102 protein-coding genes, 4 tRNA genes and 1 pseudogene (2 of these 107 cut by a window edge) are annotated in these 115,343 nt (G+C 38.9%); 49 read left to right on the top strand and 58 right to left on the bottom strand.

What is annotated here, in order from left to right:
* Positions 1–449: the 3' portion of an RNA methyltransferase gene (locus CTN01_RS02345; RefSeq protein WP_045150170.1), read on the top strand. It extends 19 nt beyond the left edge of the window; 449 of the gene's 468 nt are visible here — the last part of the coding sequence; its start codon lies off the left edge, out of view; the stop codon is at positions 447–449.
* A gap of 55 nt (positions 450–504) precedes the next feature.
* Here the strand turns inward: CTN01_RS02345 and CTN01_RS02350 are convergent, their stop codons facing one another.
* The 3 genes from CTN01_RS02350 to CTN01_RS02360 all read right to left on the bottom strand — a co-directional run bounded on the left by CTN01_RS02350 (position 505) and on the right by CTN01_RS02360 (position 5,183).
* Positions 505–1,788 carry a PepSY-associated TM helix domain-containing protein gene (locus CTN01_RS02350; protein ID WP_045150171.1) on the bottom strand — a complete coding sequence of 428 codons (1,284 nt, stop codon included), beginning with the start codon at positions 1,786–1,788 and terminating at the stop codon, positions 505–507.
* Between the two features lie 150 nt (positions 1,789–1,938).
* Positions 1,939–4,005, bottom strand: coding sequence for a GGDEF domain-containing protein (locus CTN01_RS02355; protein WP_052666714.1), 2,067 nt, complete (start codon positions 4,003–4,005; stop codon positions 1,939–1,941).
* The gene (locus CTN01_RS02360) at positions 4,002–5,183 is read right to left on the bottom strand and encodes a sugar ABC transporter substrate-binding protein (RefSeq protein WP_249033669.1); all 1,182 of its coding nucleotides are present in this window, start codon (positions 5,181–5,183) and stop codon (positions 4,002–4,004) included. Before CTN01_RS02360 ends, CTN01_RS02355 begins: the two co-directional genes overlap by 4 nt.
* Positions 5,184–5,549: 366 nt before the next feature.
* On the opposite strand from CTN01_RS02360, the gene CTN01_RS02365 reads away from it, so the two are divergent.
* Positions 5,550–6,116, top strand: a complete 567-nt coding sequence (locus CTN01_RS02365; RefSeq protein ID WP_045150172.1) for a C40 family peptidase — start codon at positions 5,550–5,552, stop codon at positions 6,114–6,116.
* A 285-nt stretch (positions 6,117–6,401) separates the two neighbouring features.
* Here CTN01_RS02365 and CTN01_RS02370 read toward each other — a convergent pair whose 3' ends face one another.
* From CTN01_RS02370 to CTN01_RS02380, 3 genes are all read right to left on the bottom strand, one after another.
* Positions 6,402–7,577, bottom strand: coding sequence for an amino acid permease (locus CTN01_RS02370; RefSeq protein ID WP_045150173.1), 1,176 nt, complete (start codon positions 7,575–7,577; stop codon positions 6,402–6,404).
* Between the two features lie 417 nt (positions 7,578–7,994).
* The gene (locus tag CTN01_RS02375; RefSeq protein ID WP_005368477.1) at positions 7,995–8,237 is read right to left on the bottom strand and encodes a hypothetical protein; all 243 of its coding nucleotides are present in this window, start codon (positions 8,235–8,237) and stop codon (positions 7,995–7,997) included.
* A gap of 186 nt (positions 8,238–8,423) precedes the next feature.
* Positions 8,424–8,807 (bottom strand): DUF805 domain-containing protein, encoded by a 384-nt coding sequence (locus CTN01_RS02380; RefSeq protein WP_005368479.1) that lies wholly within the window; start codon positions 8,805–8,807, stop codon positions 8,424–8,426.
* A gap of 270 nt (positions 8,808–9,077) precedes the next feature.
* On the opposite strand from CTN01_RS02380, the gene CTN01_RS02385 reads away from it, so the two are divergent.
* Complete coding sequence (locus tag CTN01_RS02385; protein ID WP_045150174.1) at positions 9,078–11,618, top strand: Ig-like domain-containing protein; 2,541 nt, start codon at positions 9,078–9,080, stop codon at positions 11,616–11,618.
* 75 nt (positions 11,619–11,693) lie between these two features.
* On the opposite strand, the gene CTN01_RS02390 is transcribed toward CTN01_RS02385, so the two are convergent.
* From CTN01_RS02390 to CTN01_RS02400, 3 genes are all read right to left on the bottom strand, one after another.
* On the bottom strand, positions 11,694–11,969 hold the full coding sequence (locus CTN01_RS02390) for a hypothetical protein (protein ID WP_045150175.1): 276 nt from the start codon (positions 11,967–11,969) through the stop codon (positions 11,694–11,696).
* Positions 11,970–12,067: 98 nt separating this feature from the next.
* Positions 12,068–13,330, bottom strand: a complete 1,263-nt coding sequence (locus CTN01_RS02395; RefSeq protein ID WP_045130872.1) for a NupC/NupG family nucleoside CNT transporter — start codon at positions 13,328–13,330, stop codon at positions 12,068–12,070.
* A gap of 311 nt (positions 13,331–13,641) precedes the next feature.
* Positions 13,642–14,556 carry a LysR family transcriptional regulator gene (locus CTN01_RS02400; protein ID WP_005368490.1) on the bottom strand — a complete coding sequence of 305 codons (915 nt, stop codon included), beginning with the start codon at positions 14,554–14,556 and terminating at the stop codon, positions 13,642–13,644.
* 450 nt (positions 14,557–15,006) lie between these two features.
* On the opposite strand from CTN01_RS02400, the gene CTN01_RS02405 reads away from it, so the two are divergent.
* The 8 genes from CTN01_RS02405 (at position 15,007) to CTN01_RS02440 (ending at position 22,381) form a co-directional block, all read left to right on the top strand.
* On the top strand, positions 15,007–15,828 hold the full coding sequence (locus tag CTN01_RS02405; RefSeq protein WP_045130873.1) for a phosphate ABC transporter substrate-binding protein: 822 nt from the start codon (positions 15,007–15,009) through the stop codon (positions 15,826–15,828).
* Positions 15,829–15,915: 87 nt separating this feature from the next.
* On the top strand, positions 15,916–16,827 hold the full coding sequence (gene pstC, locus CTN01_RS02410; RefSeq protein WP_045130874.1) for a phosphate ABC transporter permease subunit PstC: 912 nt from the start codon (positions 15,916–15,918) through the stop codon (positions 16,825–16,827).
* 5 nt (positions 16,828–16,832) lie between these two features.
* Positions 16,833–17,720, top strand: a complete 888-nt coding sequence (gene pstA, locus CTN01_RS02415) for a phosphate ABC transporter permease PstA (RefSeq protein ID WP_045084363.1) — start codon at positions 16,833–16,835, stop codon at positions 17,718–17,720.
* Between the two features lie 16 nt (positions 17,721–17,736).
* A complete protein-coding gene (gene pstB / locus CTN01_RS02420; RefSeq protein WP_005368497.1) occupies positions 17,737–18,486 on the top strand; it encodes a phosphate ABC transporter ATP-binding protein PstB in 750 nt (249 codons plus the stop codon).
* Between the two features lie 176 nt (positions 18,487–18,662).
* Positions 18,663–19,298, top strand: a complete 636-nt coding sequence (locus CTN01_RS02425; RefSeq protein WP_005368498.1) for an alternative oxidase — start codon at positions 18,663–18,665, stop codon at positions 19,296–19,298.
* Positions 19,299–19,323: 25 nt separating this feature from the next.
* The gene (locus CTN01_RS02430; RefSeq protein WP_045084364.1) at positions 19,324–19,659 is read left to right on the top strand and encodes a TehB family protein; all 336 of its coding nucleotides are present in this window, start codon (positions 19,324–19,326) and stop codon (positions 19,657–19,659) included.
* A 244-nt stretch (positions 19,660–19,903) separates the two neighbouring features.
* Complete coding sequence (locus CTN01_RS02435) at positions 19,904–21,556, top strand: mechanosensitive ion channel family protein (protein WP_045150176.1); 1,653 nt, start codon at positions 19,904–19,906, stop codon at positions 21,554–21,556.
* Between the two features lie 375 nt (positions 21,557–21,931).
* Positions 21,932–22,381 (top strand): META domain-containing protein, encoded by a 450-nt coding sequence (locus tag CTN01_RS02440; RefSeq protein ID WP_045130877.1) that lies wholly within the window; start codon positions 21,932–21,934, stop codon positions 22,379–22,381.
* Positions 22,382–22,695: 314 nt separating this feature from the next.
* Here CTN01_RS02440 and CTN01_RS23225 read toward each other — a convergent pair whose 3' ends face one another.
* A complete protein-coding gene (locus CTN01_RS23225) occupies positions 22,696–22,809 on the bottom strand; it encodes a hypothetical protein (RefSeq protein ID WP_107131347.1) in 114 nt (37 codons plus the stop codon).
* 4 nt (positions 22,810–22,813) lie between these two features.
* Positions 22,814–22,939: pseudogene (locus CTN01_RS02450) on the bottom strand (hypothetical protein); the annotation flags it as partial.
* A 234-nt stretch (positions 22,940–23,173) separates the two neighbouring features.
* Here CTN01_RS02450 and metR point away from each other — a divergent pair.
* Positions 23,174–24,085, top strand: a complete 912-nt coding sequence (gene metR, locus CTN01_RS02455; protein WP_005368510.1) for an HTH-type transcriptional regulator MetR — start codon at positions 23,174–23,176, stop codon at positions 24,083–24,085.
* Between the two features lie 52 nt (positions 24,086–24,137).
* Here metR and CTN01_RS02460 read toward each other — a convergent pair whose 3' ends face one another.
* Together CTN01_RS02460 and CTN01_RS02465 are read right to left on the bottom strand one after the other, a co-directional pair.
* Positions 24,138–24,326: a DUF4250 domain-containing protein gene (locus CTN01_RS02460; protein ID WP_005368511.1), complete on the bottom strand. Its 189-nt coding sequence runs from the start codon at positions 24,324–24,326 to the stop codon at positions 24,138–24,140.
* Between the two features lie 132 nt (positions 24,327–24,458).
* Complete coding sequence (locus CTN01_RS02465; RefSeq protein ID WP_005368512.1) at positions 24,459–25,127, bottom strand: hypothetical protein; 669 nt, start codon at positions 25,125–25,127, stop codon at positions 24,459–24,461.
* Positions 25,128–25,416: 289 nt separating this feature from the next.
* On the opposite strand from CTN01_RS02465, the gene CTN01_RS02470 reads away from it, so the two are divergent.
* Positions 25,417–25,773, top strand: a complete 357-nt coding sequence (locus CTN01_RS02470; protein ID WP_045150177.1) for a hypothetical protein — start codon at positions 25,417–25,419, stop codon at positions 25,771–25,773.
* Between the two features lie 6 nt (positions 25,774–25,779).
* On the opposite strand, the gene CTN01_RS02475 is transcribed toward CTN01_RS02470, so the two are convergent.
* Positions 25,780–26,001 (bottom strand): hypothetical protein, encoded by a 222-nt coding sequence (locus CTN01_RS02475; RefSeq protein ID WP_244156106.1) that lies wholly within the window; start codon positions 25,999–26,001, stop codon positions 25,780–25,782.
* 143 nt (positions 26,002–26,144) lie between these two features.
* On the opposite strand from CTN01_RS02475, the gene CTN01_RS02480 reads away from it, so the two are divergent.
* Entirely contained in the window at positions 26,145–26,561 is a 417-nt protein-coding gene (locus tag CTN01_RS02480) for a hypothetical protein (RefSeq protein ID WP_045150178.1), read from the top strand.
* Between the two features lie 55 nt (positions 26,562–26,616).
* On the opposite strand, the gene CTN01_RS02485 is transcribed toward CTN01_RS02480, so the two are convergent.
* Positions 26,617–27,825, bottom strand: a complete 1,209-nt coding sequence (locus tag CTN01_RS02485; RefSeq protein WP_045150179.1) for an MFS transporter — start codon at positions 27,823–27,825, stop codon at positions 26,617–26,619.
* Between the two features lie 157 nt (positions 27,826–27,982).
* Here CTN01_RS02485 and CTN01_RS02490 point away from each other — a divergent pair, with 157 nt between their 5' ends.
* From CTN01_RS02490 to CTN01_RS02500, 3 genes are all read left to right on the top strand, one after another.
* Positions 27,983–28,861, top strand: a complete 879-nt coding sequence (locus CTN01_RS02490) for a LysR family transcriptional regulator (protein WP_045084372.1) — start codon at positions 27,983–27,985, stop codon at positions 28,859–28,861.
* A gap of 321 nt (positions 28,862–29,182) precedes the next feature.
* The gene (dcuC, locus tag CTN01_RS02495; protein ID WP_045130880.1) at positions 29,183–30,550 is read left to right on the top strand and encodes an anaerobic C4-dicarboxylate transporter DcuC; all 1,368 of its coding nucleotides are present in this window, start codon (positions 29,183–29,185) and stop codon (positions 30,548–30,550) included.
* 109 nt (positions 30,551–30,659) lie between these two features.
* On the top strand, positions 30,660–30,998 hold the full coding sequence (locus CTN01_RS02500) for a hypothetical protein (RefSeq protein ID WP_045130881.1): 339 nt from the start codon (positions 30,660–30,662) through the stop codon (positions 30,996–30,998).
* 13 nt (positions 30,999–31,011) lie between these two features.
* Here CTN01_RS02500 and CTN01_RS02505 read toward each other — a convergent pair whose 3' ends face one another.
* On the bottom strand, positions 31,012–31,779 hold the full coding sequence (locus CTN01_RS02505) for a ribonuclease H family protein (RefSeq protein ID WP_045130882.1): 768 nt from the start codon (positions 31,777–31,779) through the stop codon (positions 31,012–31,014).
* A 120-nt stretch (positions 31,780–31,899) separates the two neighbouring features.
* On the opposite strand from CTN01_RS02505, the gene CTN01_RS02510 reads away from it, so the two are divergent.
* Entirely contained in the window at positions 31,900–33,159 is a 1,260-nt protein-coding gene (locus CTN01_RS02510) for a mechanosensitive ion channel family protein (protein WP_045130883.1), read from the top strand.
* A gap of 86 nt (positions 33,160–33,245) precedes the next feature.
* Here CTN01_RS02510 and CTN01_RS02515 read toward each other — a convergent pair whose 3' ends face one another.
* Positions 33,246–33,836 carry a putative adenosine monophosphate-protein transferase Fic gene (locus tag CTN01_RS02515; protein ID WP_045130884.1) on the bottom strand — a complete coding sequence of 197 codons (591 nt, stop codon included), beginning with the start codon at positions 33,834–33,836 and terminating at the stop codon, positions 33,246–33,248.
* Between the two features lie 2 nt (positions 33,837–33,838).
* On the bottom strand, positions 33,839–34,093 hold the full coding sequence (locus tag CTN01_RS02520; RefSeq protein WP_045130885.1) for a YhfG family protein: 255 nt from the start codon (positions 34,091–34,093) through the stop codon (positions 33,839–33,841).
* A 205-nt stretch (positions 34,094–34,298) separates the two neighbouring features.
* Between CTN01_RS02520 and CTN01_RS02525 the strand changes: the two genes are divergently transcribed.
* A complete protein-coding gene (locus tag CTN01_RS02525; protein ID WP_045150181.1) occupies positions 34,299–36,665 on the top strand; it encodes a YgiQ family radical SAM protein in 2,367 nt (788 codons plus the stop codon).
* Between the two features lie 210 nt (positions 36,666–36,875).
* Positions 36,876–37,841 carry a phospholipase A gene (locus tag CTN01_RS02530; RefSeq protein WP_045150197.1) on the top strand — a complete coding sequence of 322 codons (966 nt, stop codon included), beginning with the start codon at positions 36,876–36,878 and terminating at the stop codon, positions 37,839–37,841.
* Positions 37,842–37,903: 62 nt separating this feature from the next.
* On the opposite strand, the gene CTN01_RS22710 is transcribed toward CTN01_RS02530, so the two are convergent.
* Together CTN01_RS22710 and CTN01_RS02535 are read right to left on the bottom strand one after the other, a co-directional pair.
* Positions 37,904–38,059, bottom strand: a complete 156-nt coding sequence (locus tag CTN01_RS22710) for a hypothetical protein (protein WP_045084379.1) — start codon at positions 38,057–38,059, stop codon at positions 37,904–37,906.
* A gap of 175 nt (positions 38,060–38,234) precedes the next feature.
* Positions 38,235–38,978 (bottom strand): YggN family protein, encoded by a 744-nt coding sequence (locus tag CTN01_RS02535; protein ID WP_244156107.1) that lies wholly within the window; start codon positions 38,976–38,978, stop codon positions 38,235–38,237.
* Positions 38,979–39,199: 221 nt separating this feature from the next.
* Here CTN01_RS02535 and CTN01_RS02540 point away from each other — a divergent pair, with 221 nt between their 5' ends.
* Positions 39,200–39,679, top strand: a complete 480-nt coding sequence (locus CTN01_RS02540) for a LabA-like NYN domain-containing protein (RefSeq protein ID WP_005368538.1) — start codon at positions 39,200–39,202, stop codon at positions 39,677–39,679.
* 71 nt (positions 39,680–39,750) lie between these two features.
* Here CTN01_RS02540 and CTN01_RS02545 read toward each other — a convergent pair whose 3' ends face one another.
* Positions 39,751–40,431, bottom strand: a complete 681-nt coding sequence (locus tag CTN01_RS02545; protein ID WP_005368540.1) for a cation efflux transmembrane domain-containing protein — start codon at positions 40,429–40,431, stop codon at positions 39,751–39,753.
* 158 nt (positions 40,432–40,589) lie between these two features.
* Here CTN01_RS02545 and CTN01_RS02550 point away from each other — a divergent pair, with 158 nt between their 5' ends.
* From CTN01_RS02550 to aqpZ, 3 genes are all read left to right on the top strand, one after another.
* Positions 40,590–41,474, top strand: coding sequence for a LysR family transcriptional regulator (locus CTN01_RS02550; RefSeq protein WP_005368542.1), 885 nt, complete (start codon positions 40,590–40,592; stop codon positions 41,472–41,474).
* A gap of 101 nt (positions 41,475–41,575) precedes the next feature.
* Positions 41,576–42,391: a UDP-2,3-diacylglucosamine diphosphatase gene (locus tag CTN01_RS02555; RefSeq protein ID WP_107188254.1), complete on the top strand. Its 816-nt coding sequence runs from the start codon at positions 41,576–41,578 to the stop codon at positions 42,389–42,391.
* Between the two features lie 222 nt (positions 42,392–42,613).
* Positions 42,614–43,303 (top strand): aquaporin Z, encoded by a 690-nt coding sequence (aqpZ, locus tag CTN01_RS02560; RefSeq protein WP_208598950.1) that lies wholly within the window; start codon positions 42,614–42,616, stop codon positions 43,301–43,303.
* Positions 43,304–43,420: 117 nt separating this feature from the next.
* On the opposite strand, the gene ydiJ is transcribed toward aqpZ, so the two are convergent.
* From ydiJ to CTN01_RS02575, 3 genes are all read right to left on the bottom strand, one after another.
* Positions 43,421–46,483: a D-2-hydroxyglutarate dehydrogenase YdiJ gene (ydiJ, locus tag CTN01_RS02565; RefSeq protein WP_045150185.1), complete on the bottom strand. Its 3,063-nt coding sequence runs from the start codon at positions 46,481–46,483 to the stop codon at positions 43,421–43,423.
* Positions 46,484–46,697: 214 nt separating this feature from the next.
* Complete coding sequence (locus CTN01_RS02570; RefSeq protein WP_045150186.1) at positions 46,698–48,209, bottom strand: bifunctional NUDIX hydrolase/phosphatase PAP2 family protein; 1,512 nt, start codon at positions 48,207–48,209, stop codon at positions 46,698–46,700.
* A gap of 91 nt (positions 48,210–48,300) precedes the next feature.
* Positions 48,301–49,749, bottom strand: coding sequence for an NAD-dependent succinate-semialdehyde dehydrogenase (locus CTN01_RS02575; protein WP_045150187.1), 1,449 nt, complete (start codon positions 49,747–49,749; stop codon positions 48,301–48,303).
* Between the two features lie 237 nt (positions 49,750–49,986).
* Between CTN01_RS02575 and CTN01_RS02580 the strand changes: the two genes are divergently transcribed.
* The gene (locus CTN01_RS02580) at positions 49,987–50,826 is read left to right on the top strand and encodes a pirin family protein (protein WP_107188255.1); all 840 of its coding nucleotides are present in this window, start codon (positions 49,987–49,989) and stop codon (positions 50,824–50,826) included.
* Positions 50,827–50,879: 53 nt separating this feature from the next.
* Here CTN01_RS02580 and CTN01_RS02585 read toward each other — a convergent pair whose 3' ends face one another.
* Together CTN01_RS02585 and CTN01_RS02590 are read right to left on the bottom strand one after the other, a co-directional pair.
* Positions 50,880–51,356: a DUF2947 domain-containing protein gene (locus CTN01_RS02585; protein WP_045150188.1), complete on the bottom strand. Its 477-nt coding sequence runs from the start codon at positions 51,354–51,356 to the stop codon at positions 50,880–50,882.
* 167 nt (positions 51,357–51,523) lie between these two features.
* Complete coding sequence (locus CTN01_RS02590) at positions 51,524–51,745, bottom strand: hypothetical protein (protein ID WP_045128955.1); 222 nt, start codon at positions 51,743–51,745, stop codon at positions 51,524–51,526.
* A 400-nt stretch (positions 51,746–52,145) separates the two neighbouring features.
* Here CTN01_RS02590 and CTN01_RS02595 point away from each other — a divergent pair, with 400 nt between their 5' ends.
* Positions 52,146–52,940 carry a DUF3108 domain-containing protein gene (locus CTN01_RS02595; protein ID WP_045150189.1) on the top strand — a complete coding sequence of 265 codons (795 nt, stop codon included), beginning with the start codon at positions 52,146–52,148 and terminating at the stop codon, positions 52,938–52,940.
* Positions 52,941–52,990: 50 nt separating this feature from the next.
* Here CTN01_RS02595 and CTN01_RS02600 read toward each other — a convergent pair whose 3' ends face one another.
* Genes CTN01_RS02600 through CTN01_RS02620 form a run of 5 tightly spaced genes read right to left on the bottom strand, consistent with a single transcriptional unit; the run spans position 52,991 to position 56,267 of the window.
* The gene (locus tag CTN01_RS02600) at positions 52,991–53,242 is read right to left on the bottom strand and encodes a hypothetical protein (RefSeq protein WP_005368563.1); all 252 of its coding nucleotides are present in this window, start codon (positions 53,240–53,242) and stop codon (positions 52,991–52,993) included.
* A gap of 37 nt (positions 53,243–53,279) precedes the next feature.
* Complete coding sequence (locus tag CTN01_RS02605) at positions 53,280–53,846, bottom strand: gamma-glutamylcyclotransferase family protein (RefSeq protein ID WP_045084387.1); 567 nt, start codon at positions 53,844–53,846, stop codon at positions 53,280–53,282.
* Between the two features lie 4 nt (positions 53,847–53,850).
* Positions 53,851–54,816: a 5-oxoprolinase subunit C family protein gene (locus CTN01_RS02610; protein ID WP_045150190.1), complete on the bottom strand. Its 966-nt coding sequence runs from the start codon at positions 54,814–54,816 to the stop codon at positions 53,851–53,853.
* On the bottom strand, positions 54,804–55,502 hold the full coding sequence (pxpB, locus tag CTN01_RS02615) for a 5-oxoprolinase subunit PxpB (RefSeq protein WP_045150191.1): 699 nt from the start codon (positions 55,500–55,502) through the stop codon (positions 54,804–54,806). Before pxpB ends, CTN01_RS02610 begins: the two co-directional genes overlap by 13 nt.
* A gap of 9 nt (positions 55,503–55,511) precedes the next feature.
* Positions 55,512–56,267 carry a 5-oxoprolinase subunit PxpA gene (locus CTN01_RS02620; protein ID WP_045150192.1) on the bottom strand — a complete coding sequence of 252 codons (756 nt, stop codon included), beginning with the start codon at positions 56,265–56,267 and terminating at the stop codon, positions 55,512–55,514.
* A gap of 246 nt (positions 56,268–56,513) precedes the next feature.
* Between CTN01_RS02620 and CTN01_RS02625 the strand changes: the two genes are divergently transcribed.
* Positions 56,514–56,696: a DUF3012 domain-containing protein gene (locus CTN01_RS02625; RefSeq protein WP_005368573.1), complete on the top strand. Its 183-nt coding sequence runs from the start codon at positions 56,514–56,516 to the stop codon at positions 56,694–56,696.
* A 90-nt stretch (positions 56,697–56,786) separates the two neighbouring features.
* Here the strand turns inward: CTN01_RS02625 and CTN01_RS02630 are convergent.
* The 5 genes from CTN01_RS02630 to CTN01_RS02650 all read right to left on the bottom strand — a co-directional run bounded on the left by CTN01_RS02630 (position 56,787) and on the right by CTN01_RS02650 (position 58,395).
* Positions 56,787–56,873 (bottom strand) — tRNA-Leu (locus CTN01_RS02630).
* 113 nt (positions 56,874–56,986) lie between these two features.
* Positions 56,987–57,073, bottom strand: a tRNA-Leu gene (locus CTN01_RS02635).
* 66 nt (positions 57,074–57,139) lie between these two features.
* A tRNA-Gly gene (locus tag CTN01_RS02640) sits at positions 57,140–57,215 on the bottom strand.
* A gap of 20 nt (positions 57,216–57,235) precedes the next feature.
* Positions 57,236–57,309, bottom strand: a tRNA-Cys gene (locus CTN01_RS02645).
* A gap of 171 nt (positions 57,310–57,480) precedes the next feature.
* A complete protein-coding gene (locus CTN01_RS02650; RefSeq protein ID WP_005368575.1) occupies positions 57,481–58,395 on the bottom strand; it encodes a PfkB family carbohydrate kinase in 915 nt (304 codons plus the stop codon).
* 391 nt (positions 58,396–58,786) lie between these two features.
* Here CTN01_RS02650 and CTN01_RS02655 point away from each other — a divergent pair, with 391 nt between their 5' ends.
* From CTN01_RS02655 to CTN01_RS02665, 3 genes are all read left to right on the top strand, one after another.
* Complete coding sequence (locus CTN01_RS02655; RefSeq protein ID WP_045184845.1) at positions 58,787–58,987, top strand: hypothetical protein; 201 nt, start codon at positions 58,787–58,789, stop codon at positions 58,985–58,987.
* Between the two features lie 197 nt (positions 58,988–59,184).
* Positions 59,185–61,062, top strand: a complete 1,878-nt coding sequence (locus tag CTN01_RS02660) for a DUF294 nucleotidyltransferase-like domain-containing protein (protein ID WP_045149480.1) — start codon at positions 59,185–59,187, stop codon at positions 61,060–61,062.
* Between the two features lie 12 nt (positions 61,063–61,074).
* Positions 61,075–61,824, top strand: coding sequence for a 3'-5' exonuclease (locus CTN01_RS02665; protein ID WP_045127883.1), 750 nt, complete (start codon positions 61,075–61,077; stop codon positions 61,822–61,824).
* A 64-nt stretch (positions 61,825–61,888) separates the two neighbouring features.
* Here CTN01_RS02665 and CTN01_RS02670 read toward each other — a convergent pair whose 3' ends face one another.
* The 3 genes from CTN01_RS02670 to CTN01_RS02680 all read right to left on the bottom strand — a co-directional run bounded on the left by CTN01_RS02670 (position 61,889) and on the right by CTN01_RS02680 (position 64,602).
* Entirely contained in the window at positions 61,889–63,463 is a 1,575-nt protein-coding gene (locus CTN01_RS02670) for a BCCT family transporter (RefSeq protein WP_045149482.1), read from the bottom strand.
* A gap of 556 nt (positions 63,464–64,019) precedes the next feature.
* On the bottom strand, positions 64,020–64,226 hold the full coding sequence (locus CTN01_RS02675; RefSeq protein ID WP_045149483.1) for a hypothetical protein: 207 nt from the start codon (positions 64,224–64,226) through the stop codon (positions 64,020–64,022).
* Positions 64,227–64,284: 58 nt separating this feature from the next.
* Entirely contained in the window at positions 64,285–64,602 is a 318-nt protein-coding gene (locus CTN01_RS02680; protein WP_005368589.1) for a glutaredoxin domain-containing protein, read from the bottom strand.
* Positions 64,603–65,046: 444 nt separating this feature from the next.
* Between CTN01_RS02680 and amrA the strand changes: the two genes are divergently transcribed.
* Positions 65,047–65,664: an AmmeMemoRadiSam system protein A gene (gene amrA, locus CTN01_RS02685; RefSeq protein WP_045149485.1), complete on the top strand. Its 618-nt coding sequence runs from the start codon at positions 65,047–65,049 to the stop codon at positions 65,662–65,664.
* A gap of 130 nt (positions 65,665–65,794) precedes the next feature.
* Here the strand turns inward: amrA and CTN01_RS02690 are convergent, their stop codons facing one another.
* The 3 genes from CTN01_RS02690 to CTN01_RS02700 form a co-directional block, all read right to left on the bottom strand.
* Positions 65,795–66,874, bottom strand: a complete 1,080-nt coding sequence (locus CTN01_RS02690; protein ID WP_045149486.1) for a DUF3541 domain-containing protein — start codon at positions 66,872–66,874, stop codon at positions 65,795–65,797.
* A gap of 120 nt (positions 66,875–66,994) precedes the next feature.
* On the bottom strand, positions 66,995–68,134 hold the full coding sequence (locus CTN01_RS02695) for an endonuclease/exonuclease/phosphatase family protein (protein ID WP_045149488.1): 1,140 nt from the start codon (positions 68,132–68,134) through the stop codon (positions 66,995–66,997).
* A gap of 104 nt (positions 68,135–68,238) precedes the next feature.
* A complete protein-coding gene (locus tag CTN01_RS02700; RefSeq protein WP_045149489.1) occupies positions 68,239–68,730 on the bottom strand; it encodes a hypothetical protein in 492 nt (163 codons plus the stop codon).
* 279 nt (positions 68,731–69,009) lie between these two features.
* On the opposite strand from CTN01_RS02700, the gene mobB reads away from it, so the two are divergent.
* Both mobB and CTN01_RS02710 read left to right on the top strand, forming a co-directional pair.
* The gene (gene mobB, locus CTN01_RS02705) at positions 69,010–69,540 is read left to right on the top strand and encodes a molybdopterin-guanine dinucleotide biosynthesis protein B (RefSeq protein WP_045149490.1); all 531 of its coding nucleotides are present in this window, start codon (positions 69,010–69,012) and stop codon (positions 69,538–69,540) included.
* Positions 69,541–69,544: 4 nt separating this feature from the next.
* The gene (locus CTN01_RS02710; protein WP_045083411.1) at positions 69,545–70,060 is read left to right on the top strand and encodes an NUDIX hydrolase; all 516 of its coding nucleotides are present in this window, start codon (positions 69,545–69,547) and stop codon (positions 70,058–70,060) included.
* 59 nt (positions 70,061–70,119) lie between these two features.
* Here the strand turns inward: CTN01_RS02710 and CTN01_RS02715 are convergent, their stop codons facing one another.
* Complete coding sequence (locus tag CTN01_RS02715) at positions 70,120–71,331, bottom strand: META domain-containing protein (protein ID WP_045149491.1); 1,212 nt, start codon at positions 71,329–71,331, stop codon at positions 70,120–70,122.
* 387 nt (positions 71,332–71,718) lie between these two features.
* Between CTN01_RS02715 and CTN01_RS02720 the strand changes: the two genes are divergently transcribed.
* On the top strand, positions 71,719–72,987 hold the full coding sequence (locus CTN01_RS02720) for a rhodanese-like domain-containing protein (RefSeq protein WP_244156077.1): 1,269 nt from the start codon (positions 71,719–71,721) through the stop codon (positions 72,985–72,987).
* Between the two features lie 234 nt (positions 72,988–73,221).
* A complete protein-coding gene (locus CTN01_RS02725) occupies positions 73,222–73,440 on the top strand; it encodes a hypothetical protein (RefSeq protein WP_045184842.1) in 219 nt (72 codons plus the stop codon).
* Here the strand turns inward: CTN01_RS02725 and CTN01_RS02730 are convergent.
* Both CTN01_RS02730 and CTN01_RS02735 read right to left on the bottom strand, forming a co-directional pair.
* Positions 73,430–74,350 (bottom strand): M15 family metallopeptidase, encoded by a 921-nt coding sequence (locus CTN01_RS02730; RefSeq protein WP_080896220.1) that lies wholly within the window; start codon positions 74,348–74,350, stop codon positions 73,430–73,432. The genes CTN01_RS02725 and CTN01_RS02730 overlap by 11 nt on opposite strands.
* Positions 74,351–74,417: 67 nt before the next feature.
* Complete coding sequence (locus CTN01_RS02735; RefSeq protein ID WP_045149493.1) at positions 74,418–74,867, bottom strand: RNA-binding S4 domain-containing protein; 450 nt, start codon at positions 74,865–74,867, stop codon at positions 74,418–74,420.
* Positions 74,868–75,278: 411 nt separating this feature from the next.
* On the opposite strand from CTN01_RS02735, the gene fusA reads away from it, so the two are divergent.
* Positions 75,279–77,366: an elongation factor G gene (gene fusA, locus CTN01_RS02740; protein ID WP_005368615.1), complete on the top strand. Its 2,088-nt coding sequence runs from the start codon at positions 75,279–75,281 to the stop codon at positions 77,364–77,366.
* Positions 77,367–77,826: 460 nt separating this feature from the next.
* On the opposite strand, the gene torS is transcribed toward fusA, so the two are convergent.
* The gene (gene torS, locus CTN01_RS02745) at positions 77,827–80,742 is read right to left on the bottom strand and encodes a TMAO reductase system sensor histidine kinase/response regulator TorS (protein ID WP_045149494.1); all 2,916 of its coding nucleotides are present in this window, start codon (positions 80,740–80,742) and stop codon (positions 77,827–77,829) included.
* 224 nt (positions 80,743–80,966) lie between these two features.
* Between torS and torT the strand changes: the two genes are divergently transcribed.
* The 7 genes from torT (at position 80,967) to glpD (ending at position 89,236) form a co-directional block, all read left to right on the top strand.
* Positions 80,967–82,037 (top strand): TMAO reductase system periplasmic protein TorT, encoded by a 1,071-nt coding sequence (gene torT / locus CTN01_RS02750; protein ID WP_045149495.1) that lies wholly within the window; start codon positions 80,967–80,969, stop codon positions 82,035–82,037.
* Between the two features lie 164 nt (positions 82,038–82,201).
* Positions 82,202–82,660 (top strand): methylglyoxal synthase, encoded by a 459-nt coding sequence (locus tag CTN01_RS02755; RefSeq protein WP_045129884.1) that lies wholly within the window; start codon positions 82,202–82,204, stop codon positions 82,658–82,660.
* 183 nt (positions 82,661–82,843) lie between these two features.
* Positions 82,844–83,824 carry an alcohol dehydrogenase catalytic domain-containing protein gene (locus tag CTN01_RS02760; RefSeq protein WP_045149496.1) on the top strand — a complete coding sequence of 327 codons (981 nt, stop codon included), beginning with the start codon at positions 82,844–82,846 and terminating at the stop codon, positions 83,822–83,824.
* Positions 83,825–84,136: 312 nt separating this feature from the next.
* Positions 84,137–84,994, top strand: coding sequence for an MIP/aquaporin family protein (locus CTN01_RS02765; protein ID WP_107187863.1), 858 nt, complete (start codon positions 84,137–84,139; stop codon positions 84,992–84,994).
* A gap of 49 nt (positions 84,995–85,043) precedes the next feature.
* Entirely contained in the window at positions 85,044–86,561 is a 1,518-nt protein-coding gene (gene glpK, locus CTN01_RS02770) for a glycerol kinase GlpK (RefSeq protein WP_045149498.1), read from the top strand.
* A gap of 172 nt (positions 86,562–86,733) precedes the next feature.
* Positions 86,734–87,516: a DeoR/GlpR family transcriptional regulator gene (locus CTN01_RS02775; RefSeq protein WP_045149500.1), complete on the top strand. Its 783-nt coding sequence runs from the start codon at positions 86,734–86,736 to the stop codon at positions 87,514–87,516.
* A 175-nt stretch (positions 87,517–87,691) separates the two neighbouring features.
* Positions 87,692–89,236, top strand: a complete 1,545-nt coding sequence (gene glpD / locus CTN01_RS02780) for a glycerol-3-phosphate dehydrogenase (RefSeq protein WP_045149501.1) — start codon at positions 87,692–87,694, stop codon at positions 89,234–89,236.
* 81 nt (positions 89,237–89,317) lie between these two features.
* Here the strand turns inward: glpD and helD are convergent, their stop codons facing one another.
* Positions 89,318–91,399, bottom strand: a complete 2,082-nt coding sequence (gene helD / locus CTN01_RS02785) for a DNA helicase IV (protein ID WP_045149503.1) — start codon at positions 91,397–91,399, stop codon at positions 89,318–89,320.
* A gap of 469 nt (positions 91,400–91,868) precedes the next feature.
* Here helD and yccS point away from each other — a divergent pair, with 469 nt between their 5' ends.
* Positions 91,869–94,052 (top strand): YccS family putative transporter, encoded by a 2,184-nt coding sequence (gene yccS / locus CTN01_RS02790; RefSeq protein WP_045127866.1) that lies wholly within the window; start codon positions 91,869–91,871, stop codon positions 94,050–94,052.
* Positions 94,053–94,112: 60 nt separating this feature from the next.
* Here the strand turns inward: yccS and CTN01_RS02795 are convergent, their stop codons facing one another.
* Together CTN01_RS02795 and torC are read right to left on the bottom strand one after the other, a co-directional pair.
* Complete coding sequence (locus CTN01_RS02795) at positions 94,113–94,982, bottom strand: YDG/SRA domain-containing protein (RefSeq protein ID WP_045131928.1); 870 nt, start codon at positions 94,980–94,982, stop codon at positions 94,113–94,115.
* Positions 94,983–95,175: 193 nt separating this feature from the next.
* Positions 95,176–96,354, bottom strand: a complete 1,179-nt coding sequence (gene torC, locus CTN01_RS02800; RefSeq protein ID WP_045127864.1) for a pentaheme c-type cytochrome TorC — start codon at positions 96,352–96,354, stop codon at positions 95,176–95,178.
* A 576-nt stretch (positions 96,355–96,930) separates the two neighbouring features.
* Here torC and CTN01_RS02805 point away from each other — a divergent pair.
* Entirely contained in the window at positions 96,931–99,573 is a 2,643-nt protein-coding gene (locus CTN01_RS02805; protein WP_045149504.1) for a molybdopterin-dependent oxidoreductase, read from the top strand.
* 69 nt (positions 99,574–99,642) lie between these two features.
* Here CTN01_RS02805 and CTN01_RS02810 read toward each other — a convergent pair whose 3' ends face one another.
* From CTN01_RS02810 to CTN01_RS02825, 4 genes are all read right to left on the bottom strand, one after another.
* The gene (locus CTN01_RS02810) at positions 99,643–102,720 is read right to left on the bottom strand and encodes an efflux RND transporter permease subunit (RefSeq protein ID WP_045149505.1); all 3,078 of its coding nucleotides are present in this window, start codon (positions 102,718–102,720) and stop codon (positions 99,643–99,645) included.
* Positions 102,717–103,835 carry an efflux RND transporter periplasmic adaptor subunit gene (locus tag CTN01_RS02815; protein ID WP_045149562.1) on the bottom strand — a complete coding sequence of 373 codons (1,119 nt, stop codon included), beginning with the start codon at positions 103,833–103,835 and terminating at the stop codon, positions 102,717–102,719. The genes CTN01_RS02810 and CTN01_RS02815 overlap by 4 nt, the downstream gene beginning before the upstream one ends.
* Before the next feature lie 242 nt (positions 103,836–104,077).
* A complete protein-coding gene (locus tag CTN01_RS02820; RefSeq protein WP_045149506.1) occupies positions 104,078–104,500 on the bottom strand; it encodes a GNAT family N-acetyltransferase in 423 nt (140 codons plus the stop codon).
* 21 nt (positions 104,501–104,521) lie between these two features.
* Positions 104,522–106,795 (bottom strand): peptidase U32 family protein, encoded by a 2,274-nt coding sequence (locus tag CTN01_RS02825; RefSeq protein ID WP_045149507.1) that lies wholly within the window; start codon positions 106,793–106,795, stop codon positions 104,522–104,524.
* 261 nt (positions 106,796–107,056) lie between these two features.
* On the opposite strand from CTN01_RS02825, the gene CTN01_RS02830 reads away from it, so the two are divergent.
* From CTN01_RS02830 to CTN01_RS02840, 3 genes are all read left to right on the top strand, one after another.
* Positions 107,057–107,251 carry a hypothetical protein gene (locus tag CTN01_RS02830; RefSeq protein ID WP_045149508.1) on the top strand — a complete coding sequence of 65 codons (195 nt, stop codon included), beginning with the start codon at positions 107,057–107,059 and terminating at the stop codon, positions 107,249–107,251.
* 446 nt (positions 107,252–107,697) lie between these two features.
* On the top strand, positions 107,698–108,348 hold the full coding sequence (locus CTN01_RS02835) for a LysE family translocator (RefSeq protein ID WP_045149509.1): 651 nt from the start codon (positions 107,698–107,700) through the stop codon (positions 108,346–108,348).
* Between the two features lie 286 nt (positions 108,349–108,634).
* A complete protein-coding gene (locus CTN01_RS02840; protein ID WP_005368651.1) occupies positions 108,635–109,807 on the top strand; it encodes a Card1-like endonuclease domain-containing protein in 1,173 nt (390 codons plus the stop codon).
* Between the two features lie 65 nt (positions 109,808–109,872).
* On the opposite strand, the gene CTN01_RS02845 is transcribed toward CTN01_RS02840, so the two are convergent.
* From CTN01_RS02845 to CTN01_RS02855, 3 genes are all read right to left on the bottom strand, one after another.
* Entirely contained in the window at positions 109,873–110,781 is a 909-nt protein-coding gene (locus tag CTN01_RS02845) for an aldo/keto reductase (RefSeq protein WP_045131934.1), read from the bottom strand.
* Positions 110,782–110,881: 100 nt separating this feature from the next.
* Entirely contained in the window at positions 110,882–111,139 is a 258-nt protein-coding gene (locus CTN01_RS02850) for a hypothetical protein (protein ID WP_045083391.1), read from the bottom strand.
* Between the two features lie 102 nt (positions 111,140–111,241).
* Complete coding sequence (locus tag CTN01_RS02855) at positions 111,242–112,105, bottom strand: hypothetical protein (RefSeq protein ID WP_045149510.1); 864 nt, start codon at positions 112,103–112,105, stop codon at positions 111,242–111,244.
* 292 nt (positions 112,106–112,397) lie between these two features.
* On the opposite strand from CTN01_RS02855, the gene CTN01_RS02860 reads away from it, so the two are divergent.
* Positions 112,398–112,877: a porin family protein gene (locus tag CTN01_RS02860; protein WP_045149512.1), complete on the top strand. Its 480-nt coding sequence runs from the start codon at positions 112,398–112,400 to the stop codon at positions 112,875–112,877.
* A gap of 131 nt (positions 112,878–113,008) precedes the next feature.
* Here CTN01_RS02860 and udp read toward each other — a convergent pair whose 3' ends face one another.
* Complete coding sequence (udp, locus tag CTN01_RS02865; RefSeq protein WP_005368660.1) at positions 113,009–113,776, bottom strand: uridine phosphorylase; 768 nt, start codon at positions 113,774–113,776, stop codon at positions 113,009–113,011.
* 390 nt (positions 113,777–114,166) lie between these two features.
* Positions 114,167–115,343, bottom strand: the 3' end of a protein-coding gene (locus CTN01_RS02870; protein ID WP_107342081.1) for a zinc/cadmium/mercury/lead-transporting ATPase. Its footprint extends 1,403 nt past the window's final position; the window shows 1,177 of its 2,580 coding nt (coding positions 1,404–2,580); its start codon lies off the right edge, out of view; the stop codon is at positions 114,167–114,169.

The raw sequence follows: 115,343 nt of genomic DNA on the forward strand, positions 1-115,343 counted from the left end.
GCTATTCTTGTATTGGCCTATTTAATCCCAAAACACCTGAGAATGTTGGATCTGTTATGCGCGCAGCTGGTTGTTATGGCGTTAATTCAGTGTTTTATACGGGAACACGTTATGATCATGCCGCACAGTTTTGTACTGATACTAAAAAAGCATCACTTAATATACCACTAATAGGTGTTGAAGACTTAAAGAAAATCATTCCTATCGGCTGTGTACCCGTCGCTGTTGATTTAATCGAAGGTGCAAAAGCATTACCAGACTATAAGCACCCCAAACGTGCTTTCTATATCTTTGGTCCTGAAGACGGCACCTTAAAAAAAGAAATCACTGACTTTTGTCGTGAAACTATTTATGTACCGACAAATGGCTCAATGAACCTTGCCGCTGCCGCTAATGTGATACTTTATGATCGTCTAGCTAAAGGCGATAACTTTTCAAATCACAAGTAACCCGACAAGTAATAAAAGCCACGATAACTGGATAATCCACTGTTGTGGCTTTATTTTATGAAGTTTCTGCTATTAGCTTCCTTCTTTTTTTAACTACTCTTGTAATTAAAGATATAGCCAAAATAACCAATAGACTGATACCAAACATTGGTAACACAACAGCAAGTAATACTATTGCTCCCCATAGTAAAAGTCCTATGTTTTTATCTTCTGCCACTTTAGGTAAACCTAAACTCTTTTTCGGCTTACGCAGACAATATGAAACTAAAGCACTTAGGCTTAATATTGCAGTCATCACACTAATGCCTAACATAAAGAACCAATTGGCTTGACCAAATAATTCACCTTGATGAATACGCATTACAATTTGCCGACCATGACTAAGAATACCCACCTCACCCCAAGAATATTCGGTAATTGTTTTACCACTATATTGATCAACATGGATCTTCTGTTGTTGGTGTATATCTTTTGCTCTATTGCTAATAGTGAATATACCGCTGGGTTTAGTCGGTATAGAAATCGTTACTGTACCAGCTAACTTTTTATGTTGCGCCTGTAATACAACATCATCAAGCGTTCGAGGATTAACGCCTTGTTGCTTAATCGATTTAAGCCCTTTACCGTTATACCCTTCTGGGTAACCCGTACCTGTTGTATCACGTAGCGATTTATAATTACTACCGAACAACTCTGTCCATGGCAAACCACCCGCTAAAACAAGTAACAATGCCATTGAAAGCCAAAATCCACTTACAGCATGAAGATCACGGTAAAATATACGCCTTCCATACTTTGTTCTGACAGTAAATAACGACTTAATACTTGATATCGAACGAGGAAAAAATAAATACAGCCCCGTCATAATCAATACGACTAACCAACTGGCAATTAACTCAGTGATCCAACTACCACTTTTCCCAATGAGTAATTCACCATGAAGCTTACGAACTTTTTGCATTAATGCATCTTTTCTCGCATAAAATCCGGTAACTTCACCGCTGTAGCGATCGACGAAAATATAACTTTCAGATGAAAAGCGTCCAGCAATAAATTTTGTCGCTTTATTCGGATCATTAGGCACTAAGAATTTATTAGGAATTGGAACGTTATTTTTCAGTGCGGCCTGTTTGGCAATTGAATATTGCTGTTGGTAAGAAAGTGAGGAAGAAAGAACTGGGATATCCGTGAATTTACTATAAGTTTTTTGCTCATAGTCCATTTTAAATAAATAAACGGCACCTGTAATTGATAATAAAAAAATAAAGGGTAACGATATAACCCCAGCGATAATATGCCATCGCCATAACCAACTGTGAATACTTTGTGCATGTATCATATAACCATTCCATGTTGGTTGCTAAATCCGTGCTACAAAGTTTAACAGTTATCTACTAAGGTCTTTTATCCCTAAACTTTTATTTTTGATTTTAGTACGATAAAAAGCCATAGCTATACTATGGCTTTTCATTAAGAGAGTGATCTAAAGCTATCTTGGCGTTTTACCAATTTGTTCGTAATATGCTTTTTTATCTAAATACATTGCTTTGTCTGCTACTTGATAAAGCGCACGTGCATCAATATTTTCAGTACTAGCACAGCCCATAGCAAAGTGAATAGCCACTTTCTCTCCTGAAGATTGGCTTGCATAATTCTCATCTATAAGTAGTTGTTGTAAACGTAACTTCAACTTATCACAGCCTTTATTATCACCACCTTTGATAATAATCGCATATTCATCTCCACCGAGACGATATACCTTGTCGGTACTACGACAAACACTTTGAATAAGCCTACCTGTTTCGATTAACAACTGATCACCCATATGATGTCCATATTCATCATTAGCTTGCTTTAAGCCATTCACATCGATCATAAACAAACCAAAGTATTGTTCTGGATAGCGATGTGAAATTTTTATCCACTCATCAAGATCAACATCAAACGATTTGCGATTACTTAGGCCCGTTAATGGGTCTGTAATTGCGCTTCGTTCCAATTCTTCATTAAGCAATCGACCTTCAAGTTCAGCAGATAATTGACGAATAAATAATGAAATAATTTCATAGTCGTCTCGAGCAATATTAGGGTGCTCCATCACAATGACCCCCAATAACACACTATGTGTATCGACAATCTTGAAACATTGAAGCACTTTATCGTTAGTATTAATACGAAAGTAATCACTGCAATGCGCATCTGCATCAATACTATCTAAATTAATGTTAGACAAGCCTTCACTAACCCAATTTGTATTTTGGTTTATAAATAACTGCATCCCCCACCCTGAATAAGGATAAAGGCTCACTAACTGCGTCATCACAGTTGAGTGAATATCACCATGTTGTAATTTATTACTAAATGACAACAGTGACTGAAGCATGGTTCGACGTTTTTCTTCGCGCTGTAATGAATGAGTTAACTCTAACGTCTTTTCATGTACTTTCTGCTCTAGTTGATCATTAAAAGTCATCAACTTTACATTTTTATCTTCTAAGTCACTAAGTTGGGCTTTTATTGTGGTCGACATTTTCTGAATGAGATCATTCACCATTATTAATTCAGAAAATCTTAAGTCTTTATCTAATATATTATAATTGCCACCTAGACAACCTCTTACACTGTCCATTAGATAAGTTAAAGGTTTTGCAAACCAACGATACGATATTGTCGCAGTTAATAATGTAAACATAATTACAATAATAGCGACAATAGTTAAAATCTTTAAAGAGTTAGTAAAGGGGTTCTCTCCCAAATATTTATTCATGAAGACTTGTGCTTCATAAGACATTGGCTCTGCGATGTATTTATTATCTATCGTCACTTCAGCCGTTTTTGATACCGTCGGCATTAAGGGATCAGGTTCCCCTTTATAAACCGCAATATTATCCATACCATTATGATGAAAAATAACGTGCTCGCCATCTTTCAAATAGGGGCGAAGAACCTTAACAATATTTTCCACTGGCACTATAACAATTAAATAACCTAACGGTTTACGCTTTAGTCCTTCCGTCAGCGTTGACTGATATATAGGTACACCAATTGCGACGCCTTTGTGACTAGGATTAAATTTATCAGGCATCAAATATTCATCAGCATAATTAAACACCCATTGATTGCCAGTACTTTTACTCGTACCAACACTCTCACTCAATAAGGTTTTCAAACTTGAGAATGATTTTATCCCATTAATACCATTATAATTTTCTACTTCATCCCACTTAGCATCAACCAAATAAGCCGCTTGTACTAATGGTGTGTTATCAACTAAATTTGCTAATGTGGCATCGACATGGCTAGTCAGAAAAAAATCATCAATCCCCTGCACTAACAACCTATCTCGTGATAACACATCTAGCGCAGTAGATAATAGATAAAAACGGTAGTTAAACTCTTGCGCTAACGTTGTAGATAAACGGTCTATTAGATCAATTCGGTAATTAGTTTCGACTTCTGTTTGCTGCTTTATTAATAATCCACCAATAATTGATGCAGGTAAAACCGCAACGAAAACCATTAATAGCGCCAGTGATGACTTTAATTTTAGTTTCATTTTTTACTCAACCGCTTCCATTGCTGAATAGCGATATGTTGCATAAATTCAGCCGTTTTTTCTGCCGATAGACCATCTTCATAACGCTTAAAGCCAATAGCCATCGCTTGCCATGCTATCGACATTTTTATTGTTGATGGCATTGGTTTAGATAATTCAAATTGCTTAAACAATATTTGCTCGTCACCTGTAGCTTGCTGCTGATAGCGATTCAATAATTTATCTGAAGTAGGTAATAAACGTGTCTCTTTATAGACCAATTTTTGAATGCTTGAGCGTTGAATAAACTTAGCAAACTTTTTAATTAAGGCTTTTTTATGTGCCGCGTGGCGGTTGTAATTAGGTAATGACAGAACAAATGTACTACTCATTGGGTGCATTACATTACCATCAACAGTAGGTAATAAAGCTACGCCTAAAGCATCGCCCATTGCCTTCTTTAAATCTTGATATGCCCAATCACCATTAATCGCATACGCCTCTTTACCTTGAATAAAATCACTTTGTGAACAAGTATAATTACATTCAGGGTTTACAATTTTTTGCTCTGATAAATAACGATAATATTTTAAGGCCTTAACCATTTCTGGTGTATTAAGTGATATTTCACCATCAATAATTGGCCAACCATTAAATGCTGACAAAAATGGTATAAAGTAATACATATCAAGGTAATTCCACCCAATAGGTAAAATATTTTTATCAAGCCACTTTTGCTTGGTATCAATAATGTCATGCCAACTACTCACAGGCTGAGAAACTAGCTTTTTATTATAATATAACAATAGGTTATTCCCTTGAATAACAGGAACTCCCCAAAATTTATCATCTACATACGCTGTCATCATCGCTTTTTGAGAAAGCTCTGGTGATAACCAACCTTTAGGAATACTCGACAGTTTCATTAAACTATGTAAGCCAATAAAATCAGAGGGAAAAATGACAAGATCAGGTAAACCGCCATATTGTGCGCCCAGTAAAATTTCAGCTTTTATCTTCTCAGGATCAAATTGGACAAGAGAAATATTTATATTATTTTCTTTTTGAAATTCACTTACCAATAATTCAATAAAACTATTATCTTGATGCGAATACCAAAGCGTTAATCTCTCTTCAGCTTTTGCAGATAAAGAAAGAAACATCATCAGAAACAATACTACACTTCTTAATATAACCACGCTAAATACCTTTTGAGGATATCGATAAAAAGCGAACAATATTATAAATATAATACACACCTATCGATATTGACGGTATAATAAATCATTCCAAAAAAGAATCAAATACTCACCAAGCAAAACCTAAGTGATATATCTATAACTTATAGCTATATAACAGGTTATGTATTTCGATTTACCCCTGAAGATACTAATATTTACTGGTAATACAACATGTTACATTATTAATTTATTACTCTTTTGTTAGCTACCGATGACTTAATCACCCTAATGTGAAGTAATTCAAGTAAAAAATTAACACATCTTTCATCTAACCGTTATGATGACCTATCTTTATCTTTTTTAACTGCAAGCGCACATAGAGTTATGACATTACCTAAATCCTCATTAGCACTTATCACCTGTTCCCTTGTTTTTCTTACTGCTTGTGAATCAACGGTAAATGCATCACCGCAGCCCGCAACGCTATCAAAACAACCTGTGGTAGCTAAAACAGTTGTTAAACCATTGGTTACCCCTATATCAAAAACTGAGTTAAAAAAAGAGCAAGACATGATCAACTTCGCACGTAAGTATCTTGGTACAAAGTATGTGTGGGGTGGGACAACACCTAAAGGTTTTGATTGCTCAGGTTTCATTAAATATGTTTATAACAAGTACGATATTTCAATACCTCGTACAACAGCAGCTTACCCTAATCTTTATGATAAAAAAGTATCGCTAAAACATGCCAAAGTAGGCGATCTCATTGTTTTCACAGGAACAAATCCGAAAATTCGTAAACCAGGTCATGCAGGTATTATTACTGAAGTGGGTAAAAACACATTGAAATTTGTTCATAGCTCTTCATCTAAAAAGCATTTTGGTGTGACTGAAACCGACTATTATAAAAGTGGTTATCCAAAGCGTTACTTAACAGTGATCAAAATGTAGCGCAGATAATCGAGCAATTTAGCGATAAGAGGAGTACCATGCTCCTTTTATCTGTAATCATTTCTTTACACTGTAAGATTTCCTAAAATTCTCATCATCTAGCCCTACTACCAGAAACTTTGTATTATTTAGAAAAATAACAGTGTTTGCTAGCGATACGTTTATCGCACTCCAATAGTCATTCTCTGTTTGGTATGCCTAAGTCGGTCACTTAATACATACCTAGAATAAGGGGCTGATAGATCGGTCAATCTATCAGCCCCAAACTTTTCAATCACGCTTAGTTTAAATAACTTGCGCTCCAATCAAGAACAAACCAAAGCCAAAACAAACCATCATTGCAATTTGCCCACCTCCAACTTCGTAATATGCATCATTACTTATTGCTGTTTGTGTTTTACCCTCTGCTTTTCTTAAGTTAAGAGCCATCATCATAGGTATAAACACTGCAATAAACACCATAATTAAGCCTGCATAACTTAATACTGCTAAAAATTTATCTGCAGCAAATATGGCGCCAAATAATGGAAGAATAAAGGTTAAAACATACGTCACCGCACGATTTTGTTTAAACAAATCAATGTTTTGGTCAAATAATGAAAGAGCCACACCAAAGAATGAAGTCAGCAATGCGAGCCCTGTAAATAATGAAAGAATGACATGTATTCCTTCAAAACGAGTTGCCAGCACATTAATTAACTCGGAAACATTATTGAACTGTGTTAATTGCTCGTACGATAAACTTCCCACAACAGCGTAAAGCCAAAGTAAGTAACACACTAATGGAATGAGAGAACCCACTAAGACCATATTGCGTAATTGCGCATGTGTCGCTTTGTCGTTATAAGACACTAATGATGGAATAACAGGAAAAAAACCAAAACTGGTAAATAACACAGCACTGGTTTTGATTAGATCAATACTACTGTCATTTGTTGCAGTTAAAAAGTGTGCTAGTGACATATTTGGCACTAAGGCAAAGAGCGTGATAATAAGCACTGCTAACATTAATAGAAATAACACACGATTAAGCTTGTCAATCACACCCGTACCAGCAGCGACAATACCACCAGCAATAACAGCAAACAGGATTTGACTTTGAACTAACGAGATATCTAAACCTAAATTCAGCACCATTTTATGGACTAAGTCACCGGCACCAATGATGTAAGCCATTAATAAACAGATTAATAGTGCGTATAACAATCCATTAGTGATTAACTGTCCACCCTTTCCTAATGATTGCTTCGCGATAGTATTCATACCTAAACCACCGCGAACTTTAATACTGGCTTCAAGTAATAATAATGCTGAATACGTAGTACCGCTCCAAATAATCAACATTAAAATAGTGCCTGACAATAAGCCAAACTGAGCCAATGCCATTGGAATAGCGAGCATTCCTGCACCAAGTGCCGTACCCGCAATAATTAGCGAGCTACCTATTAATTTTAAATTCACACAATACCCTTACTTTATATATGCAACACAAAGCCTCAGCTTATGGCTGCTCATTATCAAATGATTTTAATCTTTAGATTGGTGGCTAATTAATAGCCGTGACTAAATCGAGATGAATATAAAGATAGGTTCGAAAAGACAGCCAACGAGCATTGTCGCTGAGCTTGATGAATAGAAAAGTTACACAACATTAATCGTACTCCAAAAACGATATTAATAATGATGAGTGGTCATGATGTTTCATTTCGGTCAAAACGAACATCGCTCATCTGTTGCCATACTAAAACACATTTCTAAAGAATGAAATAATAGATTATATCCTCAGACCAGCAATCTGCTTATATAAGCCTTCAGTGCTTATTAACTAAAGGCTTATGGAATGCTTTAACGAGATTAATACTCAGAGTAATGGTTTATTCACCCCATGTGCTTTTCTGAAGCAAGACTAACGAGGGTTAAGCAGTTAAATGAACCTGGTTTTACAGCAATTAAGCTACCATCGCCAAACTGAATTCCATCAAAGAACTGAGAGCCCCATTTTACACGCTTAAAGTGTGCATAACGCGCTTTTGAATATACGGTTTCTAAGGCGTTCAAAGCACCTTCACGCTTTACTTGCTCTTGAATTGCTTTACTTAATAATTTATCAGCAATAAGCATCGTTGCCTCCTACAAAAATAACCGCGCTTTCCATATTCGCTCATTTCTTTTTACCAAACGCACTTAGATATGCAAGGGCACGTTTAACAATTTATACTTTTTTTAATTAGCTGCTTAAATTTCACACACAAAAAAGCCCAGAACTTTTGTCTGAGCTTTATGTTAAATATGATGATTATTTGGTATTTACACCGTGAATGAACCTTCATTTTGCTTTGGATTTGGACCAAATCGGTTATCACCTGGCTTACTGTCTTGTACCATGAAATAGATCAACACTAATATACCAACAATCGGGACAAACATGATCAGCGCCCACCAACCGGTACGATCTTGATCATGCAAACGACGGACAATCACGGCAATATTAGGGATAACAATAAACAGTGAATATAACGCTGCTAATACTCCGTAGCCATCCCCAATGGTTGGTAAACCTAAAACGCTATCAGCAAACCCTAGTGCCATACTGATCAAAGCGCTAAAAAGTGTAAAAAACCAAAACTCTTTACGGCGTGAACGACCATTAAACTGCGCATATTTTTTTAAAACTGCAAGATACCAATCCATTTTTCTTCCTTTAGTCCGATATTTCTAAGCTAATAAGCCTCTTAGACAAAATGTATTCCTTTTCATAACTATAGCCAAGCGATTTTAACTATCTCTTTGTTGTGAGGCCGCTCAAAAATAAAAATGACATTCACTTTGTATTCTATTTACACTGTGAGTGACTTAATAAAGCCTAGAAAATAAGCACCTTGTTTTTAACATTTATTCACTTTCTCTCGCATTATTATTTTACTCACTTTCGAGGAATTTTAACTGCAATAGGGATAGACAATGCAAAAGACACTTCTTACCTGTGCGTTAGCCGTCGCCTTTAGCACATCGCATGCTTATGCGGCAGATTGTTCTAATATCGCCGAATGGCAAGCAGATATAGCCTACAATGGCGGTAGCCAAGTCCAACAAGACAATAACATATATAATGCAAATTGGTGGTCTCAAGGCAATCAGCCATCGAGCCACTCTGGGCCTTGGCAAGAATGGACATTCGTTGATAGCTGCATGAGCAGTGGGAATCAAGATCCATCCGTAACACTGATCTCACCGCTTAATAATGCACAATTAACCGCGCAAACAGATATTACGTTGGCTGCTAACGCAAGTGATAAAGATGGTTCTATTCAACATGTTGAGTTTTTCATAAACCAACAATCTATTGCAGTTGTCGATACAGCCCCATACCAAATTAATTGGACAACGGAGCTTGGCAACTACACCATTACTGCCACAGCAACGGATAATGAAAATGCTACTAAAACAGATGTTGTAAATATTAGTGTCATTTCAGCGAGTGAAAACCTTGCGCCAAGTATTGCAATTAGTTCACCAACATCAGATACCACTATCTTTGAAGGCGATACAGTAACGATAACAGCCGATGCCGAAGATAAAGATGGCTCAGTCACTCAGGTAGAGTTCTTTGTTGATAACCAACTAATCGCAACAAGTTCTTCTGCCCCGTTCACAGCGCAATGGACATCAACGGCTGGTAATCATCAAATTACAGCCAAAGCAACAGACAATGAAAATAGTACAACCACATCAAGTGCGATAACTCTCACTGTTGATAACGTTATTGTTGGTGGTGGTTGTGGTGATATTCCAATCTTTACATCTGGTACTGATTATCTAACTGGCGATTTAGTCGAGAGTTATAATCATAAATACCGTTGTGACGTCGCAGGTTGGTGTTCATCATCATCTGATTGGGCTTATAAGCCAGGTGAGGGACAGCATTGGACTGATGCATGGACAGATTTAGGTATTTGCGCCATTGCCCCTGACGTTAAGATCACTTCTCTTAATGCTCAACAAACAGTATTAGCAGGAACTACCTTAACGATTGATGCTGATGCTACTGATGCCGATGGTGCTATAGAGCAAGTCAGTTTTTATGCTAACGAACAACTTATTGACACCGATCTTATAGCCCCTTATAGCACACAGTGGTTAGCATCAGACTTAGGTAATACCACAATTAAAGTCGTTGCCATTGATAATGAAGCGAACACGAATGAAGCAAGCGCTACGGTTACTGTAAGCGATCAGGCTCTTGTTACGAGCTTAACGTCTCCAAGTAGTGGTTCTGTTGTTACACTAGGAAAAGCACTCACCCTTTCAGCAACAGCGACGGCACTAACCAGTGATATTCGACAAGTTGATTTCATTATTAACGGCAATGTTGTTGCAACTGATAAGACTGCGCCTTATAGCACTTCTTGGACGGCGCAATCTGCAGGTAATTACACTGTCACAGCCATCGCTACGAATGGGAACGGTGAAACGGCACTATCAACCGCAGCCAGTGTAAAAGTACAAGAACCGATTGAAGCTCAACATAACTTAATTGGCTATTGGCACAACTTCGTTAATGGCTCTGGCTGTCCAATACGTCTTCGTGATATTTCGCCAGCTTGGGATATTATCGATATCGCATTTGCTGATAATGACCGAAACAGCGACGGTACTGTTCACTTTAATTTATACAACGGTGACATTCGCAGTAGCTGTGAACCGCTTGATCCACAACAATTTAAAGATGATGTTCGTGAATTACGCGCACAAGGTAAAATCATCGTTCTTTCGCTTGGTGGTGCTGAAGGTACTATCACTTTAAATAACGATGCAGACCAAGCAAACTTTGTTTCAAGCTTGACTGATATTATAAATGAATGGGGATTTGACGGGCTAGATATTGACTTAGAAAGTGGGTCGAACTTACTTCATGGTACAGAGATCCAAGCTCGTCTGCCTGTTGCGTTAAAACAAATCGAAGCCAACATTGGTGGTGATATGTATATAACCATGGCACCTGAACACCCTTATGTTCAAGGCGGCATGATTGCTTACTCAGGAATTTGGGGCGCTTACATCCCGATGATAAATGAGTTACGTGACATGCTAAATCTGCTGCATGTACAACTATATAACAACGGTGGTTTAGCAAATCCATATACTTCAGGAGTAGCCCCTGAAGGATCGATTGATATGATGGTGGCTTCAGTCAAAATGTTAGTTGAAGGGTTTGAACTGGCAGATGGTAGTCAATTTGCACCACTTCGCGATGATCAAGTTGCGATTGGCTTGCCGTCAGGACCAAGTTCCGCGAACTCTGGACAAGCACCAACACAAAATATTATTGATGCACTAGATTGTGTAACCAAAGGCAGTAGTTGTGGCTCTGTTGTTCCGACTAAACTGTATCCAAACTTTGGTGGTGTCATGACTTGGTCGATTAACTGGGATGTTCATGATGGCTTTAATTTCTCTGGTCCTATCGGAGATAAGCTTCAACAAATGAATAACCAACGTTAACCCGTACCTATGATATACAAACGCCAAGATTGCTATTTATGCATCTTGGCGTTTTTTTGAAATAAGGAAAATAATTTAATAGCGCTTAATTCGAACCACTTTCATCGTTTCAACTTCAAACCCTGCCACTACCATCATTTCAGGGTAATACGTCATATTCACTTTACAGCCATTTAAGCTTTTATATTTTTTCTTTCGTTTAAATTTAAATGGAACATCGTAACCTTCAATCATCAAAGTATGCAGGATCCACTCACCGTCTTCTCGCTGAGTATGTGAGCGAACTTTCAATCCATCGCTATGAATGAGTTCAGCATGTTTTGCTACAAGCCTATCCACATCAGATTTCATGATATGCGTTTCCCTTATATTTATTGTTCAAAAACCACATATACAAAAACAGAGAGCCTAAGCTCTCTGTTTGGTATTTTATTCTACTTTCTATATTACTATGAAAGAGGGATAAATAAACCTGCCAATGTCGCACTCATTAAGTTTGCAAGTGTTGCAGCAAAAATAGCTTTCATACCTAAACGTGCAATCTCAGGACGACGTTGTGGAACAATACCACCTAAACCGCCCATTAACATTGCAATAGAAGTTAAGTTAGCAAAACCACACAATGCAAAGGTCACAATCGCTTGAGAGTGCTCGCTTAATTTAGCTACCGTTTCAGGCTTCATTAAATCAGCGAATGCAATAAATTCATTAACGGCAATTTTAGTACCAATCAAACTTGCAGCCGTTGTTGCCTCTGACCATGGCACACCAATTAACCATGCAACAGGCGCAAATAGATAACCAAAAATCATATCAAGGCTTAGATGATGTAAACCATCCCAATTAAAGCCCAACCACTGACCAACAGAGGCTAACCAGTTACCAATATGACCTAAGCCGCCATTCACAAGCGCGATTAAACTGATAACCGCCAGTAAACTTGCGCCGACTGCCATAGCAATTTGTAAGCCACTTAACGCACCACGAGAAGCTGCATCAACCATGTTAACCGGTTCGTCTTCTTCACCATCGTCTTCTTCTTCCATGGTGTGAACACCTTCAGTCTGAGGAACAAGCAACTTTGCCATCATCAAACCTGCAGGAGCAGACATAAAGCTTGCCGCAATTAGGTACTTAAGCTGAACACCTAATCCCGCATATCCCACCATTGTACCACCAGCAACAGAAGCTAAACCGCCAACCATTACTGCGAATAATTCTGAACGTGTCATTCGAGCCAAAAATGGTCGTACAACTAAAGGCGCTTCAACTGAACCGACAAAAATATTAGCTGTTGCAGACATTGACTCTGTACGTGTTGTACCTAGCAGCTTTTGTAATATGCCACCAATCGCACTGATCACCCATTTCATGACGCCTAAGTAATACAGCACAGAAATTAACGCAGAGAAAAACACAATTGAAGGCAAAACGTTAACAGCGAAAATGAAACCTAATTTGAATTGTGCTAACTGACCGAACAGGAATTCAGTACCTTCATGGCCATATTCAAGAATACCGGACACGGCACCTGATATGCTGTTTAAAACTACACGACCAATAGGAATGTATAAAATGAAGCCAGCAAAAACGACTTGAATACAAAATGCACCCAATACGCTTCGCCAATTAATTGCACGACGATTTTCTGAAAATGAAAAACCAACGGCAAAAATAACAATAATGCCTAAGATGCCGACCAAATAATGCATGGTCATTCTCCAATGTGTAGTAGTAAACGATTGCGGGGGGATTCTATTGAGAAATAAAAATGTGACAAGGATCAAATTGTTATTGCAATTAACAACTAGGAAACAAAAAACATGAAAAATGACTATTTTTCAAACTAAGCAAACGAAATGCGTTTGATTGGTTCCTATATGGGATACTGTTGTTCCCATAATTTACAATCAAAAACATTTAAAACAGCGTTTAGCTAACCGTTTGCGTCACGCTGCTGTTTTTTACATCATATGATTGGTGAAAATAAAGACTTACTAGTATGAATAAGTTTTATGACTCATTACAACTGACATGAGATATTCCCTAACTCGATATGTTCACGAATAAACTCAATAAAAAGATTCACCTTCGAGGGTAAATACTTATGGCGCGGATAAACGGCATACAATGGCATATGTTGCGTTAACTGCCAATCCGGCATTAACCGAATTAATTTCCCTTGGCGGATTTCATCTTTTAATAAATACGTCGCTAAATATCCTACACCATTGCCAGAAATGGTTGCATCGCGTATTGCATCAGCAGAATCCACTCGATAATTGCCTGTTACCTTCACATGTTGTTCTTCATTACCTAGACTGAAATTCCAAATATTGTCTTTACGCTCACGACTAAAATACGTAATACAGTTGTGATGTTGTAAATCATCAGGATGATAAGGCACACCATGCTTTGCTAAATAATCAGGGCTAGCGACTAGAACAAAGTCACAATTTGTTAAGTGGCGAGCAACAAAACCTTCAGGAGGAGAATCCATAAAACCTATCCATAAGTCTAATTGCTCTGAGATCAAATCAACACGATGATCAAACAAGCTGAGTTCAAGATTAACTAATGGGTTTTGTTCATGAAATTCATTGATGTAAGGCGCCACATGATTTGAAGCAAATGACTGGGCAATACCCACTCGTAATGATCCTTGCTGACTATCACCAAAAATCAACAGCTCACTCTCAGCTTCATTAATTTCATCGACAACTGCTTCGCAATGTTTGGCAAAAATTCGCCCCGACTCCGTTAACGCAAAAGAACGTGTTGTACGTTGAACTAGCTGCACACCTAGACGTTCCTCTAATTGTTGAACCAGTTTACTCACTTGAGTACGCGAAATTTCCAGTAATTGAGCAGCCTTTGTAAAACTCTTCTGCTTGGTTAGAGCATTAAACACCACCATCTGCTGCGCTTTTTTTAACATCGATAACCTTTATTAACATAAAAAGTCTGATTGGGAAGTCATTACAATTTAACTATCCGCTACAACCGTTCATTTTACTATAGATAAAGTGTCAAACAACTCTCTGATATATAAGCTCAAATTCACTCAATAAATAAGCTTTTATCTAATAGCGATTAAAAACAACACATCGTAATATTCAACTTTTGAGCACAAAAACAGGTTAAAAATCGCTCACAACTAGCTGTAACTATATAAATTAACTCATAATAATAAGATACCAAATAGCGATAAAATACTTCCATCGCTTTAATCGCATTAAATTAAAGCCCTTATCAATCCCTATTAAGTATTTATGACAACATTCATAGAGTGTTCAAAGTTCTGAAACATAACTGTCATATAACTTTCCTAACCTTTGTCACGTTCATTTAAATCTACAGTAATAAGCAACCACGAAGGACTAGGAAAATGAAAACAAAGATTATCGGTGCAATCGCTTTAGCTGGAACAATGGTAGCTAGCACTGCAGCAATTGCAGGTGAAACTATCTCTGTTGTAGGTTCAAGCTCAGTAACACCGCTTATGGAAGTTTTTGGCGAGACTTACGCGAAAGCAAATGACGTAACAGTAGAAGTTCAAGGCCCAGGTTCATCAGCAGGCATTCGTACTGCACACGATGGCTCAGCCGATTTTGGTATGTCTTCTCGTGCGCTTAAAGCATCAGAAGAAGCGCCTGAAGTAAAAGAAGTTGTTATTGCTCGTGACGGTATCGCTGTTGTTGTTAATAACAACAACCCGGTTTCTGACCTAACAAAAGAGCAAGTTGCAAAAATCTATAAAGGTGAAGTAACAAACTGGAAACAAGTTGGCGGTGAAGATAAGCCAATCGTTGTTGCTACACGTGATACAGCATCAGGTACTCGTGGTGCTTTTGAAGACATCATGAAACTAAAGAAAAAAATCAATGGCGTTAAAGTTTCAGCTATTTCACAGAAAGCACAAGTTGCAAGTGGTAATGGTCAGCTGAAGACAACAGTTGCAAACAACCCATTTGCTATTGGTTACATCTCTTTAGGTTCAGTAGATAACACAGTTAAACCGCTAGCTATCGACGGTCATCAACCATCTGTTGCTGCAATCAAATCTGGTGACTACACAGTTCAGCGTCCATTCCTTGTTGTGTACAAAGAAGGTCGTCCATCTGCTGAAGCTCTAAAATTCCTATCTTGGATTAAATCAGCTGACGCACAGAAAATTGTTGAAAACAAAGGCTTCATCTCTACACATTAATTAGTATTTTACGCTCAGCACATTTGGGCTGAGCGTTTTTTTGTTTGTCAGTAACTGGTCACTTTTGTACTGGTTCTGGAGTAAGTAATGACCATCGCGAATATTGAAAAAACAGCAAAGAGCACTTCTTCGCTAAAATCAAAAAAACGAATTGATTGGCGAGAAATATTCTTTAAAAATCTATTTATGTTAAGTGCCGCTATCGGCATTTTATCTCTTATTACCATTGGCTACTTTATTTTCCGCGAAGGTTATGCAGCCTTTGCGCAAGCTGGTGTAGCAGGTATCGTCCTTGGTACTGATTGGTTACCACCAGCGCTATACGGTATTGCGCCAATGATCGTTGCATCACTGGTTTCAACCGCTGGTGCTGTCGTGTTAGGTGTACCCATTGGTGTTTTAACTGCTATTTTTATTGCAGAAGTCGCCCCAAAACGTCTAGCTAATTTAATTCGTCCAATGATCGAACTACTAGCTGGTATTCCTTCTGTCGTTTATGGTTTCTTTGGCTTAGTTATTATCGTGCCACTGATTCAAGAAGTGTTTAATGTCCCTGCAGGTAACACTATTTTGGCGGGTATCATCGTGCTTGCCGTAATGATCTTACCAACCGTTATTACGGTATCTGAAACCTCTATTCGCGCTGTACCTCGTGCGTATAAAGAAGGGTCTTTAGCATTGGGGGCATCCTCGATGTTCACCATTTTCAAACTACTGGTTCCTGCAGCTCGCTCAGGCATCATGACTGGCGTCATCTTAGGTGTTGCTCGTGCTCTAGGTGAAACCATGGCGATTATCATGGTGATGGGTAACTCCCCTGCTATGCCTGAAGGTCTACTAGAGTCTGCACGTACGTTAACCGCGAATATTGCAATCGAAATGTCTTACGCAACCGGTATTCACGCCAGCGCATTGTACGCTACAGGTATTGTCCTTCTGGTTTTCATCATGATGCTAAACGGCGCGCTATTGTTTTTAAACCGTGAGCGTGCGAGGTAAAAGTTATGTCTTTAACAGCAAATACATCGGCATTGGCCAAAGCCAATCCAAAAGCACAAAAACGTAAAGATCAGATAGCCTTATCTCTGATTTGGTTATCAGCAGGCGTTACGGTTGGTTTTTTACTTTGGGTGATTTGGTACATTTTAAGTAATGGACTAGCCCATGTTGATTGGTCTTTCATTACCTCAAACTATACCACTATTGGTCAAGAGTCGGGAATTTGGCCAATGATCGTCTCAACTATCTATATGGTTATTGCTTCTATTTCAGTTGCTGCACCATTAGGTATTATGACGGCTATCTACTTAACTGAATACGCAAAAGTAGGCAGTCGTTTAGTTAAAGTAATTCGATTCTGTACAGAATCACTCGCCGGTATTCCATCAATTATTTATGGTTTATTCGGTATGACATTCTTCGTTGTAGTATTGGGTTTTGGCTATTCCATTTTATCGGGTGCATTAACACTCAGTATTTTGATTCTGCCTGTAATTATTCGAACTACAGAAGAAGCACTAATGGCTGTTCCTCAAACCTACCGTGAAGGTTCATATGGTTTAGGCGCATCTAAAATCTACACCATCTGGCGACTTATTCTTCCTAGTGCAATGCCAGGAATTGTAACTGCTATCATCCTCAGTGTCGGTCGTGTTATTGGCGAATCCGCACCGGTATTTATGACCGCAGGTATGGTTGCACGTATACCTGAAAGTGTTTTCGACTCTGGTCGAACACTTACCGTGCACCTTTATAAGTTAACCCAAGAACTTTACACCGTTCATGAATGGAATCAGGCATACGGTACTGCCACCGTTCTTATTGTTATTGTTCTTATCATTAACTTAATTACCAAACTAATTGCTAGCCGTTTCAACACTGCGACTTACTAATTCTGAGGAAGATAAAATGAATAAATTTAATATTGAAAACCTAGATCTTTACTACGGTCAGAACCAAGCACTAAAACAAATTAACTTACCTATTCCAAATCGTCAGGTAACGGCTCTTATTGGTCCATCAGGTTGTGGTAAATCTACCCTACTTCGTTGCCTTAACCGTATGAATGATCTTATTGAAGGCGTAAGCATCAAAGGCTCACTGACCATGGATAGCGAAGATGTTTATGGAAATATTGATGTGGCACAGCTACGTATTAAAGTCGGCATGGTATTCCAAAAACCAAATCCATTCCCAATGAGCATTTACGAAAACGTTGCTTATGGTCTACGTGCTCAAGGTGTTAAAGATAAAAAAGTCCTCGATGAGGTTGTAGAGCAATCTCTACGTGGTGCCGCATTATGGGACGAAGTAAAAGATCGTTTGAAATCACACGCATTTGGTCTATCGGGTGGTCAGCAGCAACGTTTATGTATTGCTCGTACAATCGCAATGAAGCCTGAAGTTATTTTGATGGATGAACCAACATCCGCACTTGATCCTATTGCAACCAAGAAAATTGAAGATTTAATGGAGTCGCTGAAGAAAGATTTCACCATCGTTATCGTTACTCACTCAATGCAGCAAGCACGTCGTATCTCCGACCGTACTGCATTTTTCCTTATGGGTGAATTAGTTGAACATGATGAAACGCAAAACCTGTTTACTAACCCTCAAGATGATCGCACTCGTGGTTATGTAAATGGTGATTTTGGTTAATTAATAGAAGTTAATTAACGTTCTTCCTCTTCGCATTTTTTAGAATAATAATAGCGATGGTACTTTTGCCTCTTCCTTGTGAAGAGGCTTTTTTATGTATGTTGCATTTGAAATACTTGTTTTAATAATTTAAACATGTATTATTAATACATGTTTAAAAAAGAGCGAGTAGTCCAATGTCAGATTTTGCTTTAACACACAGAGAAACCACTAAATTTTCTGAGCGCCTAGCGTATAAAATCACACAGCTTCTCAAGTATTCTCTTAATATTTTCTATGGCAAAAAATACGCTAAACGTGCTGTGATTTTAGAAACCATTGCTGCCGTACCAGGTATGGTTGCCGGTATGTTTAACCATTTAAAAGCTCTTCGCCGAATGAAAGATGATGAGGGTTGGATCAAAGAGTTATTAAGTGAAGCTGATAATGAACGTATGCACTTAATGATCTTTTTAGATATCGCTAAACCAAGCTGGGTTGAACGTGCTCTCGTCTTATTAGGACAAGCCGTTTTCATCTGTGTATACAGTATTATTTACCTCACTTCATCAAAGATTGCGCACCGTGTCGTGGGTTACTTCGAAGAGGAAGCTTGTAAAAGCTATACCGAATTTTTAGAAAAAATTGATAGTGGTGAACTTGAAAATGTCGCAGCGCCACAAATTGCAATTAACTACTATGAGTTACATGATGATGCAAAACTGCGAGATGTTGTATTAAGAATCAGAGAAGATGAAGCTAAACATCGCGATCGTAATCATAACTTTGCTGATTGTTATCAAAACAAGGATTTACCAGCTCACCAAGCCTAATCAAAAATAATATTGGAGAGAACTTATGGCATCTATTCCTAATAGCTTTATTAACTACAAATCAACCTCAGTATTTAATCGTGACACTGTGCCAAAAATGTTAGTTCATGAGCACAACACCCGTGAAGGTGTATACGGAAAAATTAGTGTTATATCTGGGACTCTGAAATTTTATGGCTTTACTGAAAGACGAGGAGAAATCGAGCAAGAGGTTGTTATTCAGGCAAATGACTCACTCATCAGCCCGCCTCAATACTGGCATAAAGTTGAATTAATGACGCCTGACACTCAATTTCAAGTACATTTCTATGCAGATAAAGACAGTGAGATAGCGCGCCAAAACTTAAATGAACGTTCATAATAAAGTTACAATAAACCACGACAAGTTACTAAATTGTCGTGGTTTTCTATTTTTCATATCAACTTAAAAAATTATTTGTACCATCCATTCTTCTTGTTGATTACTTGCAAATTTCTAACTTTCTGTCTTAAAACTAATATATAATCTGCGCCTATTTTCTCTAGCCAGCAAAAATATACATTAATTGAATTGTATATATGGCTTTTCTTTAATTATGTTTACACCAGTAGGAGTTAATCGCATTATGCGCTTTCTGGTATTAATATTATTACTTGTATCTTCTCTTAGCTTCGCAGAGAGCAAAGCAGACGCCCCTAAACTTACCGCGCCCCCTCAAGTGGAGCAACTACTTCAATTAAGTAGTGAAATATCATCCTTAATCGACGAATCAGAGAAAGCGAAGGGTTCTTCAAAAGATGTTGTTCGTTCACAGATTTTAAATAAAAATGATGAAGTTCGTGACATTTTAGCGTCACTTATTGCCAAGAAAAACTCAGATAAAAAGCTTCTGCTTGAGCAAGTTAATAAGCAAGTCACTTTTGTAAAACGAGCCAATAAGTACCTTGATGAGAAATCTATAATAGATCAGGACGCACTCGATAAAGCAAAAGATGCAGATAAACTCGTTGCATTAAAGTCTTTGGAAGAAACACGAAATTTTTCTACGATGATAATTAGACAAGAGTGGCAAAATTATCGATGGTTAGAAAAATTAGGAGAACCTTCACCTCAAGCTGTAAAAGATTTGACGAGTAAAGTCGAACATCGCTTAGAGTTTATGTCAGCTTCACTTATTTTTGATAGCGAAGCGCTAGAACTGGCTAAAAAGCAATTAAAATCAGGAACCGAAGGCGAAACCGGCTCACTGCAACTTACACAGGTTTTAACGGAGCGCCTAGTAGAAAGTGACACTGAGACCCTAGAGCAACTGATTGATGTAGCAGATCAAATTGGCATTGATACTGCTGAGTTTAAGAAGGTCTTATTCGAACAAACTGGTAACGTCACTAACGATTTACTAAATAGTAAAGTGATTTGGTCAATCGCTTCAGGGTGGACAACAGATTTCAAAGACTGGCTTCTCGCAAACTTGCCCCAACTAATTTTTAAAGTATTCATTTTTGTTGTAATCATCTTTGCTTTTAGAACATTAAAAAATATTGTTAGAAAGATGGTGAAAAAGGCTGTATCTGCCAAAAACCTGAAAATGACGATGCTAATGCAAGAATTTTTTATCTCGATGTCAGGTAAAATTGTATTTGGAATTGGTTTGTTGATTGCTTTATCTCAAGTCGGTCTAAATCTTGCTCCGGTACTAACTGGTTTTGGGGTTGCTGGTATTATTGTTGGTTTCGCCTTACAAGATACCCTCGCAAACTTTGCCGCAGGCGTGATGCTTCTCATTTACCGTCCATTTGACGTCGGTGATCTTGTTGAAGCTGGCGGAATAACAGGCAAAGTAAGCCATATGAGCCTAGTTAACACCACAATTAAAACATTCACAAATGAAATGCTAATGATACCAAATGGTAAAATTTGGGGCGATATCATAAAAAATGTGACACACGAGAAAGTACGCCGTGTTGATATGGTCTTTGGCATTGGCTATAGCGATGATGTTGAAAAAGCAGAAAATGTGCTAAATGAAATTGTGGCAGAACACCCTTCTGTGCTTAGAAGCCCTGAACCAACAGTTAAACTTCACACTCTAAACTCTTCATCCGTTGATTTCGTTGTTCGTCCTTGGGCAAAAACAGACGATTATTGGGACGTCTACTGGGATATCACACGTGAAGTGAAGATGCGCTTTGATCGTGAAGGTATTTCAATTCCATTCCCGCAACAAGATGTACATCTGCATATGGTTGAAAAAGCAATTGAATCTAACAAAGCTTAAATAGACCAAATAAGTAAGGGCAAGGTATTAGCTCGCCTCTTTAATACCTTGTCCTTCTTTTAGCGCTAGCTAATATAAGTCATTTTTATAGCCACCATGCTATATCCATGTCTCCTCTCTTAAAACATGATTCATCAGCGATAACACGTTACAATATGAGAGATTTTGAATAATTAAATCTTTCAATAATCTTGTAGTTAGCTTAACGAATTACATTTGGTTACGTAAAAAAATGTAAAGTAATACTCTGGTAGAGTAATTTAAGCTATAGTTATTCACATAATGAAACGGCGTACAATAACGCCGACCTAAAAATAGAATGTGTTTATCACGCTTTACTATTTTTTAAATAGAATTTATTCAGGAATGATTATTATGAAAAAGCGTCTTTTATCAGTTTTGGTACTTCCTTTGATGCTAACAGCTTGTGCAGGTAACAGTGTTATGAACTCAGCGCCACATAAAGTCACTGCAAACGAAATCAGCAATGGCAATTGGGAATTAGTTCAAATCGATCACAAAGATCTTACATTACAAGCACCTTTCCAAGCCCCTAGCCTAGAACTCGCTTCGGATCTTGCAGCTAACGGTAACGCGGGTTGCAACCGCTACTTTGGTCAAGCTGAACTTAAAGATGGTCAGCTACGCATTGAAAAAATGGGTATGACGATGATGCTTTGCCCTGACGATGCAATGAAAGTTGAGCAAACATTCTCTGAGTCATTATCAGACTGGAACAAAGTTGCTATTTCTGGCAACACGCTAACACTAACAAATGCAAAGCATACATTAACGTTCACGAAAAAAGTTGCTGATGTTAAATAAGCATTTGTTTTAGAAAAACAGAAAGGCAGCCTTGAAGCTGCCTTTTTAATTATCTCTTTTCTTATTTACACCGCTATTTTACCAAGCTTTCGGCGTATTCTTTTTACTGCACTGACCATATTTTTAAGTTCTGGTTTCGTTTCAATCCAGATACGTATTTTAAATACCATAATCAGAATTTATTCATAATCGTTCTACTGGAATTAATATCAATACCTAACTAATTAACACCGTAGTAGCTTCAACAACTTCATTACGCAAAGCTAAAGCAATTTGGTTAGCAACAGCGCTTAACGGGTTGTGAGAATATCCACTCAAAAAATCGTGACAAGACCTGTTAGCATCCCTTTCTTACGCTTTGTTGTTAATAATTGCGAATAACTGATCCAATCAATCGTCATTGGCTTTATGCTACAAATTCCAAACATTTTTTAACTCTGTTTGATCAATGTCACCACGCCAGTATTTCTCTTGCGCAATTTTAAGCTCACGGTGACTACCAACTCGCGGGTATCCCAAAATATGGGTAATCGTTTTATCTTCTACTTGCTGACCCATCTCTTGTTCCTTCAAAATTTATGATTTGATTCCTTTGCCTACACATTGAAGGAATGAGTGATATTGAACAACGTCCAAATATTCACCTTGATTATGAATATTTCTCAAGTTGATAGTATGGCGATATAAATTAATTTACTCTAATATAGACGTTTAGCCATCCAGACGTTTACAGTCATATTAAAAAACGGTAAGTTGATTAAAGAACACGCTTTCACAAGGACGTAGATAAGCATGATTGAGTTAAAACATCTTAGAACATTATCAGTATTACGAGATACTGGCTCATTAACGGCGACAGCCAATACATTGTGCTTGACCCAATCAGCTCTTTCTCATCAATTAAAAGACCTAGAGCAGCGGCTTGGTGGTCAGCTATTTTTACGAAAAACTCGACCGGTAAAATTTACTGCAGAAGGTGATATTTTATTAAACCTTGCGGATACGATTATTCCGCAAATAACTCATGCAGAACATGAACTTGCTAATATAAAACAAGATGCTAATGGTCGCTTACATATGGCGATTGAATGCCACTCCTGCTTTCAATGGCTAATGCCTGCGTTGAAGGAATATCAGGTACAGTGGCCAGCTGTAGCGCTAGACTTCTCATCAGGCTTTGGCTTCGAGCCATTACCTGCTCTTGCTTGCGGTGAGCTTGATTTAGTGATCACATCCGATATTCAGCCACGTACTGAAATTCATTATGAGCCTTTATTTGATTTTGAAATGCGATTAATCGTTAGTGTTAACTCCCCCTTAGCAGAAAAACCTTTTATCACACCGCAAGATATTGCTGATCAAACCATGCTGAGCTATCCCGTACAAAAAAATCGCCTAGATGTAGTGAAACATTTCCTACAACCTGCGGGCATAGAGCCGAAAGCTTGGAAACAGGCGGATAATACTTTGATGCTTGTGCAAATGGTGTCAGCCGGATTAGGCGTGGCCGCACTACCTAACTGGGCTATTCATGATTTTGCGCAGCAGGGGTTAGTCGTAAGTAAGCCGTTAGAGCAAGGTTTATGGCGACGTTTATTTGCTGCGATTAGAGCATCAGAACAGCAACGTCACTATCTACAAGCTTTTTTTGCAACAGCAAGGCAACAATGCCAACTCCATTTAGAAGGTATTAAATCAGCATAATCCATACAAAATAAAAGCCTCACTTAATGAGGCTAATTTGTAAATTAATGTACTAACGGAATTGATTGGTTATTGGATCATACTGATAGCCTAGCTGTGCCAACTTATCCGTCAATTCGCCTTCATCTAGTTCATAACGACTCAATAATTCAGACATGCTACTGCACTCTAAACGTAAGCGTTCATTCACTATCCCGATGACAATATTGCCATCCATACTCAATAGATTGTTAATTTCCATACACCTTCCAGCTCCCTACATAATGGCTTAATCAAAAAGTGTTCATGTTACTCATTAAGCATAGACGTAGATAACCAATACAAAAAAGCCGCTATAAAAGCGGCTCTATTTCATTGTTTTTAATATCGATAATTAAAACAAAACTAACTGTAAGCCCGCAGAAAACATCAACACTACAAGCGCAATCACTAACTGCCAATTATTTGCTTTTTTATTTAATAAGATGTGACCTGACCAAATCACTAAGCCAATCACCATTAATGCTAACGCAGTAATAATTTCTATCATGTGGTGACTTGTAGTTACCTGACCGAGAGTCATGATCTGCCAGATCATAAATAAAATTGTTAATATTGCACTGATGAAACCAGCAAAAGGCAATATACGATGAAATGCCTGTAAACGCGTACGAGCAAAAGTCAGTAAAACATGAGCTAATGCACTACCATATAACGCGATCGCAACTAGGCTAATCGCAATTTCAGGCATATTTAAGGTGGGTAATAATACAAGCCAACAAATAAATGCTAATACATCACTGCCATATAAAACTTTAATAGGCCCTGCATCACGTGTTTTCCCTGTTTTCACTTTCATGGTAAAGAACGCTAATGACAGTAAAGGTAAAACGGCTAAAGGCTGTGCTATTGCGGCTAGTAACCAACCAACAAGCAATACAGGTAACATTTTATGAACACGACCACGTTGACCTGGACAAATTTCGCCCTTCATCAAAACAATAGTAAGGATAAGTTGCGCACCAAGGAGCGCGGGCACAAGAAAGGTTAAATAGCCTGCCATAATAAACGTCATTGAGTAGAGAAAAAGTACAGCGATTATACCGAGTTATTCAGTGATGTGAATATATGGCTAGATTTTCTAAATTGAGACTGCATTTTAAAATAAACCAATAATGTCATTTATTCTATTTGAGACGCATTTTGCATATTTTATTTAAAAATTCTTAACTATAAGAATTTTTAATAATTAAGCTATCTTTCATAGTGAAAGCGATAAAATTAAAAAGAGGTTTAGCTATTTAGCCCTTAACTTCTAATCATCAGAATTATTCAAACTGCAGGAGGTTTATATGAGCAAATCACAACTTCTCCCACTGTTATTGCTACTTAGCAGTTCACCAGCATTTTCCGCTATTTATTCTTGTGCTGACATACCATCAGGTAGAAATACCTTAGAAACCAATGATTCAGGAATTAATGCCTTTTATGTCATGAATTGTTCAGAGCAAACCTTAACCTATAGTTACCAATATAACCCAGCTTCTTTTAACTCAGAACAGTTGCATGGTTTAGCAAAAGAAATGATAAAAAACATGCATTCAGATAAAGCGATTTTAAATAAACAATATCCTTTTGTTAATTTTCTCAGTTTTAAAATATATCATGGTTCAACATTATTAGATTCAGTCGTTGAGAAAATAAAATGAGAGCTTTTAATCTAGCTTCATAAGCGCATCAAAAGCAGCATCATCATCAATCAATATATCAAGATCATATTCTGTAGCCGCTGCTCGTACTCGGCGATCAGGATCTGTGGATAGGATATCAATAAATCTGCCTTGCTGAGCCAGTAGCAAGCGCTGCTTTACGGTTAGAGCTTTTATTTTATTTTCATCTTCCATTTTTAATGCCACCAAATATGAAACAAAACGCATACATATTAACTTAAAATTCTTATAAAACATATGTAAAACTTTAAATACCAGCATTACTGAATATGGATAGATTTATCATCATTCTAATAGCCTGATATAATCATAAAATAACGTCTATCTCTCTTTACTTACTGGACAAGACTATGAAATTCTTTTCCCGCTTATCACTTACTATTTTTGTTTTATGTTTCAGCTTCTTTTCATCTCTCGCCTTAGCTGCAAATAAAACACAGGACGTACGTTTTGAAAAAGGCGCAACCAGCGCTGAATATCCTGCAAAAATAACAGGCTATGATTTTAATGATTATGTTTTTTATGCAAAAAAAGGGCAGGCACTAACGGCAAAGCTTCTTACAAAAAGTACGAAGTTATGGATTAACCTATCTAATCAGCACTTAGAATCAGGTGTTGATCTCAGTGAATATTCTGAAGCACTCAATAAACAGGGCGCTTATATTTTGCCATATAGCGGTAAATACACTATTCGTGTTGGTCAATATCGTGCTTTTGCTCGTCGTGGTGAGCATAGTGATTTTACATTATTGATTGAAATAAAATAGTTAAAAGTACGTTATAGATCCTGTCTATAACGTACTATCAATATCCACTAGATCTTTATCCAAGTTGTTCTATCATTTCCGCTTTACTTTTTTCAGCTTCTCGGGCTAATAATCCACATAAAATAAACATTGCACTATAAAGAACCGTTCCACCAGCAACGACACTTCCCCATCGGCCATGCTGCCAACAGTAAATTAATATGAACCCCCCTACACTCCCCCCAACATAGTAATGCACTAAATACATCGCTGTTGCTGTAGCTTTAGCTACTTGTACATGTTTACTAACCCATGCATAAGCTAGTGAATGAGTAAAGAACGCGCCAGAACTAATCAGTAACAAGCTAATAAGGATCATTGCACGTGATTCAACCAGACCTAACCACATTCCCAGTAAACTAATCACTCCACCTAATAGCATGCCACTCACAGGACTAAATCTGTTAGCCCATTTACCACTTAATCTTGCTGTAAATGTTCCACTTAAATAGCAAAGGAATATTAAAGCAGCCCAACTCAATGGTAGATTAAACGGTGCCGCGACCAATCTAAAACCAGAGACCGAATACAGGTTAACAAATAAAGCAAAGTTAATACCGCCAATCAACATAGCGATCCATAATATCGGTTGCTTTATATGCTGTAGCAAATGCTTACCATGAACGCGAAAACCTTGGCGATTAGGCTTAAAGTGTTGCTGTTTAGGTAATAACTTGATCACAATAATTGCACCAACCAAGCTAAAACCAGCTAATCCTAACACGGCAAGATGCCAGCTATAATGTTCACTGACAATACCACCATATAATCGCCCTACGATCCCCCCTAATGAATTCGCACTAATATAGCTCCCCACTGCAACCATGAGTGCTTTAGGTGTAAATTCTTCAGCCATATAAGCGACAGCAACAGCAATAAAGCCAGCAACAGATATCCCCATCACAGCTCTTAAAATGGTAAGAGTGATTAAACTATTACTAAAAGCCATGATGCTGCCAACGACTGGTAATAATGACAAACTCACTAACATAATTACACGCCGTCCGACGATTTCAGAAGCAATCGCCCAAGGGATCAAGCACATGGCCAGCATTAGTGTTGTTGCTGCTAGTACCCAATTAATAGCTGTAGCACTCACACCAAATTCTTGTGCCATAAGCGGCAGCATAGGCTGAAATAAATAAAGGTTACAAAAAACAATAAAAGAACCTAATGCCAATGCAAAACAAGCTTTTTTATAATGAGACGAATGGAGTTCAATCATATATTCACCAGAAAATAATGCTCAATACATTACCCATGCCATTGGTATAAGCATTAACGTGGGAAAGTTACCTATCAAAGAGCGCTTACGGTATCAATTGCCATGCAATAATGAAAATATATAATATATATAATCATGATAACTTTGGTTTATAGCTATGGATTCTCGACAACTGACCTATTTTGTCGCACTAGCAGAAACAAATAATTTTACGCGAGCAGCTGAAAAGTTACACATTGCTCAACCCGCGCTCAGCATGACAATCAAAAAGCTTGAACAACAGCTGGGCTTATGCTTATTTTCACGTAATGAACGCAAAGTAGAATTAACCGATGAAGGGAAAGTATTATTCCTTCACGCCAAAGCGATTATTCAGAAAATTAATGATGCACAAACCGCAATGGCAGAATTAAGAGGATTAGAAAAAGGAGAAGTGCGTGTCGGTATTCCAAGCATGTTAGGCTCATATTTCTTTCCAGAAATAATTATGGGCTTTAAGAGTCAATATCCACATTTAAAACTGAGTATTGTAGAGGCTGGTACTCAATCAATTAGAAAAATGATCATTGATGGTGAGTTAGATTTTGGTGTGATCATTAATCATGATCTTCCTGATTCATTGCATCCAGAGCCACTATTGAAATCACAAATGGTTGCCGTTGTTTCAGAAAATCATGAATTCTCAAAATATAAATCCCTTTCTTTTGCTGATTTTTTCAACCAAGAGCTAGTAATGTTTAAACATGGATATTTTCATCGAGAAACAATCGATAGCATCTGTGAGAAATATCATTTCACGCCTAACATTTCATTTGAAACTAACTTACTGGCGATGATTTTTAAAATCGTAAGACAAGATTTCGCCATCACTACATTACTAGAAATGGTAACAGAGTATGAACCAAAGCTTGTCCCTATTCCTTTTGAACAACCGATCTTGCTTGATATCGTAATGGCATGGCGTAAGACTGGATATCTATCATTAGCAGATCAAGCATTTATTGATTATGTAAAGCAGCACTGCTGCCAACAATAATTCCATTCTATAAATATCACTCAACAACGAAATAATTAAGTCGATTTATCTTATTAATCGAACTGATATTAAATCTTATTATCTCTTAATAGAAAACAACACTAATATTGTTATTTAACAGTTAAATATCAATAATATTAAAGGTAATCATCATCTTATTTATCATAAATTTAACAATGAACAATAAATACTGTTTTAGATCATAACTTATCTGATTAAATCTCGTTAATAATTTTAATTTTAGTTACATTATGCGCAGCAAAAATCACCATCTAGCAACAACTTTTTATAATTAGATTTAAAATGAAATAAGGAGTCTTTATGACGGAGCTATTAATAGGCTTGGTGATCACCATCGCCGTTGGCTATTACATTGTTAAAGGATATAAAGCTGCAGGAGTGTTACTCACTGCGGGAGTTTCGTTATTAATTATCGCAGGCTTATTAGGTCATTCTGTTTTACCTGCAAAAGTTATATCAACAGGTAATTTATTCACCGATTCTCTTGAGTATGTAAAATACATGCTGCAGTACCGTGGTGGCGGCTTAGGTCTACAAATCATGTTGTTATGCGGTTTCGCATCATACATGACCCATATTGGTGCTAATAATGTCGTAGTAAAACAATTTTCAAAACCTTTATCATTTATTAAATCACCTTACGCACTATTAGTTGCAGCTTATATTGTTGCTTGTTTAATGTCTCTTGCCGTGAGCTCTGCAACTGGTCTTGGCGTGTTATTAATGGCGACACTATTCCCAATGATGACTGCAATGGGTATTTCTCGCCCAGCGGCAGCGGCAGTCTGTGCCTCACCTGCTGCGATCATTCTATCGCCAACATCTGGTGATGTGGTAGTTGCTGCAGAAAAAGCGGGGTTACCATTACACGTGTTTGCCGTTGAAACCGTATTACCTGTTTCTATCAGTGCTATTATTGTAATGGCTGCGGCGGCATTCTTCTGGAATAAATACCTTGATAAGAAAAACAACACTCCAATGGAGCGTGTTGATATTTCTGAAATGGAAGTGACTGCACCAGGCTATTACTCAATTTTACCTTTCATGCCAATCATTGGTGTATTTCTATTTAACGGTGAAACTATTCCAGGTCTGAAAATCGATATTTACACCATTGTTGTGTTATCTATTACCATTGGTGCGATTGTCGATTTTCTGACTAATCGCTTGAACGGCAAGGTTACACTTGAAAACCTAGAGTCTTGCTACGCAGGTATGGGTGATGCATTCAAAGGCGTAGTGATGCTATTAGTTGCAGCAGGTGTGTTTGCGCAAGGCTTAATGTCTGTTGGTGCCATTGATAACCTACTCGCATTGGCTGATAAAGCTGGTGCCGGTGGCGTCGCGCTAATGCTATTACTAACAGCGCTAACGGTTGCCGCAGCTATTGCAACAGGCTCGGGTAATGCGCCTTTCTATGCCTTTGTTGAACTTGCACCTCAACTTGCGGGTAAGTTAGGTTTAAGCCCTGCATTCCTTATCATTCCTATGCTTCAAGCATCAAACTTAGGTCGTACTATCTCACCAGTATCAGGTGTTATTGTTGCAACGTCTGGTATGGCGAAAATCAGCCCATTCGATGTAGTTAAACGTACTGTTGTACCTGTGGTTTGTGGCTTAATCACCGTTATTTTAGGTACAGTCGTGCTTGTACCTATGTACGCTTAATAGAAGTTAACATGATAAATACTCAAGCCTGTAGAGCGCTCTACAGGCTTTTTTTATTGCTCCTAAAACGGCAGAATAACCACTCAATCATCGATTAAAGATAATTACAGTGGATAAACAACAAGCTATTTATCAAATTATGAGTTTTGGCCCAGAACGTGACAATGCCTTTTCTATCTACCTTAATGCAGAGTCATCGGCTCCAGACACACCATTTATTGTTACTAAATCTTTGCTCATTCAAGTACTGAATAAATACCTAACGCAGGAGGTTGATGATGACGATCTTGAACAATGGGCTAATTTGATCAATTTTCGTGACGATATTAATGGCGATGCGATTGAAGATTGGCTCTATGCATTAGGCAATCAAGAAATGATGGGAAATAACGGAAATAAAAAAGCGAACATTGAACGTATGCTCGCTTTACTAAACCATCAAGAATAATGTATCACCGATTTTAGCCCGCTCGCAGGGCTAAAATCGCTTTAATATCTAAGGGTTGCTTATATAGCGAAAACGCAACCTCGCGCTCATCTACTGCGAGAATAGACATCCTATCAGCTAATTCATTGCCTTCAATGCCGACGTGTCCATTCACATGATAAATTTGGATCATATCTTTAATTGTCTGATAGCGCTCAAACATTGGTTGGATCAGATCTAGGTTTTTGATCTCTCCCCCTGCTTTTTTCCAACCATTCTTTTTCCACGATACTGCCCATTGAGTAATACACTGAATTGAGTATCTTGAATCACAAAATATCGCGACACTTATTCCACCAGCAATATACTTTTCAGCTTGAAGTAAGGCTTGATATAACGCATTTAGCTCAGCGGTATTATTGGTGCCTTGCGGGTTATATAAACCAAACCACAATTCACTTAATTGGTTTTCTCTATACAGGGCTAAGCCCGACCCCGCTTTACCCGGATTAGGATCACAACCTCCATCCGTGAAAATTTTAATCTCAGCTTTTACAGCTTGTACTTGCTCGGCGGTCAAAGAGCCTTTGCTCGTTTTGGCTGCTTTTGAGATATTTTTTGTAGCAGCGGATGCCCGATATGTGGGAACTTTACCACCAAAAGCGGCTTGTGCTTCTTCTTGGCTAGGAAATGACTTGTATTTAGCCCCAGCGAACTTGTCCACTTGCTGTTTACAACTCGTCCAATCGGTATATATTCCCGGCTCTCGTCCTTGCCATACAACATAAAACTTTTTCGCCACGCCAATCTCCAGCACATATCATTGAATATTCAGTTATATACTAACAGTCATCAGCTGTTTTTTTCAGGTATGATGCGGTAATAATTTTATTGTTTAAACGTTATCAAGTGGAGTGAGCCAGTGAGCAAAGAAATTAGAGTTGATATCGCCCACATTTTATCTGAAGTTGGTGTCAATATTGAACCACATGACAATATATCAACGGTCTTTTTCTTAGTATTGTGTACTGGGGTCGCTTTTTTTTCTTATGTGATCGTTCGCTGGGGATTACTGAAAATTGTCAATACCATGCTCAGGCAATCAAAAGCCTCATGGGGTTCAGTGATCGTCAAACATGCGGTATTTGAAAAACTATCACTGATCATTCCTGCCGTTGTACTTAACTTACTCATCCCACTAGTACTTGATCAACATATTATTCTTAGTGGATTAATAGACCGCCTTCTAAGTTTATGGCTTATTTTGGCTCTTATTCGAAGTAGTTATGCTTTTTTAGATGCCAGTAATGATATTGCCGATATCAAATTAATGAGCCGTGATCTACCAATAAAAAGTTTTGTTCAATTATTTAAATTAATCATCTTTCTAATTGGTTTTATCATTGCTATTTCGGTGCTCGCAAATCGCTCTCCCGTTTATTTCTTAAGTGGCTTAGGTGTTGCGACAGGTTTAGTGCTATTAGTCTTCCGCGATACTATTTTAGGCTTTGTTGCTGGTATCCAGTTATCAGCAAACCAAATGGTAAAAGTAGGTGACTGGATCCAAATGGATAAATATGGTGCTAATGGCAGTATTGAAGAGGTCTCATTAACCACGGTAAAAGTTAAAAACTGGGATAACACCGTAACCAATATTCCCGCTTATGCGCTAGTTCAAGATTCCTTTATTAACTGGCGTCAAATGCAAGAATCTGGTGGTCGTCGCATTAAACGCTCTGTGTTAATCGATATTGATACCATCAAGTTTATCGACAGCAATGATGAAGTACAGTTAGCAACAATAGATTTTGTACCTGCAATTCTAGCCAAGAAAAAACAAAATCTACCACCAAATACTGGCTTAACCAACGTTGCGATCTTTCGTGGTTATCTTGATGTATATCTCAAACAACATCCTCAAATACGCCAAGATATGACTTTTCTCGTGCGTGAATTAGAGCCGACCCCTAACGGATTACCGATCCAGATTTATGTTTTTGTGAATGATACGCGATGGGCTTTTTATGAAGATGTGCAATCAGATATTTTTGACCATGTCTTTGCAATGATCCCTAAGTTTGGTCTGGCGGTTTACCAAAGCCCTGCTTCATCAGATATTAGAAGTTTGCAACCCCTTACAGCAATGGAGCAACAAACCATCGCTGAAAAACAAAACTTTTAATTATCGAACTTAGAAATGGCAAGCGATAAAACGTTATGCACTCAGCGTTTATAGCTTGCTGTTTTACTTCGACAGTTGCTAATACATTAAGGCGCTGTCACACAGCGTCTAAACAAATCCTGCATAGGCTTATAGTTGCAAACGACCCCTTGAATGTTAGCGTTAAGCCACTGCTCTGCAGTTACGCCACTAAAATTAATGTTATAGCCACAATTAATGACGATATGTTCAAACAGTATCCGCTGTGTCCGGCCATTTCCCTCTCGAAAAGGATGTAATACATTAATATCGCAATAATATTTTGCCAATCGCTCAATCAACTCATCAAAGGGTAGCCCGACCAGATAACGTTCAGCTTCAAGTTGGTTAAATAAACGCGTTGCTTCTTGTGGTAAACGACTCACGTGGCAAAAGCGTGTATCGTCTTTTGATATATCAATCGTACGACAATGGCCCGCCCACTCAAACAAATCATCAAAAAGCCATTTGTGTAACTGACAAAAATACGCAAAATCATAAGGTGGCGAGTCAAATTCAATTCCCATCGCCGCCAATATATTAAATTGAGTTTCTGCCTCATCAAATAAAGCTTCATCTCTAATATTGAGCTTATTAATCAATACATCAGAATTTTCGTAAGTATAAGGATCTTGATCTGTACCGTACTTATCGTCCACATTCACACCTTTTCAGTGTTCTCTTGTTGATAATACCTAATCAGTTGCAGGCGCAATGCATTACGCTCTCGAGTATTTTTTATCTTTGAAGGCACACTAATGTCATAACCTTCTAACCGCATACTTTGCGTAAAGTTCGCCATTTTTACTTGCTCACAATAGGCATGTTTGTCTGCAAAGCTTGTTAATATCGGTAGCGACTTATTCTCCTGCTCATTATTCTTCATCCATTTTCTCACTTCTCTTTTTTCGTCCATTGTAAACATTTTATGTTTTATGATTCACAGTTCATTTAATACATCTAATTTAACGCTATATATGAAATATTTTTAGCATAGTTAGCTATTATAAAAATGATGTTTCAGTAATGATTTATCCTTAAAAATTCTCTGGTTTTATAGGGGCTAGTCAGTGATACCGCTAACCGTTATAATTCCCGCCTCAAAATATAGAGGTCAAAACATGCACACGAAAGTAACACCTATTGATAGCTATCCTAAGTATTGGGCTGAATGCTATGGCACAGCGCCATTTTTACCAACATCTCGTAAAGAAATGGATGCTTTAGGTTGGGATAGCTGTGACATTATTATTGTTACTGGTGATGCCTATGTTGACCACCCTAGCTTTGGTATGGCGGTTATTGGTCGCCTATTAGAAGCCCAAGGCTTCCGCGTTGGTATTATTTCCCAACCTAAATGGGACAATAAAGATGAGTTCATGAAACTGGGTAAACCAAATCTATTTTTTGGTATTACCGCCGGTAACATGGATTCAATGATTAACCGCTATACCGCCGATCGTAAGCTTCGTCATGATGATGCTTACACCCCGAACAATGAAGGGGGCAAACGTCCCGATCGCGCAGTACTCGTATATTCTCAGCGCTGCCGTGAAGCATTTAAAGACGTTCCTATTGTCTTAGGTGGTATTGAAGCGAGTCTTCGCCGTCTTGCACACTATGATTACTGGTCTGACAAAGTCCGTCGTTCAGTATTAATGGATGCAAAAGCCGACATTTTATTGTTTGGTAACGCTGAACGTGCACTGGTTGAAGTCGCGCACCGTTTAGGCAATGGCGAAGATATTAAATCATTAACGCGTATCGCTGGTACTGCGGTAATGGTGAAAGAAGTTCCTGAAGAGTATAAAGAAATTGACTCTTCACGTATTGAAAAACCCGGCCGCGCAATGGTAATGCCAAACCCATACGCGACCGAAGAAAACTGTGATACTAATAAACAAGAACAAAAAAACGAAGCCAAAGTAGTACGTGTACAGCCTTCACGTCACGATGCAAAAACAACGGTTGTTCGTTTACCGTCATATGAAAAATTAGCCAATGACCGTATTCTTTATGCCCACGCTAGTCGTGTGATGCATTTAGAAACCAACCCCTACTCTGGTCGTGCTCTAATTCAAAAGCATGCGGATCGTGAGCTTTGGGTAAACCGTGCGCCGATCCCACTCTCAACGGAAGAAATGGACTTTGTTTTCGGCCTACCGTTTGCTCGTGTACCACACCCTAGCTACGGCAAAGCAAAGATCCCAGCTTATGACATGATCAAAACCTCGGTTAATATCATGCGTGGTTGTTTTGGCGGTTGTTCTTTCTGTTCAATCACAGAGCACGAAGGTCGAATCATCCAAAACCGTTCAAAAGAATCTATTTTGAACGAAATTAAAGATATTCAAGAAAAAGTGCCGGGCTTCACAGGTACAATTTCTGATCTGGGTGGCCCAACAGCAAATATGTATCGTTTAGGTTGTTCTGATGAACGTGCAGAAGCCAACTGTCGTCGTCCATCATGTATCTTCCCTAAGATCTGTGAAAAGCTGAATACTGACCATAAACACACTATCGATCTGTATCGTGAAGCACGTAATCTAAAAGGCATTAAGAAGATTATGATTGCGTCAGGCGTGCGTTATGACTTAGCGGTTGAATCACCAGAATATGTTCGAGAGCTTGTGACTCACCATGTTGGTGGCTACCTAAAAATTGCCCCAGAGCATACCGAAAAAGGCACCCTTGATCTGATGATGAAGCCAGGCATGGGTACCTTTGATCGCTTTAAAGAAATGTTTGAACAATACAGTCAGGAAGCAGGCAAGAAGCAATACCTGATCCCTTACTTTATTTCAGCACACCCAGGCTCCACTGATGAAGACATGCTTAACCTTGCATTATGGTTAAAGCAAAATGATTACCAGTGTGATCAGGTTCAGAACTTCTATCCGTCACCAATGTGTAATGCAACGGCGATGTATCACTCTGAAACAAACCCACTGAAAAAAGTGAAATATAAAGGCCGCGAAGATTTATCTGTTGCCAAAGGTGAACGTCAACGTCGCTTGCACAAAGCGCTATTACGTTACCATGATCCAGCTAACTGGGCATTGATCCGTGATGCGCTAATTTCTATGGGTAAAAAGCACTTAATCGGTAATCGTTCAAGCTGTTTAGTTCCACCACCAGGAACTGAAGCAGAGCTAACCCCAGCAGAGCGTCGTGGCTCAGGTCGTCATGGCTCTAAGCGATTTGCGACTAAGCATCCAAATCAACCAGATATCCGTAAAGACGGAAAGCGCAGCCCTACAACACGTAACGGAAAGCCATCAGTAAAAGGTAAACCTTCAGCCAATGGAAGACCTACAGCTAATGGTAAACCTGCTGGGACAGGCAACCGAAGTGAGACAAGCGGCAATAAGCGTCCTCATAATGGCAATAATGCAGGAGGCCGTAATGGCAAATCAGCAGGCCATACAAATCGCAACGGAAAAGCAGGTCGACCAAATAAGCCGACGCGCAGTCGAGCTGGCGCTTAATATTAATTAACATAGCCCGTTACAAAAAACGCCACTTCTATGTGGCGTTTTATTTAACCAAACATTGACATTTGGCATGTATAATAGATAGTTATTAATACAAAACAAACTGTTCAAATCAGCTCGCTTAACTATTATGTAACTTGCGTGCACTTATATCAGGGACGTCAATTACTTGTGAAACCAGTATATAATTTCTGTTTATTAGCGATGTTTGCAGCCCCTAATGTTGCGACAGCTACACCGAATGACAACTATGAGGCATGTTTATTCGATGCTGTAAAAAGTCAAAGTGGTGATTTAAAACTTAGCCAAATCCGTAGTCGTTGTGAAAAATTAATAGCTGAGGCTAAAAAAATCAGTAACGAACCTATGATCTCACAACGTTTACAACGTGAACGTGAAACTACGTTTGATCCGTTTGTTATTACGCCTCACCGAATGAACTACTTCCTTCCTGTTACCCTAACTGACAGTATTAATCGTGATGCTTATAATGGAACAGAATGGGATAATCACTTAAAGAATGCTGAAGCTGAATTCCAGATAAGTTTTAAAACACCATTAAACTACGATGATTTATTCATTGATGGCGATGGCGTATTTCTTGCGTTCACATTAAATTCTTACTGGCAGGTATACGCCAGTGACATTTCACGCCCATTTAGAGAAACCAACTATCGCCCTGAAATGTTTTACTTCGCACCTACGCCATGGAAACCTCTCGGTGGTAATACATGGGCATCAATAGGTATCGAACATCAATCAAATGGGCGAACTCAAGGGTTATCTCGAAGTTGGAACCGTGTATATACCGACTTCATCTTTGAAAAAGGGAATTTTGCATTCTCATTTAGACCATGGTTGCGTATTCCTGAAGACAAGAAAAAAGAACCTCTCTCTCCATCTGGTGATGATAATCCTGACATCGAACATTACATGGGGCATTACCAAGTCGGTGTGGTTTACAAATGGGATGACTATGAATTTAGCTTTATTGGACGTGAAAACTTTGCCTCTCATAAAGGCTATGGTGAAGTTGGTTTAACTTTCCCACTCTGGGGTAAACTGCGCGGTTATACTAAATATTCAACAGGTTACGGCGTAAATCTGATTGATTATAACCACAAGCAGCAACGTATTGGTGTGGGTATTGCTCTAACTGATATTCTGTAATCATTGAACTTATCATGACGCTTAGAGCTTTTATTTAAGTAAATATAAGCGTCATGCTTGTTCTAGCGAAACAATTCAAACCCCATAAAGATAATTGCAGCACTACCTAATATGGAAAATAGACCCACAACAACCTTTCTTTGATTTTTAGGCGACATATAGCGCATAACCCAATAAGCAAACAGTAACAGACCAATTATCACAGCAATCTTCAACATATTTATCCCCTATTGGTCAAAGTGCGTTCTTTAATGATGTAAAATCTTCCTTTAAATACACGATCTTATTACTTATTTTCTCTTTTTAGCTTAACACATAGTTCATATTTAGGACAAAAAACGCACAAACAAAAATAGCGCAGAACTGCGCTATTTCAGTGAATAAAAGAGAGAATTAAATCTCAAACATTGGAATACCTTTCAATTGCGGTATCACCTGTTGAAGTTGCTTCTCTTGTTCAGCTAGACCTTCAATAGAACCACATAAACTATCTGCTTTTACTTTCATTTGCTGACTACGTTGGGTCATTTGTTCACTTAACCGTGTTTTTAATTCAGCAAATTTTGATTGAAGCTGCGTAAAATCTACATCGCCATTTTTCATTTCATCAGAAAGCGCCGCAAATAAGCTCGCTATCGATTGAACACTGACTTGTTGCATTGCCGATTCAAACTCGGTTTTCCAATTAGTATCCATATTAGAAAACACATCAGCAGGCATAACAAACTCCCCTTGCTGATTATAAAATTTCTCATGAGCTTGCTGACCAAACTGAGCAATTAACGTTTCAACGTTTTTAAAAGCATCTTGTGAATCAAAACTATTGGCAACTTCACTCAATACATCCGTTGCCATCCCAACACCTTCTTGTGCTAGTTGCGCCATCTGCGGTAGGTAAGTCTGAACATTCTGGCTATAGGCCTCGACTGCTTTTTGCTGCATTGCCGTTAAATTAACTTTTTCACCATTAATATAAACGTTGTTATTATTATCAATCAATAACTTAGGCTTACCTTGTTCATAAACAGAAATATTACCATTGTCAATGTGAATAGGATTTGGCACATCTACAGGGCAACTCTGTGCCAATACTGAGCTTGAACTTAATAGCAGTGTGCCGATCAATAACTTATTCATCACTTTATCTCTTGAAATCATCTAGGCGAGTAATTGCCTTTTTATTAAGACCACAGTTTTCCAATTTTACTCCATATTCTGTCGCGATTTATTACTTGTAAAGACTCGTCTTGTTTCTTTGAATAAAAAACCAATAATAACAGCACATTGTTCAATAACAGTTGAATTATCCCCACCATTTCTTCAACATAGCTTTTAAATTCAACCAATTTGGAATTCTCGTGGAAAAAGTGGCAATATTTGTTGATGTACAAAACATCTACTACACCGTGAAAGAAAAGTATCGCGCTAACTTCGACTACAATGCTTTTTGGGCGGAAGTATCACAAGATAGAGAAATCATCGCAGCTTACGCTTATGCCATCCATAAAGGAGATGAGAAGCAAAGACAATTTCAAAATATTCTGCGAGCGATTGGCTTTGAAGTAAAATTAAAACCGTTTATCCAACGCAGTGATGGCTCTGCTAAGGGAGATTGGGATGTGGGTATTACGCTAGATGTTATCGAACACGCACAAGATGCTGATCGTATTATTTTACTCTCAGGCGATGGTGACTTTGATTTGTTAGTCGATAAAGTACAGACCAAATATAATACTAAGGTTGAAGTGTATGGCGTACCGGGGTTAACGGCGACATCACTTATCAATACCGCAACACATTACCGCGAAATTGAAGATACCCTTTTACTTGGACGTTAGTCGTTGTATACCACAATAAATAAGGCCAGCTCTATCAAACAATAAAGCTGGCCTTATCTCGTTTACTCTCTTTATTTACTCATTACATGTGCCATTGGCTGACCATGAATTTCTAATAGTTCGTGTACAGAAAGCCATACCATTTTTACAGGAACAATAATGAAATAAACCGACGCTAATACAACCATTGTTGGATCGGCATAGACTGCATACCCAGCATATTGCGTCATCATTAATAATTTAGCGATAAAGAAACCAGCTAGTACAGCCACACTGATCACCGTATCCATAATCCACTGTTTTGCTTCAGCATCGGCTAACGCTGATTCAATATTTTCGCTCTTCAACTTAATGTACCGATAAGTCGCATAACAGCCAGTAACACTTACCATACCAAATGCAAGTGCAACACCCGCATTGATATCACGACCACCCGATAAAATTGCTTCAACGGCTGAATAAAAAGACCATAAACACATAATGGCAATAACAGAACCTTTAATCGCAATAACAGCAGGCTCAATCATCGCAAATTGAGGGGTTGTCTTATCCACTTCAGGCTTATGAATATAATGCGCTGCACCCAGTGATAACATGGTTAACGCTAAGCTGACGAGTGAATAGGCACCATCAAACACAATTACTAACGAGCCAACAATAGACCCTAAAACAATCCCTATTACCGCAAATGAAAATGATGATATTGTTGACAACAATAGCAATCCACGCTCTTGTTGTATCTTGCTAGACATATATACCTCAATCGACAAATTATTCGTCGTTTTTTGTTGTTGAATTATCCTAGGTACATAATACTTTGACTTAGATTAATAATGTAATCACTGAGCGACAGTTTTTTCGTCGCTGATATGAGCAAATAGGTTTGTATATTTAACAGGCAAAAATCTGCATGAGAACTAATCAAATTGAGATGTATTTGTATGCAATTAAGACAGGGTCTATTGCAGAAGCTGCACGAAAATTAGGAAAAAGTCGTACTACCGTCAGTGCCGCTTTAAGTGCGCTGGAAGATGAGCTCGGTATTGCGCTTTTAAATCGTACAGGAAACCAAATTATTCCCACTGGTATCGGTGATGCGATTGCTAATGATTTCGAAAGAATGTTACTCATTGCCCGTGATATTGAAACCCGATGTGATCAGCATTTAGCTGGTGTTGAATCCAGTATTCGTATCGCACGTGATGACTCAATACCAGAATCTGCATGGCGTAAACTACTGCGCGATATTCGAAAACAATTCCCGCAAACCAGTGTTTCTATTTATAGCGCTCCGCCACAAGAGCTAGAAGAAATGGTGACCCAAAATCTTGTTGATGTCGCCTATGGGTTGTTACCTGAATCTCATCAACTTTCACGCGTAAATCAAATTGATTTAGGCCAAATTCGCATGATGTCAGTTGCTCATAAAGATCACCCCCTTAGTCAACTACGTAAGGTGACAGCAGCCGATCTTGAGCGTTTTACTGAAATTGCCGTTGCGTATATCGACGAAGAAAACCTGAAAATTGTTACGCCTAAGGCTGGAAAATACATTGCATTATCGTTTTACGAGCACCTTCGTGATGCGGTATTAGATCAAACTGGTTGGTCTTATTTACCTGCAATTTTAATTAATCATTACTTGCGCGACGGCACACTTAAAGTCATCAAGTATAACCGAGCGATGAACTGGCAAGCCTATGGTGAGGTAGTAGAAAGTGAATCACGCAGAACACCTGTCATTAAATGGCTTTCAGAGCAAATAGAAGCTTACTTATTTGATGAAAGTGATTAGAAGCATAAAAAAGCAACATTAGAAGTTAATCAAATAGCCACTGAAAAGTCATAAAACCGCGATAGCGTAAAAATTCATCCTAAACAGAGTGTTTAAGAATCATGAATATCAATACCTATCGCACCTTATGGCTATCTGATCTCCATTTAGGTAACCGTGATTGTAAAATTGATTACCTCCTCAACTTTTTTGAACATAACCAAGCTGAAACCATTATTTTAGTTGGTGATATTATCGATTTATGGTCTCAAAAAAATCGCTCTTATTGGCCTCAAAGTCATCATGCATTACTAAACCTTTTAATCGATAAAGCACACCACGGTTGTAAGATCATCTATATTCCAGGCAATCACGATGAAAAAATCCGTGACTTTCTTCACTACGATTTTGGTCATATACAACTAGAACGCCAATACATTCATACCACTGCGACTGGAAAAAAAATACTGGCGCTACACGGTGATGAATTTGATGATTTAGTTACCATTAATCGCTTTCATAGTTATTTAGGTGATAAAGGCTATGACTTCCTACTCTTTCTCAATCGTTGGCTACACCATATTCGCCGCAAGTTAAATAAACCTTATTGGTCCTTAGCTACATACTTAAAGCAACGAGTCGATAAGGCACATCAGGCTATTGCTCGTTTTCGTCAAGCTGCTATTGATAATGCTAAAGATCGTCAGGTTGATGGGATTATATGTGGCCACATCCACCAACCAGACCTTCAATATTGTGACGACATTATGTATGCCAATTGCGGTGACTGGGTCGAAAATTGTACCCTTTTAACTGAAACCCATGATGGTGCAATTCAATTACGACACTGGACAGATACTCATTGTGAATTAATTGCAGATAGCCGTAGCTTATTTAATCAGAATAAAAAACAGTTACATAAAAAAAATGTCGCATAATAACGAATTAATAATGAAATAATAAGATATTGATTTTTATAAAAACACAAAGCGATTGCTAGATTTGTTGTACTTATAACGAGTCATTCACTTCTGTGAATTTATCTTATTTAAGATAAATAATGATAATTTATCTTTAAATTATATGGACATAGCTAGATTGAACAGTGTTTTTAAACCATTATATGCGTCGTTTTTATAAAATATGGAAAAAGAAATATGATGAGAAAATTGGTTGCCGAGTTTATCGGTACATCCTGGTTAGTACTTGGTGGTTGTGGTAGTGCGGTACTAGCTGCTGCTTATCCTGATCTAGGTATTGGTTTCCTCGGTGTAGCACTCGCATTCGGTTTGACTGTTGTAACTATGGCATACGCAATTGGTCATATTTCTGGCTGCCATTTAAATCCAGCAGTAACTGTTGGTCTATGGGCGGGTAATCGCTTCCCTACTGGTGAAGTTATCCCTTATATTATTTCTCAAGTACTTGGTGGTATCGCTGGTGCTGCTGTCCTTTACGTTATTGCAAGTGGTCACGCTGGTTTCGATCTAGCCGGCGGTTTCGCATCTAACGGTTATGGTGAACACTCACCTGGTCACTACTCATTATTATCTTCTTTCGTTACTGAAGTAGTAATGACATTTATGTTCCTATTTGTGATTCTAGGGGCGACCCACAAACTAGCATCTCCACAAATGGCTGGTTTAGCTATTGGTCTTGCGCTAACACTTATTCACCTTATTAGTATTCCTGTAACGAACACATCGGTTAACCCTGCACGTAGTACAGGTCCTGCTTTGTTTGTTGGCGACTGGGCAACATCTCAACTTTGGATGTTCTGGGTTGCGCCTCTTATTGGTGCTGTACTAGCAGGCCTTGTTTACCGTTGGTTAGCGCCAAATAACGATTAATAATACCGTTATTATCTACATTCAGATGTCTCTTTATATCAACTAATAATGAGTTGAATAAAGACAAAAAAAGCGAGCTTAGCTCGCTTTTTTATTATCTAGACAAACTTAAGTTAACTAAGCATTTTGTACTGCTTGTAATAAAGCCTGTACCGGATGCTTAAATTTAAGTTGCTCAAAGCGCTTCACTTGGCTTCGACAAGAGTATCCAGTAGCCAGACAACGTGCAGGGTCTAATTTATCGATATTCGGTTTCCAGCTTAGGTTATACACCCCTTTAGAGGTCTCTAACTTATCTTTTTCATGACCGAATGTTCCAGCCATACCACAGCAACCAACCGCAACAGATTGAAGCGCTATACCAAAGTGATTGAAGATCTCTCCCCACTGCTTTTCTGCATTTGGTAGCTTGGTTTTTTCAGTACAATGAGCAAATAAATACCAAGGTTGTTCATCTGTCGCTTGATATTGCTTTAACTCTGGCAGTAATGGTAATAACCACTCATGTGCGGTTAACACTTCAAAGTTACCACGGGTTTCTTTTAATACTTCAGCGTATTCATCGCGGTAACAAAGTACAAGCGCAGGATCGACGCCCACCATTGGAATATTGAGCACGGCTAATTGATTCAAGAAATCAGCGGTGTTACGAGCGGTTTTCGCAAACTGACGCAAGAAACCTTTTACATGCTGCGCTTTACCATTTGGTTTAAATGGCACCAAAATTGGCTTTTTACCCAGTTTTTCAGTCAAAATAATGAAATCTTTTACCACTTCGGCATCATAGAAGCTGGTAAACGGATCTTGAACAATCAGTACATAATTCTGACGCTCTTGCTCTGATAGCGCTTGTAACCATTGCAGATCAAAACGCAGCGCATGGTGTCCATCAAGTTGCTCGGTTAATGTCGGCAATGACAATAACGGCATATCAACATACCCAATCGCTTTTTCAGTTAGCTTTTTCGACCACTCTGGACGTGTTAAGGCATTCATCACCCCAGGTGCTTTAGCCATTAACGGTAAATAGTTTTCAACATACGCGACTAAATAATCTTTCGCTGGGCGTTGATAGCGGCTGTAATAAATATTCATAAAGCGAGAGCGGAAGCTTGGAACATCCACTTTGATTGGACATTGGCTTGCGCAGGCTTTACATGCCAAACAGCCATTCATCGCTTCCATCACTTCATGGGAGTAATCATACTGCTTACGACGTTCCCCATAAGTATTTTTTAGACGATCAATGATCTGTTTAATCGTCGGTGTCGTGGTCAATAACTTATGTTCTAACTCATCCGCATTAACGCCCTGCTCTGCTAATTGACGTAGCCATTCGCGAACCAGTCCTGCTCGCCCTTTCGGAGAATGGCGACGATCTGCGGTGATCTTCATCGATGGACACATAGGTGAGCTTGTGTCGTAGTTAAAACACAAGCCATTACCATTACATTCCATCGCTTGTTTAAAACTATCTCGCGTTGTTACGGGGATCTGACGATCATAAAAACCACGTTTACGATCATCAACCTTCACTAATTGATCATCGCTCTCTAATGGCGTACAAATTTTACCCGGGTTTAAACGGTTGTGTGGATCAAACGCAGATTTTATTCGACGTAATTCTGTGAATAACTCATCACCAAAGAAAGCCGGGCCATATTCAGAGCGGAAGCCTTTACCGTGCTCGCCCCACATCAATCCGCCATATTTTGCCACCAGCTCAACAACTTGATCAGAGACTTCTTTCATCAAGCGCTCTTGCTCTGGATCGCACATATCAAGTGCCGGGCGAACGTGTAAAACACCCGCATCAACGTGACCAAACATGCCATAATTTAATTGCTTTTCATCAAGTAACTGACGGAATTCAGCAATAAAATCAGCTAAGTTTTCAGGAGGTACACAGGTATCTTCAGCAAATGCGATAGGTTTTTGACTACCTTTTGCTGCACCCAATAAACCCACGGCTTTTTTACGCATAGTGTAAATTTTTTGGATGCTCGCCAACTCTTCACAAACTTGATAGCCAATAATGCCTGCTTCATTTTCCGTTATCATGGCATCGAGTCGCTCACACAGTGCTTTTACTTGTTGTTGGTTCTCGGCAATATCGTTGCTTGCATACTCAACCATATTAATCCCAAGCATTTCTTTGCCAGGCACATCGGTTAATAAGTCACTAACAGTGTTCCAAACAATATCTTGTTTTGCGAGATTCAATACTTTGGAATCGATGGTTTCTACCGATAGCGCTTTGGCTTCAACCATCATTGGCGCATTACGTAGCGCTGAATCAAAGCTATCGTATTTAATATTTACAAGCGTTCGTGATTTCGGGATCGGCGTAATATTCAGTTTCGCTTCTGCAATAAACGCAAGCGAACCTTCTGCACCACACAACAAACGACCAATATCAAATTGTGTTAGTTCATCGTCATAAACATTTTTTAAATCATAACCCGTTAAAAAGCGGTTAAGAGGGGGAAACTTATCGATAATTTGTTGGCGTTTTTCACGACATATTTGTGCAGAGGTTTTAACCACTTTTGCAGCAAGGTCATCACCTGATATCGACTCTATTTGCGTCTCATCTAATGCTTCAGTTTTTAATACTGAGCCATCAACAAGAACTGCCGTTAAGGACAATACATGATCAGACGTTTTTCCGTATTTTAACGACCCTTGACCCGAAGCATCAGTGTTGATCATGCCGCCCACGGTAGCGCGGTTACTAGTTGATAAATCAGGAGAGAAAAAATAGCCATGAGGACGTAACGCATCGTTAAGTTGATCTTTTACGACACCTGTTTGTACTCGAACCCAACCTTGTTCAGGATTAACTTCCAGTACCTTATTCATATGGCGTGAAATATCGACAACTACACCAGGAGTCAATGATTGGCCATTGGTTCCCGTACCGCCCCCACGAGGAGAAAAGGTGATTTTTTGATAGTTTTTCTGTTGACCAATTTGACCAATTAACACCAGATCATCGATATCTTTAGGTAAGATAACGGCCTGAGGAATAACTTGATAGACGCTATTATCTGTCGCAACAGCGAGTCGACTCGCATAGGTTTTCTCTATCTCGCCTCGAAAACCTGCCGCGGATAAATCGTCAAGGAATGACAGCACCAGTTGCTCGATACTGTGCTGATGGGTTAATGCTGGTAACATTGTGCTCCTTCTCCAGTGTACGCTATCACTTATAGCGGAGTCGTGTCCTACGACTACTGGCCTTCTCTCATTTAATATTTATAGCCTGATCGTTATAAATTCGATCATCGGCAAATCAATTTTAGATATTATTATCACTTTACTTTACCTTACAACGCGATAGAACAAAACAAACAATCATTGCTTGTCACTGCCACTTCCACCTTGAAAGTACTTATTTCAAACGGTAGCTATGCACTGTCATCAGTACGCACGACATAACCATGACGATAATAGTTAATGTTTTTATCAATAATATAGCGACTGTACTTATCACGAGCTCTACACATAATGAGCTCAAAAATCCAATCGCCAATACAGAGCCTAGTAGCACTACTGCTAATTTTATTTTTTGAGGGTAAGTAATTGTTTGTCGTGATCGGCCTCTATCAATAAAGACCGCGGTACTCATTGCAAGCGTACAGGCCAATAAATACACTTGCTGAGGAACTTGAAAATAACTCACACCAAGAGCGATTATCACGCTAAGCAGTGCCCAAAACCGCCAATTACGAACGAGCTGATAGGCTAAGCCTGAACGTTGCCACCAAATAAGCAAGACTAAAAGCACTATCCCAACCCCCAAGCCAAGTAACGTATCTGAGATAAAATGCACACCGAGCCAAACCCTTGCGATAGCTTGTAAACTAATCGCTATAATCAACAGCGGCAGTGTCTTTAAGCGAAACGCTATTAGGTTTGAAGTAAAGTGAGGTCGATAGCGATGAATCAGCAACGGTAAATTGTACCAAAGTAGTCCCCATAGTACCGTTGCCATTAGTGTATGGCCGCTCGGCAAACCAAAACCACTGGCTGCTGTTTGTTGTAACTCGGGCCAAATATAAAATGGGCGGGGTGATGCTAATGCTAATTTCATTACCGAAGCAATAAAAGTGACAGACACGAGCACACTTGATAAATACAACATTGCTGTGACACCAAAGCCGACGGTAACAATGAGCAATAACAAACCAATAAACAACTTTTCACCGGGTAAGTTAAACACAGATATCACTCGTTGAAAAAGTGATTGGTAACTGTTGGGTAGCAATTTGATTTCTTGTTGAAACGATTTAATCTGTATCAACTCCCATTGATGTGACCTACTCACCGCATGATAATCTGCAGTATTAGTAGTAATTTCACTATTGGGCACTTGTGATAATAAGTGTTGGATCAGTGGAACATCATTAGGATAGCGATAATCTTTTGACGTTATGTTTTCAGCTGACAGTAAATATGCACGCTTCACCTCTTTCGTAAAATGCTTCGCTTGCCAAGTACTAATTAGCAAATCATCATTTTCTGTCTCTGTTAACGGTTGGGTATAAGACAAGATCACTGTTGTTGGAATGGGTTGTTTCGCTACGCACGCAAACAACGTCGTATTACCTCGCAATTTTAGCAATTTCACCGCATCAACATGAATACCAGTTTCTTCATAGACTTCACGTACAGCCGCTTGCTCAGGAGAATCTTCAGGAGCAATTCGCCCGCCAGGTAAGGCTAATTTATTTGATATTTCTTCTTTTATAACGACGACTTTATCACCGTGACGGATCAAACATGCTGAGCCAACCAACGGAATTGCCTGAGCAGGTAAAGTAAAAAAGATAATAAAAAATAGCGTGAAGATAGCCCTATAAGACTTTATACCGAAAAATGAAGGCGTACATATACTTACCATGGAAAATAGCATCCAAGAAGAATAAAAAGAAAGCTGAGAAACACAGTGTAACTCAGCTCGCTAGACATAACGCAGAAAGAATCACAAAACGCTATAAGCCACCCATTAAGGTGTATTTCATCTCAGTATATTCTTCTATACCTTGATGCGCTCCTTCTCGACCAATACCTGATTCTTTTACGCCACCAAATGGCGCGAGCTCAGTAGAAATTAACCCTTCATTAACTCCAACCATGCCATATTCCAGTGCTTCACTAACACGAAAAGCGCGTGATAATGATTGAGTATAAACGTAAGCAGCAAGTCCTGAGTCAGTATTATTAGCACGTGTAATAACATCTTGCTCATCCGTAAATTTAAACACTGCAGCTAACGGTCCAAAGGTTTCTTCACTCGCCACTAACATATTATCAGTTACATTACTGAGCACCGTAGGCTGAACAAAGCAGTTTGTTGAAGCCTCTCGTGTACCTGTAACAAGGTTAGCTCCTTTCATCATAGCGTCGTTAATATGTTTTTCGACTTTCTCAACCGCAGCTCGGTTAATCAACGGGCCAATAGTTACGCCATTATCAACACCGTTGCCAACCGTTAGTGCTGATACTTTTTCAGCTAGCTTTTCTACAAATTGCTGGTACACATCACTATGAACATAAATACGGTTAGTACACACGCATGTCTGACCAGCATTACGAAACTTAGAAACCATTACCCCATCAATCGCGCGAGATAAATCAGCATCATCAAACACAATAAATGGCGCGTTACCACCTAATTCCAAAGATACTTTCTTAACCGTCGCTGCTGACTGTGCCATCAAAAGCTTACCGATTGCAGTAGAGCCTGTGAATGAAATTTTGCGAACTCGCTTATTACTCATAAGCTCTGCGCCAATTTTGACAGCATCTCCCGTAATAACATTAAATAAGCCAGCAGGAATACCCGCCCGATGCGCGAGTTCTGCTAGAGCAAATACAGTATAAGGAGTATCAGGAGCTGGTTTTAATACAACGGAGCAACCCGCAGCAAAAGCTGGACCACATTTACGTGTAATCATTGCTGCAGGAAAGTTCCATGGTGTTATGGCAGCAACCACACCAACAGGCTGGCGAGAGACTAAAATACGGGCGTCTTCTTTATGGCTTGGAATGATTTCGCCGTTTAGACGCTTAGCTTCTTCTGCGTACCATTCAACAAAACTCGCCGCATAGGAAATTTCTCCTTTCGCTTCAGCCAATGGCTTACCTTGCTCGGCAGTAAGAATATGAGCTAATTCATCACTATGTGAAACAATTAACTCATACCACTGACGTAAGATCATCGAGCGGTGTTTCGCTGTTTTTTTTGACCACAATCGATACGCTTTATCTGCCGCATCAATCGCAATATTTGTTTCTTCTACACCCATAAGTGGAACATGACCAATGACTTCATTTGTCGCCGGGTTAGTAATATTTACCGTTTTTCCAGAAAAGGCGTCACTCCATTGGCCATTAATAAATGCTTGCTGTTTAAACAAGCCACCAAAAGAAAAAGTCATTCGTGTTTCCTATTATTTCGTAAATATTGAGTATCTATTTAATCTTGATATTGTAATACAAATAAGTATTAGGCGTTTAATATTCAGCTATTATTTTATCAGTAACCAAATATTTATTGCTAATAATGCGGCAGACCATCGAGTAAACAACTAGGCTAAAGGAGAGTTAAATATTAATTTGTAATGGCAGATACATAGGCTTGTTTTCTAGCCTTACGAAAACAGGTAACAATAGCAATGACTAGAAAGATTGCAGTAATTCGGCACGGTATAAAACACGGTGCCATCATCACCTATATCGATACACCTCATCTGCCCGATACCAACCCCTTTATCCTTTGGGATCACTATTTATCCACTAGCCGATCTCATAATGAACTAGGCTTTCATGGCCATTCCGGTATCGATGCTGTCAGCTATCCCGTTGTCGGATCAATTCAAAACGATGACAGCATTAACGGTAAAAATCACATTCAAACGGGTGATATTCACCTCACCACTTGTGGTTATGGTATGGCACATAAATCACTAATGAAACCGCACAATGGGATCGCAGAAGCATTTCAAATGTGGACAGCTTCGCCTTCAGAGAAAGAAGGTGAAATGGCTACGCCATCAAGCACGCATATTGCTAGTGAAAACCTTCCACTCATTGAAGACACACACGCGACAACAAAAGTACTGATTGGTCACTACAATGGTGTTGAAAGCCCGATAAAACACAATTGCAATATTATTTATCTTGATATTATTGTCACGTCATACGGTAGTTGGACATTTACGCCGCCAGAGACTCATGTTGCAGGATTTATTTATTTACGCTCAGGGCACGCCTATATTGCTAACAATCAACTATATCCGAATCAAATGGGAATTTTTGCTCACTCACAATTACCCATTACTGTAACCACTACAAACCACAGCGCACGTTTTTTTGTTGCGTTAGGTGAGCCATTAAACCAACCCTTAATAACAAAAGAAGGTTCGGTTCATTCTTCAAGTAATAATTTAGACATTGCACTAAAAAATATTCAACAAATTATAAAACAATTACAACCCATTGAAGATAAAACATAAATAACAACGCCCTGTAATTTTCAAAGGAATAAAAATTACAGGGCGTAAGAAGTTTATGGGCGTGATGCTAACTGATAAGTACCATTTGATTGAAACCATAGCGCTTGTTTTTGTTTACGCCCCAATAGAATTGGGCCATCATCAAAAAACAAAAAGTTTTTCCAGTTACGTTTAAATACACCCCATTTAGTTTCTACAATATTGTATTTCTCGTAGCAAAAATAAATAGTTGTATTATCTTCCCATTGCAAAGCCGCCAAAATGGCATCTGGCAATGATGCATCATCATCGTTATCCCAAGCATCTTGCCAGTCTTCAGGCTCTGACCAGATTTTTGTATCTGCAGCCCAATCACCGTGCTCAAAGTGATCAGAATCTGGACTCTGTTTACTAATATGTTCCTGCCACAATTGCGAAGAACGCGCTTGCGTTAACGGTTTTATTTGCTCAAGATCTGTCGGAGGAACAGGCATCGAAGCATGGGTAAAAATCCACTTACGCGTGTAATTATCAAGTTCGGTGTAATTCATCAATTAGCCTAAATATATAATGACACCGCAATGTACATCAGACACAAAATTTGTTCCAGTTACAGACTAATAAAAAGCATTCTTCATCGCTGCTCTCAATGCATCAAAAAAGGTACGATTATAATCGTACCTCATCCATCACTTCCCGTGATTATAATTAACCTATTTTACTTTTCATCACCCCATAGATTACTCACCCAACCGCCAGCATTGTCATCGTAGTGACTATCATCAAATGTTGTTATTGGCTTTATGGGATTTTCATTATTATGACTTTCTAGTAGCTGTGATATATGCATCGCCATAGGATCACCTGTCGATTTCATTTGATGCCGAGTTGCAACTTCTTTGATAATTTGCAATCGATATGACGAGTTCATTTTTTTCATCACACACTCCTCTTTCTTTAGACATAAACGTATAAAAAATAGGCGTGCCAGCTCTAAACGTCAAATAACTGTATTGCTAATGTCATAATAGTCAGGTATATACCTAGAATTAAAATTTCTTAAATAACAACACGTTATTTTTTAATTAAAAGATGAGCTTTACTACTGCTTACAACCAAAATCATAACCGCATGATTTAAAAGGGAATAATAATAGATTAATTTTTTATTTCATTTTAGTCCTATTATTAATAATTACGTTTAAAAGGACATTTACAGAATGGGCTATATAGTCGGAGTGGCTTGGTGCATAAAACACATGCGACTTGATCATCTTGTTACCAAACCTGTTAAACTATAATACGTTATTGTTCGTTATATCTAAATGTTTAGGAGTACCTGTGCGTTTATTGTCTTTATTTACTTCGTCGGTTTTATCTTTACTGAGTGTAACTGCCATTGCAGCACCGACAAGTAATACTTCAACGGCACTACAAAAAGAGAGTCATACCACCTATTCTTTTCCGAACCAATTCCATCAATGTAAAAAGACATTAAATTACAATATCTTTTTTAAAGGTCAGAAAATTGGCCATTATCAACGTCACATTGTTTGGAAAGGTGATAGCGCTGATATTTATACCAATAGTGAAGTTGATGTTTTAATTACTAAATCAAAAATGGACTCTCATACTCAATTACATTGGTCAGATGCTGCTCAACGCTTTGTCACGGATAAATTTCAACGAACTATTTCTGGACTAATGGCAGGTAATGTCAGTGTAACTTTTAGTGACGATGGTCATAATTCAACAGTGACTGAAGATGGAAAAACGCAGAAATATACTAACGCTTTAGCGCCTATTCTTGATGGTGACACTATTGGTAGTCAAATGCGTCTTGATTTAATTGAAGGTAAAAAGAACTTTGATTTTATCATGCAAAATAGTGACGAAACTAGCCACTACTACTTTGCAGTAGTAGGTAATGAAACAATCAATACTAATTTTGGTACTCTAAATACTATTAGGGTTAATCAAACGAGAAAAAGCGATCGCCAACTTTCATTATGGTTTGCGCCGTCACTTGATTACCAACTCGTAAAGGCAACTTATCACCGTAAAATTGTCGATTTAGAAGCGATACTTATGAGTAAAAAGATGGATTGCCCACCAAAGCAGTTATTCAAAAAGTAATAATCACTAGTATCAAAAAGCCGAGTTACTTAGCTAACTCGGCTTTTTATTCATTTCATCGTCACTTTGCCACCAATGATTTTAAATGCAGGTGTACCTCTTACTAATGTATCCCGTCCAAATACCACACCACATTCAGGACATGTTGCAGGCTCAATCGTAAAGTCTTTTACAATTCTTTCTTTAAAACATTTTACTAACGCCCCTTTTCCACCTTTTCGATATTTAAATAAGAGCGTTTTACATTTAACACAAAAGATATCGACTGTTTTTGTCGGCCCTTTTTTATTCGGTTTTGCCACCCTAGATCTCGCTTAAATTATGATGATGAGCAGATCGTTAATTACCTGAAATTGTATTTTCAATAAGTATATCAATCTGCTTTCTATCAGTATCATAAACGCCAGCCAAGTTACCATATTTAGGCGAATGACGATCATTTTGATAAGGGTATTGCCAGCCTGTCGTTGTTTCGACAAACATCTCTGCAAATTGATGTGAAATAGATAAACATCCCGCTAAAACCGTATCAACATAGGTTTGTGTAATAGGAAACTGCTGACAAGGCGGTAAGGCGCTATTATTGATATATACCCAAACTGGTTCTGATAATGTGAGTTGCGTATTTTCTAACAATTCAATTTGTTGTGCGGTAATTTGAATACGTTGATAGCCATGCTCTCTTTGATCAAAGTCTCTCAAACCTTTTTCATCAACTTCAATTAACACGCCATTACATACACCCTGTCCGGGCTTTACGACTAAAGGTGCGATGGGATAACTACCATCAACATTACCCCATGAACGCTGTAAACCATGTACTAATGCAGGATAAGATTTACCAGTATTACCTGTACGGTTTCGCGAGTATTTATTGATCAGGCTTCCATAGCCAAAAATATACATCCAATCACCTTTCTTTCTTTTCATTACCACAATTGAAAACATTAAAGAATCGACAGAAAGTAAACCATTTCTGTAACTCAAGTTCAAATAGCTCTAGGCTTAATGGTGAAAATCGGATTGAATCTCCCGGTTTTAATTGACTAACCAAACTAAGATCGCGCTGAGTGATGCAACCTAAAATAGGATATCCCCCCAACGTTTGTCGATCATTGAGTAAAATAATGGGCTCTCCTGCCGCTGGAAATTGAACCGCTCCCTTTGCTATAGGTTGAGAGATCAATGTCGTCTTATTTGGGAGGATCTTTTCCCCTACAAGCCGATACCCCATGCGATCACTATGTTGACTCACTTGATATTCTGACTGATAAAACTTCTGCTTTTGCTGTGGAGAAAACCACTCTGCTTGATACGATTCAATAATAGATACCGTTAACTTATCCGCATAATGAGGTATATAGCGTGCAGGTACTGCTTGAAAATGATAAACGTTATTTCCGCCATATTTAGAAAGTCGTTGCCCTTCTTTAAGTGACTGACCCGTACCATCCAAACCACCCAGGTGATTCCTAGTAACTGTCGATACACTACCTAGACTTTCTTTAACACAAAAACCACCTTCAATTGCCAAATATGCTCTTAACCCTTGACGTGCATAGCCCAACTGCAATACTTGCCCACGCAATAAGCGTACCGTTTGCCAAGGTATGATCTTTCTTCCATCAACCTTGGCTTGCATATCAGCCCCAGTGAGAGCAATAGTACAATCGGTGAGAACGTCAAAACTGACTTGTCCTAATGTGATCTCTATTTGAGCCGCATTAGGATCATTATTTAACAATAAATTCCCCCAGCAGAAAGCATGAAGATCCATTGCGCCACCTTGGCTTAAGCCATGCTCTGCAACACCATAACGACCAAGATCTTGCAACTGCATTAGCATCCCTGATTCAATGATCTCTAACGCTTCCATAACAGCCCTCCTAGATCTAAAAATTCTTGTTTGGTGATCGCAAAAAATTGCACCCGATCGCCAATTGCAAAAATAGATAACGGGTACTGATCAGCTAAAAATAAGGATTGCGGACAATTACCAATAATATGCCAACCTCCAGGGCTTTGATCGGGATATATTGCGGTTTGGTTATCGGCAATACCAACGCTTCCTGCTGGTATTTGAAGCCGAGGTGACAACAGTCTAGGCATTGCGATTTCATCATCCACTGAAGATAAAAAAGCAAATCCAGCAGTAAAACCAATCGCACCTACTTGATAGATTTTATCACTATGTCGAGTAATAACTTGTTGCTCTGTTAACTGGCTATTAGCGGCGACAGTAGCTAAATCTGGTGCAACATCTGAATGATAATAAACAGGTAATTGATGCAGTTTTGATGTTGAATGGCAAGAGCCTTTATGACTTTGCTGATGATCAGCAAACCATTGTTCGCTTGCCGCAACCAATAAAGAATAACAATTACAGTCCAGCCGAAAATGTAGCATCACTTTAGTATACGAGGGAGTAACATCGATTAATTCACGACTATATTGTGTTTTAATAAACGTCACGTAGTCAGCAATCATGGATGTTGTTTCAGCGGTAATTTGCTGCCCAAATTCCACCATCATGGCTGATTCAGTTAACCGACTAATAAGCATAATAACGTCCTATTTATTATCATTTGCTGACTTTAATAACAGGGCGATCTCTTTAATTGTCGAAATTGATTCAGGGTTATCACCATGCACACAAATGGTATCAACCTGTAATGTTAATAATTTCCCACTCAGGGTTTTCACTTTACCTTGAGCGAGTTGTAATGCTTGCGCTTTTATCAAATCAGGATGGTGATGAACTGCACCAGTTTCATGTCGTGGAACCAATAACCCTTCTGTTGTGTAAGCCCTATCTGCAAACGCTTCAAAAAGTAAAGAAACCCCCTTTTGTTCGGCTATTTGAATATATGCCTCATTATTTGCTCGTGACAGGATCATAAGAGAAAGAGGAAGTGCACGGGAAGTATTAAGTTTTGCGATAGTAGAAACAATGACTTCGAAAATTTCAGGATCTTGCATCATTTGGTTATATAACGCGCCATGAGGTTTCACATACGTAATAGTCACAGCATTCAGACGACATAAGCCATCTAGTGCCCCGACTTGGTAAGCCACACTATGACTGATTTCATCCAATGTATGAGGAATAGGTCGTCTTCCAAACCCTTCTTTATCGTTATACCCAGGGTGAGCACCTATGATGACATCATGATGTTTAGCTAAAGCAATCGTTCTTGCCATCACCGTCGGATCGGATGCATGAAAACCGCACGCAATATTCGCCATATTTATCCATGGCATCACTGATGCATCATCCCCCATATTCCAAGCACCAAAACTTTCGCCCATATCACAATTTAACTTCATCATGCTCTCCTTGCAATCATGCCAGATCACTGGCTATTAATAATTATCTTAGCCCTCCGATGCATCAGAGTATTTGTATTTAGCAAACCTGTCTTTTCCTTTGTTATTGAAATATTACATAATTATCACATAAAACACTTTTTAAAATTTGCTAATACGTGACCTTTCAGCCATTCTTGCAGCATTGTGAGTAATCGCAAAAATTTAAAGCTAAAGCTGATAATTAATCAGTAATAAAGGATGTTTATGAAGAAGTTATTTATTTTATTAGGCGCTGTAACATTACTTTCTGCATGTACACCGGAAGTGGGCAGTGAAGATTGGTGTAACCAATTAAAAGAAAAACCAAAAGGTGATTGGACAGCTAACGAAGCAACCGAATTTGCTAAAAGTTGCATCATTCGCTTCGGCACTGATAGCGATAAATAACAAAAAAGAGCCTTTTGGCTCTTTTTTATTTGATGTATTCACATTACAGACGAAAAAAAAGCTCATCTAATGATGAGCTTTCTTTATAGATGGTGCCCCGGGCCGGACTTGAACCGGCACAGCGCGAACGCCGAGGGATTTTAAATCCCTTGTGTCTACCAATTCCACCACCAGGGCACGCAATTACTTGCGATGGGTAAGACACCATCTTTAGATATCGCTTATACGCCATATCTTTTAATTTTATTTTTATTTTTATTTTTATTTTTACCTATTAGGTAAAATAAAGATGGTGCCCCGGGCCGGACTTGAACCGGCACAGCGCGAACGCCGAGGGATTTTAAATCCCTTGTGTCTACCAATTCCACCACCAGGGCACGCAATTACTTGCGATGGGTAAGACACCATCTATAGATACCGCTTATTCGCCATATCTTTTAATTTGGAGCGACACACGAGGTTCGAACTCGTGACCTCAACCTTGGCAAGGTTGCGCTCTACCAGCTGAGCTAGTGTCGCATAATATTCTCAAAAGAGAATGGAGGCGCGTCCCGGAGTCGAACCGAGGTCCACGGATTTGCAATCCGCTGCATAGCCACTCTGCCAACGCGCCATTTTTCACACCGAGAATTGAGTTGCTCTTCGGTATGGGGTGCATTCTACGTAATGTAGCTTTTGAGTCAATACTATTTTTTAAAAAACAATGCTAAGCGATTATTTTACAACCAAATTATATGATTCAGCCTGTGATTTAGTCACCATGAGATGTAAAAACATCATTGCGCTACATCATATCTCGCATTGCTGCTGCAGGGATCACAGCTTTAGAATGGTTTTGTACTTTTAACGTTAGCTCTTTTCCAAGATTAAGTGCATGACGAATGCTTTTACCGCTGATCCTTCCAGCAAGATATCCTGCAATAAACGCATTATCAGCAATATAATCAGTAGTCTGACCTATTGGTTGGATAATAGAGATCTTCATCTGAGTATCGAGGGCTTTAAGATCACTTATCGGATGGTCGCTATATTGTTTGATAACTAATTCACAACAGTTTGAGTGACTATAGCGTTCAATAATACCAAGGCTAGTGCCCCAGATTCGTTGTTCGTCTTTTATCTCAATGAAAGCAATGTCGATGTAAGGTAATAACTGACATATCCAGTATCTTGCTTGTTGTGGTGTCCACATATGAGGCCGATATCGATTATCAAAATAAACTTTGCCGCCATCTATTTTATATTTTTCTAACAATACCAATAACGTTGCTTTTGCTTCATCGGTTAATAATGCAAAGCTCACTGCACTGATATAAATAGCATGATAGTTATAGTTGCTTAATGCTATTTCAAGTGGCGATGACTCCCTTGAAAAGTAATAACGAGCAGCATTATCTTTATTCCAAAAGTGGCGATAACAATGCCCTTCTCTATCGGTCTCTATATAACAAAGATCAGGAAATTTAGTCGAAAGATACCGAACTAAACTCGTATCTATACCTTCTTGCTGCCAGCACGATAATAATGATAGCGATAATTTATCAGTCCCTACCGCTGTCGCGTAACTGACACAAATAGATCGAGACTGTCCAAGCCGAGACAAATACAAGGCTGTATTAGGAACATCTCCACCATACGTCGCATATTTAGTCGTGTTATTTATTTCAACAAGCGCTTCACCAAAGAAAACAATTCTCACACGGATACCCCACCGTCAGATATCTAAGATTATGCTTCCATTCATACTCATCGTTATGTTGTTTATTAAAGCCTAATACAAATACTACGAATATTGATAATACAATCATCTAGATTTAAAGTATTTTTAGCTCATTATATGGAATAAACACAATCTCCATTATTACTGTTATTAATAACGTTTTATCAACCCTCATCAATGAAAATAGATCACTACAGCGAAGATATTGCTGTCTCATTATTTAAAATGAAATACCTTAAATACGGGGTAATTATCTATGCTATTTTTTGTTTGCAAGATCTCATCATTATATATTTTGACTGCGACACCCAATCTACAAAGTATGATATTTATTTGTTATTACGTTGTTTAACTGAGGGATTTAATTTACATGGAAGTGTTAGACTTTATTCAAGCAATTTTATTTAGTCTTGGCGTTCTTCTTTTTGCAATGTCGGCAGGTTTTGCAGTTTCGTTTCTAACAATAAAACATGATGAGGTTGATAATGTAGTTGAAAGCAAAATTGAAGCGAGTTTTTTCTCTGGAGCATGCCTTGTCGGTAGTGGCTTTATCGCTTATCTCTTGATATAATTCAACTTTCAGAATAATTTGACCAATCTTTTACGCTTATCCCCGTGACAAGCGTTTAATTCCTCTTTCGTATGCTTTAACCTCATTTATACGTTAAACTTCATCTATCTATTACTCATCGTTTAGCTTTAATGAGCAATAGAACATTGAATAGCACAACGCCAACTAAATATTTGCCTTAAATAACGGAAGATGTAATGGAAGCGGAACAAATAGAAATTCTAAATTTTATCTCACAGTATCCGCCTTTTGATACTTTGCCAGAAGAGCAACTTCATCAACTTGCTCTTGAAATCGAAGTCGCTTATTACCGTGCGAACACCATGATATTGAATACTGGCGATAGAATTCATGATCTGTATTTAATTCGAAGTGGTGCTGTTGAAATATACCGTCGTAAAGGCGAACTCTACAACCGTCTTGATGAAGGTGACATTTTCGGTCAAATGGGCTTGTTAATGAACAACCGCGTCCGGATGCCCGCAAAAGCACTTGAAGATACTCTACTCTATTGTATTCCCAATGCTTTGTTTATTGAACTTTGTGATAAATACGATAGCTTTGCTGATTTCGTTGAAGTTGAAGACGGGGCACGTTTACGTCATGCCGTATCAAGCCAACATGATGAAAATGATCTGACGACATCAAAGCTAAGAACCTTGATCACTCGCGATGCCGTCATCATTGACCAAAATGAAACCATTCAAACAGCAGCACAAACAATGGCTGAAGAAGGCGTTTCTGCATTATTACTTAGTGACAGTAATGCTACCGATGACGATGATGATAACGATTATGTCACGGGTATTATTACCGATCGTGATTTATGTACCCGTGTATTAGCAGAAGGAATATCCACCTCAAATCCTGTTTCTTCAGTCATGACAGCAGAGCCTATTACCCTCGATCATAATGCCTATGTGTTTGAAGCGATGCTGACTATGCTGCGTTATAACATTCATCATTTGCCTGTGCTTAGAAACAAACAACCTATAGGTGTTATCAGCGTTTCTGATATTGTTCGCTATGAATCGCAAAATAGCTTACTGCTGGTTAGTAGTATTTATCAGCAACAATCTGTAGAAGAGCTCATTCAATTATCAGCACAAGTTAAAGACTGCTTTGTACGCATGGTAAATGAAGACGCTAACTCGCATATGATTGGCAGCGCAATGGCAGAAATTGGGCGTAGCTTTAAACAGCGCTTATTAGAATTAGCAGAAGAAAAGCTCGGTCCACCACCTATTCAATACTGTTTCTTAGCCTTAGGTTCTATGGCACGAGATGAACAACTCATCGTCACAGACCAAGATAATGCTATTATTCTGGACAATTCCTTCGATCACGATAAACATAATGCGTACTTTGAAGCGCTTGCGGCTTTTGTTTGTGATGGCCTTGCTGCATGTGGCTACACTTATTGCACTGGTGGCATTATGGCGACAAACCCAGAATGGCGCAAAACCCGTCATGAATGGGAGCAATGTTTTGCCGATTGGATCGATAATCCAAAACCTCAAGCGTTATTAAATAGCTCTATCTTTTTTGACCTAGGCGGTGTTTGGGGCAGATTACGTTGGGCTAAACAACTTAATGGTTTTATCGTTCGTCGTGCCCGTAACAGCCCTCGCTTTTTAGCTTGCCTTGCACGAAACGCAATCAATCGCACACCACCATTAGGTTTCTTTAAAGATTTCGTAATGGAAAAAGATGGACGCCACAATAACTCGATTAATCTAAAGCGTCGTGGTACAGCGCCATTAGCAGATTTAATTCGTGTCCATGCCCTTGCGGTAGGATCTCGTTCACAAAACTCACTAGAGCGTTTGGACGATATTATTGAAAGTGGAATTTTACCACCGGGACGGGCTCAAGATCTTCGCGATGCCATGGAATATATTTCATTAGTCCGTATTCGCCACCAAGCGTTGGATGTTGAAGAGGGACAAGAGCCTGATAATAGTATTGAGCCTGAAAATATGTCCGATTTTGAACGCCGTAATCTTAAAGATGCTTTCCAAATTTTAAGTAAAGCCCAAAACTTCGTGAAATATCGCTATCAAGCAACACGATAAGGGTAACGAAGCATGTTTAGAGAAGTATTCAAAAAAACATCATCAACCCACTTCATTCGTAATACTCCGATAGTGGATTGGCAAAAAAAGTTTGCGGAACTTGCCCATGATGCTAAAGACCAAAGAATTAAACAATATTATCAACATGGTATTTTTAGTGGTGATACCCCATTAAAAGACATTGAATTTGTTGCTTTAGATTTTGAAACAACAGGGCTTAATGCTAATAAAGATGACATTATTAGTGTCGGACTTGTACCCTTCACCATTAATCGTATTTTTTGCAAACAATCACAGCATTGGGTTGTAAAGCCAAAAGCAAAACTAGATGAAGACTCCGTCATCATTCATGGTATTACACACTCAGATGTACAAACTGCGCCAGATATACGTCGAATTTTAGAAGCGGTATTAGATTCATTAGCTGGTAAAGTCGTGGTAGTGCATTACAAAGCCATCGAACGGCAGTTTATGGATAAGGCATTAAGAGTGCGATTAAACGAAGGTATCCAATTTCCTGTTGTTGATACTTTAGCACTTGAATCACATATCCAAACCCAGCAATACAGTGGTTTTTTAGCAAGATTGAAAGGGAAAAAGCCAGGATCGGTTCGATTAGGAAAATGTAGAATTCGATATGGATTACCAGCTTACCAACCTCACCACGCGTTAACAGATGCATTAGCGACAGCTGAGCTATTACAAGCTCAAATCGCATATCACTTCACTCCCGATACGCCAATTAATCAAATTTGGGAATAAAAAAAACCGCAGTACTAACACTGCGGTTTTTTATTACCATTTTAGGCTAAATCGCCCTTGATAATTACTTGTACTTTTCTGTTCTAAAGCCAAGCATTAAGCTGACACACATCAGCAACAATATAATGGTAAACGGAAGAGCCGTTGAAATAGTACCCGCTTGAAGCGCTTGAATTGCTTGGGTACCTCCTACCCACAACAATGCAATCGCAATTAAACCTTCAATAACAGCCCAAAATACGCGTTGCGTTACTGGATTATCAACTTTACCACCTGCAGTAATACTATCGATAACCAGAGAACCTGAATCTGATGAAGTAATAAAGAATACTAAAACTAAACAAATACCAATAAAAGATAAAATAGTACCGAGTGGTAAGGCATCAAACATTTGGAACATAGCAAGTGAAACTTCAGTAATACCATTCTTACCTAATGAACCAATACCATCCATAACTTGGTGAATTGCTTGACCACCAAATACAGACATCCAAACAGTTGTAACCACAGTAGGTACAATTAAAACAGCAATTAAGAATTCACGAACTGTACGACCTTTTGAGATACGTGCAATGAATGAACCAACAAATGGTGACCATGAAATCCACCACGCCCAGTACACTACAGTCCAAGCATGTAGCCAAGCCTGATCTGTTCGACCAAATGGATTACTTAATGGAATAAAGTTTTCTACATAACCCACAATCGTTGTTGGGATCGTATGCATAGAAACTGCAAAACCAACAGCGCCTACAAAAACAAGAAGAACTAATGCTACCAGCATATTGATATTACTTAGCAGTTTAACACCAGAGTCAATGCCTTGAGCAACAGAGTAGATGGTAATGATTGTTACACCGACAATAATACCAATTTGTAACCCTAACCCACCATGTGTACCAAATATATGGTTAATACCACTTGCTGCTTGCTGAGCACCAAGCCCTAGTGATGTCGCTAAACCAAATAGTGTTGCAAGCACAGCCAGGATATCAATGATATGTCCAGCCCAGCCCCAAGTACGATCGCCAAGGATAGGATAAAACACCGAACGAATAGAAAGAGGTAGGCCTTTATTATAAGCAAAAAATGCCATTGAAAGGGCAACAACACCGTAAATAGCCCATGGGTGTAAACCCCAATGGTACATAGTTGCGCCCATTGCGACTTTAAAAGCTTCTGGCGTTTCAGGCGTCACACCTAGTGGTGTCAAACCACCAGAACCTGTGTAGTAGCCAGCTGGTTCGGCTACACTCCAGAACATTAAACCAATCCCCATACCCGCAGCAAATAGCATTGCTAACCAAGACATGGTGGAATGCTCAGCTTCTGCGTCTTTCCCCCCCAAACGGATGCGACCGTATGGAGATATTATCAATCCTAGACAGAAAACAACGAAAAAGTTACCAGCTAAGATAAACATTGAATCGAATTTATTAACAATCGCGCTCTTTACGCTATCTAATGTTGCTTTTGCTGTACCAGGATCGCTGATAAGAATTGCTGCTAAGAAGAGAACAATTAATCCTGCACTAACGCCAAATACCGCATTATGGACATCAAAGCCCCATTTTTGGACATTATCTTGTCCGATTGTATAGTCGGTATTATTAATACTATATTTATCGTGCTTACTCATTTATAAAGTCCCGTTATGATTACAGCTCAAATCATCAATACTTAGTCCTGTAAATAAAATTTGAGCCGCAATATATAACCATTTGATCATTATAACTGTCAATAGATGACTTAATCGTCTAAAAACAATTCATTTATTATAAAAAAACAACATGTACTATAAATAGAAAGTGACATCCGTAATGGAAATCAGTCGTAATTTACATTGTACTCTAACTACTTCCATCTCAAATTTAGACTATTTTTTTAACGTTGACCTATAAATGTAAAATTACAACTAATCAATCCATTTCTCTTTTTATTCATAACCTTATAACTGAATGCCCTATAAAAAAACCATCAACCGCCAAATTTATGTCACTTTAAAACCATAAAGCTTCTACTTTGTCATTAGCATAATATAACAACGAAAAAATAGGTTGATAAATACACAAAAAAAGAGAGAGGTGATGTTTTCTTTTTAGTTATTATTTATAAATAAAGAAATAATATTTTCTCAAAAAACAATTCTGTGCTTTTTTTTTATACATATCGGCAATTCAAAACAGTATCTTCAACTACACGAAATCCAAATGAATATGAGTACACCCTTTTTTACATGCAATCCCAGGTTGTTCGCTCTTTTCTGGTGGAACTAAGAATAATGTTTGTCCACATTCTTTACAGTTAACCACTTTACCTTGCATGATCTTTTTAATAATAGCTTGTTGGTCACCAAACGATTGTTTGGTCTGTTTGTTTAATTGAGAAAAATCGAGTTTCATAAGGTCTGCTCATAAATGTAATATTAATAGATATAAAAAAGGGCTTTTCAGCCCATTTTTATAATTCAAAATCATCAAACTCAGTTGCTTCAACTTGGCGCTCAAGAAAAGCGACTAAGTCGTCATGACCGCCAATATATTTATCATCTAAAATAATTTGAGGTACAGTACGAACAGTTTGTCCCGTTTTTTTCTCAATGAAATCAACCATCACTAATTTTGATAAATTTAGCCCTAAAACAAGTGTTGTATATTCGATACCACGCTCGTCAAGCAATGCTTTTGCTTTCACACAAAATGGACAATTCGGCTGAGTAATTACTAAATTGTCGTATTGCTCAAGCTGTTCGATTGTTAGATTTTTTACTTCAGTCATCGCAATGCCACTTCTTCTATAATGTAGACTGGTCAAGATAGTTGAAACTTACTTAATAGTAAAACATCTACTTCACACCCGTTTACTATCTAAGCAATATTTAATTTTAGTAGCATTGTTCACTTTCTATTCGCAATTACTCATTAATAAGCAATTAGTTAAAAACAACTTCCGACAATAAAAACATAACCACTTGTTTTATTTAAAAATAAAATAATCCTCACTGAAGAAATTGATGATAAAATTTTAACAAATTTTAACCTTTCACATGTTGAACAATGATTGAAAATAGATGATATTAATTACCTTACTACCGTCAACTGTTTCGTCAGTCCTTTTGCATTCAAACACTAACGGATAATCAAAAGCAGTAAAATTAACAATAATAAATCGCTTTTATCACGGAATTTAACTGCTCTGTCATACAGAGTTAAGGAGAGAATTGTGGCTATCATAACTACACCACAAACTTATAATAAAGGTGAGTTAACTCAGTTACTTGATATTGCACGAAATGCTATTCAAGACCATTTTTCCGATAGGCCGATAAATGCCCCTCGCCTTAATCATTACACGCGAAAGATGCAACAACATGCGGCGTGTTTTGTTACTTTAGAAGTAAATAATGTACTACAAGGCTCAATGGGTACAACCATTGCTTCGCGCCCATTAGTCATTGAAGTTCACAATAAAGCGGTAGCGAGTGCTTACGAAGATCGCCGCTTTATGCCTCTTTCGGAAGAACAACTGGATGAATTAACAATTGAAGTCGAAGTGTTATCGTCACTTGAAACGCTGGCTATTCACTCTCATCAGGCTTTGGTTGAGCACTTACAAATACCTAACAATCGCCAAGGTATTGTATTAATTGATCGCTACACGCAAACAGTAATGTTACCAAGTGCGTGGAAAAAAGGCATCACATCGGATCATTTTGTTCAGCAATTAAAGCAAAAAGCAGGTTGGTCACCTACCTATTGGTCACCTAATATGATTGTTAAAACCTTTACAACTAGCGCACTTAAAGAAAAATACGCAAAAATTTGTAGTAAATATTTCTAATCATCACAGCAAGCAGCAGTCATCGCTGCTTGCTTATTTAAACCTTTCCGCCATAACATTTGACTTATATGGTTTGATTTACAATCAATTTCATTATGAATAATAAGACATTTCATCTTTTTCTATTGAGCTATTTTGCAATCAATCCATACGGTATACTTTTAAACATTTGAGGTTGCAGGCTTATCGTCGGCGCTAAATGGGTTCCTTTCCAATCGAGTAACATTATCGCAAGTACATTTCGGTGCTCACCAGAGACTAAATCTATATCACCCGTTACTGATGGAATCATTCCATGCTGTGGATTTATTGCTTGCTGAATAACATTGCGGGTTTTATCTAACACGGGATCTGCATCTAACCCTGCTAATAAAAAGTTAATACCAACCTCCGCTATAACATCCTCTTTTGTTTCAGCAATAATCTTATCTATATTTTTGCGGTAGTAATCAAAAATCCACTGATAATCTTTTTCATTGATCGGTAATTGATAATATTTCGATGCAGCAAAAATAATATGCGTTAACCCATAAATTTTATTACTGTATTGCTGAGAAGATAATTGATTGTCTTGACTATCAGGGTAAGTTTCACGAAAAGCAATAATAAAATCATTCACCACATCTTGTTCACCTAATTGTCTTAACCAATAGACTTGATTTGCAAGTTGTGCAGCCCATGCTTTGATCATTTCTGGATCAGTAACATATTTTTTAAAATCATAACGGCGAAGAACCTGTCTTAGTTGCGTATCATTTTGATGTTTTAAACCATATTCATCGGCACGCGCCATTGAACCAAGTAACCCAACGCCTAAATATACATATTCTGGCATCGTTTGAGTCGCTTTATATCGAATTTGGCTACGCTCTTTAGGGGATGTTTTATAATTTGCTAAACGCGTTAAGCTGTATTGCTGTACTTGTTCAGGTGTAACCACTTCTGTCGAATAGCGATTTAAATTACTCACTACACGCGCCATATCCATCCATATCGCTGCTGCGTATTTAGGATCTAACGACTGCCGATACATACGTAAGCCATAATGCCCTGCGGTATAGGCTGGAAATGTATATAACCGAGGCTCAAAGGTTTGGCGGATCTGATTAGCACTTTGTTGATATGTCGGATTAAGCTGTAAACTATTTGCAGCAATAGACCAACAAAATAAAAGACAGAAAAACCAGTAGCGGCTAAGTACTAAACGCATAATGACTCCCCCCGAAAAATAACGAGGGTGAAGAGTAACATTAGCTATTACTATCTCTGTTAACTTTTATCTATAAGTAATTGTTATAATATAAATATGCCAACATGATCACATCGTCATTTAGTCCGCAATATTAATATCAGCCCACACCATTCGATGATCTGATCCTGCAGAAGGCTTTTCTCTACCTTTACAATCTAAAATAAGTTCACGTAATGAATCATGTTTATCCGGCCAAAAAACCCCTGTTTTTATCACATCTAAATTTTTTGACGGCAACACATAATCTAACCGTAACCCAGCTAAATGCGTCCACTCATTTTTTCGACCAGTCCGCTTTTGCCAAGGATAATAATGCCTTGCACCTTCACTTTTAGGCGTCTGCTTACCACTACTAACCGTTGTATTTATTTTATCGAGTTTCAATAGCCGTTTAATCGCAGCTTTAAATCCGTCACCATCATCTATATCGGCATTTAAATCCCCCATTACAATAAAGGCATCATCAGGTTTTAATCCACCAACTTGATCATTATCATCAACTAAATAGGATTCATCATTAATGATGTCGATTAAGAACTGGATTTCATCATGATTACGTTTTGCATTTCGACGTTCGCTGCCGTCAAACACTGGAGGGGTTGGATGACAGCACAGTAAATTAATTTCTTTATCTTCAACAACAATAGGCACAACAACATGATTTTTAGAAGATAAACGTAATATATGCTGAGCTTCTTTTGAATAATAATCGACAGGCATTAAATTATTCGGCATATCCTTCCAAAGAAAGTGCTGCCACGTTCGAATATTCTCTTGCTGTAAAGGATATTTAGATAAAATAACAAAGCCAAAATGACCATGAAATTCACCGTAGCCTTGAGCATCTTCTGGTAACGTGCATACACCATCACCGTTTAGATCTATTTCGGTTATTAGGCCAGTATTGGATGAAGGGCAATAACGATAAGGGTAATCAATCGCAGACTGCTGATATTGAGAATGAGATAAATAATGCTGACAAAAATTATCAAGGCTGCCATCATCGCCCCCATTACCTGGATGATCAAATTCACACAGTAACAAAACATCAGCATTAACATATTGAATAATAGCCGCGAGTCGCTGAAACCTTTTATGAGTTAAACCCGATGTTTGCTGAAAAATGCGCCCTTGTTCTGGCTCAGACATCGCGACATTAAATATTGCCACACGCAAGGATTGTTTAGTTTCTAAAACGGTTGCTAAAAATTCTGCCACACGTTATCTCGTTATCAATTAATTGAAAACGGCATTGTAAACATCAAACCCATGTTTACAAATACAAACCACGTAACTTTATTTTTCTAAATATAAAACATTATTTAAGATGGCTTAACCAATGTATCTATTGCTAACCGAATTTGTTTTGCATCATATCCAGCTTGATGCCTCATCGCCCCTAAGTTATCTAAAGCCAATTTAAACTGTACCTGACCAAGTCCCTTTTGATGTTTCAACCAATGGCTTACTTCTGTAAGAACAAAAGATGGGCGCATATGTGCAGCATGGTATAAACGACCTAGCCAGAATAGATCCCATTCACTGTCACATAAAACCAAATCATATTGACCTAAAATCATATTTAAATGTTGGCAAACATCCATCACTTGCATTCCAGTTTCTTCAATCATTGACCGAGATATCTTATGGATATTGTGTTGAACATCTTTATCCCAATGAGACCAGTTATCTGATGCAGATAAGGGATTAATTAACATGCTATTGTTTGTTCCATCTGGTAAAGAATACCCAACCTCAATCGGATATGAATGTTCAGATAAACCTGATGCCTCAAAATCAAGTATTGCCCACATTTCACACTCCCTGTCTTTATAACTATGCTGTTAATCATCGACGTCCCTGCAGTGACAACAACCTAACAAATATTTAAAGAATACCTACACCTTATAACTTTAGACCGTCACTCATAACACAACAAAACTTTCATAGATAAGGATTACTTTTAAGACACACTACACATAAGTAATAAAAGATTTACTTTAATTAATCATTAGTAAATACAGCGCATCACTGCATTTACCCATCATTTAACGATATAATTACTGACACTGTATTTTGACCTAAAAATAACTATGATTACTTCTCCCACTCCTCTGATTGGCTTTGCGGGCTTTAGTGGCTCAGGAAAAACAACGTTATTAGAAAAGGTAATCCCGATACTCAAACAACGTGGTATTCGATTAGGTTTAATAAAACATAGTCATCATGACATTGAACCTGATGTACCAGGTAAAGACTCTTATCGATTACGTCACGCGGGTTGCGGGCAAACATTACTGGCAACAAAATCACGCCACATGCTTTATTTTGAATACCCAGAAAATGAACGTAAAGATCCTGAACTCAACGAGTGTTTAGAACAACTCGATCACAGTAAACTCGATCTTGTTTTAATCGAGGGATTCAGAGAGCAGGCTTTTCCTAAAATAGAAATTCATCGTCCGTCATACAATAAACCCTTATTGTATCCTAACGACCCTTACATTATCGCACTTGCTACTGACGCAGATACTCAACTATGTCCGCTACCGCAGCTAGATATCAATGATCCTGAGTCTATTGCGCAATTTATTCTTACTTGGTTAGAAAAAGATGATCATTAGAAAGATGGCCAGTATAGATACAGCCCGTTTTTGTCCACAATGTGGCAAATCAAGCTTAACTCGCTCATCTAATAAGCAATTTACTTGTAGCGAATGTGATTTTACCTATTTTCACAATCCAGCAGCTGCCGTTATGGTCGCACTGTCATATGAAGATGAGTTGCTGGTAGCAATAAGAGGTAGAAATCCAGGATTAGGGTTATGGGATTTACCCGGCGGATTTGTTGACCCCAATGAATCATTAGAGCAAGCAGTAATACGAGAAATACAGGAAGAACTCAACTTAACGCTGACTGATTTCACATACCAAGGTTCATTCAGTAATACGTATTGCTACAAAAATATTGAATATAAAACCTGTGATACTTTTTTTAGTCATCAATTATTAGATAAACCAACACTAATTGCACAGGATGATGTTGCCGATCTTCTGTGGGTAAAAAAACAAGATATTAAACTAGAAAATTTTGCTTTTCCCTCAACGCAACGCGCTGTTGAGTTATGGTTGAATAATCACTAAATTAGAAAATAAGAAGTATCAACATCTATTGATACTTCTTATCAATAAGTTACAAAATATTATTGATTATACGAGGATGGCTCTTTGGAGAAGATCATGACACCCAACTGGCCATTTACTTGATATGAAAGCGCTAATTTACCCGCGAAATAAGTAAATTGATTCACCCCACCTAATTGCTCTAAATATCGTTGTTGCTGCTCTGCGGCTAAAGGATTATCACACTGTTTTTCAGTCACCGAAGTATGCTGCTTTAATACATTAATAAAGCCCGGACGCGGCTCTGATTTAACGGTAACCGTATAATTATTACAGGCAACTGAACCAGTAAAATGTCCATTAATATAACGTAATCGGATATCGTTCTCGGCACTCACCGGGTCGCCATAACGCCAGCTTTCTAGTCTCCATTCAGTATTAGATAAAATATCTGGCGTTAAGCGAACAATTTTTCGTGTATTCGGCTCTTCTATTAATTGATTATTACTATCTAAATGCCAGACATGCTGCACAACATCACCAGGACAACAAGCTGAATCGTTTTTACCCGGCTGAATAACATCTAAAATAATTTTCTTATTCATTATTTTTAGATCTTTAACTCGAAAACGGTCGCCGACAAATTGAGTCGCAATATTTTTTAAATGGCCACTTTCTTTATCAACAACCGCTATGTACAAATATTGCCCTGTTCCGCCTGGTGAATAGTTTAATAAAACTACGGCCATCTTTTTATTATTTTCCGTCAGTGATCCAACGGCTTTGATATCATCAAGAAGTATGACTTGTGGCATGACTGAACCACCTGGTTGATACGGTTCACCGGCCCATAAACCATGCTGTAATTTAATCGGCGTGCCAATATCTTCTATGCCGCTATAGCGAGCATCTTTTAAGTCATGAAAACTATAGGTTGCGAGTGGTGGAAGAATGGTGTCATTAATAGCAGTAAGATTATCTAAGCGAGAGTCATAAGTTGACACTAAGCAACGTTGAACATCAGGTTGATCTAAGCAACCTGTCCTTGATTCTAACCAGTTTTTCTGTGTTTCTTTTATCACAGAAGCTTCGCTTACCATCGACTGAGTTAGCACTTGCTGATACATATCTGACATTTGCTTGTGTAACAGTGCTAATTTAGGATCTTTACAAATTAACTGATCAATATTAGAGGTCGCGGAATGGCAGTATGAGCCATCATTATTTGCTGCCATCAGCGTTGTACTGAATGTCGCGATAGCTCCTACAAATAAGAGCACCAAACATCTCATCTTCATTCCTTTATTTTCCACTTACCATTAGAATATAAACAGTTACTGGAATAATTCGACCAGCGTTTTATTAATTAGTTCCCACCCCCTATAAGTTACTGAACAGGTAAGAATGACAAAACGTTTTATCACCTAGTCAAATAATCCCTTTATTCGACTTATATTAAAATATGGAGATATGTATTCTCTTTTCTTTACTTTCAATTACTTTTTCAACCAAATATATCTATTTTTGTAGCAATAGTTCATCATTTAATTAATCACCATCAATTGTATTACAAATAATTTTCATTAGAATGCTGTCTCGTTTGCCTTAATGGCAGATCAAACAGGTTCTATATGCGCTCTTTAACTCAAATTTTTATTACATGCCTTTTTGTGATTAGCATGCCATGTTTAGCGGCGGCAAGCACTGTCACACCTCCTATTCAAACCTTTGAGCAACTAGCACAAGCTCAACAGACGAAACAAACAATACAAATTATTGATTGTCGAGACAGCAATTACTTCAACGGTTGGCCAAATGGAGATGCTACCCGAGGTGGTCATATCCCTAATGCCGTCAATATTGATAGTCAATGGCTCACTCTTTTAACACCGGCTCAGATGACAAGCTTACTTAAAAATCGTCAACTATCTCAGAAAGTACCAACCGTCCTGTATGGTGATAAAACCTCAACGGCGGCAATGAGTGACGCACTCAAACAACAAGGTTTTAGTTTTACATCTACAATTAATCAGCCCGTTACTGACTATGTAGGCAAACTTAAAACACTAAAAAACTTTAAACACTTAGTATCTGCACAATGGTTAGATCAGCTAATCAATCACCAACAACCATTGTACGCACCACAGTACGGTTATAAGATTGTTGAAGTTGAATGGGGGCCACCATCCACATATTTGCTTTCACATATCCCCAGCTCGCTATACGTAAATACTAATGATATTGAAAGCAAACCATGGTGGAATAAAGTCAGTGATAATGATCTTAAAAAAGTCATTACTGATTTAGGTATTCGTTATAACACCACAGTTATTGTTTATGCTCGCAATAATATGTCAGCAGCACGCTTTGCTAACTTTCTAATGTATGCTGGCGTTGAGGATGTACGACTACTCAATGGTGGCTGGAATGCGTGGGAAAACGCGCATTACCCTACCCAGGCTTTCATTAATGAAAACCATGACGACGTAAGTTTTGGTAAAACGATTCCAGCAAACCCTCAATACCTGACGGATCTCCAGCAAGCAAAAACAATACTAAAAGAACCCCAAACTACCCATTCACTCGTGAGTATTCGTACTTGGCAAGAGTATATTGGAAAAACCAGTGGCTATGATTACATCAAGCCTAAAGGTCGTATCGAAGGGGCAAAATGGGGACACGCTGGTAGTGACTCTTACCATATGCAAGATTTTAATAACCCTGATGGCACAATGAAAAGTGGTTACCTCATCGCGAAACAATGGGCGAAATGGAATATTAAACCAAATCAAAAAGTCGCTTTTTTCTGTGGTACTGGTTGGCGAGCATCTGAGGCATTTTTCTATGCTTATGTTATGGGATGGAAAGATATCAGTGTCTTTGATGGCGGGTGGTATCAATGGAGCGCAGATAAAAACAATCCTATCGCTGAAGGCGTACCTAAATAACATTGTTAAAGCTCTAACATAAAAAACTCGGTCATAAACGGTAGCCCTTAGCTGCCGTTTACTTCTTCAAGCTTTAATGATCGTCACAAGGTTAAAAATAATTTATTTAAAGAACAAAGAGCTAACATTCCCCTGACCGAAAAATAACCATATCCTAACAGCCATTACGTTGAATGACATCTAACCACCTATTAACCTTGCACACCTTAAATGAACCTAAGTTGTGGAGGCCATATGTCAACGTTTACTATCGCTCCCGTATATTTAGTAAATAACAACGCGAAAAAAATGCGTTATGCGCAAGCCGAAATACCGCCGACCCAACCTAGGGTTAACCAAGAAAACTCAGAGAAAAAAGCCTCTACTATTACGACTTTCAGTGGTTACGATAATCGTGGAGAAATACAGCCAAAAGCGTCAACTAAAGGCTGTACGATCAATATTAACGTTTAACACAAATCTCTGAACGCAAAGGGACTTGCTCGATCTGCGCCATAACCTTACTTGGATTCGCCAGATACGCTTTACTTATCGAAGACACACCCAGCTTATGTTTCAAGTAATTAGTGTAATCATTAAACTTATACTGGCTATACGCTTTGGGATACATACGACTACAACTGTTATACCACTCAACATAACGTTTAAAGAACAATGTTGCTTGCTGTGCCGTCATCTTCGACATCATTACTGCCATATCTTTAGATAATTGGAAATGCTGATAATCAATTGGCGAATTCCAAAAACCGCCCCAGTATAAAAAGCCATTACGTGCAAATATATCTACGACTGTTTCAGCCATCCCTTTTCTATCTGGTTTACCATAACGATAGATTTCACGGTTAGCGTATTTTGTACCTTCTACGGGGCTATATTTTGCCTGACCTGCGCTCGCAAAAGTCACAAATGGATTCTGCACCGGATTTAAATCAATCGCAGCACCATAGGCGTGAAGCGATAAACTACTCGTCCCTTCTACTGGGCGATAATTAAAAGCAGAAGTATTGTTATCTGTCATCGATGTCGTGTCATCACCACGATATTTTTCAATCGGAACTGCTTTATGAATTGGAAAGCCTTGTTGATATAATTCATCGAAAATTTTGCCCACATAAGGCGCTGTAGCATCCATCACAATAATTTGACCATTAGTGTGGATACGATTAGAAAAATCACGATATTTAAATGTCACTTTTTTCAATCGTTGGCACTGTACAGGTGCCGAGCTCGACATCACACCAACTTTTGACATTGCCTGACATTCAGCTGTTGTTATCGGTGCAACAGTTGCAGCTAATACACTGCCACTAAAACAGCTAAAACTAATCACTATACCTAGCGTAATAAATTGTTTATTCATCATCCCTTCTCATCAATCAGGCAAGAAAAAGACGCGTCATTGCGCGCCTTGTTTATAGTAATGCTTTATATTAAAAACTAATTGGCTTACGACCAGTCGCTGTATCTGGCTTCACATCAGCAGCTTTGTTAGCCGCTTTTTTCGTAACAGAACGATTACCGGCCACATTCGGCTTGTTAGCATTCTTTTTCTTATCGACAGCTTTATTGTTTTTTTTGGGAATCGCTTTCGGAGATGCTTTTGATTTTGACTCTTCAACACGAGTCACTTTTTCTTGTACTGGTTGGTCACACAGTACAACGTAAAACTCACCATTAAACTCAATCACATCGCCATCATATATCTTGCAACGTTTACGCAATTCAAGCTCACCGTTTACTGCAACATAACCTTCAGAAATGGCATATTTTGCTTCACCGCCACCACTTACTAAGTTGGCTATCTTTAGCACTTTATATAATTCGATAGGTTGAGTTGAGACTTCAACACCAATTGCTTCAACTTCAATTTCTTCAGACATGTCGATAACTCAAATAAGAGAATAAAAAGGAATATATTTCTAATTCTACCCCACATTACAATATGAAGGAAAAAAATGAACTCATAGAACAGAATTTCGTAACAAATTGATAAAAATCATTGATAGTAAACAGCTAAATATTCACAAACTCTGAAAGAAAACAAAGAATAAGAATCTCATCCCAAAAAACATGATAAAAATATAACTTTAGCAACTTACAATTCCTAAAAACCTGAACTAACCTTGTTTTTTATAGCTTGATTTGCTGTGTAAATGGGCAACAAGCCTGACAGCTAGAGTAAAAAGCAAGCGAATAACGATTTTATTACGCATAGCTATGTTCTGATTGACATAAGTAGTGCTATAATCCGCCACCTCACATGTGACAGTAATTGTTTATAGAGAAAAACAATGACAGATTTATCTAAATACAGAAACATTGGTATCTTTGCCCACGTTGATGCGGGTAAAACTACAACTACCGAGCGTATCCTAAAGCTTACTGGTAAAATCCATAAAACTGGTGAGGTTCACGATGGTGAATCTACTACTGACTTCATGGAGCAAGAAGCTGAGCGTGGTATTACAATCCAATCAGCGGCAGTAACGTGTGAATGGAAAAACCACCGTCTAAACGTAATCGATACTCCTGGACACGTTGACTTCACAGTAGAAGTTTACCGTTCTCTAAAAGTACTTGATGGCGGTATCGGTGTATTCTGTGGTTCTGGTGGTGTTGAGCCTCAGTCTGAGACTAACTGGCGTTACGCTAACGAATCTGAAGTTGCACGTATCATTTTCGTTAACAAACTAGACCGCATGGGTGCTGACTTCTTCAACGTTGTTGATCAAGTTAAAAACGTACTAGGTGCTACTCCTCTAGTTATGACTCTTCCAATCGGTCGTGAAGACGACTTCGTTGGTGTTGTTGACATTCTAGAGCGTAAAGCATACGTTTGGGATGACACTGGTCTTCCAGAAAACTACGAAATCAAAGATGTTCCAGCAGACATGCTTGACGATCTTGAAGCTTACCGTGAAGAAATGGTTGAAACTGCTGTTGAGCAAGATGACGACCTAATGGAAGCTTACATGGAAGGTGAAGAGCCTTCTATCGAAGACATCAAGCGTTGTATCCGTAAAGGTACTCGTGATTGTAGCTTCTTCCCAACATTCTGTGGCTCTGCGTTCAAAAACAAAGGTATGCAGCTTGTACTAGATGCTGTTGTTGATTACCTACCTTCTCCAACAGAAGTAGATCCTCAGCCTCTTACAGATCCAGAAACTGGTGAGCCAACTGGTGAAGTTGCAACTGTTTCTGCAGACGAGCCACTAAAAGCGCTAGCATTCAAAATTATGGATGACCGTTTCGGTGCTCTAACGTTTATCCGTATTTACTCAGGCCGTATGAAGAAGGGTGACACTATCCTTAACTCTGCGACAGGTAAAACAGAGCGTATCGGCCGCATGGTTGAGATGCAAGCTGATGAGCGTAACGAGCTGACTGAAGCGCAAGCTGGTGACATCATCGCTGTTGTTGGTATGAAGAACGTTCAAACTGGTCACACTCTATGTGATGTTAAGCACGAGTGTACTCTTGAACCAATGATCTTCCCAACACCAGTTATCTCAATCGCTGTATCTCCAAAAGATAAAGGCGGTTCTGAGAAAATGGGTATCGCGATCGGTAAAATGGTTGCAGAAGATCCATCTTTCCAAGTTGAGACTGACGAAGATTCAGGTGAAACAATCCTTAAAGGTATGGGTGAACTTCACCTAGATATTAAGGTTGATATCCTTAAGCGTACTTACGGTGTAGACCTAATCGTTGGCCAACCTCAGGTTGCTTACCGCGAAACTATCACTAAACCTGTTGAAGATAGCTACACGCATAAGAAACAGTCTGGTGGTTCTGGTCAGTTCGGTAAGATCGACTACCGTATCAAGCCTGGCGAGCAAGGTTCTGGCTTCAAGTTCTCATCAACAGTTGTTGGTGGTAACGTACCAAAAGAATTCTGGCCTGCAGTAGAGAAAGGCTTCGCTGGAATGATGGAACACGGTGTTCTAGCTGGCTTCCCAACGCTAGACGTTGAAGTTGAGCTATTCGACGGTGCTTTCCACGCAGTTGACTCATCAGCAATCGCATTCGAAATCGCATCGAAAGGTGCATTCCGTCAATCTATGCCTAAAGCTGGTCCTCAACTTCTTGAGCCAATCATGCACGTTGACGTGTTCACTCCTGAAGATCACGTTGGTGACGTTATCGGTGACCTTAACCGTCGTCGCGGTATGATCAAAGATCAACAAGCTGGTACTACTGGCGTACGTATCAAGGGTGATGTACCACTTTCAGAAATGTTTGGTTACATTGGTACTCTACGTACAATGACTTCTGGTCGTGGTCAGTTCTCTATGGAGTTCGCACACTACGCACCATGTCCTGCAAACGTTGCTGAAAAAGTAATCGCTGAGCAGAAAGAAAAGAACGCTAAGAAGTAATTTTTAATTACTCTAAGTAATCTTTTTAACCCCGAGGGCTTTGCTCTCGGGGTTATTTTTTTATCAAATAAAAATCATTCCACATCACCATCCCCCTCCTATTATTTTATCTTTTCTAGTCTTTAAACCTTGATCATCTTGAACACACCTTCTAAAGCTATTGATAACAATCATAAGTAATAGTGTATGAAAAACAACAAGGCAATAACTTTGCTCGAATTGGAATAGTTACGATTATTCTAGACACGATATTTATTGGCGGTGATGAAAGAACCGCTGTACTGAAAGATTTTGCTTCAGGTATCAAACTATAGACTAGTCCTATTAAAGGTGCTGATCAGATAGCGCCGCGGTCTCTTTTGATGTCAATATCGTTTCAAGTAAATGCTAATGGTGCTAAACGTTTTACAGGCAATAAAAAAGGGCACTATGTGCCCTTTTCTCATCTTAATGGCTTTGCTTATGCACTTATAAAGGTGGTTTTTAATATCGCGACAGATTGATCAAACACTCTTTGTAGCGAGCTCAGATCTAAACTATTAATCGAACCTTCTTTAGCATTTTTTTCAAATTCAGAACAAATATGATGAAGTTGCATTAACCCCATCGTTCCAGCAGCACCTTTTAATGTATGCGCTTGTTTAGCCACTTCAGATAAATTCTCATCATCAATAGCCTGATGTAGCTTTGATAACGTTAAGCTCGATGATTCACCAAATAAGTGAATAAGCTGCTTTACTTGCGCTTCGCCCAATACTTGAAGATCACTTCCTAGTACTGACTCTTTTAGTAGTGGAATCGTATTCTCTGATTGCTTCACTTCTACGCTCTCTTCTCCAATACCTTTTTCGATAATCACGCGTTTCTCACCTTTTAAGATACTGCTCATTGTGTCAATCAGCTGCTTTTCAACTAACGGTTTAGGTAAGAACCCTGCAAAACCAGCATTTAAATATAACTCCACTTCTTCACGAAAAACATGAGCAGAAAACGCAACCATAGGCGTCGGCTCTTCCCATGCTTCATGATTATTATCTTCTAAACGTCGTAAACGACTGAGTAGCTGAACACCGTCAGTATCTGGTAAGTTAATATCTAATAGCGCGATATCAAAACGTTGTTTTTTGTATATTTCTTCAGCTTCAGCACCATCAGCAGCCGTGACAACAGTATGGCCTAAACGAGTTAAGAAGCCTTCAGCAACCATACTGTTTACTGGGTTATCTTCCACCAGCAAAATATGAGCAGAGCGCATAATCACTCTTTTATCATCGGGTTCTAAATTCCCTTCGCCATGTTCAAGAGGCAATGCAAACCAAAAACAACTCCCTTCACCCACCACTGATTCTAAACCAATTTCACCATCCATTGCCGCTACAATGTGTTTGCTAATTGCTAAGCCTAGACCTGTACCTTCAATCGATTTTCGACCAGCTTCAGCTTGCTGGAAAGCACTAAATAAAATATTTTGCTCTTCTTCATCAATACCAATCCCCGTATCTTTTACAGAGAACAATAATTCATCTGGCATGTCTGGATGAGGTTCGACAAAAATGGAAACTTTGCCCGTATCTGTAAATTTAATCGCATTACCTACGAGATTTACCAGCACTTGACGTATACGACTCTCGTCACCAAACCACATGCCTTCAACTTGTGGTGAAATATGGCACTCAAGACCAATACGTTTGGCAAGCGCACGTCCTTCCAACATATTGGACACATCAGTAACCATCCTAACAACAGAAAAGTTACTTGGCCTGATATCTAGATGCCCAGCTTCAATTTTCGAGTAATCTAGAATGTCATTTAAAATATCAAGTAAAGTTTCACCGCTGCGATTTATCACATCGAGATAGCGTTTCTGTTGAGATGTTAATTGTGTATCCGCTAATAACGATGCCGTGCCTAAGACCCCATTCATTGGTGTTCGGATCTCATGGCTCATGGTGGCAAGGAATGAAGACTTCGCGCGGTTTGCTTTTTCCGCTTCATCACGCGCTTTATAATGGTTATACACTTCTTCATTCAAGCGGCTGTTTATTTTCTCAAGCTCACCAGTACGTTTTGCGACTAATCGTTCAAGGCTAGCTTTGTGTTCTTGTAATTCCTGCCGAGCTTTTGACTCTGCTTGCGCTAAACGATAACGCTCATTAGCGGTGTCACGAGCCACTAAAATAGCTCGACCCATTTGCGCTAATTCATCATCTCCTTTAACGTTAATTCTGACCCCTAAATCACCTCGGGTTAAAGCCGATAATGCGCGACTATATTCGTTAATACGGCAAATCACTCGCGCATAAACAAATCGCCACATAATGAGCACTAGTGCTAATAAACCAATCGCAGAGATCACTATTAACGTATTTCGGGCCAGTGTTAAAGTATGATCGACACGTTTAACCGCCTGCTGTGTATTCACATTTGCAACATCAATAATGTCATCAACGGTATTATTTAACTGCTGGAATAACACTAAATTTTGTTGATCAAGGCGCTCGACATCTTGCTTTGCATAAATAAGTTGCTCGATAACCCCAAACAATAAACGGCCACGATTAAGCTGAGCAGTTAGCTCGACTAATTGTTCTGAACGGCTAGGATCTTCTACTGATTTAACTCGCTGACTCATGATACCTACCGCATCGTTATAACGTTTTTTGAGTGCCACGAGAGATTTAATGTCAGCAATACGACTAGAATCATCCAGCATATTGATCACTTGTAACGATAAAAAACGCAATTCAAATAAACGTTCAGATAAGTCCATATCCACTTCAACAAGACTATCTAATGCTTTATAAACAGCAGGTTTCTTTCCGTCTGCCACTAAATCATAGATGCGAGACACGTTAGCTACCGCGATGGTATTAGCATTTGAAACCTGAGATTGAGATAAATTATCAATTTGATGTGTTGCTTTCGTCATCTCAGTCGTTAGCTTATCTAACTGACTTTGAAGATCGATCTGACGTCCTACTAGTAACCCTAATAACGCTAAATTATCAACAATGCGCTTTACATCTTCTTCTAATTTCACCATTAACGGTTGATCAAAAGAAAATTGTTCAAGTGAATGCAAGCTTCGATTCAATGCTTCAATATGAACGGTTAACGCACGTCCTTGTCGCATACGTTCAGATTCTGCTTTAGATTTTGCCAATACTTGTGCATTAAAAATAATACGAGAACTTAAATCTGATAACTGACGTGCTTCTGCTAATGCAGGCACAGCTGAATTAATAACCGTACGCTCAGTTTTAGCCACTAATGAAAAACCTGCGACACCAATCATTACTGCAATGATCATCAAGCTAGCCATCGCGGAAAAGGCTATTAACAATTTCGTTCCGATACCTTTTAGGGTAGACGTCATAAATAATCTCTACATCAAAATGTTTGCAACCCATATATACCAAAGTGACTTCAAGCATTTAATAATGTAGCGTCTTGTCACTCAATTAAACATTTCAAGGTTACTTGGGTATATAATATCGTATATCTGTCGTTGCTCAGTATGCTCGCTATTTCACAAGAGAAAATAAAGCGCTACTATTTTGCCAGCGATACGACTTTAAACCTAAAATAATGTTGGTATAAATGCGCATTTTTTGTTTTGTTTTGTTTTTATTTTCCATCCAAGCATCTTCTGCACAAGAAGTGATCTCCTATCAACCTCCTTTTCAGGCAGATAAAAAAGCAACTGAAATCCAATATGATTTTTTAACTTCCGTCACTAAGCCATGGAAAGTTTGTGCAGTTTACCCGCATTTAAAAGATTCATATTGGTTATCGATCAATTATGGAATGGTTAAACAAGCAAAAAAATTAGGTATCACGTTAAAAGTGATGGAAGCTGGCGGTTATCCCAATTTAGATAAGCAAACATTGCAGCTTCAAAAATGCCATCAATGGGGTGCCGATGCGATTATTTTAGGCACGGTTGATGACGAAGCCTATAACGGAATACTCTCTAAACTCATCGATAATACACCTGTATTTTTGATGACGAACAATATTGATTTTACCGATCCTGATATTCGCCAACATGTAAAAGCAAAAGTTGGCGTAAATTGGTATGACATGGGTAAAGCTACCGGAGAATACCTCGCTAAACGTCACCCGAAAGGTTCAGGCGTAGTAAAAGTTGCTTGGCTACCGGGCCCTCAACTACAAGGTGGTACCAAACCTGTATCTCGTGGTTTTAAAGACGCAATTAAAAACAGCGATGTAGAAATTGTGACAACCTTATGGGCCGATAACAGTAAAGAATTACAACGTAATTTAATTCAGCAAATCCTCGCATCGAAAGAGGAAATTAACTACATTGTTGGTGGCGCAGTGGCTGCAGAAGTGGCAATCAGTGAGCTACGCACTCACGATATTCACAACATAAAAATTGTATCAACCTACCTCAGTCATGGTGTTTATCGTGGTTTAAGACGTCATCGCATTTTATTTGCCCCCACAGATAAAATGGCAGAACAAGCCATGCTATCTATAGACCAAGCTGTTCGTTATCTTGAACATAAACCAGTAGTTCTCGATGTTGCACCTTCAATTGTCAATCTCACACCAGAATATTTACCTAAAAAAGTGATTGCAGAGTCGTTATCACCGGCAGAGTTCCGCCCTTCTTTTTATGTTAAAGACCACCACGTAAAACACTAATTCTTTCCCCTGCGTCATAGGCTCTTTGACGCAGGATCTTTTGTTCTAAATAGAATTTTTTGTGTCACCACTAAGATTTAGATTATTGTGTTTTACTCATTTATAAGGTTCTGATATCAATTAATTTCATAATTACGATTAGAACGTCTTAGCAAGGAAATATGATGTACAGAACAACCCGTACAATGGCATCGTCTAAACATATCGCCCTCGTTGCACACGATAACTGTAAAGTGGATCTACTTCGCTGGGTTAAAGAACATAAAGATAAACTGGCATCTCACGAGCTATACGCTACGGGTACTACAGGACATCTCCTATCAAAAGAAATAGGCTTACCGATCACTTGCTTAATCAGTGGCCCAATGGGAGGAGATCAACAATTAGGTGCTCTGATTTCTGAAGGCAAAATCGATATGATGATTTTCTTTTGGGACCCACTCAATGCCGTTCCTCATGACCCAGATGTAAAAGCGTTACTCCGTATCTCAGCAGTATGGAATATCCCCGTTGCGACTAACCGTGCTAGCGCAAACTTTATGATCACCTCACCGCTTCTCGATCAAGAAGTCAGTATTGAAGTTCCTGATTACGATGCTTACCTAGCAGAACGCATCAATTAGTCCTTTGTTACTTTTAGCCTTTTGCATTCATAGTAAAAGGCTCAAATAGCCTCACCTTTGCGAGGAGAATAACAATTAATTGAAATTACTTCCGTTTTGGCACAATTACTTCAACTAAATGACGAAAATACATGTAATGCGTTATATTGTTAAATAGATTATATGTAGTAGAGGAAGTTGCCAATGAAAGCGTGGATGTTAAAACAGCCAAATGGAATAAGCGCACTATCTCTCGAAGAAACCGATAAGCCTACCCCTAGCGCAGACGAAATTTGCATAAAAGTCGCGGCTGTAGGGTTAAACCCCATGGATTACAAATTAACAGAGTGGGGTTACGCAACATGGAATTATCCTCAAATAATCGGATTAGATGTTGCGGGAACGGTTGAAAGTATAGGCGAGAATGTAAAACAATTTTCAATCGGTGACAGAGTTATCTTCTTTGCCGATCCTCGAACTGCAGGTGGATTTGCCGAGTATGCCTGCGTAAAAGCCTCTGCCGCAAGTCGTATTCCTATTACCTTATCTTTCACTGATGCTGCTGCCTTACCCTGTGCTGGATACAGTGCATGGATAGCCGTTCACGACAAATTACAAGTCCAGAAGGGTCAACGTATAGCGATTACAGGAGCAGGTGGTGGAGTCGGTGGATTTGCAGCGCAACTCGCAAAAAAAGCTGGGGCTAAGGTTTATGCGATTGCCGAACGTCAACATCACCAACGTTTATTAAGTTATGGACTTGATGCGGTACTTTCGCCTGAGCAAAATGTTGCCCTCGAAATAATCAACCTAACAGAAGATCAAATGCTGCATGGCGTCATAGACTGTGTATCAGCACGTTCCGGTAGCCTTATGAGCGCGCTAATCCGTTATAACGGACATATTGTGATGGTCGCCGATCAGTTCACTCAAGTGCCGCTATTAGCGACGACTAAAGCATTAAGTATTCATGAAGTGGCATTACATGGCACCTATGCCCACGGAGCGCCAGAGCATATTGCTCATCTTGCAGATATAGGAAACAAACTCAGTGAACTTGTCGCTGATGGTGAGCTTAAAAGTATGGTAGAAAAAATCGTTCCCTTTACCAATCTTTCTGACGCACTGATTGGTATTCAAAATAAAAAGCATAGCGGTAAAGTGATTGTTTATGTTAATTCCTAACTAAGCTTTTTAAATAGAACAAAAACGAAGGACTCATATGAGTCCTTTTTTATTACGAATAATTTATCAATACCCGCCACTTCATACCTTAAAAAAGATATAAATACGCATAACGTCTTTCCTTTTATGTTTTTTCATTAATTTATTCGTTTAAAAACATGAGCCATTTAACAAAACAAATACATTTTATTTTCATTTAATGCTCGAACGCGCATTTTTAATGTTTCTTTGTTTTCGTAATGTCGAATATTGTAGAAGATATGCCGTGCTCCCAGCCAATAACCTTCGACGTGAATAATAAGGATAATAAAAATGACAATAACGAAACACCCCTCCCTACTCGGGGAATGTATCGCTGAATTTATCGGTACAGGACTGTTAATCTTTTTTGGTGTCGGCTGTGTCGCTGCTTTAGTATTAACAGGCGCTAGCTACAGCCAGTGGGAAGTCAGTATTATCTGGGGATTAGGTGTTACTATTGCCATATATTGCACCGCCGGCGTGTCAGGCGCACATATTAACCCAGCCGTTACTATCGCTCTTGCTGCATTTCACGGTTTTGATAAAAAGAAAGTCGCTCCCTATATTATTAGTCAAGTCCTGGGGGCTTTCTGCTCTGCTGCGCTTATCTACGCCCTATATAGCAACTTATTTACCCAATATGAAATTACCCATCAATTTGTACGAAGCAGTAATGAAGCATTAGCAACCGCAGGGATCTTCTCGACTTACCCTCATGCTGGAATTTCTTTTTTTGGTGCTTTTGCTGTTGAGTTTGTGATTACAGCAATATTGATGTTTGCCATTTTAGCACTTGGTGATGAAAATAACGGCGCATCCCGTGGCGCTTTAAACCCATTACTTATCGGTATTTTAATCGCCGTAATTGGTAGCTCTTTAGGTCCGCTAACAGGTTTTGCTATGAATCCAGCGCGTGATTTTGGCCCTAAGTTGTTTGCCTATTTAGCGGGGTGGGATAAAGCACTGACAGGTGGTCTTGATATTCCTTATTTTATTGTGCCGATTTTTGCCCCTATTGCTGGCGCCTGTTTTGGTGGTTGGTTATACCCTAAAGTTATTGCAGCGCATCTGCCTCAACAAGGGCAAGGTTGTACAATTCCAAATCAATGTGACAAAAATATAGAAGAAGAAGCTCGCACACAAGTTTAACCTCTACTTCCTAGTATAATTATAATAGTTTGAAACAAAGGACAAAAACATGAACGATCCAAAATACATCGTAGCGTTAGACCAAGGTACAACAAGCTCTCGTGCAGTTATTCTTGACCACGATGCCAATATCGTAAGTGTCTCACAAAGAGAATTTACCCAAATTTATCCTCAAGCGGGTTGGGTTGAACATGATCCACTAGAGATTTATGCTACCCAAAGTTCAACCTTAGTCGAAGTACTTGGTCAATCAGGTATACGAAGCGATCAAATTGCAGCAATCGGTATTACGAACCAACGGGAAACCACCATTGTTTGGAATAAAGAAACGGGTAAGCCAGTTTATAACGCCATAGTATGGCAGTGTCGTCGTACAGCAGAAATCTGTGAAGAATTAAAACAACGTGGTTTAGAAGAATATGTACGCGAGAATACAGGTCTTGTCCTTGACCCTTATTTCTCTGGTACCAAAGTAAAATGGATCTTAGATAATGTTGATGGAGCGCGAGAAGATGCTGAGGCTGGTAAATTACTGTTTGGTACTGTTGATACTTGGCTAGTATGGAAAATGACTCAAGGACGCGTTCATGTAACAGATTACACCAACGCCTCTCGTACCATGTTATTTAATATCAACACCCTTGAATGGGATCAAAAACTGCTCGATGACTTAGGTATTCCTGCTTCTATGATGCCAGAAGTTAAACGCTCATCGGAAGTTTACGGTCAAACCAATATTGGTGGTAAAGGCGGTACACGTATTCCAATTGCGGGCATTGCAGGCGATCAACAAGCCGCTTTATATGGTCAAATGTGTGTCGAGCCAGGACAAGCTAAAAACACCTACGGAACTGGCTGTTTCTTGTTAATGAACACAGGACAAGAAAAAGTATCATCAACTCATGGCCTACTCACTACATTAGCCTGTGGTCCATCTGGTGAAGCATCCTATGCACTTGAAGGTGCTGTATTTATGGGTGGCGCATCCATTCAATGGTTACGTGATGAAATGAAGCTATTAGCTGATGCCAAAGACTCCGAGTACTTTGCCACTAAGGTTGATACTTCAAACGGTGTTTATGTCGTGCCAGCCTTTACGGGGTTAGGTGCACCATATTGGGATGCTTATGCACGCGGTACAATTGTTGGCTTAACCCGAGGCGTGAATTCGAACCATATTATTCGCGCAACGCTTGAAAGTATTGCTTATCAAACCCGTGATGTCATTGACGCCATGAAAGCGGATTCAGGTATTCAGCTTGCCGCATTGAAAGTTGACGGGGGCGCCGTTGCCAATAACTTCTTAATGCAATTCCAGTCTGATGTATTAGATACCGAAGTTCAGCGTCCAGAGGTTACCGAAGTCACCGCACTAGGTGCTGCTTACCTTGCTGGTTTAGCTGTCGGATTCTGGAATAATATTGATGAGCTAAAAGATAAAGCCGAAATTAACCGCACTTTCAGTCCCCACGCTTGTGATGATAAGCGTGAGCGACGCTATAAAGGTTGGAAACGCGCAGTTAAATGCGCGCAAACATGGGCAGAAATGCATGATTGCGAAGATTAATTATTCATAAAACGAATAAAAGAGAAAAGAGCGTTCTTTGTAACGCTCTTTTTTATTTGAATACAGATAAGAGAATTGAATCACTTCTATGAAAAGGAAAATTAAAGCACAATAGATATCATTATATTTAAATGTATATCTGGCAATGCCAAGTAAAACAGGGAACTTTTTAGTGAAACAAATACCAAGACACCAAGAAATTGTAGAGCTGGTGAAAAAGCAGGGCTATGTCAGTACCGAGGAGTTAGTCGAACGTTTTAACGTCAGCCCTCAAACGATTCGCCGCGATCTTAACGAACTCGCCGACGCCAATAAAATTCGTCGCTATCACGGTGGAGCAACGACGCCACTTAGCTCTGAAAATACCTCTTACATTACCCGTAAATCACTTAATTTCAGCGAGAAAGACTTAATCGCCGCAAGTCTTGTTAAACATATCCCTGATGGTGCATCACTGTTTATTGATATCGGCACCACACCTGAAGCTGTCGCACGTGCACTGTGTGTCCAACACAAACAACTACGTGTTGTAACTAACAACTTAAATGCAGCAACGATTTTGTTATCTAACCCAGAAATTAAAGTTATTCTCGCAGGCGGTGAAGTTCGTGATCATGACGGTGGCATTATTGGTGAAGCCACGCTCGATTTCATCCAGCAATTTCGACTAGATTTCGGCATCTTAGGCATAAGTGGTATCGATAATGACGGCTCTTTACTCGATTTTGATTATCATGAAGTACGCGTAAAAAAAGCCATTATTGAAAATAGCCGCCGAGTATTTCTTGCAGTGGATCACTCTAAATTTGGTCGAAATGCAATGGTCAAACTGGGCTGTATTTCGCAAGTGGATGCACTCTTTACCGATCAGCTCCCACCTGAAAATATTCTTTCAATTATTAATGAACATCAGTTACAAATTGAGGTGGTATCCGAGCATGATCTTGATGAGTAAAACATGCTAACAATCGCAAAACTAATTCAATAAAAAAGCGCATTTTTTTATACAAATCACATAAACGAGCAAAAACGAACAATAAACGAAAACAATAAATGATCACAAACGAAACTTAAGTTATGCTTAAATCATGCTCTCTTATGTTCGTTTGCTCATTTCTTAAGGTCGTTTTATGGATATCACTAAAAACAATAGCGCAACCCCTCTTCTCGATATCATCGTCATCGGTGGCGGTATTAATGGTGCTGGCATTGCAGCAGATGCGGCTGGTCGAGGCTTAAATGTTGCTTTATACGAAGCAAATGATTTTGCCTCTGCCACATCATCTGCAAGTTCAAAGCTCATTCATGGTGGTCTACGCTACCTTGAACATTATGAGTTTCGCCTTGTTTCCGAAGCACTTGCTGAACGTGAAGTGCTCTTAAAAAAAGCGCCTCATGTTGCCGAGCCGATGCGATTCCGTCTTCCTCATCGCCCTTTTTTACGCCCTGCTTGGATGATTCGAAGTGGTCTTTTTCTTTATGATAATTTAGGCAAACGAACCACCTTACCTGCGAGTAAAAAAATTAATCTGGCACAATCTGGTTTACTTAAACCAGAAATGAAAGTTGGTTTTGAGTACTCTGATTGCTGGGTTGATGACGCGCGTTTAGTGCTATTAAACATTATGGCTATTGAAGAAAATGGTGGCGAAGTTGCCAACTACTGCAAAGTTGAAAGCGCGGTAAGAGAAGGTGATATTTGGCGCGTTACCATGGTTGATCAACGTACAGGTGAGCACTTTGAGCGACGAACCAAAGCGCTTGTTAATGCAGCGGGACCTTGGGTTAAACAATTTTTTGATAACGGTTTAGAAACGCCATCGCCTCGTAACATTCGTTTGATCAAAGGCTCTCACATTGTAGTACCAAAAATTCATAATGAAGAGCAAGCCTATATTCTTCAGAACAAAGATAACCGTATTGTTTTTGTTATTCCTTACCTTGATGACTTCTCGATCATTGGCACTACAGATCTAGAATACAAAGGCGATCCTCGTCATGTAGCGATTGATGAAACTGAAATCGACTACCTCATTGATATTGTAAACCAACACTTTGTTGATCAACTCGACCGAGAAGATGTGGTGTGGACATTTAGTGGGGTTCGCCCGCTGTGTGATGATGAATCAAATTCACCACAAGCAATCACACGTGATTACACATTAGAACTTGAGCAAGAGCTCGACCAAGCACCTTTGCTTTCAATTTTTGGTGGCAAGTTAACGACCTACAGAAAGCTGTCAGAATCGGCGATGAAACACCTAGAACCTTTCTTCCCACAAATGGGCAAATCATGGACAGCCAATCAAGCCCTACCAGGTGGAAACTTTAGCTGCTCACGAAAACAACTCGCAGAAAGCTTACAAAGCCGTTATCCATGGCTAAGTGATAAACAAGCACTACGTTATGTAAAACAATTTGGAAGTTACTGCTTTAGGATGCTAGCAGATGTAACTTGCATTGACGATATGGGCATTCAATTTGCTGATGGTGTTTACCAAAAAGAAATTGATTATGTTATCGCTAATGAACATGTGAAGACGGTCGACGACTTCTTATGGCGCAGAACTAAATTAGGGTTATATCTAACCGATGAGCAGCAATTACAGGTCAAAGAGTATATCGATGCCAATGCTCCATCAAACAATATCGTTAGTTTTCATAAAGTCGGCTAATAACGATAAAAGCCCATAACTTACTTTTACAGAAATAAAAAAACCGACCTTTAATAGGTCGGTTTTTTAATAATCACATAATTACTTAATACGTTTAATCTTATTATTTACAGGGTACTTATCTTCGATTAACTCATTGATAAAAGAAGATGTATTATGTGAACCAGCACATACCCATACATGTTTACGCGCACGTGTTAACGCAACATAGAACAAACGGCGCTCTTCAGCATCAGTATAGTTTTCAGTACGTGGTTGCATCACAGCAGCTAAACCTGTTTCACGATCTGGAGACGGGAAAATACCCTTGTTAACATCGACAATAAATACATAATCAGCTTCACGCCCTTTACTCGCGTGGCATGTCATGTATACCAAGTTAAGTTGCGGCCACTGTGCTTTCCAGTCATCAAACTTAGCTGGTTTCTGCTTATTATTACGACCCAAGATCATCACGCTCGTTTCTTTATTATCATAAAGTTTGGCTAAGCGGGTTAAATCTTGCAGCATTAAATCACTATCAAGCAAGGTAACCGCTTTCTTACTTTGTTTCGTAAAGCTGGTTAACTGCTTTTTAATTTGGCTTGGGTTTTGTTGAATAAACAAGTTTGCCACTTCACCAATCATGCTATTAAAGCGATACGTCGTTGATAGCTCAGTGATATGAGATGAACCAAAACGTCCTTCAAAGTCAGTCGTAAGGTTTACATCAGCTCCCGCAAAACGGTAAATAGCCTGCCAATCATCACCAACGGCAAACAAGGTTGGTGTCGACTTACCTTCTATTTTCTGACCACATAATGCTTCAATCAGCGCTAAACGTTGTGGTGAAATATCTTGATATTCATCCACCATAATAAAGCGCCAAGGTGATATAAACTTACCTTCTTTAACATATTGAGTTGCAACATCAATCATGCTGTTAAAGTCGATTTGTTTCTTTGATTTCAAGTACTGCTGATAAGCTTGATAGCAAGGCCACAATAACTCTAACTCACTCTTCATACGAGGGCGCATCGCAGGGTTATTGTTATTTTGAATTTCTTCTATTAGCGCTTCTTTCGACAATGTCGATTGACCTAATAATTCAATATGGCGCCAAACCCAAGCTTGCAATTGCTCATTTTCAGCCTGTTGTTCCATCGTGTTTTCTTTGCTAAAACCCGGAACTCGCCATTGCGTAAGGTGACGTTGCCATTTGCTCGCTGACGATGATTTATTCCATTGTTCAATCAACATACGAGCAATCCATGCTGAACGAACACGTGCATCAATAGCGACACCTGCTACATTAGGCTTTTCTTTCTCAACGTCTGCGATGATTTGTGAACCTAAGCTATGGAAGGTAGCAACTTTAACGCGATCGCTGACTTTCTCACCCATACGCTCAGACATTTCTTCTGCCGCTTTTCGGCCAAATGCCAGCATCAAAATATCTTCAGGTACAGCTTGCTGACTCGCAATCAAGTAGCCTGCACGAGCCACCAAAACACTGGTTTTACCCGTACCTGCACCGGCAAGTACTAAATTATGATCTTGGTTGATTAACGCAGCTTCTCGTTGAGAGTCATTTAATGGTGAACGCTCAAAGCTATCAAACCATGAGCCCCATTTTTCAGATTGCTGCTTAATCCAAGTATTATTGTGTTCTTCAACCCAATCTTGATGTTCTTCAAGCCAAGGCGAAATCTTTTCAAAGCTACGAGGACGGAATGATGCCGCTAACTCTGGTGTTAAATCTGTATCAGCAAGCGATTGATGAAGGAAAGTATGTAACGATTCATGCTCTGAGCCACGTAAATAGCCCGGCTGTGATGAAAATTTGCCAATACGCTGTAAGATTTCAGGTAAAACAGCGTCTAATTTATCAACGCGATTTCTTGCCCAATCTTGATAAGTGCGGATAAGAAAAGCGGCAAACGGCTTACATTCGCTCCAAGGCAAACCATGAATAGTCCAGCAATATTGCTGATCAGAAGAGGTTAGCTCTAACGCTCCCCATAACACACCGCGATGTATTTCAATTGAGCCATCCCAATCGTCAAACGAGATCACTTCTGAGCCAACTTGGCTATCTAAAACCAATGAATTGTCATCTAAAGCGATACTGTAATAATCACCCTGCACTAACCATTGTGCTAACCAACTGGCACTTAATTGCATTATCTCACCAACTTTTCCATATTCTTATATGGGCGTAATATTGAACATAGCCGCGTAAAAAACATGCCGCTAAAATAGAAAAGGTCCAATCACCCTATGATCGGATGTATACCCACGTTTCTTGGGTTTATATCGCTATAGAGTACCAATAACTCCTGTTATGCCATAGCGTTCTAGGATTTATTTGCTTATTAATTCCACTAGCAGAACAAACAAATGTATTTTTGGATTCTGCTTCAATCGTAAAGTTCAACCAATGGACAAAACTTGCTCGCTTTTATCAAACGAATGTTCTTTCATGAGATATCGATGAAGTATCTATAACCAAATTCTGTTATCGTTAAGCCGATTTCTAAGCTAGATAACCCAATAATTTAAGTATTTATAGAACTTCCATTGGATCAAATTTACGACAAGGTTATTCTAGTCGTTCTCTGTAATTATTTATCAGAAGATTGTTAATATCTATATGCAAACTAACAAGTTACATCTAAATTTTCGCCGTTACTGGGTGAACGATAGAATAAACTACTCGATTCGTGTTCTCATTGCGTTAGTTGGCGTCGTACTACCTTGCTGGTATTACAATTCAAATAGCGAAGTAACACCCTTAGTACTGGGGGTTATTGCTGCTGCGCTAGCTGAAACTGATGACAATTTGATCGGTAGAATTAAAGCGCTTTCGCTCACTTTACTTTGTTTTTTAATTGCATCAGTTTCGATTGAAGTCCTATTCCCTTATCCCCTCTTTTTTGCACTAGGACTGTTCACCTCAACATTTTGTTTCATCATGTTAGGTGCAATGGGATCACGCTACGCAAGTATTGCATTTGCTTCATTATTGCTGGCGGTTTACACCATGCTAGGTGCTGATCATAGTGTCGATTTATGGTCCCAGCCGATGTTGTTACTTGGCGGCGCATTTTGGTATGGCTGCTTATCCTTAACATGGCACATCCTTTGGCCTAACCAACCCGTACAACGTAGCCTTGCTAATGTGTTTAGCGAATTTGCCGATTATTTAGATCATAAAAGCCAACTCTTTGAGCCTGTTGCCGACTTAGTGCCACAACCTCTTCGATTAAAAGCAGCAAGCCAAAACGCACGAGTCGTTAACGCGCTAAATTCAGCAAAAGCCACCCTGTTACACCGTGCAAGACGTGGGCAACCCAACACGACAGGCGATAAATTCTTAACGATATATTTTATGGCGCAAGATATTCACGAACGTGCCAGTTCTTCACATTATCGTTACCAAGATTTAGCAGCCAACTTTAACCGTAGTGATGTGCTATTTCGTTTCCAACGTTTGTTACGTTCTCAAGCCGTTGCTTGCCGTGATATTTCAACTGCATTAGCAATGGGAAAATCGTACACCCACGATGAAAAAAGCATGAAAGCCTTAAATGAACTGCAAGATTCATTACAGTATCTTCATAGCCAAAATAAACCAGAATGGAAAATGCTGTTAATCCAACTCGATTTCCTATTCAACAACCTCGCCACGGTTGAGCGTCAGTTAATGAACATCAATAACCCTGATGCAACCTATAATGAAGACAGTGACGAAATTCAGTTATCAGATAACGAAGCGCATGGTTTTAAAGAATTAGGTAAACGTATCAGCGCCCAGTTCAATACTGACTCCATACTTTTTCGTCATGCGATACGTATGGCAATAGCGTTAACGGTAGGCTATGGCTGTATTCAAGCTCTCGATCTGCAACGTGGTTATTGGATATTGCTGACGACTCTTTTTGTCTGTCAGCCAAACTACAGCGCGACTCGCCAAAAACTACGGCAACGTGTTATTGGCACTTTGGCCGGTATTTTCGCAGGTATTCCGCTGCTTTATTTATTCCCAGGACAAGAAGGCCAATTGGTATTGATGGTTGCTGCAGGCGTGCTTTTCTTTGCCTTTAGAATGGTGAAATACGGCTGGGCAACAGCATTTATTACCTTACTCGTCTTGTTCTGCTTTAACCAATTAGGTGAAGGGTATGCGGTTGTTCTGCCGCGTTTAGGCGATACCTTAATTGGCTGTTTATTAGCTGTTTTAGCCGTTACCTTTATTTTGCCAGACTGGGAATCTAAGCGGTTACACAAATCGATGTCAGGTGCTATCAATGCCAATAAAGATTACTTAGCACAAATTATTGGTCAGTACCGAATCGGTAAAAAAGACAGTTTAAGCTATCGTATCGCTCGTCGTGATGCCCACAATACTGATGCCCATTTAAATACGGCGATCAGTAATATGTTAGCAGAGCCTGAGCGTTACCAAATTGATGCTAATGAAAGTTTCCGATTCTTAACCTTAAACCATGCCATGCTAAGTTATATCTCGGCATTAGGTGCACACCGAACACAGCTCGATGATGATAAAACCCATCAGTTAGTGTCTGAAGCACACCGTATTATTCACGCCCACTTAGAATGTTTAGCGGCACAGCTAACGGGTAACACATGTCAAAAGGCACCCGCATTAGATCTCGATTTAGATCAGCGTTTAGGTCAATGGCGTGATGAAGACTGCACCTCGGTACGTATGGTGTTACAGCAACTTCACTTGATTCACCGTATGCTGCCTGAAATGCACAAACTGGCGGAGCAGCTAGCACCTAAAGAGAAAAAACAAGAAGTGACTGCGTAACATTTAATATTGTGAAAAAACACTTAAGGGCTGAATGGAAACATTCATCCCTTTGTTTAACTAATTTTTCTTTTGATTCAAATAATGATCACGATGATATTCAAGAAACTGTTTTCCAATTTCGTGTTTGGTTGTTGTTCTAAGCTCACCTTCTATACCAATTAGCGTGAAATTATTCGAAATAGAAAAAACACCGTTATCGAACATCACATGATGATTAGGACATAAACAAAGAATATTATCTGCTATATCTGGACCACTATGTGGTTTTCCTAATGGCTGTATATGTGCTGCTTCTGCATATAAACCAGCGAGAGTATTTATTGCAATTCCACATACTTGGCATTGATAGTTGTGCCATTGCTTCACTTTTTTCGCTATAGCTGAATCACGAATAATTCTCTGTACTATGATTTCAGTTCGTTTAGTCGAGCCATATTTTGTTGATACTTCTTGTACTTTATCTAATGCCGGCAGTACAGAATCAATCAAAATTAATTTATATCTCCATACTTTAAAGCCAGATCGCCCCTTCTCATACCAATAATCAACTACATTGTATAATCCAGCATACTCATAACCTGTTTTTGGAGAATATGGACTTTTATGTTTATAGCTACGAGTTACTCTAACAGGTAATCCTTCTAATCTATTTTTAGCTAAAGCTAAATTAGTTCTAATTAATTGCTGATCTGCAATTTGCTTTCCCGTATTTTCATCACGACCACCAGCTCCCGTATAAATAATTTCATTACCAAAGTCTTCATCATCTTCATAACCACCAGATAAAACTATAGAATCAGCACCTTCTTTTGAACCACCACTAATTCCAGCCTGCGTCGGAGGATGGATACCTGATTTAGCTAACGCCACTCGATTATCAAAAATATCACCAATCAACGTTCCATCAATATGACCAAAAGTTCTCATAACTCTCCACGTATAAATAAGATCTCCGCATTTTTCGATCTTATTAACCCGTACATACATGTCTAGCTATAGATACATTTAATATTAGCAGCTTCAAAAACTTTCATTTATAAAACAAAAAAGGGAACCTGATTTCTCAGGTCCCCTTTCGGTGTTGCGTTACCGCAAGCTATCTATTTTTTAGCAAGTGATTTTACTCAGTTGCTTGCTCTGCCGCAGTTTCTGCTGGTGCATCTTTTGCGTGAGCTTGTAGATATTTAAGTAGTACGCGCTCTTCGTTCTTATCAAGCTTGTAGTACTGTTGCATTGCTTTTAGACCATCAACCCATGCATTTGCAGTTAGGTGTTTTGGATCTGGCGTTGCGTGACACTGGTTACAGCTTGCATCTAGGATTTCTTTACCGTAACCCCAAATAGGTTTAATGCTTGCTAACATGTCACGTTGTGTCATCCACGCTGCAACTTGTACTTGCTGCCAAACTTGACCATCAGTTGCGGTTTGGGTGTTAAGTACTTTCTGTGTTTTTTGTAGTTCAGGAGCAATCGAAGCGATTTGAATTTGCTTCGCCATATCTTGAACTAGCATACCTGCTGTTGAACCTTTGATTTCCCAACCTGTTAGTTCTACTTTTAACATGTCACCGCTTTGGCCAACAACTTTCACTTCTGATGCTGGGTACAATTGACCTTGAGCATCGTCAGAAGCTGCATCTTTCACAAACAACTGCTTAGATGTTAGTGAGTAAAGTGTTGTCGCTTCAGGCGCTTTCGCTGCATTAATGCTTAATTGCTTAAACGTTGCTTGGAAATCGTTGTTGATATGTGGCAACTGGTGAGCAATACCTTTGTGACACTCGATACAGTTCATATCTTTCGCTGCAGCGCCTGTCATTGCAGCCGCAGCTGCTGGTGATTGCTTAGCATGATCCATCGCAGAGTAAGAGTGACAGCTCTTACACGTCGCTGAATTGGTGTCTTTCATCATCTTCCAAACATTCTGTGCCATGCGTAGACGATTTTCTTCGAACTTCTTCGGTGTATCGATATCTTTACCAATGAACTCACTGTAAATATCACCAATACCGCCCAATTTCGCTTTCATGAAAGCAATTGGGTTATTTTCAGGAATATGACAGTCACGACACTGTGCACGAACACCGTAAGCGTTCTTAAAGTGAATGCTTGTTTTATATTCGTTGTAGTTTTCCTTCATCGAGTGACAAGCAGTACAAAACTCGTTAGTAGAAGTGAATTCAATCGATTTGTGGAAAGTAAATACGCCTGCAAGTGTAATTAATACACAAACAACAGCAATTGCTAAAACGGAGTAGCGACTGCTTGGCTTAATAAGAAAATGCCAGAGCTTCTTCATTGATGGTCCAAAATGAATTAAACGTCAAAGTGACGTTAAAAGAAAATGTTACGAACAAAAATAACAGTCGAATATGAATACGGCAATGCGAGTTATTAATAAAAAAAATATTATTATTAATATAATTCATTACTTTTATTTTATGCCTAATTATTCACTCTATTTAATTAGAGCTCTAAATGGTTTTCATCTGTCAATAGACTTTTACCGTCTGTAACAGAATCAATAACCACTGAAACAAAATTAAGTTTAATAAATAAAAATCAACAACTTAAAACATTAACACTTGTCACAATTATTATTATTCCATATGATACTTTGACTTATTGATAATGATTTTCAATTAACCTTTGCTTAATGCGCTAAATATTCCAGGATTTATATCGACCATTAAACATATTAAATTTGGGTCATCTTTTTTGAAAACTTACTTTCCATTTGACCCTATAATATATTTCTCATTTCCGTGTAGCCTATCAAGAAATATTAAAAAAATAGGCATCAATACCGAATAAATATTAGGCGCATATTTGGCGTTAATTTATTTATTGCTCGGACTGTCTTCGGAATATAATCATGACCCTATCACGTCGAAACTTTTTAAAAGGTTCAGTAGCAACCGCAATTGCTGCAAATGGACTCACACTTTTTCCTGCAGGCAAAGTATTTGCGGCCGACACGCAAGTAATTCCTTCTGCATCTCACTATGGTCCTTTTAAAGCGGTTGTTAAAGAAGGTAAGTTAATTGGCGTTCAACCTCTGAACGACGTTGACCCATTCCCTACTGAAATGCTAACAAAAGGTATACTAAGCCGTACTTACGCTGATACTCGTATTAAATACCCTATGGTACGTAAGTCTCTGCTTGAAGATCCATTAGGCGATCACAATCCGCATTTACGTGGTAAAGAACCCTTTGTTCGTGTTGATTGGGATACTGCCATTGCACTAACTGCATTCTGTATTGCACGTACAATTGAAAAACATGGTAACGAAGCGGTATTCAGTTCTTCTTACGGTGGTTGGTCTCACAGTGGTTTAAACCGTCCACAAACACTACAAGGTCGTTTCTTTAACCTTATCGGCGGTCAAAGTATCTGTGCGGGTGACTACTCAGCAGGCGCATCTGAAGTTATTCTTCCTCACGTTATTGGCGATATGGAAGTGTACTCTCCACAAACCGCATGGAAGATCGTTGAAGATAACACAGAAGCTGTTCTATTCATTGGTTGTGATCCTTGGAAAACAAACCGTATTGAATTCCGTGTTGCGGACCACTCAATGCAAAAGCACTGGGAAGCGTTTAAAGAGAAAGGTATTAAGTTTATCTCTATTAACCCTCAGAAAACCCAAACAGATAAAGCTCTAGACAGTGAAATGATCAATATCCGTCCTAATACGGATACTGCGCTATTTACTGCTATGTCTTACCACCTATGTAAAACCGGTAAGAACGATAAAGCTTACTTAGATAAGTACACAGTTGGTTTTGATAAGTACCTTGATTACCTAATGGGTAAAGAAGACGGTATTGAAAAAACACCTGAGTGGGCTGAAGAAATTACTGGCCTTCCTGCTGCTAAAATCGTCGAAATCGCAGAACTTTGTGTAACTAAGCGTACACAAATTGCTGCTGGTTGGGCACTACAACGTGCTGACCACGGTGAAATGATCCACTGGTCTATTATCAACTTTGCAGCGATTGCAGGTAAAATTGGTAAACCAGGTGAAGGTGCAGGCTTTAGCTGGCACTACGGTAATGGTGGTATGCCAACGTCTGGTAAGCGTATGCCTATCGGTCTATCTCAAGGTCGTAACCCAATTACTAAAACATGTCCGGTTGTAATGATTTCAGACATGTTGAATAACCCAGGTAAAGAATACACCCGTGATGGTGCAAACCTTAAGTTACCAAAAGCGAAATTAATTTATAACGCAGGTAACAACTTACTATCGCACCAGCAAGATACTAACGAGTTAATTGATGCACTGAACAAGAATATTGACACGATTATCTGTCAAGACCCTTGGTGGTGTGCAACAGCAAAATACTCAGATATCGTACTACCAACAACAACGACACTAGAGCGTGACGACATCACTTCTGGCGGTACTTACAGCAACAACAAGATATATGCGATGCGTAAAGTGGTTGAGCCTGTAGGTGAAAGCCTAGATGATTACGAAATCTTCTCTCGTCTAGCCTTTATGTTTAACGTACATAAAGAGTTTACTGACGGTAAAACCATGTACCAACACATCAAAGCATCTTACGAAGCTTCTGATGCAACAGATGATTTCAAAACATTCTGGCAAAATGGTATTACGCACCTATCAACACCTGAAGATGCTAATAGCTTTGTTCGTCATGGTGATTTCTATGCAGATCCTGAAAAGAACCCACTTCATACACCAAGTGGTAAGATCGAGCTTTACAGTGAAACACTTGCGAAGTTTAAAGCAAATGAGTGTCCAGCAATGCCGCAATGGATGCCTCCATTTGAATGGTTAGGTAACGCGAAGAAAGATCAAGTTCACGTACTAAGCCCACACCCATGGATGCGCCTACACTCACAAATGGCGAATGCTGATGTGAACAGCTACGAGTCTGTTGATGGTCGCCAGATCGTACTTATCAACAAAGATGACGCGGCAGCACGTGGCGTGAAAGATGGCGATGTGGTTGAAGTGTACAATGAACGTGGCGCATTACTTGCGGGTGCACGTATTACTGATGAAGCAATGCCAGGTGTTATTTACATTCACGAAGGCGCATGGCTACAGCTTGATGAAAAAGGCCGTTGTAACTCAGGCTCTATCAACATGCTTACAAGCAGTAAAACAACCAGTGGTTTAGCGCAAGCAACCAGTGCAAATACCTGTTTGGCTTACTTCAAGAAATGTACTGATGTACTAACACCAAACAAAGCGTATGAGCCACCACAAATTGTTAAGTCTAAATACCAAGTGGATATCTGGTCACTACAATTAGGTAAGCGCCTAAAAGCCGTTGCAGCAGAGCAAGGCCCACAGCAATCACCGGGTGAGAAACTGTTCTACGGTAGCTGTACTTTATGTCACGCTGCACCACACCCAAGTGACTTCACTTACAAGCAGTGGAAAGGTATTACAACCTCGATGTTCCCACGTGCTGGTCTAAATGATAAAGACCGTCAACTTGTTCTTGATTTCTTGAAAAAGAATGCAAAAACTGAGTAATTGATAAGTTTAACTATCAATTAAAAACGCAGCCTTTTGGCTGCGTTTTTTATATCGAAAACAATTTAGTTAGAGCTCGAGAGCTTTTACTTTATTCTTGCGCTTTAACTTTTGCATCATTAAATACATACTAGGCACAACAAACAAGGGGTCAACGATACCCAGTGCCATACCAGCAATAATAATGATCCCCAGCGAGCCCATCGCATTAGCTCCCGGCCCAGCTTCCCATAGCAGTGGTAATGAACCTAAAATCATCGTTAATGATGTCATCAGTATTGGGCGAAGACGTGTTTTCGTCGCAGTGAGGATCGCTTCTCGCGGTGCTAACCCTTCTGCTTGTAATTCATTAGCAAATTCAGTGATTAATATTCCATGTTTACAAATCAAACCAATCAAAGTCACCAGCCCTATTTGTGAATACACATTTAAGGTGAAATCACTAAAATACAGCGCCCATAGCGCCACTGATAATGTAATAGGTAGTGACAGCATGACCACTAACGCGTCGATGACACTCTCAAACTGAGCACTCAGTACCATATAGATGAAGATTAATGCTGCGATAAATACAAACAGCATTTGTTGGTTTGCATCAAGGTACTGTTTAGCTTCATCTACATAGGTATAGTCTGCGTTAGTTGGTAAAATATCTGGCAACATGCGGTTTAAGGCATCAATGCCCTCACCCATGCTGACACCATCAGCCAACCGAATAGAAAGCGAGGCAGAGGTCGCCCTGTCGTATTGTTCAAGTGAACGGGGCCCAACTTCATTTTCAATACTGATCAACGCAGACATCGGTACTAATTGCCCTTTCTTATTGGCGATCATCAACTGTTTTAATGAATTTGGCGTTAAGGTAAATAACGATTCTAGCTGCATGTGAAGTGAGTAATTCGTTCCTTGGTAGCTCATATCATTACTGAAACTCTTACCACTCATTGCCAGTTTAAGTATCTGCTGAATATTACGCAGCGGCACATCATATTGTGAAGCTAACACTCGATTAATATTGATCTTAAATTGATTGCGATCGAATTTAAGATTGCTTCGCGCATTTGAAAAAAGCGGTGATTGCTCAATTTTGTAAGTCACTTCTGTGAGCTCTTTAGCCAACTTTTGCTCATCAACACTACTACTTACATTAAGATCGATACCGCCACTGTTACCACGGCGTCCACCACCCGTCTCTATCGCTGGAATAACACCAGTATAAACACGGTTGCCTCCTTCTTTTAATCGCGCATTGATCATTTCACTGATTTTTTGTGCTGATAATGAGCGCTCTTCCCATGGTTTTAACGTCACGAAACCACGAATAAAGTCAGAGCTCGCCAGAATAGCAACATGATCAATATCAGGGATATGTTTTAACTGCGTATTCATATTAGCAATCATTTTTTGTTGACTAGCGTCATCGCTGCTACCTACTAATGGCTGAAATAAGAATATTTGTCCAGAATCTTCAGTAGGTAACATTTGTGATGGTGTTTGAGTAAAAGGCCAATAACTACTAGCAAAAATAATAGCCATAACTAGTAACGTCGTTTTACGCCAATCAATAGTGGCTGACAAAACATGATGGTAAGCCTGAGCAAGTCGATCTAACTGAGCATTAATCCACGTTTCAAAACGGCCAGGCGGCTTATGATTCATCATTTTACTACACATCATCGGTGATAGTGTTAATGCCACTATACCCGATATAATCACAGTGCCCGCTAAGGTAAATGCGAACTGTTGGAATAACTGCCCTGTAATACCGTCAACCAAACCAACTGGTATGTAAACGGCAGCCAAAGTTAATGTTGTAGCAATAATGGCAAAACCAATTTGACGACAGGCAATAGCAGTGGCTTTATAGACTGACTCATGAAAACGCAACTGCCTGTGTACGTTTTCCACCACAACAATGGCATCATCAACCACCAGCCCCACAGCTAATAACATCGCGAGCAATGTCAAAGAGTTAATACTAAAGCCTGCCAGTTTAAGGATGATAAACGAGCACGATAAACAGACAGGAATGGTTACAATAGGAATAAGCGCAATACGCAAATTACCGAGGAACAACCATATAACCCCTGCCACTAATATCACCGCTAAACCAATAGCAAGGTAAACATCATTTAGTGCTGTAATAATAAAAGTCGATTTATCCAGTAGCACCTTGGCTTTCATGCCACTCGGCAACGTCATAGAGTCTAATAAACCATGAACTTGCTGTGATAAAACCAGAGGGTTTGCTGTTGCTGTGTATTGGGGATTCAATACAAACAGCATTGAATTTTTGGTCGAAAAATCCACCAGCGGCTTTACTTCTCGCTGGCTATTTGGGGTACCAATTGTGATATCAGCCACTTGTTCTAATCGAATAGGCTGTTGTTGATAAGTCGCAATAATAGTGTTTTTAATATCATCGAGGCTTGAGATTGCCCCAGTAGAAATAAGCTGGTACTGACTTTCTGTCCCTGATGTTTTACCACTAATTGCCGAAATGCTGTTTACGTCATTAACTTTGTTAATAACATTATTTATTGTAAGTCCATAATAAAAAACCTTGTCAGGATTTAAAGTAATCAATACTGACTGGCTTGAACTTGGCGCAACACTCACCGCGCCTGCAGCCGGTAACTGCTCTAACTTTGGTAATAATGTATCAATACCATACTGGTGAAATTCATATTCCGCTTGATGAGGCCCCGGCGTTAAACCAATCAGCATTGCAGGCATTCCCTGATCGTCAGACTTGGTCACTTTCGGTGAAATATCATCGGGTAACTTGTTTTCAATATTACCAATATCATTATGGATTTCGCTCACTAAGGTATCGATTTCACTATCATCCATAGTCGATGCCACATCAATAATGATATTTCCTCGCCCTTGTTTTGCAGTCGCTGATAAATGACTGATCCCTTCAGTACCAGCAATGGCATTTTGAATAGGAATTAGGACTTCAGTCATCATATTTTGTGCCGCTAATGCACTATCATGGACAGTAACTTGAATTTTTGACTGACTGATTTGTGGGGTATAGCGCCAAGGTAGTTTCTGACAAAAGATCAACCCAATAAATACCGGGATCAACCACAAAACAGTACATAATACCGGACGGCGTAAACACAGATCTGTTAATTTCATTTTTTATCCGCCGACTGTGAATGTAATGGTTTATGTTGTAAATGCTTAACTTTTTTCGACATTTGATCAGGTTGCTGAGCAGTCATTACTTCGACTTTTTGATCGGTGCGTAAATAGTTTTGACCATTTATAACTAATTGATCACCCACGGTTATCCCCGATAGGATCTGCACATACCCATCGTAGTATTGCCCTACTTTTACATCACGCAATCTGGCTTTATTGTTAACAACAATAAACACCTGTGCCCCTTGAATATTAGTGATTAATGAGGACGTAGGGATTGTAACTTGCTTAAGTAGTTCACGAGTATATTGGACAATTTTCACGTTTTGACCCGGTGAAAACTGCTTAGCATCAGGAAGTTGAGCCTTTAAAGTCACCAGTCCCATTGAAATATTAGGAGAAACGTAACTCACGTTACCGTCCACATATTTTTTAGGGTTCAGTTCTGAGTAAACGGTAACATGTTGATCTAATTTATAATCATCTTTTTGAGCTGCAGGTAGTTGATATTCAATAGTAAGTTGATCAGGAGTATATAAGGTTGCAAGGGTATTACCTACGGTAACAACATCACCGACATGAAAATCGGTTTGGCTAATAACACCGTCAAAAGGTGCTTTAACTGCCAACTCTGTGAGCTTTGATTTGTCTTGCTCTAACTGCGCTAAAGCCTGTTTATAGTCACTCTCGCTGTCATCATAAGTACTACGAGCGACTACACCTTTATTTACCAGTTCTTTTTGACGTAACCAAGTTTGCTTTTTGGCATCTAACTGAGCTTGATCTCTTGCAACTTTAGCCTTGGCTTCACTGGGATCAAACTGCACTAAAACCTGCCCTTTCTTTACTGTCTGCCCAGCCTCAAAATAAATTGCGGTGATCTGGCTGGTCTCTAACGTTTTCAATGCAACCGAATTATGACTTTTTACCATGCCATAACCCGTAACCTGATGAGTCAATGTGCGAGCTGACACTGTTTGGGTTTCTACTTGAGCGACTTTAGAAGAGTGCTTGTGCGAATGAGAACCTGATTGGCTTTCTTGCTTACAGCCAACAACCGTTAAAGCTACAACGGCGAAAACCATCAAATAAATGCATTTTTGCTTCATTATCATATATTTACCTGGGAATTAAACAATATAAGCAAGGCACTTATATTAATTGCCAGCACCTCTAAAAATACCTATAAAGAATTATATATTAACAAGAATATTTGTGAGGTTAAGTCAGAGCTATGTTGCTTTACAGTTATTTACATTCAGCTGAATGATAGTATAAAAAACAAAAATAAAGGGTGGCGATAACTCGCAACCCTTTGTATTTATTTGCTTATCACTATGTCTATTTATGACTAAGAAAATAGCATTTCCATTGCCTGATGAGGAATATTGGCTTCCATAAATTCATCACCGTATGGGGTGAAACCAAGCTTACGGTAAAAGTCGACAGCATGGGTTTGCGCGCCTAAGTCAACACGAGGATAACCTTGCTGTTTAGCATACTCCACTAATGCTTGGACGACTTTGACACCTAAGCCTTTCCCACGTGCAGCTTTCATGATGGCAATACGACCTATATGGCCATCAGCAAGAATGCGCCCAGTGCCTAATGGCTGTTCGCTATCGACAACAAGTACATGCACCGCTTGTGTATCTAAGCCATCAAACTCAATTTCAGGATCAATTTGTTGCTCTTTAATAAACACCTGCTCACGTACAAAGCGAATACTCTCTTTATTCGCATCATCAAAAGCAACAATTTTTATATCTACCATGAAATATCCTATTTATCTGAATTACAGACCTTTTTTATATTGCTGAGAAATAGTGCCAATAATGGTTTGCTCTAATGTTGCTCTCGCGTTGATATCATCATGGATATACGCATTAAACAAAGAGACTAACATTGCTTTATCAGCATTTACTTCCGTTTCCGTTTTAATATCACGGAGATCGATCATAAAGCGAGTAAACTTATCAGGGAAATCTGTAACCGCCTGTAAATTCATATAGTTCAGCTGGCTATATAACGCATTATGCGCGCCTCTTTGTTTATCTAAAACAAACGAGGCGTCTTTTAAACTCAAGATAGACGCTGACTTATCACACTTACGTAAGCACTTATTATCAAAATGCTTTTTCTTACAACCTACTGTTTGATGGAATAAACACTGGCGGCTCATTAACATCATTAATGGATGATAAATACTGTAATGTAATTCAAAGTTTTCAGGGCATACCATTGGATTAATTTGCTTACGATTGATCTCGTTAGAAACGAATGCGCCCTTCGCATTAAACTCATCAGCTATGCACTGCAGGCTAAATGAATTAGTTAAGTTCAAGTAAGGCCCTGCAATCCAATCAATCCCTTGCTGATAAGCCACATGCGCAATACCACTGTTATTTGCCACAATACAATTAGGTTTCACGCGCTCAATAAATTCAATTGCAGCTTGGTAGTTTTCACCAATTAAAATTGCTGGGAACCATGGTACAAGATGAGGATGCGCTTCAAACAATGCTACCGTTTTTTCAAGTTCCATCGATAAACCTTCAGGAACGGTATAATACAGCACGGCATTGTTATCTTGATTTAATACCACATCACTTGGATCAGAAATCAATATTGCCAGCTCTGACGTGATCCCTGTTGGCTTACGGTGATTGATACTATTACGTGGTTTTGGCGTATCAATCGGCGCTACTAGCGGTTTTTCACCATTTAACTGATAACCAATTTGTTCTTTTAATTGTGCTAATTCCGCAAAAGGAACTGACGTATTTTCGGCTAATCCTGAAATATCAACGTGGGTGATCTGATACTCACCTTCATTAGCCAAACTTTGAAAACGTTTTTCTAATAATTCATGAGTTAATACGTGTTTTTGTGAACCAATAAGTGCTGACTCTGATTGTAACTCTATCGTTTGATCCGGCGTTGTCACTATCACCGTTAAACATTGACCTTCTTGACCGCTAAAGATCATGGTCATGGGTAGCGAACTAACATCCATGGCTTTCGTGACATCTTCAACTGTATTAATAATCGCTGTTTTGTCATCGTACAATTTCTGTTTTACGCCATTTACAGCATCGATTGTGGTTGCTTGATAGACCTGAGTAAAATGACTCACTGAGTTATCACGAGGATTATCAATAAACATGCTCTTATTGATATCCCCTTGGAGATACGAATTAGAAAAATCGCGGTTAAAGACCGTAAACAGTGACGTTGTATCAGTTAGTAACGGCTTTTGCTCACAGTAACGATCGATTTGCTGACGCCATTGATCGACCACGGTATACACATAGTGTGATTTTTTAATTCGCCCTTCCACTTTCAGCGAATATACCCCTGCATCAGCCAGCTCAACCATATTAGAAAAAGCTGAGTTATCTTTCATATTTAATGGGAAATCTTTACCTGCAGCGGTAGTTTGGTATTGATCTCGGCATGGTTGACTACAACGACCACGGTTACCCGAGTTACCATTTTTCACCGAACTGATGTAACACAAACCAGAGAAACCGATACAATAGGAACCATGAACAAACACTTCCATAAGTACATCGTGTTGATGTCCAAATTGAGCCAAATGCTTAATTTCACGAATGTTCAACTCGCGGGATAAGTTAACACGGCTTGCTTGAAGCTGCTTTAAAAACAGGATTTGACCATCGTTATGGGTATTGATTTGGGTAGAAGCATGAACATCCAAGGTGGGGAAATGTTCTTTAATAATGTGAAACAAGCCTAAATCTTGCAAAATCACACCATCAACTTTGGTGTTCACTAACTTATTCAATAAGCGAATAACTGCAGGAATTTCACTATCTAATACGACGATATTTAAAGTAAGAAAAATCTTACAATTGTTCTGATGTGCTAAACGAATAATACCACTTAATACATCAAAGGTAAGGTTAGTGGCTCGATTTCGAGCGTTGAAGCTATCTAAACCACAATAAATTGCATCAGCGCCAGCAGCAATGGCAGCTTTAATAGATTCGATATCGCCACCAGGTGCCAATAACTCAAAATTCTTAGTTTTCGCAACATTGCTCATCAACAATTGTACCTTGTATAACCGCATTAAATGTGAGGACGGCTATTTTACGCGCAAGCTTTTAATAAAGTCCAATAGTGAGAGTTAAATCACACAATGGATTGAGAGGATATTGAAATCACGACTAATCGAAATATTCAGATAAGCAATTTCTGATTACAGTTATTCCAACCCCAGAACAATATCGCTATTATGAATAAAACTTGGCAACTTAGCCCTTCTGCTATCGCTCTATCGAGCTATAACTAGGATGAAAAAATAATGACAAATACAAACCCAGTAGAACTAACAGATGCGCAAAAAGAAGCGATTGAAGCTATGGTAACTGATCGTATTAACGCCATGAATAACGATAAAGTATTGTGTGATGCAATTGATACAAAAGTGCATGAAATGGAAGAACACCTAAAAGAATATTTCCATAAGCGTTTTCATTTTCACAGCAATAAAGCATAAGACGTCTGTTTATTATTGCGGATAAAAAGATCACTCTTAATAGTGGTCTTTTTTAAAACAAGAGAACGGTATTATCTTTTAACAGGCAAATATTCCCCTGACGGTATAAGAACAAACATCAGCCCTTTTACCTGTTCAACAATAATGGCTTGATCAACATAAACCTTAAACACAGCACCTTCCCCACTGTAAAAAGGATGCCTTAAGTATTAATCAGCGATATAAATTTCGGCACGTCTGGGACTCTTAAATATAAGAATGTAACGTATTTGTTTATCTTATCACCAAGAAGAAACAAAACATTAAAACAAGAATCAAAAACCAAAACATAACAATAACAAAAAACCCAAAAAACAGAAACATAAACCAATAAATAATCAAAACGCATGATTTAATGTCATTCAGTAGGTAAAATACACTCCCTTGCTCTATTTAGTTAAAGAACCATGATTGATTTAAATGTATTACCTCTCTACCTCACTGCTGTTATCGCTTTATTATTAATTCCAGGGCCAGACATGTTACTGATTGCCAGTTCAAGCCTCAGTTACGGTCGAAAGGTGGGTGTTTTTGCAAGTTTAGGTAATGCAACAGCAGGTATTTTATTAACTATTTTGGCTGCTTTAGGTGTCTCAGCCTTAATTGCCGTAAACCCTATAGCATTACAAGTTCTTCGCTTACTTGGTGGCGCTTATCTATTAAAGATGGGATGGGACTGTATGCGAACACAACCAGCCGATGCGCCGGAAGAGCTAGCTAAAAGTAATAAAATGGCAACGACGCTATACCGTCGTGCCGTGTTCACTAATTTACTTAACCCAAAAGCACTTATTTTCTTCGTTCTATTCTTGCCTCAATTTGTTTCGACTCACGTTGCCGCAACATCAGGGCAACAAATGTTAGTGCTTGGTTTGTTACTAAATGTATTAGGTTTACTGTTTAATTTATTCCTAGTCACCACTGTTGGTACATTTGGTAAGTCACTATTGAAAAGTGAAAAATTCCGTGCAAATCAACACAAATTTATGGGTTTAATCTTCTTTGTTTTAGCCATTTGGTTACTAGCATCACAGCTGCCAAGCCCCGCGACACACTAATTTCTCACTTTTATTATTTATATTTGTAGCGTCACCTTTATTGGTGACGTTACATGCTTTTTAGACACTTTTTTCGCTACTTTCCAATAATGAAAGATACATTCACCATTTCTATGTATCGATTAATGAAATATAAAATCCCTCACCATTTTTGACTTGAATTTCACCCTAAATATCCTCATATATCTTAATAATAAGTGTTGCGTACACTCTTTGGTTCACTTCTTATTAATTAATGCGCAGACATAATATGCCCCATAACAAATTTGGCGCATTAAGGATTATTATGATTATTCATGTTGGTATTATCGATCAGGACCCTGTCCGTTTGATCACCCCTTTACTTGATGAAGCCGTTCCGGCTACAAAAATGATATTTATTGGTACTGAGCTCCAGCGAGAACAGTATGACCGCCTAGCTTCTATTTTGACTCCACGTAACATAGATGTTGATTTTTTTGTGATCCCTGACAGCATTAATATCACGCTGATTAGAAGCGAGATTCATCAACTCGCAGAAGATATTAAAGCAACAGGCTGCGAAGTTTGGTTTAACGCAAGTTGTGGTTTACGTCACCGTCTTCTTTCTGCTTACGAAGTTTTCCGCTCTTATCACTGGCCAATTTATGTTATCGAACCTTTCAGTGATGAAATGTGTTGGTTGTTCCCAGCAGACTGTGAACAACAACAGGTTCAAGACCGTATTCAAATTTCAGATTACTTAACTATTTTCGGTGCCCGTTGTGAGCTTTCTGATAATCCTATGCCTGAATCACTTAACGATCAGCTTTGGGAGTTAGGTCAACGCTGGGCAAGTTCTGCACTTGAATTAGGTCCAGGCCTAGCAACCTTGAACTACCTCGCGACCACTTGCCGTAAAGAACAAGTGCTTCATGTTGAGCTTAGTGATAAACAGCAAGGTTACAAAGAGCTAGGCACATTGCTATCAGACTTAGAAGAAACAGGTTTAGCAACATACCATGACGGCGTTTTAACTTTTAAACACGAAGAAGCTCGCCGTTTTGCAAATGGGGAATGGTTAGAGAACCTTGTGCATAGTACTGTTCGCGCTATTCAAAATGAACTACCAACAATTCAAGATCACTCATTAGGTGTGCAGGTTTACCGTAAGATTGGTGAGCGTGAGGTACGTAATGAATTGGATGTTGCAACTATCGTTAATAATAAGCTGCATATCATTGAATGTAAGACGAAAGGCATGCGTGATGATGGTGATGACACACTCTACAAGTTGGAATCACTACGTGACTTATTAGGTGGCTTACAAGCACGTGCGATGCTCGTCAGTTTCCGTCCACTTCGTCATCACGACTTAGTTCGAGCGCAAGATTTAGGCTTAGCGATTATTGGCCCAGATCAGTTAGGTGACTTACGCATCCATCTACATGAATGGTTAAAAGGTGCGGGTGGTGAACATCATTCTCATAACCCAGCCTAAAGCATAACGTTACTATTTAAAAAGACCTCAATTGAGGTCTTTTTTATTCTCTGTTTATAACACGGTTACGCCACACCATGCCCTTTAGACGCCTCTAACAAGCGATACCATTGTTCATGGGTAAGTTGTAACTGCTCGGCAGCAACAGCTGTCTTCACACGCTCAATTTTACCTGTACCCAATAACAAAGCGGGACGTGTAGGCAGTCGCATTAACCAAGCATAAATCACCTGATCAATAGAATCAGCATTGAGCTCTTGTTTTAGTACATTTAATGTTTCACGCACTCGATGAGCTTGTTCTGAAGTCCTGTTATAAATATCGCCACCAGCTAAACATGACCACGCCATAGGTCGTACTCTATGCTGTTGTAGCTGCGCTAATGTACCGTCTTCAATCGCATCAGTATGTAATGGATTAATTTCAATTTGATTGGTGATCAGTGGAAACTCTACCCGAGATTGCAACAATGAAAATTCATCTTTTGAGAAATTAGACACCCCAAAATGCTTCACTTTTCCCGTCTGATGCAGTTGTTCAAATGCACTATTGATCTCATCCGCATCCATCAATAGATCTGGACGGTGAATCAACAATCCATCCAATTGCTCGATGCCTAAACGCTGTAAAGAGCCCTCGACTGAAGCAAGAATATGGCTTGCTCGGCTATCGTAATACGCCACTTGCGACGTACCATTAACCTCTTTACCTCCAACGATGCCGCATTTAGAAATAATCGTTAATTCATCACGAATACTTGGCTGTAAGTGCAATGCTTCACCAAATAAAGATTCACACGCTGATGCACCATAAACAGGCGCATGATCAACAGATGTTACTCCCAGTTCTAAATGTTGCTTGATAAATGATAATCGCTGCTGCGCCGTCATTCCCCACTCAGCCATTCGCCAATAACCTTGAATAAAGTTAGAGAACAATGGTTCATTGAGCTGTCGTTCGTTTTTATTTGTCATCATCACACCAATACATCGAAAGGAAAAATTGCGCTACCTGAACCTAACACAGCAATTACACGACTAACGTGATGAGTTTCAAAAAATATTGTTTGTTAACTTACCCATGACGGCTGCTATACCACAAGTAACTACGACGTAAAGTAAAGACGGTTAACGCTAAATAATATGCCGCTAACACAATGGCAGGTAATGCATCACGATCTGACACACTGATGATGGAATACCCACAGTACACCACAATAATGGCAGGAATAATCAAGGCAGGTTTTACTGAAGAATAAAGATTAGTAGCCAGTAACACCACATGCGCTACCACCAAAATCAGTGGTAACGTAATCATCAAAAACCACAACATAATCAATCCCTTTCTTTAATCAGTAAGCATTACATCATAGCTCTGAACAAGATTTGCGCCAATACATTGTGGTTGGGGAATGTGTAAGTAAAAGCAATGAAGCTACACTACTGCCCCCCATAAATTATCTAATTTCGCTAATGGTTGATTACTCTGTGCCGATAATTCCACATAACTGTGTACCAGCTTAATTTTGTGCTCATTAAAATCATGTCCCCAAATATTTGGATCCAATAAGTCAAAAGGTTGTGGTATTACCTTTTTTAGTCCCGATTCTGGTTTGCGATCATTAAGCTCTAACTGAATAAGCGATTGTTGTACCGCTTGTTGCGCTAATTCTTTATAGCCCAGTTTATCGAGTAAAAATATAGCGTGAGCATGAGTAATACCATGAAGTTTATCGCCAGCGAAAAAGTGCTCATCAGTATTATAGTAAATATCTTGTGTACTTCGCTCAACGGCAATAACACAATGTTGCTGAATATCTATCTCGCCTTTATTTAATAAATTCGATGGCTGATATTGACGATAATCAGCTAAGCCGTAATAACGTCCCCAATTATCATCCATACAATTAACAATTAGCTTGGCGATATTGGAAACCATACGCTCAGTAACAACAACGTTATTATTGGCGACAGCATTTAAAAATAATACACCATATATGATCCCATGACCTGAATGACATAATTGCTGCGCGTTAAGTGCTATAGCATTTACAACTTCACTATAATCGGTTGTTTCAGGGCTATTGGCTAATGGATTCATTAAATGCTGATTATCATCGGTAAACTGCACTAACATTGCTTGTAAACTCTTTTTAGATACATTGTTGAGTGTTCCGTCATTAAGTAATGCATCACCTGCTAATAATGCTGCCCCCGTATGACCTTGAAACCATGCGGTACTGTCAACTTCCACCACATTGGCTAACGCTAAAATTCCTTTATCAATAAACTGTTCCATTGTTTTCTCCTTGCTTTAATTTCTGTAATTTCGTCACCAACGAGATTGATATAATGCAAGGATAAAACCTTAAGTTAAGTTGAGGTCAAACGAATATTTGATACTACCGAATAAATACAGATAACACGATAAAAGCGAACGATTACAACAGACTACAAGGTTACCTGAAATAACAAGTAGTTAAACAATCTAAATACTGTTCTGAAATTAATCGCATTAACATTATCTTACAGAAACCTCCAACATCCCTTTTGCGAATAATGTATTGTCCACTAAACAATTTGGAGGATAAATGAAATTAAAATTAGTACCTGTATTATTAAGCTTATTTGCCAGTATGTCTGCCCAGGCCTCAGAGCCACAAGCCTTTATTGGTGTCGGTATCAATGACGGTGTCAGTAGTATCAACGATGGTTGGAACTTTAATCCAAGTGTAAGGATCGGCGCTAATATTAACGATAACCATCGACTCTATAGCTACCTAGAGATAAAAAAGGAACTCTACAACTTTGTAGCGTCTTATGACTACTTAGTACCATTTACAAAAAGTGGAGATTGGCGAGGATTTATTGGTGCGAGTACGGGAGTCCAAATTGCAGAATCAAGCAAAGATGATCTTATTTTAGGCGCACAAACAGGGATTAATTATCGAATCAATAAGAACTTTAATACTGAATTGGGTTATAGAGTTCATGATACAAGAAGTGTTTGGAAAACACGTAATATGTCTCAGCTTGATACTTTTTATATTTCTCTAGACTTTGCCGTCTAATCTAAAAATAATTTACTGGTCATGTCACAAACCTATTTTATTTAAACCTTTTTATTCATGACAGTATTATTGAAAATAAAAAAGCCGCTCCTAAGAGCGGCTTTCTAATATAACACTTTAAGACTTAAATCTTATTCAGCCAACATTTTACGTGCCGCTTCTACCACGATCTTAATTGATTTCGCTTCTGTTTCTTTTAGCGTTGCGTGATCTGGGATCTCTTTTTGTGTACGGTTAATAATAACACCTGCTACACAACCTGCACGTAAACCAGAGCTTGCACACATAGTTAATAGCGTTGCTGATTCCATTTCAAAGTTAAGCACGCCCATCTCTTGCCACTCTTTCATTGAGCCTTGGAAACGACGAACTACGCGACCTGAGAATGTATCGTAACGCTCTTGACCTGGGTAGAACGTATCACTTGATGCTGTTACACCCGTATGTACTACAGCATGCTCATCATCACATGCTTGCTTCATTGCCGTTGCAACACCAAAATCAGCAACAGCTGGGAATTCCATTGGTGCGAAATGCAGACTTGCACCATCTAAACGTACTGAGCCTGTCGTTACAATCATATCGCCAGGGTTAATGTTAGGCTGAATTGCACCTGTAGTACCTACACGTAGGAAAGTTGTTACACCTAACTGTGCTAATTCTTCAACAGCAATAGAGGTTGATGGACCACCGATACCCGTTGAACACACAACCACTGATTTACCGTCTAATTTAGCGCGAAATACAGTGTACTCACGAGAGCTTGCTAAAAACTCAGGGTTATCCATTAAGTTTGCAATTTTCTCAACACGTGCTGGATCACCGGGAATAATCGCTAACTCCGCACCATTAAGATCAGCTTTATTAACACCTAAGTGGAAGACTTTATTATCAGACATAATGTTACCCTTTAATTTAAACAGCTCTGTTGTAGGTTCAGAGTGATTCTTATGAGTTATTACTATTTTAATCAATTTTTTGATAGAAAGAGTCAAACATACTGCAACATGCTCTATCAAAAACACGTGGTAACAATAACTAATGATTCAACTACTTTTAGTGAGCATTGTCACACCAACAAAAAGCAATTGAAAAATTTGTTACACAAAAATCCGACTTAAATCACACGTAAACGATACCTTATTGCCGGAATCACAAAAAATCCTTTTCTCACGCATGTACTCTTTACTCTGTTTTCCTGCCTCATAGCGAAAAAACGGCATGACAAACAATACATCATTGTTCGTCATGCCGTTTAGACTAATCTCTAATGCTCAGAGCGATTAGTTTTACTTTTCGCTTTGCGGTTTAAAGCGTAATAAACGTAATGCATTCAGTGTTACTAACGCTGTTGCGCCACTGTCTGCAAGTACTGCAACCCAAAGCCCTGTAAAGCCAAATAAGGTTGTGACAAGGAACACCGCTTTTAAACCTAATGCTAAGCTGATGTTTTGACGAATATTGCTCAATGTTGCACGAGATAATTCAATCATCACTGGCAGTTCTGAAACACGGTTATGGGTAATTGCTGCATCAGCGGTTTCTAGTGCTACATCTGTACCACCACCCATCGCGACACCAATTGTTGCAGTTTTCATTGCTGGCGCATCGTTAATACCATCACCAACCATGGCAACAGAATGTAGCTCACTTAACTTGCGAACTTCTGTCACTTTGTCTTCAGGTAATAGTCCTGCACGAAAATCAATATTAATTTCTTTAGCAATCGCAGCAGCTGCACGTGGATTATCACCCGTTAGCATCACTGAATTCACGCCAATGCTTTTTAGCTTAGTAATCGCTTCTAAAGCATCACTACGTAAATTATCACGCCATGCAACTAAACCTACCGCTTGCTGATTACGAACAGCAACCACCAGCGTTTTACCTTCGCTTTCAAGATCTAACGCTTGCTGTTGCTGGTTATCAGTCAATACAATTTGCTCAGGCAGGCGATCGGCAGCACATAACATAAAGTTATCGCCTTCAGTAACACCTTGAATACCGCGGCCTGCTAATGCTTCACGATTTTCAGCTTCAACAACAGGTAATGATTTTTCTCGAGCAAAGTTAACCACAGCAGTTGCTAATGGGTGTAACGAACCGGATTCAACAGCCGCTGCTTGACGTAATAATTGATCGGGATTGTTATCCCAGCTAATTAAGTCCGTCACTACAGGTTTACCTTCAGTTAGCGTACCTGTTTTATCAAACGCGACAGTTTCAACATGACCAAGTTGTTCTAGTGCAGCACCACCTTTGATTAATGCACCGCGACGCGCTGCTGCCGCTAAACCTGAAGTGATCGCTGCTGGCGTTGAAATAACAAGTGCACAAGGACAGGCAATAAGTAATAGCGCTAGACCTTTATAAATCCACTCATCCCATGATTGGCCAAAAACAAGCGGCGGAATAATGATGACAAGTGTTGCTAATAGCATCATTGCCGGAGTGTACCAACGGCTA

It is taken from the genome of Photobacterium angustum, from assembly GCF_003026365.1.
Taxonomy (GTDB): Bacteria; Pseudomonadota; Gammaproteobacteria; order Enterobacterales; family Vibrionaceae; genus Photobacterium; species Photobacterium angustum.

What these genes read in the sequence shown, in the direction of transcription:
- CTN01_RS02425 (WP_005368498.1), top strand. Translation starts at nt 18,663, where the DNA reads ATGTCAGATTTTGCTTTAACACACAGAGAAACCACTAAATTTTCTGAG.
- CTN01_RS02720 (WP_244156077.1), top strand. Translation starts at nt 71,719, where the DNA reads ATGCCATGTTTAGCGGCGGCAAGCACTGTCACACCTCCTATTCAAACC.
- CTN01_RS02805 (WP_045149504.1), top strand. Translation starts at nt 96,931, where the DNA reads ATGACCCTATCACGTCGAAACTTTTTAAAAGGTTCAGTAGCAACCGCA.
- CTN01_RS02430 (WP_045084364.1), top strand. Translation starts at nt 19,324, where the DNA reads ATGGCATCTATTCCTAATAGCTTTATTAACTACAAATCAACCTCAGTA.
- CTN01_RS02390 (WP_045150175.1), bottom strand. Translation starts at nt 11,969, where the DNA reads ATGAAATCTGATGTGGATAGGCTTGTAGCAAAACATGCTGAACTCATT.
- CTN01_RS02575 (WP_045150187.1), bottom strand. Translation starts at nt 49,749, where the DNA reads ATGACTTTTTCTTTTGGTGGCTTGTTTAAACAGCAAGCATTTATTAAT.
- CTN01_RS02855 (WP_045149510.1), bottom strand. Translation starts at nt 112,105, where the DNA reads ATGGAACAGTTTATTGATAAAGGAATTTTAGCGTTAGCCAATGTGGTG.
- CTN01_RS02465 (WP_005368512.1), bottom strand. Translation starts at nt 25,127, where the DNA reads ATGGCAGGCTATTTAACCTTTCTTGTGCCCGCGCTCCTTGGTGCGCAA.
- CTN01_RS02840 (WP_005368651.1), top strand. Translation starts at nt 108,635, where the DNA reads ATGATTATTCATGTTGGTATTATCGATCAGGACCCTGTCCGTTTGATC.
- fusA (WP_005368615.1), top strand. Translation starts at nt 75,279, where the DNA reads ATGACAGATTTATCTAAATACAGAAACATTGGTATCTTTGCCCACGTT.
- torS (WP_045149494.1), bottom strand. Translation starts at nt 80,742, where the DNA reads ATGACGTCTACCCTAAAAGGTATCGGAACGAAATTGTTAATAGCCTTT.
- CTN01_RS02550 (WP_005368542.1), top strand. Translation starts at nt 40,590, where the DNA reads ATGAGAACTAATCAAATTGAGATGTATTTGTATGCAATTAAGACAGGG.
- CTN01_RS02555 (WP_107188254.1), top strand. Translation starts at nt 41,576, where the DNA reads ATGAATATCAATACCTATCGCACCTTATGGCTATCTGATCTCCATTTA.
- CTN01_RS02660 (WP_045149480.1), top strand. Translation starts at nt 59,185, where the DNA reads ATGGAAGCGGAACAAATAGAAATTCTAAATTTTATCTCACAGTATCCG.
- CTN01_RS02480 (WP_045150178.1), top strand. Translation starts at nt 26,145, where the DNA reads ATGAAATTCTTTTCCCGCTTATCACTTACTATTTTTGTTTTATGTTTC.
- CTN01_RS02475 (WP_244156106.1), bottom strand. Translation starts at nt 26,001, where the DNA reads ATGCGTTTTGTTTCATATTTGGTGGCATTAAAAATGGAAGATGAAAAT.
- pxpB (WP_045150191.1), bottom strand. Translation starts at nt 55,502, where the DNA reads ATGCTTATTAGTCGGTTAACTGAATCAGCCATGATGGTGGAATTTGGG.
- CTN01_RS02580 (WP_107188255.1), top strand. Translation starts at nt 49,987, where the DNA reads ATGACTAGAAAGATTGCAGTAATTCGGCACGGTATAAAACACGGTGCC.
- CTN01_RS02440 (WP_045130877.1), top strand. Translation starts at nt 21,932, where the DNA reads ATGAAAAAGCGTCTTTTATCAGTTTTGGTACTTCCTTTGATGCTAACA.
- CTN01_RS02860 (WP_045149512.1), top strand. Translation starts at nt 112,398, where the DNA reads ATGAAATTAAAATTAGTACCTGTATTATTAAGCTTATTTGCCAGTATG.
- CTN01_RS02520 (WP_045130885.1), bottom strand. Translation starts at nt 34,093, where the DNA reads ATGGACGAAAAAAGAGAAGTGAGAAAATGGATGAAGAATAATGAGCAG.
- yccS (WP_045127866.1), top strand. Translation starts at nt 91,869, where the DNA reads ATGCAAACTAACAAGTTACATCTAAATTTTCGCCGTTACTGGGTGAAC.
- CTN01_RS02760 (WP_045149496.1), top strand. Translation starts at nt 82,844, where the DNA reads ATGAAAGCGTGGATGTTAAAACAGCCAAATGGAATAAGCGCACTATCT.
- CTN01_RS02470 (WP_045150177.1), top strand. Translation starts at nt 25,417, where the DNA reads ATGAGCAAATCACAACTTCTCCCACTGTTATTGCTACTTAGCAGTTCA.
- CTN01_RS02530 (WP_045150197.1), top strand. Translation starts at nt 36,876, where the DNA reads ATGTTTGCAGCCCCTAATGTTGCGACAGCTACACCGAATGACAACTAT.
- CTN01_RS02625 (WP_005368573.1), top strand. Translation starts at nt 56,514, where the DNA reads ATGAAGAAGTTATTTATTTTATTAGGCGCTGTAACATTACTTTCTGCA.
- CTN01_RS02435 (WP_045150176.1), top strand. Translation starts at nt 19,904, where the DNA reads ATGCGCTTTCTGGTATTAATATTATTACTTGTATCTTCTCTTAGCTTC.
- glpD (WP_045149501.1), top strand. Translation starts at nt 87,692, where the DNA reads ATGGATATCACTAAAAACAATAGCGCAACCCCTCTTCTCGATATCATC.
- CTN01_RS02820 (WP_045149506.1), bottom strand. Translation starts at nt 104,500, where the DNA reads ATGGTAGATATAAAAATTGTTGCTTTTGATGATGCGAATAAAGAGAGT.
- CTN01_RS02605 (WP_045084387.1), bottom strand. Translation starts at nt 53,846, where the DNA reads ATGTATATTTTTGGCTATGGAAGCCTGATCAATAAATACTCGCGAAAC.
- dcuC (WP_045130880.1), top strand. Translation starts at nt 29,183, where the DNA reads ATGACGGAGCTATTAATAGGCTTGGTGATCACCATCGCCGTTGGCTAT.
- CTN01_RS02375 (WP_005368477.1), bottom strand. Translation starts at nt 8,237, where the DNA reads ATGCTTATTGCTGATAAATTATTAAGTAAAGCAATTCAAGAGCAAGTA.
- CTN01_RS02690 (WP_045149486.1), bottom strand. Translation starts at nt 66,874, where the DNA reads ATGCGTTTAGTACTTAGCCGCTACTGGTTTTTCTGTCTTTTATTTTGT.
- CTN01_RS02735 (WP_045149493.1), bottom strand. Translation starts at nt 74,867, where the DNA reads ATGTCTGAAGAAATTGAAGTTGAAGCAATTGGTGTTGAAGTCTCAACT.
- CTN01_RS02655 (WP_045184845.1), top strand. Translation starts at nt 58,787, where the DNA reads ATGGAAGTGTTAGACTTTATTCAAGCAATTTTATTTAGTCTTGGCGTT.
- CTN01_RS02395 (WP_045130872.1), bottom strand. Translation starts at nt 13,330, where the DNA reads ATGCATTATTTGGTCGGCATCTTAGGCATTATTGTTATTTTTGCCGTT.
- ydiJ (WP_045150185.1), bottom strand. Translation starts at nt 46,483, where the DNA reads ATGTTACCAGCATTAACCCATCAGCACAGTATCGAGCAACTGGTGCTG.
- CTN01_RS02670 (WP_045149482.1), bottom strand. Translation starts at nt 63,463, where the DNA reads ATGAGTAAGCACGATAAATATAGTATTAATAATACCGACTATACAATC.
- CTN01_RS23225 (WP_107131347.1), bottom strand. Translation starts at nt 22,809, where the DNA reads ATGTTTGGAATTTGTAGCATAAAGCCAATGACGATTGATTGGATCAGT.
- CTN01_RS02620 (WP_045150192.1), bottom strand. Translation starts at nt 56,267, where the DNA reads ATGAAGTTAAATTGTGATATGGGCGAAAGTTTTGGTGCTTGGAATATG.
- CTN01_RS02490 (WP_045084372.1), top strand. Translation starts at nt 27,983, where the DNA reads ATGGATTCTCGACAACTGACCTATTTTGTCGCACTAGCAGAAACAAAT.
- CTN01_RS02485 (WP_045150179.1), bottom strand. Translation starts at nt 27,825, where the DNA reads ATGATTGAACTCCATTCGTCTCATTATAAAAAAGCTTGTTTTGCATTG.
- CTN01_RS02385 (WP_045150174.1), top strand. Translation starts at nt 9,078, where the DNA reads ATGCAAAAGACACTTCTTACCTGTGCGTTAGCCGTCGCCTTTAGCACA.
- CTN01_RS02765 (WP_107187863.1), top strand. Translation starts at nt 84,137, where the DNA reads ATGACAATAACGAAACACCCCTCCCTACTCGGGGAATGTATCGCTGAA.
- CTN01_RS02835 (WP_045149509.1), top strand. Translation starts at nt 107,698, where the DNA reads ATGATTGATTTAAATGTATTACCTCTCTACCTCACTGCTGTTATCGCT.
- CTN01_RS02725 (WP_045184842.1), top strand. Translation starts at nt 73,222, where the DNA reads ATGTCAACGTTTACTATCGCTCCCGTATATTTAGTAAATAACAACGCG.
- CTN01_RS02795 (WP_045131928.1), bottom strand. Translation starts at nt 94,982, where the DNA reads ATGAGAACTTTTGGTCATATTGATGGAACGTTGATTGGTGATATTTTT.
- CTN01_RS22710 (WP_045084379.1), bottom strand. Translation starts at nt 38,059, where the DNA reads ATGTTGAAGATTGCTGTGATAATTGGTCTGTTACTGTTTGCTTATTGG.
- CTN01_RS02380 (WP_005368479.1), bottom strand. Translation starts at nt 8,807, where the DNA reads ATGGATTGGTATCTTGCAGTTTTAAAAAAATATGCGCAGTTTAATGGT.
- CTN01_RS02830 (WP_045149508.1), top strand. Translation starts at nt 107,057, where the DNA reads ATGACAAATACAAACCCAGTAGAACTAACAGATGCGCAAAAAGAAGCG.
- CTN01_RS02355 (WP_052666714.1), bottom strand. Translation starts at nt 4,005, where the DNA reads ATGAAACTAAAATTAAAGTCATCACTGGCGCTATTAATGGTTTTCGTT.
- CTN01_RS02535 (WP_244156107.1), bottom strand. Translation starts at nt 38,978, where the DNA reads ATGAATAAGTTATTGATCGGCACACTGCTATTAAGTTCAAGCTCAGTA.
- mobB (WP_045149490.1), top strand. Translation starts at nt 69,010, where the DNA reads ATGATTACTTCTCCCACTCCTCTGATTGGCTTTGCGGGCTTTAGTGGC.
- CTN01_RS02400 (WP_005368490.1), bottom strand. Translation starts at nt 14,556, where the DNA reads ATGTTAAAAAAAGCGCAGCAGATGGTGGTGTTTAATGCTCTAACCAAG.
- CTN01_RS02350 (WP_045150171.1), bottom strand. Translation starts at nt 1,788, where the DNA reads ATGATACATGCACAAAGTATTCACAGTTGGTTATGGCGATGGCATATT.
- pstC (WP_045130874.1), top strand. Translation starts at nt 15,916, where the DNA reads ATGACCATCGCGAATATTGAAAAAACAGCAAAGAGCACTTCTTCGCTA.
- helD (WP_045149503.1), bottom strand. Translation starts at nt 91,399, where the DNA reads ATGCAATTAAGTGCCAGTTGGTTAGCACAATGGTTAGTGCAGGGTGAT.
- metR (WP_005368510.1), top strand. Translation starts at nt 23,174, where the DNA reads ATGATTGAGTTAAAACATCTTAGAACATTATCAGTATTACGAGATACT.
- CTN01_RS02710 (WP_045083411.1), top strand. Translation starts at nt 69,545, where the DNA reads ATGGCCAGTATAGATACAGCCCGTTTTTGTCCACAATGTGGCAAATCA.
- aqpZ (WP_208598950.1), top strand. Translation starts at nt 42,614, where the DNA reads ATGAGAAAATTGGTTGCCGAGTTTATCGGTACATCCTGGTTAGTACTT.
- CTN01_RS02680 (WP_005368589.1), bottom strand. Translation starts at nt 64,602, where the DNA reads ATGACTGAAGTAAAAAATCTAACAATCGAACAGCTTGAGCAATACGAC.
- CTN01_RS02810 (WP_045149505.1), bottom strand. Translation starts at nt 102,720, where the DNA reads ATGAAATTAACAGATCTGTGTTTACGCCGTCCGGTATTATGTACTGTT.
- CTN01_RS02825 (WP_045149507.1), bottom strand. Translation starts at nt 106,795, where the DNA reads ATGAGCAATGTTGCGAAAACTAAGAATTTTGAGTTATTGGCACCTGGT.
- CTN01_RS02715 (WP_045149491.1), bottom strand. Translation starts at nt 71,331, where the DNA reads ATGAGATGTTTGGTGCTCTTATTTGTAGGAGCTATCGCGACATTCAGT.
- CTN01_RS02815 (WP_045149562.1), bottom strand. Translation starts at nt 103,835, where the DNA reads ATGAAGCAAAAATGCATTTATTTGATGGTTTTCGCCGTTGTAGCTTTA.
- udp (WP_005368660.1), bottom strand. Translation starts at nt 113,776, where the DNA reads ATGTCTGATAATAAAGTCTTCCACTTAGGTGTTAATAAAGCTGATCTT.
- pstB (WP_005368497.1), top strand. Translation starts at nt 17,737, where the DNA reads ATGAATAAATTTAATATTGAAAACCTAGATCTTTACTACGGTCAGAAC.
- CTN01_RS02755 (WP_045129884.1), top strand. Translation starts at nt 82,202, where the DNA reads ATGTACAGAACAACCCGTACAATGGCATCGTCTAAACATATCGCCCTC.
- CTN01_RS02460 (WP_005368511.1), bottom strand. Translation starts at nt 24,326, where the DNA reads ATGGAAATTAACAATCTATTGAGTATGGATGGCAATATTGTCATCGGG.
- CTN01_RS02845 (WP_045131934.1), bottom strand. Translation starts at nt 110,781, where the DNA reads ATGACAAATAAAAACGAACGACAGCTCAATGAACCATTGTTCTCTAAC.
- CTN01_RS02405 (WP_045130873.1), top strand. Translation starts at nt 15,007, where the DNA reads ATGAAAACAAAGATTATCGGTGCAATCGCTTTAGCTGGAACAATGGTA.
- CTN01_RS02850 (WP_045083391.1), bottom strand. Translation starts at nt 111,139, where the DNA reads ATGTTGTGGTTTTTGATGATTACGTTACCACTGATTTTGGTGGTAGCG.
- CTN01_RS02730 (WP_080896220.1), bottom strand. Translation starts at nt 74,350, where the DNA reads ATGATGAATAAACAATTTATTACGCTAGGTATAGTGATTAGTTTTAGC.
- pstA (WP_045084363.1), top strand. Translation starts at nt 16,833, where the DNA reads ATGTCTTTAACAGCAAATACATCGGCATTGGCCAAAGCCAATCCAAAA.
- CTN01_RS02675 (WP_045149483.1), bottom strand. Translation starts at nt 64,226, where the DNA reads ATGAAACTCGATTTTTCTCAATTAAACAAACAGACCAAACAATCGTTT.
- glpK (WP_045149498.1), top strand. Translation starts at nt 85,044, where the DNA reads ATGAACGATCCAAAATACATCGTAGCGTTAGACCAAGGTACAACAAGC.
- CTN01_RS02665 (WP_045127883.1), top strand. Translation starts at nt 61,075, where the DNA reads ATGTTTAGAGAAGTATTCAAAAAAACATCATCAACCCACTTCATTCGT.
- CTN01_RS02590 (WP_045128955.1), bottom strand. Translation starts at nt 51,745, where the DNA reads ATGAAAAAAATGAACTCGTCATATCGATTGCAAATTATCAAAGAAGTT.
- CTN01_RS02545 (WP_005368540.1), bottom strand. Translation starts at nt 40,431, where the DNA reads ATGTCTAGCAAGATACAACAAGAGCGTGGATTGCTATTGTTGTCAACA.
- CTN01_RS02525 (WP_045150181.1), top strand. Translation starts at nt 34,299, where the DNA reads ATGCACACGAAAGTAACACCTATTGATAGCTATCCTAAGTATTGGGCT.
- CTN01_RS02365 (WP_045150172.1), top strand. Translation starts at nt 5,550, where the DNA reads ATGACATTACCTAAATCCTCATTAGCACTTATCACCTGTTCCCTTGTT.
- CTN01_RS02585 (WP_045150188.1), bottom strand. Translation starts at nt 51,356, where the DNA reads ATGAATTACACCGAACTTGATAATTACACGCGTAAGTGGATTTTTACC.
- torC (WP_045127864.1), bottom strand. Translation starts at nt 96,354, where the DNA reads ATGAAGAAGCTCTGGCATTTTCTTATTAAGCCAAGCAGTCGCTACTCC.
- torT (WP_045149495.1), top strand. Translation starts at nt 80,967, where the DNA reads ATGCGCATTTTTTGTTTTGTTTTGTTTTTATTTTCCATCCAAGCATCT.
- CTN01_RS02570 (WP_045150186.1), bottom strand. Translation starts at nt 48,209, where the DNA reads ATGGTAAGTATATGTACGCCTTCATTTTTCGGTATAAAGTCTTATAGG.
- CTN01_RS02610 (WP_045150190.1), bottom strand. Translation starts at nt 54,816, where the DNA reads ATGGAAGCGTTAGAGATCATTGAATCAGGGATGCTAATGCAGTTGCAA.
- CTN01_RS02700 (WP_045149489.1), bottom strand. Translation starts at nt 68,730, where the DNA reads ATGTGGGCAATACTTGATTTTGAGGCATCAGGTTTATCTGAACATTCA.